Source organism: Thermoclostridium caenicola (assembly GCF_900142095.1).
Taxonomy (GTDB): domain Bacteria; phylum Bacillota; class Clostridia; order DSM-8532; family DSM-8532; genus Thermoclostridium_A; species Thermoclostridium_A caenicola.
This window is the reverse complement of sequence record NZ_FQZP01000001.1, coordinates 1-115343: the sequence shown is the minus strand read 5'-3', so window position 1 is coordinate 115343 and position 115343 is coordinate 1. Positions and strand designations below refer to the sequence as shown.

Sequence of the window (115343 nt, the reverse complement as noted above, 5' to 3'; positions counted from 1 at the left end):
GCAGCCATGAGCGTAAAAACCTTGCCGTCGTGCTCTGCCTTGACATAGCCTCCGTAAGCCTCAACAACCTTTCTGATGTTCTGCATGCCCATCCCTCTTGTTTTGGCATCCTTGGTTGAATGGTAATGCCCGTTCTGAATGTTGAGGGTACCGTTGTATGCGTTCTCGATCCTGATCAGCAGCTGGTTGTCCATCGATCTGGCTTCCGAGGATATGAACCGCGCATGGGGTTTGTCCAGGGCGGTACAGGCTTCCATGGCGTTTTCCAGGGCGTTGCCCAATACAATGCAGAGATCGATATCGCTCATGGAAAGATGTTTTGGGATGCTGCAGGCACAGCGGAAAGGAATGCCGGCTTCCCTGGCTTTCAGGGCGTAATAGCCCAGGATGGAATTTGCGACGACATTTTCACAATAATGGGGGAGCGGTTCGGTATCTGTCTTTTCGGAGTATTCGGCCAGGAACGCATTCAACTCCCGATAGCTTCCCTCGTCGCATAGCCTTCTGATGGCCCCGACAAAATGGCGCATATCGTGTTTTATCCCGCGGATTTCGTTTATTTGCAAACTTATGGCATCATAATACTCCTTCTGCATGGCGATCTGGTTCTTTGCCATCTCCAACTGGTAGGATGATACAGCCAGATCCCGATATACACCGGCAATGCGCAGGGCGGATACGAGGCTTTGGATCATCAGGCACACCGAGAGCAGGATCAGCATGGCCAGGGACATATTGGGATAGATGTTCCCGTTGATATAATAGCAATCGATAAACAGGCCGGAAATACCAAGAATGATGCCCCAGTAAGCGATGAGACCATGTTTTTCCAAATAATGACAGTTTAGATACACTTTAAAGAAAGAATGGGTCTCCAGGGCAAAAACAGCGACAGGGAGCAGAACCGTCAGATAGCGGTTGTAGACATCCCGGGGCACAAGAAGATAAACAAGGTATATGACCGTATAGTAAATGAAAAAGCTCCACTTCTCCTTCCGGGAGAAGAATACCCTGAACTGCTCCTGGGCAAGGAAGATCAGCAGAAAGTTAAGTGCGAAGGTGACCAGAAACATCAGTGCATTGGTTGATTCGTAAGAAAGGCTGAAGAATACGGTATCCTGCCAGAAGCTGTAGAACTCGGTGGTCAGCATGATGCGCAGCATGATTAAAAAGCTCATGGCCGGAGGCCACACGGCACGCCTGTTATTCCGGAAAGACAGCATATAGATGACAACCAGGATGAAGAAGGAGGACAAGACCGTCCCAAAAAGGATAAACCGTATGCCGTTTCGGGTGGCGTCTGACTGAATGGCCTGGTTGTAATCCTTCAGCACAGGAGCCTTGTACAGCCCGGAGAAACGTGTGGTCGCCACCTCGATGACAACCTCGTGGACCTCCGAATCGGACAGTGTCACAGGATAGAGCTTTGCCTTAGGCACGGTATGAATGCCCGAAATATCATTCGAAACACGGCCGCTCTCTGCGGCAAGCATGCCGTCTATGAAAACGCGATAGGCACTGCCGAAGTCCGGGATAAAAACCGTAACGGGATAGGGATGGCTCAGCCCGTGCAGGATAAGCCGATAGCTGGCATAACCGTTTGCCGGAAGCCACATCCCGTCTATTTTATGCCTGGACCAGTAACCGGGGACATCGATGAAGAAATCGGGCTGTTGTGTTCCCTGTCCTTCCGTGATTATCAGATGTTTCCAGTAAAATCCCATTTGCCGTCAAGCACAACTGTCCGGGCAGGGGAAGCCATCTGCAAGTCCATTTTCCCGTCCGTTGCTTCCGGAGCGCCGGTAAGGCTATGGTAGCTCAAGGTATTGACAACGGGCAGATGGGTAAACACGATGACAAATATCAGTCCCAGGATCAGGTATACTCTTGCATGCTTAACATTGCTGGCCGTCAAATGTGATGGATGCCACAGGCGAGGAGAGGGTAAGGGGCCCGATGCTGCCATTTTCGGATTTTTCAAATGCCGCTTTGGGAACCATGAATGTCACTGATGCCGCATCGCCGGAAACAGTCGTTTGGATGCCACTACCGCCGGAAGCGCTGCCGCCGGAGGATGAACTACCGGAAGAACCGCCTCCTGATGAGCCGCCGGAGGCATTTGCCTTCCATTGGGCATAGACGGTGATGTCGGAAGTCACCGGCGTGCTTTCGGTAAAGGGCGTACCGCGTCCGTTGGCCTGTGTGTTCCAGCCCATAAAGGTATAACCCGGGCGTTCGGGCGGTTGCGGAAGGTGACCAATGCTCCTGCCTTCGGGTACGGTGATGCTGATGGGACTGGTTCCGGCATTCCCGCTGTTGCTGTTGAATGTGACCGTATAGGTGGTACGGGCAAAGTAAAGGGTATAGGCCCTTTTGGTCATGCCGTCTTCCGCTGTAACCTCAATGACGACGCTGCCCGGCAGTTCTGTCAGGGGAGAAAGGGTGATGCGGGCTTTATCGTCGTTTGCAATGGGCCCGATGGACATGGGGATATGCTCAAATTTCATACCGCTGGGTACGATGATATCATAAAGGTATTGATCAGGACTGAATCCATCTACCGCTTCATAGCCAAAGAAAAGCCTTGCCAGGGAAGCGTCGCTGCCGGGTACGTAGTCATCCCCGGTAATATCAACCCTTATGTAATCGTATGTCTGGATATATCCCGAGTCAAAGTCAATGATAAAATATAACTGGGATTGCCCCGGATACAGGGAAAGGATATCCTCCTTGCCGATGATCAGCTGATTGCCCCGGACCGTAAAAGGTATGGCATCTCCGGCAGATCAATGGCGAGTAGACATTCACACCCCAAAAAGGCGCCGGCGCCGATGGACGTGACGCTTTCGGGTATTTCAACGATTGCCAGGAAAATGGAGCCGGAAAATGCGGCGTCGCTGATTGCCGTGAGGTTATCGGGCAGCTTTATCTTTATGATGGAGGTGCTTTCAAAAAGGCCCGGCCGCATTTCAATGCCCTCATCATAGGCCAGGCTGGTATCTGAAAAATCGACATCCTCCAGGTAATCGCATTTGTACCAGAATGTCTGGCGCAAGTAATCCTGATCAGCTTTGCTGAGTTCGCCGCCGGAAACCTTGAGGCTGAAAATGCAACCGTAGGCATCAGGGCAGCCCATGGCGTCAAGGTAGGCTTCTATCTCCGTGGCAAGGTTGCCGGCTGCATGGTTTTCTATTTTCACCTCGATTGCATCACAGGTGGTTACTTCCTCATCATACTCTTCCTGCGTATCCTTTCCTGTCTCTCCGGCGCTTGTGGTGAGCACCGGATTGTCAGAAGCCTTCCTTTCATCCGGATCATCCTGTGATTCTCCATCTGCCTGTTGGCTTTCGGCCATAAATTCTCCGCTGTACACATCATCCGGCGTATCGTCTGCGACTGCCGGAATAGCAGGCAGCATAGTCAGAATCATGATCAAAACAAGCAACAGGCTTAATGCATGTTTTCCCTGATACCACAATGATGTTCTCTTGGTTTCCAACTGCCTCACTCCTTAATAACGATTAATACGTTCATTGCATTGAAAATTGGAAGAAGATCGGCAATGGCGAAATTGGGCGTTTTTTTGGCGAAATTGGGTGAGACATGAAGATGATTTTTGCATTTCAGGTCAAATCAATACCTTTCGGGCAGAATCCTCCCATTCAACTGTTTTTTTTCGTATGATAGGAGCATGCTTTAAAAGCTTGTCAGCAAATCTTTCCCATAAACCATTGGGAGAAGTTCGGATGCATTGTTTTCCCTGCCTTGCAGGCATCGGTGCCGCATTATATTTGCACCGTGTTTTTTCTGTCTTGAAAACCGGGGTGCCGGTAAGCCATGGAGAGAAAAGCGCAATAGGGCTTCTGCATTTGTCGGCAGGTTGGTGGCGGATACCCTGTTGGGAGAATGCCAAATGGGCATATGCACTTTCGTTTTGGGGGGAACCTTATCATGAAAAAAGTCATAAGTTTGGTCATTGTGTTAGGCATGATCTTTACGATGATGCCACCGATAGCTTCTGCGGCGGATGAGCTGATGTTTGATTTAAAAACAGGCACCATCACGATTGAGAATGGTACTGAAAGTGGCCTGAGAATAACCCAGGATGGCGGAGAGGAGATGGACAATATCTCCGCATCCACCGTCATTAACCTGACACAGACCGGAGCAGGAACTACAGCCAATCGAATTATCGTAAAAGCGCACGTGCCTGACGGTGTGAACATCAGGCTCGACGGTGTCAACATCCAGGTGGGTAATGCGCCATTTGAAATTACCGCGGATGCAGGTCGGGTCAACCTGATTCTGGCTGACGGCAGTTCAAACAAGCTAATAAGCACCTCTAACAACTATGCCGGTTTGCAAAAAATGAATACAGGCAAGGAAGAAGACGGTCTGCTCACCATTTCCTGCGAGAGCGCATCATTAACCCACGAGTGCGATGAGAACTGCGGAGAACTTATTGCCGAATGCTTAGGCTTTTTCAGTGCCGGTATAGGCGGAGGTCAAAATTTCGGTGGATACGATATAGAAATATACGGTGGCCATATCATCGCTAACGGTGGCAAATTTGGTGGCGCCGGCATCGGCGGCGGCCAGGGATACACCGGTACAACAACGAATTATGGCGGCGATGCGAAAAATATCACCATCAGCGGCGGAACGGTTATTGCCCAGGCCCAGTCAACCGGCGACCATCTCGGCAGCGATATTGGCAGCGGTGGCCTCAGCGGCCGCACAGGTGCCTCCAGCAACCTTGTGATCACAGGCGGAAATATCTACGCTTCCCGCATGGGCACAACGCCTGTAAATGGCAGCGGCGCATCGGTTTATAAGGCAACCTTCACCATACCCGGCGATACAACGGGCTCAACAACCCTTGATGCCATAAGCGTCAAAACGAACGGCACGCCTTACGGCTATAGTACGAACGACACAAAAAGCATCCTGGTCGATGGTGAAGGAAAGCTTTTCATATACCTGCCCTCAGGTAATTCCGAAATAGAATACTCCGGCAAGGCCTACACAGCATATATTGATCCCTGGGGTAATGCACAATTCTTTGAGAAACCGGACCCCGTAACCATAAGTCTGCCGGCCATCCAGGGTGTTGCGCCGCCCGTGCGCGGAGCAACGCCGGTCAATGCCATCACCTGGACTGAAGAGTACACGGGCACCGTATCGTGGTCTCCGAACCACAGTCCCTTCCAGGCCGGTCAGGTCTATACGGCAACCATCACCCTGACGCCTGAGAATGGCTATACCCTGGAAGGGGTGCCTGAAGATTTCTTCTATGTTGACGGTGCGACAACGGTATCAAATGCTGCCAACTCCGGCGTGATCACAGCCGTGTTCCCGGCAACATCGGATCGGGTGCTGCTTGAGATCGTCATTACCACACCTCCCAGGAACACCTACAAATATGGTGAAACCTTCAGCAGGGAGGGCATGGTGGTAAAGGCCATTTATGATGATGGCAGCAAGGATCCGGATTTTACCGCCTATACGGTGGATAAAACAGGTTCCCTTACTTTGAGCGATACCACCGTCACCCTTGCCGCGATTGGCAATGATGACATCAAAACCACGCTAAGTATTACCGTCCAAAAGGCGGATGCCAATAACAGCGGCGGTTCGGCCACAGTCACCTTCGCAGGCGAAGGATTTAACCTTACCGCTATCGGCGGCTTGTTTACGTTGGATCCCCATGCCGGGGAAGCGACATACGGCCTGGAGGTCGGTGGATCGGGCGAGGGAACAATCAATGGCGGCACCCTGAACATCACAAAGGCGGGAACCTTTATCATCGGCCTTGTAACGGCGGGGACCGAAAACTGCGAGGCAGGCCCAAAGGTTACAGCCACGCTGACGGTGAATAAAGGCATGCAGCCGGCACCGATCGGGCTTGGCAAGTCCGACGCGAGCACCAACGGCGGCAGCAACGGAAAAATCACAGGTTTGGCCGCAAACACGGATTACGAATACAGGAAAGATGGCGGATCCTACACCGTGGTGTCATCCAATGCCTCCGGCGAGATTACGGGGCTTTCGGCAGGCTCATACGTGGTCCGGCTTCCCGAAACCGATCTGTATGAGGCAAGCCCGGACAGTCAGGCAGTAGTCATCGGGCAACCCGGTACACAGCCCGGCACTCCCGGCAGCGGAGGTTCAGGCAACGGCGGCAGTCCGGCAACCCCGTCACCGACCATCACGTTATCCGAAGTAAACAGTGAGCTTTTCGGCAACCGGCCGGACGATATCCGTGTGGAAGCGGATGCAGCCGGCGCCTTCGGCCAGTCTGTGGAAGTGAAAATAACCGACAGCGAAGATGCACAGAAAGAAATACTCCCCCTGGCAGGAGCAGGGGAGGAGGTATATCCCTTTGATATCAGCGTGCATTCCCGGGCTGGCTACAGCGTAAAAATTACCCTGCCTGTCCCTGAAAGGCTGCTGGATGTCAGGGAAAGGATCAGAGTGGTTTACAAAAAGGATGGCAGACTGGAAACCCTGATGTCACAACTCATTGAGAAAAATGGCAAATGGTATATCACCTTTGAGGCTGTCCACTTCAGCCCCTATGCCCTGGTGGTCAGCCCGGCGCCTGAAAAAGTCTGGACGAATCCGTTCATGGATGTCAGGGAGGACGACTGGTTTTATTCTGCCGTCCGGTTTACGGCGCAGAACAGCCTCATGGTGGGCACCGGTAAAAATACCTTCTCACCCCATATGGCAACCAACCGGGGTATGCTCGTCACGATCCTGTATAAGCTGAGCGGCTCGGAAGAAAACACAAATAGCACCTTCATGGACGTGGCTCCCGGCGCCTACTATGCGAAAGCGGTGGCCTGGGCCCAAAGGAACGGCCTTGTCGCAGGGTATGGCAACGGTATGTTCGGTCCTGAGGACAGCATCACACGCGAACAACTGGCAACCATATTGTGGAAATATGCAGGTTTGCCTGAGGCGGACATCACAGCCCTTGCTGTCTTCAAGGATGCCGGGGAAATATCCGCCTATGCTGTGAACGCCCTGGCCTGGGCGTATGAATCGGGTATTATAACCGGAAAAGGCAACGGAATTCTGGATCCCAGGGGCACGTCCACCAGGGCGGAGACCGCCAGGATTCTTGAACGCTTTGTGGAACAGGCGAGCTCGGTGAAGTAAGCTTTCTGCCTGCCTGCCCAAGAAATTGCAGGATTGATTCGAAAAACTTGCAAATTTTGGTTGACAAATGATTCCGCTTCGTTTATAATATGAACAGCAGCAAAGGCGCTGTGGGTGATCACCCGCAGCGCCTTAATTTTCATTGTGAAAGGGTGAGGAGCGTTCCGAAAGATAGGCCGTATCTTTAGATAAGCCTGTTGATGAATGCGAAGCTTCGCATGGGTTCCCGACGGGGAACCGGGAATTTGAAGGATGGGCAAACGGAATTCCTGCCTTCGTTCAAAATGGGAACGGTTATAAAAGTTTATATGAGCGCACAAAGGCGTGTATTTTTGGTGGGCATCCCAGGATGCCGCTAAAAATACACGCCTTAATTATTTTAAGGAGGTTTGATCTATGAGCACCGAAATGATAGTCGATACCCTATGGGTTGTATTGGCAGGACTATTGGTCTTCTTCATGAACCTCGGTTTCGCGGCGGTTGAAACGGGTTTTAACCGCTCGAAAAACGCTGTTAACATCCTGTCGAAGAACTTCATCGTATTCGCGGTCTCCTCGCTGGGCTTCATGCTGCTTGGATGGGGTCTGATGTTCGGTGGAGACAACCCGTTTGTTGGAACCCAGAATTTGTTTATCCTGGGTGGCAACGTGGATTTTTATAAGGACACGCTGACATCGAATGTGCCGTTCTGGGGCAAGTTCTTCTTCCAGTTGGTCTTCTGCGGTACCGCGGCGACCATTGTATCCGGAGCGGTGGCAGAGCGCGTCAAATATATCGCCTTCATCCTGTTCTCCTTCGTGCTGACCCTCGTGATTTATCCCATTGTCGGCCACTGGATATGGGGAGGCGGCTGGCTGGGTCAGCTCGGCTTCATGGATTTTGCGGGTGATACCGTCGTTCACTCGGTAGGCGGTTGGGGCGCTCTCGCCGGTGCGATGATCCTCGGCCCCCGTTACGGCAAGTATGACAAGGACGGCAAGCCCAAGGCGATTCCGGGCCATAACCTCTCATTGGCAGTTATCGGTGCGTTCATCCTGTGGCTTGGATGGTTCGGCTTTAACCCCGGATCTACCATGAGCTTCCAGAATCCCGCCGACGTGGTACATATTGTGCTTACTACCAACACCGCCACCATTGCGGCTATCCTTACCGCTACCGCTACGTCCTGGATCTTCATCGGAAAGCCTGATCTCGGCATGACCATCAACGGCTGTCTGGCAGGTCTTGTGGCTATTACCGGAGGCTGTGCCTATGTCAGCGTGGGCAGTTCCCTGCTTATCGGTGCGATAGCCGGCGTACTCGTGGTATTCTCCGTACTCATCTTTGACAAGGTAAAGATCGACGATCCGGTGGGTGCCACCTCTGTCCATCTGGTTTGTGGTGTTTTTGGAACGCTTTGTGTCGGGCTATTTGCCCAGGAAGGTGTCACCAGCCTGTCCACGGTCAACGGCTTATTCTTCGGCGGCGGGGCTTCGCTGCTCGTAACTGAAATCATCGGTGTTGTTGCTGTCGGCGCATTTACATTTGCCGCGTCCTATCTGGTATGGTATTTGCTCAAGGTAACCGTTGGCATCCGTGTCAGCCTTGAAGAGGAGATCGAAGGTCTTGACATCGGTGAGCACGGCAACCATGCTTATCCCGATTTCGCCATTGTGGCACCTATTATGGCAACAGCCAATGGTGGCGGGGAGATTACCACTGCTGCTGCCCCGGTCGCAATACAGAAGCCTGTTACTGGTACGGTATCGCCTGACGAGGCAGTCCCGGTGGTCAATAAGGCACGTCCCGGCGTGAAGATGACCAAGGTTACCGTCATTACGAACCAGGAGAAATTTACAGCGCTTCAGACGGCTCTTGACAAGATCGGCATTACCGGACTTACGGCCACAAACGTGCTTGGTTACGGTATGCAGAAAGGTCATACCGAGTACTTCCGCGGTTTGCCTGTGAAGACAAGGCTCCTGCCCAAGGTCCAGGTGGATATCGTCGTGTGCAAGATCCCAGTCGAGACGGTTGTGGAAACGGTCAAGAAGGCATTGTACACAGGATCGATGGGCGACGGCAAGATCTTTATCTACGATGTGGAAAATGTCATCAAGATCAGGACTGGAGAAGAAGGATACGACGCCTTGCAGGATGAAGAATAAGGCGACCCCGGAGACCACTGGAAAAGCTGCGATATGCAATAAAAAATGCTTTTCCGGTGGTCCGCCGGTCTTTTTTTTATGCTTCAGAACGCCGGAATTCTTTCCATCATAAAGATGGTATTCCTCTCAAACAGGCCGAAAGCGAAGGCCAGCCTTAAAAACAGGGGCATGTTGCTATAGGCCCGGAAACTTGTTCTTTCAAAGAAAGATGCCAGGTCCAGATGCTCCTCATAACCATAGGGGTTGAGCACGGTGATGCTATCGTTGCCGATGTCCAGACCGGTTATGAGCGAATAATGCAATGTCCACTCGTCACCGAATTTGGCTGCCCACTGGAAAGGCACAGGTATGCCTTTTTTCAGGGAACCGTATATCTTTTCAATCATTTCCGTATTGGATAAATAAGGGTACATGGTGGTTTTATATGCCGGAAAGCGTTTGTTCATTTCTGCTTCAAACTGTTTCCCGGTGGCGGTTACAACTTTGCCGTATTCGTTGAGGAGACTTTCCTCGGTAACCGATTCTCCCATCCAACCGGCCAGCATCTCGATGATAGCATACCCGCAGGAAACCTCCTGTTTGATCAAATGGACGCCTTCAATGCGAACGGGCTCTTTGTATTTTTCCGCAGCATATATGGTGGAAAAGTCGTTAAAAATACGCCCGCCTTTTATGCTGTCCAGGATTAATGCCCCAATGGCAACTGCCGCAACAGCAAAAATAAATCCGCATACTGCAAGTACAAGCTTTTTCCATGTTTTCATCGGTTCCTTCTACACCCTCTTATCCAGCCAATCTTTATCCGGCAGTGCCATTAATTTGGCATTGCTGTAAGAAGTTAATTAATTAAAGGATAACCGTAAATCCTGATCGGATCAACCGGAATCCCGGAATTTTTCAGAGCCTGTTCCCAAAGAGAGCAAGTCATCGTTAAGGAGCCCCGTTTGCAGGATGTATGATAATCAACTCACAAAATCCGTTTATCAGAATCAGGCAGGCATCCGATGCGTGCCTGGAGATGAAAAGGTTTACTGTGGGATTTTTTACTCACAGAGCCGATGGAAGTTATAGCAGCATGACAGCAAACCAGGAAATGCTTTCATCTGGTTTGCCGTGTATACTGAAACTACCGAACGGGAGGGAGAACGCCATGCAATGTCCAGAAATCATCAAAGCCGCGCTGGAATATATCGAGCATAACCTGAAGACCGATATTACGGCTGAAGAACTGGCACGAATGGCCAACTACTCCACCTGGCATTATTGCCGCTTGTTTTCATCGGTCATGGGATCTTCGGTTGCCGGTTATATTCTGAAACGGCGCCTTGATCATGCGCTTGCCGAAATCGCCGTCGGTCGGAAAGCCATAGATGTGGTGCTGGAGTACGGCTTTGATACCTATGCCGGGTTTTATAAGGCTTTTGTGAAGATGTATGGCTGTTCCCCCAAGAAGTATCTCGGTATCTACCGGGAGCACAAACCCAGAAAACCGGAGGTGGTTAATCTGTATACCGTAAATGAACTGCGCAAAATCCTGGAAAACTGGGACATAGAGAAGAAGCTTCCTCTCCATGATATCTATCTCTCAAACGGTTCCAGCGTGTCCGGAAAGGTTTGGACCGTAGGGGACAACTATGTCCTGAAAGCAGGCAGTCGTGAAAAACTGATTAAAAACCTGAAAATAGCCAAGGTCCTGCATGAACAAGGCTTTGCAGCATCGCTGCCGGTTCCCGCGAAAACAGGGGATGAGTACCTGGAGTACCCGGATGGTGATGAGATCTTTATCCTCACGCAGGGATTGAAGGGCAGGCCGCTCTCAAAATCCGCCGTTTTCGGATGCCACAGGACTCAGTATGCAGAAGAGTATGGAAGAGGCATCGCCAGGTTGCACAAGGCGCTCAAGGCTATTGAGAAAGAGGTCGTGCCCGATGAAGTAAACCTTTACAGGAACGTGGCAGAATGGGCCTTGCCGAATGTCAGACGACAAAACATGCAGTGGAGCATGGATCTTAAGGAAAGCTTCTTTGACGACTTTCTTGATAGTTTCGGTGCTCTGTATGACAAGCTGCCCAGGCAGCTCATCCACAGGGACCCCAATCCCAGCAATATCCTCTTTGACGGTGACCGGGTGAGCGGATTTATCGATTTTGACCTGAGCGAAGTCAATATCCGTTTGTGGGATGTCTGTTACTGCGCCACTGGGATATTATCGGAAGGCGGTGATGAAGCCTATGCGTGCTGGCTGGAGATTCTCGGCGGTATTCTCAGGGGCTATGACCTGGAGGAAAGGTTGACTGCGGAGGAAAAACAGGCCGTGTACTATGTTATTTGCGCTATCCAGATGATTTGCACAGCTTTCTTTGCCAGCCATGACATGTACAGGGAACTTGCAGAAACAAATCGCCGGATGCTGCAGTTCATCGTCAGGAATGAAGAAAAGATCAGGAAGGTGGCAGAATGACCTGATGAATCAAGGACTTGACAATAGTTTGATATCAAACTATAATGAAACAGGATGGGATTTTTTTCTAAATATATAAGAACAGGCCTGCCGCATGAAATCAGACGGGCGGTATATGAGGAGGAACCCATGATGCAATGCACGATTAAGGGATTGTCAATTCATTATGAGGTTAGGGGGGACGGAAAGCCAATCTTGCTTTTGCACGGATATGGTGTCGACCACAGGCTGATGTCTGGCTGCATGGAGCCGATATTTCAGAAAAGGGAAGGTTACAAAAGAATCTACCTGGACTTGCCCGGCATGGGCCGATCCGAAAGTGCGGCCTGGATCAGAAATTCAGACATCATGCTGGATATCATCACCGCGTTCATGGACACCATCATTCCAAACGAGAACTTCCTCCTTGCGGGTGAATCCTATGGGGGATTACTGGCCAGAGGACTGGTGTACAGAATGCCCGAACGGATTGACGGGCTGTTTCTGCTGTGCCCGGCAATTCTGACCAATCATCATGAGCACCAGGTATCCGAACATGTCGTGTTGAGCAGGGATGAAGCATTGATGCGGGAGCTTGGGCACGATGAGGCACATGCGTTTGCTTCCGTGAATGTGGTGCTGTCAAGAAAGGTATGGAAAAGATACAGGGATGATATCCTGCCCGGTCTTGCCCTGGGGGACAGGGTTTTCCTCGGCAGCATCCTGAACAGTGAATGTGTCTTTTCCTTTGATTGCGACAGGCTGCCCGAAAAATTCTGCAAGCCCACGCTTTTCCTTATGGGACGTCAGGATTCCTTCGTGGGATACAAGGATGCCTGGAATATCCTTGACAATTACCCGAGGGCGACCTTTGCCGTCCTGGACAGAGCGGGGCATAATCTGCAGATCGAACAGCCTGAACTGATGCATGCACTGGTCATCGAGTGGCTTGACAGGGTAAGCGAATATGAGATGAACCCATGTGCCGGCGGATGACCCTTTGCCTAACCTGCCGGCATCTGCTCTCACAGGAACATATACATCTCATGTTGAGAGAGGGCGTCTTTTTTGAAGTTTAAGCGCTTGACAAACCCCATCAGCTTTGCATTGCCGGAAAAACTGATGGCCAGCTTCTTAGGATGAAGCTCCCCGGCCGCATGATTGATGAGCCCTTTGGCTATACCCCTGTTTCGGAATCCGGATTCCACCCAGAGAAAATTGATTCTCCCGGAAGGATGCATGCTGAGTGCTCCTACCAGCCTTGCATCGCGGAATACGCCATAATGGATCTGGCCGTCAATGTGTCGAATATAATCGAAGCTGTTCTGCCAGTTGATATGGATGTCCGGGATTTTCTCGCTCAAGCTGATCAAATCCTCATGGCCTATTCGCCTGACCTTCAGATCGGATGGCAGGGTGCCATGGATTTCCGCGGGATTGTCGTGGGAGTAGTATACCAAATCGTATACCTTTTCATAGCCCATTTTCTCATAGAACCTTATGGCCCTGTCGTTGCCAGCGATGACTTCCAGGTACATCTGTCGGCAATGGTTCTCCAAAGCGATTTCCCTGTGAAGCTCAAATAACCGGGTGCTGACTCCGGTTCCCCTGTAGTCCGGATGAACGCAGAGTGCGCCGCAGCGAAGGGTTATCAGACCGTCAAACTCCCTGATCCCGCCTAAATTAAGTCCAATGGGCTTTTCTCCATCAAAGGCAATAACTGAATACTCAAGGCTATTTCCTTCCGGACCCAAAAAATGTTTCAGGAATAAATCCATCGGCATATCGATCTTCAGAATATAGTCGGAAAAGCCGGTCCGAAAGGCCTGGTATATGGCATCTTCATTTGCTTCCGTACATCTTTTAAAAGTTATCATGCATTCCCTCTTTTCTCATTAGGTTTGCTTACATAAAGCTTTGCCCACGAATCCCGGGATCCTGCGTCCCGCCTTAACATTTTCTCAAAAAGCAAAGACCCGGAAGCATGGGACGGGATATTGCATAACAAAGCCCAATGCTGTCCGGGACTTTGCCCAAAATAACCTGGAGTTCTTTCTATTTTATGTTAAGATTAAAGCCCTGTTTGCGGATAATATTCAGTATTTCCTGGCGCCTGGGATTGGCCTGGCTGAACCTTGCCACCACCTGGTTGCTGAAACTGTCCATGGGCCTTCCGGGATCTCGTAAATCATAGTAAGTACGCATTTCCTCATCGTAGGTCTTGATCTCATCAAGATAGTTTTCAAATGTGGCATAGGCATTTTCAAACACTCTCAGCCTCATCTCCATCCTGGGCTTGAGCTGCGGATTCTGGTTGGGATAGCCTATGCCCAGACCCAGAACCGGGAAGGTTAACTGGGGCAATTTGAGATTTTCTCAGAATCGTTGAGGATGCTTCCCAGGTAGACGGTTCCTAAACCCAGGGATTCTGCGGCGTTTACCACATTCTGGGCCATCAGGCACGCATCGGTGAAGGATTGGAAGAACCGATCCATGTCTTTTGCGGTTTCCGCCTGGTAACCCTTTTCCTTTGCGATTTGGCTGTTCCTGTACTGGTCCACGATGAATATGAGAAGCTCCGGAGCCCGTGCCACATATTCCTGGGTGCAGATCCCGGCAATCTGGTTTTTAAGTTCCTGATCCACGACACGGATGATGGAGCAGGCCTGCATGCCCACCGATGTGGCGGTGCGCCTTGCCACTTCCATCAATTGCGCAAAAACCTCTTCGGGTATTTTTTGGGCCTTGAACTCCCGAATGGTACGATGGGCAAGTTGGTTTTTTATTGTTTCGTTCAGCACGTCATCATATCCTCCTTCGCTTGATGGATTCCAGGGCTGGTCGTCTGAACATAATCTATGACACCCTTCTATTGATAATACCCGCTATTCCGGGCGGTTAACCCGGTTTTTTAACGGCAGGATACCGCAAGCCCTCCGACATAAATGCCATTGCTTCTGAGAACATGTCCGGCAGAACAGGAACAAGTAAACGTCCTTAAAGTAGTGGTGGCAAATATCCTCGATTTCTGCCACTTTATCACCGCCCATATTAAGACATGCAGAAGAAAAAACCTTACAGGAGATTATAAAAAAATCTCAAGGCATAAGTAGTCCTTGAGATTTATATTATCGTGGCAGATGCGCAGACCGGATTTCACCGGCTCATGATTTTTGCATGCTGCTCTGTATCCTGCTTATCGCAAACGCTGTTTCTTCCTTTGAAAGACTCCGGCCCTCATCATAGTTTTCTATAAAGTGGGTCAGCTGATCGACCTTGATGACCTTAACAAGGGAGTATTGGGCACCTTCTATCACACTTTCTATGTTTGCCCAGACTATCAGATCCACAATGGGGATTTTGCCTTCCAGTATATTATTCAGGACTTTGTGATGCCGCTTAACCTGGAAGACGGGGTTTTCCATGCCGGTTTTGTGTCCGTTTACAACCCGGTACCAGTTGCCTTCCTGGTCGATTGTCAGGTTTCCTGTGTAGTTCTTTATTTCTATATTGAAGACTGCCTTATCTCCGATGACAATGCTGTCAAATTCCTGGGCTTCTCCGCCATCGGACAGCCTGATATTGGCAAATACCTTAAACCTGTTCCGGTCGAGCCACTTTAATGCGTAGGCAACCTTCTTTTCGCCTTCCTGTCCTGCCTGCTTTATTTTTTCCTCATTCTGAAGGTAATGTGGCTGCCTGGGAGGATGAACCCCGTTAACCCCCTTCTTCTGAAGAACCTCACAGAGTTTGAGCCTGAGCTCAAAATCGACATTCTCTGCGTCTTTTACGGCATAATAGGCTTGCCTGAGGGAATTCCAGGATCTTGGATGGTTATTGATGATGGTTCTTTTAACCTGGGCTATAAAGGCCTGGACGGTTTCATTGCTGGGTTTGCGCATGACGGCCCGTTGCCGTATGGCCAGTTGGATTTGAGATACAAAATAGTATAGGCCGATGATCATAATGATGAAGAAAAGAACGAGGGGATACTCCAAGAAGAAATCAATGATGCGACTAAAAAATATCCGGATCTTGTTCAGTATCATCCTGCTGTCCCACCCTTACCTGAAGTAAAAAAGTCCTCCGGTAAAACCTGCTCCCTTTCAGTATGCTGTACCCTGTAAGCGTTTCGGACAGATCCTGCCAGGAAGACTTTGCTCGCATACAAGCCATATCGTTTTTTGCTGAAAACAGTGGTACAGTCAGAATTATAGACACGATATGGAATTAAGTCAATAAAACAAAGGGAAAAGAGCGGTTTTTCAGTGTGCAACAGGGAAACGTTGCCTATCTGGTCAGAAAATCCAGGGCATACCGGTTGAATGGCTCGCACGCTTCCTCGTGTGGCAGATGGCCGATATTCTCCAATACAATCAGCTCAGCATCCTGAATCCGTTCTTTCATCCGATCCATCATCCATCGCGGATGTATCCGGTCAGTGGAGCCCCAGATAAAGCGTTTTTATGCATGTCTTAAGGGGTAGAGGCGGATTTTCTCAAGCCTTTCGGTATGCCTGACTAGTTCCTCTTTCGCAAAAGGCTTTCCATGGGAGGGGTATACCTTCTGAAAATTCATTTCCGTCATCTTTTCCCATGAGGCCTTGTAGGCATCCAAATCCTCTATCCAGATGATTACATGGTTTCGGCTTGGGAAGCCGTTCATGGCCGCATCGCCGCAGAACAGCGCTTTGCTGTCGAACAGAAGGCCAATGGAATCGGCCGTATGGCCCGGGAGGAAAACAATCCTTGCCGAAAGCATTTTTTCTATTTCCTGCTGCGTGTTCCCCGTTACCGGAATGTAGCGGTCAGAGGCCTCCACCGGCTCGAAGCGGTGATCTCCCTTGCCAAAGAGCTTCATCAGCTGGCAGAAGAACCATGCCAGCCTGCTGCTGCAACCGCCCCTGAAGGCGTTTTGTCCTGCCTCCATCCGCCCGATGGTTTCGGGATGGAGGATGACCTTCGCATGGGTTCTTTCCAGCAGCCGGTTCAGGAAACCGACATGGTCGTCATGGGCATGGGTTATGAAAATGTACTTGATGTCATCCAGCGCAATGTTTTTCTTTCTCAGCGCTTTTTCAAACCGCTCAAATTGCTCCGGGTAACCGGTATCGATCAGCAGATAGCCTTCCTGCAGTTCAACCAGGTAGATGTTGCTGATCCGGTTGCCCACATTCAGCAACCGTTCTTCAAAAGGTTTTCTCATGCGGAGCATGCCGCCGATCTTCCTGGCCAGCCCGGCGTCGCGTTCCTTTACCGATTCGATGTACGAAGCCAGGTCTCCGAATTCCTCAATTGCCCGGCCCAGGAGGATGGTTTCCAGTTGATTGCGGATGCGGTGGGCGGAGGTCAGGCGGTCTTCATCCCGGATGGTGCTGATAAGCCATAAGGTATCTACCAGGGAATCCAATACCGCCTCTTTCGTGAAAGGCTTGTCCCAATGGGTTGGCCCGTCGTTCCGGGACTCTTCCCGGCTGTCCTGCTCAGCCAGTGCGGCCTGGAGTATTGCTTTTGACATGCCGACAGCACATTGGTCTCCCTCGCACGAGCAGCAGTACTCCGAACCCAGGCAAATCTGATCCAGGTCGTCTTTCAGGTGCAGGTAATAGTCATGCAGCATTTTTGCTTTGGCTGCAAAATCGGACCGGAGGCCATCACGCCTTCTGCGGACGAGCAGGAAGACCATCCAGGCGACTATGGCGGCCAGTATGCAGAGGAAGGGAGCCGCGTAGGCAGGGCTTAAGTATTGGGCGGGAACTGTCTGATACAGCTTCTGCAGACCGAAGAACATAAAGATGGAGGCAGCCAGGAATTTGATGCCCAGTTCCGGAATCTTGTCCCCAAGCTTTTTGCCGATGATGATGCCCAAAGCCCCTGTGGCTATCATGCCTGAAACGGTTCCTGCGAGGATCATCAGGGGATATCCGGCATCGGCGGCCAGGGTGATGGCCGTCAACTGGGTCTTATCGCCGAGCTCTCCAATGAAGAAAGCCAGGGCTACTGTGGCTGTCGGCCCGAACTGGAAACGTGTTTCCTTTTCTTCGTCTTCCTCCGGCTCAGGCTTCAGTGTCCAAAGGGCAAACCCAACAAACGCGGCTCCAGCAATCATCTGGATGGTGTTAATGGGAACCAGCTGGGACAGGTAACTGCCCAGAAGGACTGCCAGGCCATGGTTCAGGAATGCTCCCAGGCCTATTCCCAACAGGACTTTTCCCACTGGGAAACGCGTGGCAAAGGCCATGGCCAAAATTTGGGTCTTGTCTCCCATCTCCGCGACAAAAATCAGTAAAAATGCCCTGATCATTTCCTGAATCATAATTCTCTCTTTTCACCCCATACCATAAGAACTGCTCTTCTTCCACCCGATCAGGATGCGCTTTGCGTTATGCAATAAAAAAGACTTTTAGATTATCAGGCATACTCTGATAATCTAAAAGTCTCGCTTACTTTAACAAGAGGTTAAAGCAGATAAGACCAGGATTTCTCCAGCGTGTTGATCTTATCGTTAACAGCTACTCCCTTTTAGAATCAATGCTATCTTATCAATAACCGGACTTCTTGTCAATCGTCAGTGAAGCATGTGAGAAGCCCGATTCAGCCGGATTTCCAGGCATATCTCGCCGATTGCCGTACAGATGCAGCAGCTTGATTCTATCTCATAAGCTTTGCCCTCATCGGGCTTTTGCTGTACCGGAGGCAAGATATCGCACCGCAAATCCCCACCCGAAAGGGCGGTAAGCACATTGCCGCTGATGATATTCGCTACCTCCGATATGGCAGAAGTCACGAAAACATCTACCGCATCAAACTCCATGCCGCTCATGATTTTAACCATATTCAGAGATGTGGCGACAGGGAAGCGGTAAACCACTTCGCCCTGGAGGTCACCCACAATACCGATGGCGATATCAACTGCCTCGTCACATTTTAATGTTTTTTCCGGATGGGCGGAAATCTCCGGTATGTTGAGCATCAGTTGAAAGACATGGCTTGTCGCGTCGACAAAGGCTTTGTAAAGCTTATCCATCATATCCGCTCACCCTCTCCCTTTTGCATAATCCGCAATGCGCTGATCCTCTGCGGCCACATGGTTGATCAGCCATGCCAGGAGTCTTCCGCCAAACTGCTGCATCAGGTCCTCCTTGTTGCCGGACGCTTCATATTGCTTGGTAACCTCCTGCACATAGATCACCATACCGTTATGTATCTGTTTATGAGCTTCATATCCGGGATAATTGATGCTTCTCTGGTATTCCTCTTCATCGTGGAAATGCTCCACAACGTATCGCTTCATGAATTCCAGTGTTTCGTTAAGTTTCGGCACTTTTTCTTCCCAGTTGCCCCCCGATCGCAAGACCTGCAGAAAAGATTCAACGCGCCTGAACAGTTCCTTATGCTGCGCATCGATCTGAGGGACGCCAAGTTCATACTGGTCTTTCCATAACATAGCGGCAACATCCCCTTCACGCATATTGTGGTAGATCACACGGTCACCTGTCAGCATCCCTGTATTGTGGGCCGGCTCATTGGGTCATTCGGTCTGACAGGTTTTTTGCGTTTATCCTCAACCATATTGTAACATCCGGTATGGGGATAAGTCATCCATGTGGCATGATTTTTGTCAAAATAATGCATATTGGGTCGGCAGGAGGGCACAAACCCCACTCCGACCCATCATGTGTCACACCCGTGAAAAAAGGGAAGAGGGTATCGCAATTATATCCGCAGGAGCCCCATGGCTGCGGCGATAGAGCTAAGCAGGATCACAAGCAGTATGATGGGGGATAGGTACCGTATAAAAAGGTATATGTCCTTTGGCTCCTGAATCGGGATGATGAACGTATTTCCTCCACAACGGTCCTGATGCCCGCCTTTTTTATGATCAATAAACAGGTACTCAGGGCAGCAATGGGCATTAGGATGGAGTTGGTGAGAAAATCGAAGAGATCCAGGATGGACATACCCAATGGCTGGACGGAACTCCAGACGCTATATCCCAGTGCGCAGGCAGTGCCAAGCAAGAGCATAATCATGCCCATCAGCACACTGCATTTGCCTCTTGACCATCCTGTCTGGTCCATAAAGGTTGAAACACCGCTTTCCATCATGGAGATGGAACTGGTGAGCGCCGCAAACAGCACCATCAGGAAGAACACGATGCCCGGAATATCCACAAGCCCCATGTTCTCAAACACCTTTGGGATCGTGACAAACATGAGGAACGGACCGGATTGGATGCTGTCTTCACTGCCGCCGGAAAAAGCGAAGACGGCCGGAATGATCATAAGCCCGGCCAGCATGGAAACACCTGTATCAAATCCTTCCACCAGCCTGCTGGTTTTCTCGATATCCCCGTCTTTTTTGAGATAGGAGCCGTATGTATATAGAACACCCATAGCGATGGACAGGGAATAGAACATTTGTCCCATGGCGGCCACCAGGGTCATCCATGAGAACTTCCTGAAATTGGGGATGAGAAAATAGCGTACCCCTTCCAGAGCGCCGGGCTGGGCAATGGTGTAAACCACTATCACAATCGCCAGCAGGATCAGGATGGGCATCAAAACCTTGGAGGCCTTTTCAACACCATTTCCGACCCCCAACAATACGACGAGGAAGGTCAAAACCGTAAATATGATAAAGCATATTTCTGCACTGGAAAAGGAAGTAATAAAATCAGTAAAGTAATTGTCCCCTGCAAGAGCGACTGTATTGCCGGCAAAGTATTCATAAAGGTATTTGATGATCCATCCTCCGATAAAGGCGTAATAGGGTACGATGAGCATGGGAATAATGGCGTTGATCCATCCTCCAAATCGCAGCGGAAGACTGTTTCCGAAGCTCTGGAACGCTCCTACAGGGCTTTTCCTTGTCATTCTTCCCAGTGCTGTTTCAGACATGAGCATGGCATGACCGAAGGTTACAACCAGAACAAGGTAAACAATCAGAAAAATGCCCCCGCCATACCTGGCGGCCAGATAGGGAAATCGCCAGATGTTTCCCAGACCGACGGCAGAAGCGGCTGTGGCCATCACATAGCCAAAACTTCCTGTAAAGCTGCTGCGTGAATCTTTTGTCCCTGTTTTTTCCGTCAATGTTACCACATCCTTCAAAAGGCTTTTGCTTGAACCCGGGCTGAATGACCGGATAAAACGGCTTATACGGTCAATGACGATATACCATTGTATCATAACTCGCGTTTGCACATGAAGCTTCCATTACATATTCCGGGCTGTTTTGGCGCATCGGAAAAATGTGGGAAAACAAACTGCCTGCATCAATTTGCCTGCTTGAAAACGCTGTTTCCGCCGCTTCCGCCTGCTCCGGGGCGGAGCGCAGGACGGTATCTGTCAAGGCCATGATACATAAGAACAACCTGTTGATTTTGATGGAAAACGCATACGAAGGTGAAGTTGTCATAACAAACGGCCTTCCCCAAGCCTCCCATGAGGGGCATGGGTACGGAACACGCAGTATCGCGGCAATTGCCGATGCCCACGGCGGACAGGCAGTCTTCAGCGCCAGCCAGGGGGTGTTTGCCCTGAAGATCATGCTTCCGCTAGGGAGCTAGGCCGGGGGAAAGCCGTATGCCTTGGTCGCCCTGATCCAACTCTCCGGGGGTTGATCTGGTAGCGGTTGACCTTGCTTTGCAACGGCCGGGTTTGATGACGCAGCGCAAGGATGCGCTGTCGCCATTATATCTTGAGCCAGCCGAACGTAGCGGCGACCGAGCTGATTAATATGATGATCAGGATGATGGGCGCCAGATACTTTATGGTGACAATATAGGTCTTTTCACCTTTAAACGGGGAAGATATACGGATTTCCTCCACGACAGACCTGATGCCCGCATATTTGATGATCAAAACACAGGTGAATAATGCAGCAAGAGGCATCATGATGGAGTTTGTCAGAAAATCGAAGAAATCCAGAATGGACATGCCCAACGGCTGTACCGAGCTCCAGGCGTCATATCCCAGGGCGCATGCGGTTCCCAAAAGAAGCATGATAATGCCCATCACAACACAGCTTCTGCTCCTTGACCATCCTGCCTGATCCATGAAAGTGGACACGCCGCTTTCCATCAGCGAAATGGAACTGGTAAGGGCGGCAAACAGTACCATGAAAAAGAATATGATGCCCGGAATTTGACCAAGCCCCATGCTTTCAAGGATCTTGGGAATCGTGATGAACATCAGGGAGGGACCGGACCGGATATTTTCCTCGCTGCCACCCAGAAAAGCGAATATGGCGGGAATGATCATCAGTCCGGCCAGGATGGAAACGCCTGAGTCAAATGTCTCCACCAACCTGCTGGTTTTTACGATGTCCCCGTCCTTTTTCAGATAGGAACCGTATGTGTACAAAATACCCATGGCAATGGACAGGGAGAAGAACATCTGTCCCATGGCTGCCACAAGCGTCATCAAAGACAGCTTTCTGAAATTGGGGATGAAGAAATAGCGTACTCCCTCCATGGCGCCCGGCCGGGTCATGGAATAAACCGCTATGACAATGGCTAACAGGACCAGGAGCGGCATCAAGATTTTTGAGGCCTTTTCCACACCGTTACCAACCCCCATCAGCACGATGAGGAAGGTCAGAGCGGTAAACACGATGAAGCATATTTCCGTGCTGGAGAATGTCGTTATGAAACTGGTGAAGTAGTTGTTTTCCGCAAGGCTGGCAGTGTTCCCCGCCAAATACTCATACAAGTATTTGACGATCCATCCTCCGATAAAACAGTAGTAAGGCGCGATGAGCATGGGAACAATGGCGTTGATCCAGCCTCCGAATCGCAGCGGGAGGTTGCTTCCAAAGCTCTGGAAGGCGCCTACCGCACTTTTTCTTGTCATGCGCCCCAGCGCTGTTTCCGACATGAGCATGGCATGACCGAAGGTTACGACCAATACCAGGTAAATAATCAGGAAAATGCCCCCGCCGTATTTGGCCGCCAGGTAAGGAAACCGCCAGATGTTTCCCAAACCGACGGCGGAAGCGGCTGTGGCCATAACATATCCAAAGCTTCCCGTAAAGGTGTCGCGTGCTGACTTAGTCTTCCCGTTTTCCTTCATGCCTGTCACCACCTTATGGATTCATGCTGATGCGCCCCCCTGGAGGACGGGGACGGCAGCATCATCCGTCTGCCTGTATCATGCACCGGTTATCTCAATATCATCCACTGTTAACATATTATGCGCTGGTTTCCGGGTGGTAATCACAATAACGGACCGAGAATTTCTGCATGATGATGAAGGAAGTGAAGAGAAAAAACGCAGACAAAAAGGTTCCCCTGCCCATGGGACAAGGGAACCCTGACTGCCGGCGTTGCCCTTACAGTTTAACCTGCGCTATCATGTCTGCCAGTCTGTCCGAGGACTCCTTGTTCATCTGCATGGCCTGGTTGATCTCCTGGACAGCGCTGACCATCTCATTATTCTGCTCGGCGATATTCGCCGCGGCCGCTGTGGCCTGTTGTATGGTTGCCATAGGGGTCGCATACATAGATTTTCCCGGCATTCTCGGCAGCCTTGACGTACCATTCCCTGGTCAGGGGGTTGTAGCCTTCATCCGGCACCCAGCCCGACACGTCCACAAATGTTCCGTCTTCCAGGGCCAGGTAATTGAGATTTCCATAGTTCATCGCAGCTGATTTTTCAAGCACTTTGTATAAGGTATTGAATTCATGGTTTTCGGCCCAAATAACCCGTTCCGCGATAATCTCCAGGTTCTGTTTTTCCCTGCCTATCCATGCGTTAATTTCATGTGCTTTCAGTTTCGCTTCGGCCGATAACTTATCCTGAAGGGTAGTCTCCAGGTATATCCCCGATATGAATCTGTTTGCCGACCACATGGCCAGCACGCACACCATGCACAGAACGACAGAAATCAACGTAATTCTGTGTTTGATTTTCATGTATATTCCCCCAGTTCTTGTCAGGAATGCTTGATTATTTAATTACCACACTTTGGATAATTCAACTGACAAATTTTTCACGACACGACTGTATTGCTTAATTCTTCAGACAGCTGACTTATTGAGAACCTGTGCATTTGTCCGTAAAACAAAGGAGCCATGCAGTTTTTCCGCATGGCTCCCGGACGGTTGCTGTTGGATGGTGGAGCATAGGGGGTTCGAACCCCCGACCTTCGCGTTGCGAACGCGACGCTCTCCCAGCTGAGCTAATGCCCCGTGCGAACATATTATAGCACTGATTCATTGAGATTTGAACAGGGTAATATATGATTTAGTATCCGTGCCATGAGGCAGCCGCGATTTTCCCGTGGACATGGGCGTTACCCTTGGGAAATCACGGGTATCTTGCAGCGGTTGTAACGGTAGCGGTCAATAAAAAAAGATGTGAATGAGGACGGGCTGATGAGGAAATGTGCGAAAAATACCTGGTAAGCGCGTGCCTGGCCGGCGAGAATTGCCGGTATGACGGGAAGGACTGCAGGTATGAAGCCATCGTTGAACTGGTACGGCAGGGCAAGGCCATTCCGGTGTGCCCTGAGCAATTGGGTGGCCTTCCCACCCCCAGGTGTCCGAGCGAGATCGTGCGGACAAAGGATGGAACAGTCAGGGTTATCAATCGGGAAGGAAGGGACTGCACCCGGGAGTTTCTTGCGGGGGCGCAGAAGACGCTGGAACTTGCAAAAGCCCATGGTGTCAGAAAAGCCATCCTCAAATCCAAAAGCCCGTCCTGCGGCTGCGGACAGGTATATGACGGCACCTTCTCAGGAAAATTGACCAAAGGCTACGGCATCACCGCAAAGCTTCTGATGGAGAACCAAATTGAGGTTTGCACAGAGAACGATGTAAACCTGGATGACTGAAACTGAAACTGCGAGGATTTGACAATTATTGGGGGGCAAGCAATGGTAGCGATTTCTTTGGATATTGGGACGACAAAAATATGTGCCATCGCGGTAGACTGCGATACGGGCGATGTGCTTGAGGTGCTTTCGGAGGCCAATGCTTTTATACCGGCCGGGAGGGCCTGGGAAAAAATACAGGATCCCGGCAGGATCATGGAAATTTCCGAAATGCTTTGCGGTACGCTCATTCGAAAATACGCTCCCATAGCCTGTATCGGATTAACCGGTCAGATGCATGGCATTCTCTATCTCAACCGTTCCGGCGAGGCCATCAGCCCATTATACACCTGGCAGGATCAATGCGGCAACCAGCCCTATATGGGTCATTTGTCCTACGCGGAATACCTGACCGAAAACAGCGCGTACAGGATGGCCACCGGGTTTGGACTGACCACCTGTTTTTATCACACCCAAACCGGGCAACTTCCACCCGAGGCCTATAAGCTATGCACCATTCAGGATTATGTGGCCATGCGCCTTGTCGGAAAAGCCGAACCCATCATGCACCCTTCAAACGCGGCAAGCCTTGGTTTGTTTGATCTGCCCGGGAGGGATTTTGACAGGAAAACCATAAACCGCTTTGGCATGAACGCCGATTTGCTGCCAGCTGTTGTGCCCGACCACAGGATTATCGGGGAAACCCGGGAGGGCATACCCGTTTGTGTTGCCATCGGCGATAACCAGGCCAGTTTTCTGGGTTCGGCAGGTGTGGACAGGGGAACCATCCTGATCAATATCGGCACGGGCAGCCAGGTATCTGTCCTGTATGATGGAACCCAAGCTCCTGAGAACAGCCAGTTGGAAGTGCGGCCCTACCTGGAAGGTATGAACATGCTCGTTGGCTCGCCTTTGTGCGGAGGAAGCGCTTATGCCCTCCTGGAGAGGTTCTTCCGGGAGGTCATACGGATGGCCGGAATCGAAGCGGAATCGGCCTATCCCTATATGAATGCCCTGCTCGCCAGGAAAGAGCAGGTAACTGATCCCCTCCTTGTGTCCACCCGCTTTTCGGGCACGCGGCATAATCCCCATGAACGCGGCAGGATCGAAAATATCGGACTGGACAATTTTACACCCTTATCCATGATGATAGGTTTTTTGAACGGCATAGCGCAGGAGCTTTATGATCTGGCCATGCCCATCCTTACCGGCGCCGGTTTTTCCACCAGGCACCTGGTTGCCGCGGGAAACGGCGTGAGGAAAAACCCTGCCATGCGTTCCATCCTGTCGGAAAGGTTCGGTTTACCGGTCAAGGTACCGCTGCATCGCGAAGAGGCGGCGTTCGGAGCTGCCTTGTTTGCCATGGTCAATGCCGGTGTGTTTGCCGATCCGGATGAGGCCGGCAGGCTCATAAGGTATGTTTAGTCTCCTTTTTTGATAATATGGCGATTTACCGAAACGAAGGAGGACCAGGGGAGTTTGCTGCCTGGTCCTCTTATGTGCGTTGTCCGGACCATGCCGAAGGGAATGGCCGCAGGATTAACGCGTTATAAAAATTTACCGCGATGGAAAATTCAGAATATTTCCCTTTGTGTCCTGCGATCCGCAGCGGTATAATATCAATGAGGTGTTAAGGCCAAAACAGGCCTTGTGCCGATTACGGGGAATAATCAAAGGGTGGACTTTTATGAGGATCCTTCATACCTCCGACTGGCATCTGGGCAGGAGCCTGGAGCAGATCAGCCGGATAGAGGAACAGAAAGCATTCATCGACTTGCTTGTTGCCATCTGCGAGGAGGAGCGGATCGATCTCGTCCTTGTGGCCGGCGATATTTACGATACATACAATCCTCCGGCTTCGGCCGAGGAGCTGTTTTATGAAGCGCTGGAAAGGCTCAGCGGCAGGGGGACACGGGGGGTTGTCGTTATTGCTGGAAACCACGACAACCCGGAACGGCTATGCGCCGCAAGCCCGCTGGCATACAAAAACGGCATCATCCTGCTGGGTTATCCGGGCAGCGATGCCGGAGCATACAAAACGGGCGGGGAGATCCGCGTAGCCGCATCGGGAACTGGATGGTTTGAACTGGCCCTGCCGCACTGCGAACATCATGCCGTTATCCTGTCGCTTCCCTATCCGTCCGAATCACGTCTGGAAGAAGTCTTGTCCCGGGAAGCCGATGAAGGCATCCTTCAGAAAGCCTATTCCGATAAAGTCGGTGAGATTCTGGATTCGGGCAGCCGGAATTTCAGGGAGGATACCGTCAACCTGGTGGTGGCCCATCTCTTCATGAAAGGTGGCCGGGAGTCCGAATCCGAAAGAACCCTCCAGGTGGGAGGCGCATGGACGGTGTATCCGGAAGCCCTGCCTGCCGGTGCCCATTATGCTGCCCTGGGGCACCTGCACAGGCCGCAGGAGGTGCGCCATGCGCCATGCCCTGCTTTCTACTCCGGATCTCCTCTGGCATACAGCTTTTCGGAGGCCGAACACAGCAAGGCCGTTTACCTGGTGGATGCCCAGCCCGGACAAAAAGCCCGGGTCAGTCCCATCTACCTGAATTGCGGGAAGCCCCTGAGGCGATGGGTTGCCGAGGAAGGCTACGGGCAGGCCCTGGCTTGGTGCGAGGAGGGGCGGGACCGGAATGCCTGGGTGGAATTGACCATCGTGACCGACAGGATCCTCACCATGGAGGAGCAAAAAAAGCTCAGAAACCTGCATCCCGGCATCGTCAACATCTATCCCCGGCTGAAGGGCGAGCCCGGCATGGTTGAGTACAGCGCAAGCCGTGAGGGTAAAAAGATTGACGAGTTGTTCAGCGAATACTACAGGATCAGGATGGGGGCGGACATCCCCGATGAGGTCATGGCAGCTTTCCTTGAGATCGTGAATGAGCAGGATGAGGAGGTGGATGCCGGTGAGGCCGATATCCCTTGAGATTGAAGGATTGCAGAGCTTCAGGGAGAAAAGAAGGATCGATTTTGAAACCCTGGGCGAGACCGGGCTTTTCGGCATATTCGGACCCACCGGAAGCGGCAAGTCCACCATCCTGGACGCCATTACCTTTGCCCTTTTTGGTGATGTGCGCAGGGCAAAAAACGGCACCCAGGGCATCATCAACACCCATTGCAGGACCATGCGGGTATCCTTTACCTTCGAACTCGTCAGGGACGGTATCCGCAAAAGATACAGGGTGGAAAGGATATCCCAGAAAAAGAAGGACTCGGAAAACGTAACCGCCGTAAAGCTTGCCCGGCTCATGGAACTGACAGGTGCGGGGGAGATTCCTCTCTGCGACAAGGCCACCGACGTCACCAACAAGGTTACGGAGCTGATAGGGCTCAACAAACAGGATTTTACCCGGGCCGTGGTGCTTCCCCAGAACAGCTTCCAGGAATTCCTGCTCATGAACCATTCGGAACGGCGGCGGATGCTGGAGCGGATCTTTTATCTTGAAGAATACGGAAAACAACTGACGGACAAGCTGAACCGGAAGATTGACAAGGTGAAAAGCTGCATCGATACGCTGACGGGCGAACTGCGGGGCTACAATGATGCTTCGGACGAAGCTCTAAAGGAAGCCCGGGAGGCTATGGAAAACGCGGCCGCTGAAAAGGAGAAGGCGCTGAAAATATTCAAAGAGCTGGAACAGCAATACAATCAGGCCAAAGAGGTATGGCAGCTGGTACAGGAACTGGCGGAGGTTGAAGAGCGGGAAAAAAAACATGCCGGCATGGCGCAGGAAATCGCAGACGGCAAGACCAGGCTGGCCAGGGCGGAAATGGCTGTGCTTCTGGTGGAGCCCATCCGAAAGAACAGGGAACTGGCCGGGCGACTAAAGAAAACAACCGAACTGCTGACGGCGGTTGAAAACAGACTCCCAATCGTCCGGGCTGAATTGATGAAGTACCGGAAGCATTATGATACCCTGAAAAATGAACGGGCGGTTGAAGAACCCCGGCTGGTGGCCAGAAGGGCCAGGCTGGAAGACGCTCTTGTCCTGAAAGATGAGATTGCTTCTGCCGCCGAGAAGCTCAAGTCGCTGACAGATCTGTCGGCACAACTGGAAAATACCCTGGCGCAGCAAAGCCTTGAGATAAACCGGGAAACCGAGGCATATGGAAGGCTCGTGGGGGAAGCTGAACGGCTCAAAAAAGAATGGGAAGCCCATATCGTTGACCCCGCATACAGGAAGCGTATCCAGGAAGGCTCACGGCTTGAGGAGGAAGGGGATCGGCTGAAAAAATCCATGACCGAACGCATGGAGGAAGCTGAAATCCTGAAAAAACGCCTCAAGGATGCGGAGGACAGGCTTGAACAGGCCAGAAAAGCCATTGCCGACGGCCAGGAGGAGGCGGAAGCGCTTGCGCGGGAAGCCGCCCAATCCGACAGCCTGCTCAAAGAGGAGAGACAGGCGATCGAGAAGGAGGCCCAGGAACTTCAGGATATCAGGGGGATCTGCAGGATCATCAGGCTTCGCCGGGAACGGATGGCGGAACTGGAATCCCGGATGGAGCAAATCAGCCGACTGATAGAAGAAAGTGAAGAAAAAAGGCGAGTGCTTCAGAGCGCCAGGGATGAAGCAGAGGCCTCCTGTGACCGGTACAGGCGTCAGTTGGAAGAAACGGAACGCATGCTGGATAAGGGAGCAGCCTTTAGACTGGCCAGGCAGCTCAAGGAAGGCGATCCCTGCCCGGTCTGCGGTTCCGTGCATCATCCAAACCCTGCCGGCTCGGCTGATCTGGAAGAAATGTCCGTTCTTGAAACCCGGGTGGGGGAACTTCGCACCGGACTGCAATCTGCCGAGAAGGCCCTGCGGGAAGCCGAGGCGGAACTGATGGTCAACGGCGAGCAGCTGGCAACTGCGAGGTCGCAGTTTGAACAGGCGAAAGATGAACTGGATGCCCAAACCCGAGAACTGGAAGCTGAAAGACGAAAGCTGCCCGAGAGCTTGCGAAACCTGGAACCGAACACACTGGAGGCTGAACTGGAAAAGATGGAGAAGGTCCTTGACGGTAGAAGGAAGGAGCTGGCGGATGGGGAAAGAAGCCAGGAAGCTCTTATACGGCGCCTCCAGAGCCAAAAAGAGGTTTTGTCGGAGCAGAAAGCCGGGGAGGGCGGCATCCTGTCGGAGCTTAAACTGAACAGGGAAAGGCTTGCGGAAGTCGAGTCATCCCTTGAGGAAGCAAAAAAGCTGTGGGAGGCAAACTGTGAAAAGATTTCCCGTTTCCTTGCCGATTGGTCCATCCCAAGCATCCGCGGCGAACTGGAACGGCTTGCCCAAAGCGATCAGCGGGCGGATGCCCTTCGCAGGGAATTGGAGGCTATCAATCACCAGTTGGCCGAGAAGGAGTCTGCGATTGGTCGGCTGAAAGAGAAACTGCAAGCCATCCGGGCCGAGGTTATAAAATGCAAGGCTGAGGCGGAGCATTTGGAGAAGGAGCGAAAAAACAGGGAGATTCGCATTCATCAGCTTGTCGGTGAGGCCGATATCGAGGACGAGATCAGGCGTATCAGGGATAGACTTGAAGCCTATGAAACAGAGGAAAAGGAACTGGCGGACAAGCTCAAAACGCTTGAAACGGATTATCAGAACCTCCAGAACGAGCAAGCCGTGCTGCTCAGCCAGAAGGAAGCGCTGACAAGGGATTTGCAGGAGGACGAAAGCCACCTGAAAAAAGCCCTCACGGATATGGGCTTCAACGGATCGGAGGAGGTGGAGAAATCCCTGCTGCCCGAAGCGGAGATAAACGCGTGGAAAGCGAGAATCGACGAATACGAGCGGACAGGAATCAAGATACTGGCCGATAGGGAACGCATCGCCCAAAAGCTTAATTCCAGGACCATCACCGAAGAAGGATGGCAGAAGATCAGCCAGGCCTGGCAGGAAGCGGTGGCTGCCAGGGAAACCCGAATCTCCGAGTATGATATAGCCGTTCACCGTTACCAGGACATCAAGGCCAAGCATGAAAAATGGCTTGAACTGAATGCGAAGCTGGATGAAGCCGGCAAAAAAATGTCCCTCCTGGAGCAGATCCGAAAGCTGCTGATCGGCGATAAGGGCAAGGACAACAGCTTTATCGATTACATCGCGGAGGAAAGGCTCCGTTATGTGGCCGCCAAGGCATCGGAAACCCTGGGAGCCATGACACGGTACAAGTACGCCCTGGAACTGGATGCCGACAACGGCTTTGTCATCCGCGATAATGCCAATGGAGGGATTTACCGCATGGTGAATACCCTCTCCGGCGGCGAGACATTCCTTACATCCCTGTCGCTGGCCCTGGCCCTGTCCGAGCAGATTCAGCTTAAAGGCCAGAGCCCGCTGGAATTTTTCTTCCTGGATGAGGGCTTCGGGACCCTTGACCGGAACCTTCTGGATAACGTGATCGATTCCCTCGAGCGCATCAGCAAAAAGGAGCGGGTGATAGGCCTTATCAGTCACGTGCCGGAACTTCGCAGCCGCATCGGCAGGCGCCTGATCGTGGAGCCGCCCACGCCCGACGGCGAAGGCACCCGTGTCCGGATAGAAAAAGCATGAATACCTGGGTGACGGTTCTTCCGGCCAAGAAATACCAGAGGGACGGTTCTTCTGGTTTTGAGGGGAGGTGCTTGCACCTCACATGTCCGGGAGCCCGTAAAGGCCGGTCGCTGTGCTGCACGGCTGCAAAACAGCAGCTGTTCGAACGGGGGGCGGTTGAACTCGCTACGCTCAAACAGCAGCCGCCCTTGTCCCATTTTCACAGGCTGTTTTGGCGCCTTATCGCAATGCGACCTTGACCTTTACGGACTCCCTGCGAACAGTTATGGTTATGTTGACGTAAGTAACCGGAAGAACCGTCCCCCTGGATCACTCCTGGAGCAGAACCATACCCCTGAAGGCCAATAGAAGCCGCCTTTCCACGTCATCCCAGTTGATCAGGCTCCACCATTTTTCAAGGTACTCCCTTCGCCTGTTCTGGTAGTCCAGGTAATACGCATGTTCCCAAACATCGCAAACCAGGATGGGGATGCCGCTCCACTGGGTCAGGTTCTGGTGCTTTTCGCACTGCAAGAGTTCCAGCCTGCGCCATGCGGGATGCCAGACCAATATTGCCCATCCGGAGGCCTCCACCTTTTCTGCGGCTTCAATGAACTGGGCCTTGAAATTGCTAAAGTCGCCAAAATAGAGCTTGATCTGCGTGGCGGTGGCAATACCGGGCTGTCCCCTGGCTCCCAACGGAGCCATGTTGGTCCAGAAGATGCTGTGCAGGATGTGCCCGGAGCCGTTGAAGGCCAGCTGGTTTTCCCAGTATTTCACATACGCGTAGTCGTTGGATCCGCGCGCTTCCACCAGGGCAAGTTCTGCCCGGTTCAGACCGTCCACGTAGGCCTTGTGGTGCCTGTCATGGTGGATTCGAAGGGCCTCTTCGCTGATGACGGGCTCCAGCGCGTCATAGGGATACGGCAGGGGCGGCAGCGTGTGCTGTCCCGGCATGATTACTGTTTCGGTCATCCGTGGCTTCCTCCCATAGCAGGGTTGTACACATTAATAATCTATTCTCCTGCCCGGACAAGGGTGAGAAGCGGTGGATGCCGGTCGGTGAAAAACACCGTTTTGGGGATGTTACCGCAAAAGACCCAGGATCCAGTTTATCCAGCCCGATATGGTGGATGCCCTTCTTTCGAAGGTTTCATCGGAGCCTATACGAAAGAGATTGGACGCTTTCATGATGCGGACGATTTCATTTTTATGGGGCATGTGTCCGTATGCCAGGGCCTTTTTCAGCGTCTCTCTGAAAACGTGATGCTGCAGGATCAGTTCGGCAAACTTCAGCTGTCTGGCCTTGTATTTCAGGCGGGACAGCTTTTTGCCCTCCGGGGTCAGAAAATAGACAACCTCTCCGTTTTCGCGTTTCTTGTCCACCAAGCCCAGATATCTTGCGGCATCGGTGTAATAATTGGTTTGACGGGGATCGAAATCATAATTCAGCGTGATCTCGTCCCGGGTCCTTCCGCCTTCGGCCAGCAGCTCACAAATATTGATAACGCGTTTGAAGCTGTTGGCCTGGGGAAAGGGAATCTCGGGTTCATTGACGGGTTTGACCTGGTGCAGGATACCCAGAATATCGTCAAGGGTGATGTCCATATCCTCCACGGTGTAGTTTTTCTGCTTGACCAGCACAATCGAATTGTAATTGCCGGGGTCTTCGAAAACGTACTCGTAAAGGCTGAAAATGCCGTTTGAATAGATCATGAAAACGGGCTTCACGATTTTTCGGATACTGTTTTTCCAGAGACGGTAGGGGTAATACAGCTGCCTTATCAGAAAATCATCCGAGATGGCGTTCTTGGCTTCTATGACGGACAGGGTGCAGGCGCCTTCAAACCCCCCGTCAATCTCGACCTGGGCGTTGGAAACCGTTACGCGGAAAGGCCGGTTCAGTTTCGAGTTGTTGATAGCAAAGGCAAAGACGTCGGAACTCATCCTGCCGCTAACCGTGGGCAGCAGTTTTTCATCCTCGACGAAATCTGCCAGGATGCCTGATACATAGGCACAGCTGATGGCCATAGCCTCGCTGGTTATATTTTCATAATCAATGCTTTCGATATCAGCCGGAAACGAAACCCTGTGGACGCGGCTATCGGTTTCCCCGATGTCCTGGTAGGCCTCGAAATGGGAAATCAGATAACTGCCCCGGGATATGGGAAGGATGGACAGGTTGTTTTTGTGAAAAAGCTCCGGAAGATTCCTACTGTGATCGAATTTCGTCATGAGCCTTGCTTCCCGGAACTCATTGATTTGGGCGGCGGTGATCTCCACGGCGATCTCCCGTTCGACGCGGGACAGGATATCATATTTGTCAAACAGTTGCTCCCAGGCGGCATCATTTTTCGTGGTCAGGCTACTCATAATTCCTCACGAGAACTTCATCAACCTCGCCTCTTTTGCTCGGATTGCAGTTAATGGCGCGTTTGGCCTGGATGATTTCTATCTTGTAGTCTTTGTAAAGATCGAGAATAAATTCGGTTGCGGAATTGGAAAGCAGAAACTTGATTCCCCTTGCGTTCAGCTTATCACAGACGGATTTGAGCCTGATCTGCTCCTTGCGGTCAAAACCTCCCTTATCGTACCCGGTGAAGTTGGCCGAGTCCGAAACAGGGTCATAGGGGGGATCAAAATACACAAAATCTCCCTTGCGGATGGTTTTCAGGGCCTGTTCATAGTCGCAGCACAGGAAGGTGATATCCGCCTGGTTGAAATAGCTGCTCACAGCTCTCAGGGTTGGCTCGTTGACAATACTGGGATTCCTGTAGTTGCCAAACGGTGTGTTGAACTCGCCGGCCTTGTTCACCCTGAAAAGGCCGTTGTAACATGTCTTGTTCAGATAGAGTATCCTTGAGGCTCTTTCAACCTTCGACAGGGATTCATAATGCTTTTTGTCCCTGTCAAGTTCCCTGATGCGATAGAAATACTCCTTTTCGTTTTTATGCTTTTTCAGATCCTCAATCAGCTCGTCCACATGGTCCTTAATGACCTGGTAAACATTCATGAGCTCCCGGCTGATGTCATTGATAACCGCTTTTTGGGGCTGCAGGGAAAAGAGGACGGCTCCGCCGCCGACGAAAGGCTCATAATAGGTTGAAAAATCCGGTATGCGTTTGACGATTTCAGGCAACAACTGTCTTTTGCCGCCAACCCATTTCAGAACGGGAGCAACAAGCCTGTTTTGCTTCATACTGCTCAAAGCCCTCCTATAGCCATATCTTAACACAAAAACACATGAAATGATATGGTTTCTTGTTTGGGGAAAACGCTCCGCAAATTATGGCGCAAATCCGAAAAAACAGTCCTTTTTGAGAAAGCGATCCGACCTTCCGGCCTGGATTGCTCCGCTGAACCGTGAAAGCGTAAAAACGCATGGAAGAAAGCAACCGGGTTATGATAGACTGGGATCATGGAAAAAAGCGAGCCATGATCATGATCCCGGAAAAGAGCTTTCCGTTTTAAGGAGGGGGTTCTCAATGAAGAAAAAAATAGGCTGGGGCATTATGGCCACAGGTACCATTGCCCGGAAGTTTTGCGAAGGCCTGAAGCTGCTGGAGGATGCCGAGCCCGTTGCGGTTGCTTCCAGATCCCTGGAAAAAGCCCGGGCCTTCAGCGCAGAATACGGAGTAAAGCGGGCATATGGGAGTTATGAAGCGCTTGTGCAGGATCCGGAGGTGGATATCGTCTATATTGCCACCCCGCATCCCGTGCATTATGAAAACGTCATGCTCTGCCTGAAAGCCGGGAAAGCGGTGCTGTGCGAAAAGCCTTTTGCGATGAATGCCCGGCAGGCGGAGGAGATGATCGCTTATGCCCGGGGAAAAGGCCTGTTCCTGATGGAGGCCATGTGGACCCGGTATCTCCCGGCCATCGTCAAGGTCCGGGAGTGGCTGAGCAAGGGCCTCATCGGCGAGGTTCGCTTCCTGAAAGCCGATTTCGGCTACCGCTGTGCCTGGGATCCAAAGGGAAGACTTCTGAATCCCGATTTGGGCGGAGGAGCCCTGCTGGATGTGGGGATTTATCCGGTATCCTTTGCATCCATGATCTTTGGAACGCAACCCCGGACCATCAAAAGCCTGGCCCATATCGGAGAGACCCGTGTGGATGAACAGTTCTCGGTGATCTTCGGCTACGAGGACGGAAAAATTGCTTCCCTGGCGGGCGCCTTACGGACCGATTTCGTCAACGATGCGATGATCCTGGGCACCCATGGCCGGATCCATGTTCCCGACTTCTTCTATGCAAAGAAGGCAACACTCCATACATCCTCCGGAGCCGAAGAAGTGTTCGGGCCTGAGTTTGAAGGGAACGGCTATCATTATGAAGCGGCGGAGGCTATGCGCTGCCTGAGGGATGGCAGGCTGGAAAGCAGTATCATGCCCCTGGATGAAACCCTGGCAATCATGCGCACCATGGATGCCATCCGTTCGCAATGGGGGCTTCAATACCCCTGCGAGTGACCAGCCGGGAGGCTTGCCGAAAGGTTATCCCTGTTGCTTGTGGCACCCGGCGGATTTTCTCTGCTTGTCGGCGTACAGGGCCTTGTCGGCAGCCTTCATCAGGTCCTCGAAAGCGGCGGAACTGCCGGGCGCATAATGGGCGAATCCGAGGCTGATGGACAGTTTGTAAGGCTTTTTTGACAGTTCGTTATGGAGATCGCAGTAGCGCTGGATCCGGTTCCTGATATCCGCCTCGTCCTTCTCGGAAGCGCCTGAAATGATCACTGTAAATTCGTCCCCGCCCAGGCGGCTGATGATATCCGTATTGCGGAAGGTTCTATTGAGAATCTGGGCGGTGCTGACGATGGCATAATCCCCTTCGTCGTGTCCGAACTTGTCGTTGATCCGCTTGAGGCAGTCCAGATCGGCATAGAGCAGGAGGAAGCTCATATTGTTTTTCTTCGCGTTTTCATAAAATTCATTGCCAAGCTGCATAAAGCCGCGCCGGTTGTACAACTGGGTCAGTTCGTCGCGGATGGACTGGCGGTGAAGCTGCTCGTTGTAATAACGCAGATCCCTCAGGGCTTGTTTCAGCTGTTTTTCCACATCTTTTCGCTTGGCGATCTCTTCCTTGAGATGCTTGTTGCTTTCAGAAAGCTCCTTGGTTCTTTCCTTCACCTGGATTTCCAGATCCGCTGCCTGCCTGGAAATCCTTTCTATGAGCATGGTGCCCTTTAAGGAAACGCTAAGCCTGTAGCGGACGATCTCATAGTTTTTGTTGATGGTGGAGTCAAAGTCCAGTATGACGTAACCCATCTTGTTGTCTCCCTGGTGGAGAACCTGTACCACGAGGCTGAACCTGTCCTTATGCAGATCTTCCATAAAAGCTTCGGGGAGAAGATCCAGGGTGTTGAACACGATACCCTGTCCTCCTTGCTTGAAAACGCCTTTTTTTGTCATGGCCAGGATCAGGCGCGACTTGTCCAGCGGATTCGCCTCATCCTCAAACAGGGCGATATAACAGGTGTGTATGTCAAGCTGCGGCAACAACTGACAGACCGTTTTAAGCTGGCTCTCGTAATCGAGGCTGGCCATGAGGGCTTCTCCTAGTCGTTCTGTGTTTTCGCCCAGGAGCGGGTTGGTTACGGAGCGGTTGGCCTCCGCCATCTGGAGGGTATCAAAGAGGAAGATCATGGCGGCATGCAGCAGGTTTTCGGCCCGTATCACTTCTTCCCTGGTGGTCAGCCAGTTCATCACGCTTTTGCGGATGGCGGGCAGGATATCCTGTATGAACAGCCAATCGATCTTGTTGTCGGAACACCACAGGATGAGACTGTTGATGGCCATGACAAACCTGTCCCTGGTGCCATTGCGGAATTCGTCGAAGAAGGCGTCCACCACCTGCCGTTCCTGGCTCAACAGACCCTTCAGAAGCAATGAACTGTCGCTGATATCCAGGGTGTGGTTCAGCTCTTCCAGTTCGGCCATGATCTGTTCTATGGAAACTTCATCTTCGCCTCTGTTCTCTATGGTCTCAGGATTGATATAGGCTTTTTTGACCACCGTAGGAACGCAGCCGCAGGAGGATCGGAGGATCATCCTGGACGGTATTTCCACGTGGTACGGCGTATCACGCCCTTTAATGATGTTCAGGAGAATTTCCGCAGCCCGGTAAGTCTGCTCATGAAAATTCTGGCGCACGGTTGTCAGACCATAGATCCGCCCGTTTTCAGAGTCGTCAAAACCGGCTATGGGCAGTGTGAATATGAGGTTCTTGTTGCTTTTGTTGAACTCGATGAGGGCGCCCATCGCCATGTTGTCGTTGGAGCTGACAAGGGCGTCAAACCGGATGTTTTCGCGCAAAAATGTCCTAACCGCTTCGGAACCGGACTCAAAGCGGAAATCCCCGTTATAGACGAGGGTGGGATCATATTCGATCTGATGGGCCGCCAGGGAATCCAGATAAGCCTGGAAACGGATATAGGCTTCCTTGCACGGCGGCCCTTTAATGAACGCTATCCGCCTGTAACCGTGCGATTCGATGAGGTGATCCACCACCTGGCGCATACCTGAATAATTATCGATGGTGACCGACGGGTAATTTTCAAACCGCTCGCCCACCGTAACGATGGGCAGGTCGCCGTAGCCTTCAAGAAGCTTCACGATGGAACGGGCGCTGCTGTACACACCGATGGCGGTGGTGGGTACAATCAGGCCGTCAACCTTGTTCTTATCGATGAATTTCAGCAGGATATTCCGGCATCTGTCCCATTCATAGGGGGAATCCACCCTTCCTGTGACAAAGCAGATCACATTGATGTCGTTTGCCTTTGCGAAATCAGACAGCCCCGAAAGGAGCAGGGACTGGTAGTAATGGCTATCACTCCAACTGGTTATCCAGTCGATAAGGATTCCGAACGTATACCTTTTTTTCTTTTCAGGCATGATACCATCCCCCGGACAGATATGGAATGACCGGATTTTTTACCGGCTCGTTACCGGCACAACAGGATATCAGAATGATGCTATACAGTTATTATAAGCCATAATGCAGAATTTGGGAAACTCCATTTTTTTTCGGGCAATGGTTTTCCGCGCATGTTCGCCGCACAGCATACGCCGTTTTGCGGATCGCAGGTTTTGGCGGCATTTGTCGGGATGGTTGAGCTTTCCTGAACTGAGCGAAAAAGCTATAATGAAATGGGCAGGCTGGAAAAGGCCGGGCCCCGGAGGAAAAAGAAATGTGGAAGAAACTTGCAGCCATCCTTATTGCATTGGTCATTCAGACGGCCGGGCTGCCTGCTGCGGCTCAGGAACTGGCCGGAACTCAAGGCCGCGGAGCGGACGGCCCCTTGTTGCAGAGCATCGTGATGGAGCTTGAAGACGCCCGCACCACCCGTGCGCTTGTGGAAATGCCGTCAGGCGAGGTCGTGGCCGCAGACAGGGCGGATATAACCGGCGCCTGGCTGAGAAACGGGCAGGTATGGCTGTCTTTTTGCAAAGACGGCGCATGGCTGACGGGGCGTTACATGGAACCGGATCGAATCCGGCATTTCGATGCCGGGGGCGGCAATCTTTCCCCTGATGCAATCTACGCTTCCGAAGCAGGGGATGCCATAGGCCTGGATCGTCTGGCGGAGATGGTGCAGGACAGGGATGGAACCGTCATCATCGCATTGATGGATACCGGAACCGATCTTTCCCATCCCTGGCTCAGGGACAGGATTGTTTCACCCTATGACGCAGTGGAGGACGATCATAACCCCCAGGATCTGTTTGGTCATGGAACGCATATTGCCGGCATCATTGCCCAAAACACGCCCGGCAATGTCAGAATCATGCCCATCAGGGTGTTTGATGAAAAAGGGGACGCGCCGGATTCCATCATTGTTAAGGGTATAGACTATGCGGTGAAAAACGGCGCCAACATCATCAATATGTCCCTGGGAGGCTATGGCACCACCGCTTATCTGGACAAAGCCGTAGACTATGCCGTTTCCCGGGGAGTGATGATTGTTGCCTCCGCCGGGAATGATGCCAGGGATATCTCCCACTATTACCCGGCCGCTTTTCCCGAGGTGATCGCGGTGGGCGCTACCGGCAGCAACGGCGACCTGCTTTACTTTTCCAATACCGGAGAGTTTATCGATATCTGTGCACCGGGAGAAAAGGTCGTCAGTGCGATGCCCGGCAACTCCACGGGAGTCAAATCCGGTACTTCCATGGCTGCACCCCTGGTTTCGTCGGCAGCGGCCATGCTGATGCTGGAGGATCCCGCACGAAGCCTAACCGATATTGAAAATATTCTTTTCAGCCATACCTATGACCTGGGCATTCCCGGAAAGGACAAGCTGTTCGGACATGGCGGGATGACCTTTAGGAATTACCGGTCGGATCCGGAATTTTACGTGATCGAACCATACTCCGACGGGACCCATGAAGAAAAATACCACCTGAACTTCAGTTTCTTTGCGGGACCTTCCGTGAAAAGCGTGGCGATCAGCATCGACGATGTGACTTTCAGGGAGATAAACGTCACATCGCCCGGTGTGATCCGGACAAGCCTGGATATCAGAAGCCTCGCGGCAGGACCGCACATGCTGGAAGCCATGCCCGTATTCTTCGACGGCTCCGAGGGCGAGGTCTATCAGCGTGCCTTTGATGTGCCGGCCTACAATGTGAGAATCCGGGTGTATGATACGGAAGACAGCCTGATCGGGGCTCCAAGGATCCACGTTTTCGGATTTTCCCAAAAGGACACAAGGATAACCAAGCTGGACGTAAACCCTGTCCTGGCCAACGGGGTTTGGATGGTCAATCTTGACTTTGAAATGCTTGCCCGCAGGTATGACAAAGTTCGGTGCAGCGTTGCATCCCAACTGAACGATGGCCTGCAGGATATCCCTTTCTATTTCCGGATTGTGGGGACCTGTGGGGAAAAGGTGTTCGAACCCTCGGAGTGCAATGTGCTGGGGCTGACGTCCCGGGAAAGTATACCGGGCTGCGTTGTAACCACCCGGATTCTCGGAAGTTCCCTCGTCGGTTTCAATGATGTCCGGGAATGGGGCGGAAAAGCCTATGAGGCGGTCATAAGCACGAAGGATATTCCCTTTGCGGAAATCACCGGCGATGAGGGGCGCCCTCTTTATGCCGGACTGCTATATTATGACCGGGCGGATCTCTGGATTGATATCTATTCCTATTCCGGGGGCGAAAGGACTGATCCCGCCAGGAATACGAAGGCATGGTACCATTCAGGCAGGATGGACGATTTGGACAGTATCAGGTCGCTGGATTCGGCGAGCCTGAAGACCATTACGGTGGAGGCTGACCTGGCTTCTGCGGATAAGGCCGAATACATGCTGCGCAACATTCCCACGGGCAATGTGATCGCAAACACCCTGGATCGATCATCGGGATCCATCCAGGTCATGAAGGGCTCCTACGATATTTTTCTGCTCACACAAAGAACCCTGAAGGATAGCAGTACGGCTTCGGATACCTATTTCAACAGCTTTCATACCGAGTTCAGCGGAAAGACCAAAAGCTTCAGGTTTGGGGAAACCCTGAGGGATGATCTTATCTTCGATACGGCATCCAAGCGGATATTGCACCGATGGATCGACGCCTATGGCAATGGTTATTCGGTGACGGTCAACAGAAACGGCAGGGTGGATCCATACATACCGTCCCTGTTCCTTGTGGATGTGAGAGGACGTTCATACAGTCTGACGGGAACCGAATCCCATGATACCGGCGACTATATCCACGCCTACTCCCTGGCCGGGATTCCCGACGGCGTCTATCGCCTCAGCTTCATCCATGATACCGGGATCCTGGCCCATTCCGTAAAGCCGGCCACCACCATGATTACTGTCGTTGGTGGTGCGGTTTATGTGCCCAGTAATACGCCGCCTGTTGCCCGCTCGGACTACACGTCCGATATCAGGCCGGGAGAACTGTTCGTTTTTGACCTCCGGGAAGAGTTTTCGGATAAGGAACAGGATGAGCTCAGGTTTTCGGCCACAGCGGGCTGGATTGTGGACGGCCTGTTCTTCTACAGGGATTTGATTGGCCGGGATGCGGAGATCATTATCACGGCCTATGACGGTGCCGGCGGAACTGCAAGCTTCAGGCATACCATCAGGGTGACCGGCAGGAACGCCGCTGAAAGCGATTATATTCCCATTCCGGACATTGACAGCATCGGGGCCTCCAACTGGGCTGTTCCCCATATCCGTTCCGCCATAGCGGCCAACATCGTGCCTGTTGCGCTTCTGGAGGATTATCAGTCAGGCATAACCCGGCGGGAATTCAGCTCCCTGATCGTCAGAATGGCGGAGACCTTCCTGGGGGAGATTATTCCATTCCCGGGTGTGAGCTTCGCGGATACGACCGATCCGGATGTGCTGAAGGCCGCTTCCATGAAGTTTCTGTCAGGCAGCAACGGTTATTTCAGTCCCAATGAGTACATAAGCCGCCAGCAGCTTTGCGTCATCGTCTACCAGACCGTGAAGACCATCCGTCCCGATCTGGCCCAGCCCATAACCGATGTGCCCCGGTTCAGGGACGCGGACAAGATTGCGCCGTGGGCATTGGAAGCCGTGAACTTCTGCAGTGCCAACCAGATCATTGTCGGAAGCGGGGGCATGATGAACCCGACAGGAACCTTAAGCCGGGAACAGGCCATCATTATGGTCTACAAGACTTATGAGCTTTGCAGCCGGCCGGGTCCGGGCAACTGATGCAACAGAAGCTGAAAACCGTTCAGGCAAATCAAAAGCGCAGCCATGGTGCTGCGCTTTATGCTTGCCCTCCGGATCAGCGAAGGTTCTGGTGAATGATGTCCAGCAGGGTACCGTTCCTGTTCTGGGAGAGTTCCCAGATACCGGCGCCGGCAAGCTTCCTGGTTTTAATGTATTGGGCCTTCCGGGTGATGGACTCCGCGTTGTCATAACTGATAAAGGTATCCCCGCCGAACAGCCATGGCGCCACGGCATCGGAGTTGTATGCCGCAAAGGCCGGGTTGGCGGCATACTGGGACTGGATGCTGTCATAGGATGCGGAAGCACCGGATGCAAAAGCCTGGTAGAGCCCGTTATTGGCAGGAGCTACCCCCCTGAAGACGTAGCCATAAAAGGGAATGCCCATTACCAGCTTGGATGCCGGAAAACCCGATGAGAGGTACATGTTGATGGCGGAATCGACGCTCCAGCGGTAATATGCCGTTGGTCCATCGGAGGCATACAGCGGCGCATTAAAGCCTGTGAATGCATCCCAGGGACCGTTGATATCATAGGTCATGACCAGGGCATAATCCAGATACTGATGGATCTTGGAAAGCTCAACGTTCTTTGCGTAAGAGCTTCCCGCTGATCCGGCCGCGGTGAGCCAGTAATGCCTGCCGTCCTTTGCTCCCTGCTGGGTGAGCTTTTCGCGGAGTTTGGCCAGCAGGAGGGTGTAGTTCTGCTTGTCTTCAGGCCGCCTGGTGTTGGTGGCCAATCCGCCTGATACAGGGTATTCCCAGTCGATATCAACGCCATCCAGGCCATATTTTTTGATGAACGCCACCACGCTGTCGGCAAAGGCGGTGCGGCTGGCATCGGTCAGGGCCGCATCCGAGAACCTTCCTGAATCATTCCATCCCCCAACGGAAATAAGGATTTTCAGGTTGGGGTTGACGTTTTTCAGCTTGACCAGCGCCGACAGGTTGCCGGGGTCCACGGCGGGGTCGCCCAGGGCAATCTTCAAATCGCTGCCTATCTTTGCGAAGGCATAGTTGATATGGGTCAGTCTGGTTGCCGGTATCTGGCTGGGTTTGTAGCCCGAGTAAGCTGCCCAGCCTGCATAATAGCCCAGGATAACCTTGCCGGAAGGAGCGGGTACCGGTGAAGTGGGCGGAGTTGTTGTCGGAGTTGGTGACGGAGAAGGCGACTGAGAAGGTGACGGTTTTGGGGTTGCAGTTGTGGTTGGTGCAGGTGGCGAAGGCGGGACAGGCGAGTTTGAAGCTGCCGGAGCCTGTGTTGCCGAAGCCCCCGGGTTCGATGACAGGGATGGTGAAGTCACGTTGTTCTGTGCCGGAGCAGGTATGGTTGTACCCGGAACCGGTTTCATGTCATCGCCCGAAATGGGTACAGCAGGTGGTGCTGCGGCCTCGGGATGCTCCAAGACGGGTTCTGCAGCCGGAGCAGTTGACGGTTTGATGGTTGTTTCCGGTTCGGGTTCCGGAAGTCCGTCCCCGCGGGTGTTTTTTTCTGAAGTTCCAGGAAGCGTGCTGCCGACCTGGGAAGCCGGATTGCCTGTTCCGGCCGCTGCGCTGATCCCGACAAGCATGACAAGTGCCAGAACAGCAAGGATTATGAAATTCCATATATTGCTCAAATTCTTTACCATAGGTGTCTCCCTTCAGTTGCAAAATGGGTTGTGTATAGGCAGGCAGGCGTGAGAGCCGGCCATGTCCGAAAATAGCAGAATCATCCACTAAAGTTCTAATATTGAATTTAATGATTTTAATGTAGCATGTTGAAGTTAGTCATGACAAACTTAATTATTGCCAAAGCCATACCCCCCTAGGAATACCCATTGTACAGCGGTGGAACTATGCGGGTTTCCGGAGATTGCCACGCTCCGCTGATGCTGCGCTCGCAATGATACCTGGGAAGGGAGCCCGTAAAGTTAAGGTCGCATTGTAAAAGGCGCGAAAACATCCTGTGAGAATGGGATGAGGGCGGCTGTGCTCAACAGAAAAAAGCATTGATCATCCGGCTGACATGATCTATATTGGAAAGAAACAACAATCGGGCCGAGATGCTCCAGCCCTGAAATCAGTGGCAGGGGTGAGGCATCCGGGCATGAATATCTGCCTGGAGGACTGATGAGATATGCCCCAAAAACTGGCGGGGAGCAGACCCAAGGCCATCCTATATCTTGTCTTGACAGCTGTCATGTGGAGCCTTGGCGGCATCCTGATAAAGCTTGTAAACTCCAATGCGCTTGCCATAGCGGGAACCCGGAGCGCCATTGCTTCCCTGATCATCTGGATATATCTCAAAAAGCCTAAATTCACCTGGTCGGCCGCACAAATCGAGGCTGCCCTTGCCTACACCGGGACGGTCATCTTTTTCGTTTCGGCCAACAAACTGACCACTGCCGCCAACGCCATCCTCCTTCAATACACGGCGCCGATCTATGTGGCCATACTGGGCGCCTGGCTGCTGAAGGAAAAGGTAAAGCCCTATGACTGGGCGGCCATTCTGCTGACCCTTGGCGGCATGGTCCTGTTCTTCATAGACGGCCTCAATACCAGCAACTTCATGGGTGATGTATGCGCCTTACTGAGCGGCGTATGTTTTGCCACCTTTGCGGTATTCATGCGGATGCAGAAGCATGAATCGCCTTTGGAATCGGTCTTGCTGGGCAATGTGCTCACATCACTGATCGGACTTCCTTTTCTGACAAGTGCCATGCCGGATGCAAAAGGCTGGCTTGGTCTGATCCTGTTGGGGGCTGTTCAGCTGGGATTGCCTTACATCCTTTATTCCAAGGCGGTCAGACACCTGAAGGCCCTGGAGATCATCCTCATATCGACCATTGAGCTGGTGCTCAATCCGGTATTGGTCTTCCTGACTATCGGTGAAGTGCCCGGAACCATGGCCTTTATCGGAGGTGCCGTGATCCTGGTGGTGATTACCGCCTGGTGCAGTTTGCCAGCCATTATGGACCGGCGCACCAACGCACAGGATCCCGATTCAGAAAAAGCAAACGCTTCCTGAACACGTCCGGACAGGTTTTGCAAACACGACCTTCACGGGCTTTATGCCTCGTGCATAAAATCATCCGAATCGCAGACAATAGGAATGGCTTCTTTCAGAATCAAAGGTTTGTGCTTGCTTTGCAGCGGAACGCATGGTTTTGCGGTCCGTTGCAATGAAGGGGATTGGAAAGAGCCAATGCGGGACTGCTCAGGCCGGGTGCTTCGGCATCCTTGCGGCATGACGGGGCATCTATCCGTCGGGCAGTCCCCGTTCCTTATTCATGGAAAGATGAGAACCGAACCGGAGCCTACGGTGCTGGTGAAGTTCCGGTTCCGTGAGGCTTTCGGCGGTTAACGAAGGAGAAAGGACATGAACGAGGCGTATTGGATTGAGAGTTCGGAAAGCAGGCGTTATGAAAAACTGGATCGGAATATGAAGGTGGACTGCCTGGTGGTAGGCGGCGGCATGGCAGGCATGACGTGCTTTTATCTCCTGGCATCGGCCGGGCGGGAAGTGGTGCTGGTCGATGCGGACAGGATCGGGTACGGCTGCAGCGGCCGCAACACCGGCAAGATCACCGCCCAGCATGGTCTGGTTTATGCTGAAATTGAGAGCAAGTTCGGCCTGGACAGGGCCCGCCGTTATTATGAGATTAACGACAAGGCCCTGGAACTGGTGGAGACGCTGATCGCCAGGTATGACATCCCGTGTGATTTCCAAAGGGTTTCGGCATGCGTCTATACCCAGGATGAAGGCTATGCGGAAAAAATCAATCAGGAATATGAAACCTATCAGAAACTGGGACTGGACTGCAGGCTGGAAAAGGAACTCCCCATCCCGATCAGGATTAAAAACGCGCTTGTATTGAGCAATCAGGCCCAGTTCAACCCCAAAAAATACCTGGATGCACTGGCCGAAGAAGCCGTCAAACTGGGCGGAAGGATTTACGAAGATACCCGCATTGTTGACTTTGAGCCCGGGGAGCGTTGCATCCTCAAGACAGCGGACAATGTGACCATCAATGCTGCCCGCGTGATCGTGGCAACCCATTTTCCCTGCTACGACGGGATGGGCTTCTATTTTGCCAGACTCAAGCCCATGCGGACCTATGCGGTCATGGCAGAATACGACAGGAGCTTCCCCAAATGTCATTTCATCAGTGCAGAGGAGCCCACACGGTCCATTCGGTATGTACATGAAGCCAACTCCCTGCTGATCGTGGGTGAAAGCCACAAGGTGGGCCATCAGGATAAGGATCACTACCTGGAACTGAAGAAATTCGGCAATGAGGTTTTTGGGATTGAGGATTACCAATACCAGTGGTCAGCCCAGGACTATGAACCGCCCCACAGCATTCCGTATGTGGGATACCTGAACAAGGATATGCCCAACGTCTATGTAGCCACAGGATTCAATAAATGGGGTCTGTCCGGCGGTACGGCGGCAGGCATGGTCATCATCAGGATGATCCTGGATGGGCATTCGCCCTATGAAGCGCTGTATGCCCATACCACCCTGAAGGATGTGGCTTCTTCGACCTTCGTTTCGGAAAACGCCGACGTGGCCGTCCAGCTGATCAGCGGAAAGCTTCAGTCGGGAGACAGGGAGATTCCCGCCTCGGCCGGGGTGGGGCGGGTTGTCAATATCAGCGGCAAACGCTGCGGCTATTACAAGAATGAGGATGGGAACGAGTACATCGTGGACATCACCTGTACCCATATGGGATGCGAGCTGAAGTGGAATGAGCTGGAAGCCTCATGGGACTGCCCCTGCCACGGCTCCAGGTTCGACTATAAGGGCAATGTCCTGGAAGGGCCCGCGACCCTGCCGCTGAACCGCTATGACCAGGAAAAGAACCGAATTAATCCACAGATCAGATGAATGGGCACAAAAACAGAAATTTCGGCACTTGCGGGAGGTCTGCTTATCTGGGACAATACGATCAAGGAACATGATTGCTTTGGGGGATGGTGAGGAATATGTTGGATTTAGCGGCAATAGGGGAATTGCTGATTGATTTTACGCCTTCGGGTGTGTCAGAGCAGGGCAATCCCCTTTTTGAGTGCAATCCCGGCGGAGCTCCGGCCAATGTGCTTGCCGCAATGACCAGGCTTGGCGGAACAGGGGCATTTATCGGCAAGGTGGGTTCGGATACCTTCGGCAGTTTTCTGTATGACATCCTGAAACAGAATGGCATCGACCACAGGGGTTTGAGGTTTGATCCCAAGGTCCACACCACGCTGGCCTTTGTGCATCTGAGCAGAACCGGTGACAGAAGCTTCAGTTTTTACAGGGATCCCGGCGCGGACAGGATGCTGACCTTTGAAGAGGTTGACCAGGATGTCATCAGGCAGGCAAAGGCCTTCCACTTCGGTTCGGTATCCATGACCCATGAGCCATCCAGGACTGCGACCCTGGGAGCGGCACGCTTCGCAAGGGAACTGGGCAAGACCATATCCTATGATCCCAACTTGAGGCCTGCTCTCTGGAACAGCCTGGAGGAAGCCCGGGAGGTCATCATCAGGGGTATGGAATACGCCGATATTCTCAAGATATCCGAAGAAGAGCTGATCTTCCTGACAGGCCAGACCGATTTGGAGAAAGGTGCGGAGCTTCTGGCAGAGGTGTTCAGGGGCAGAATCCTCCTGCTCACGCTGGGGCCGAACGGATGCTTCTTTGGCATGGATGGGAAGTATGACAGGCTCCCGACTTATGACAAGGTGAAGACCATTGATACCACCGGTGCCGGGGATGCCTTCCTCGGGGGATTCCTGTTCAGGATCAGGCCGTATTTCGGTCGTTTGCAGGAACTGACCTTTGACGAGCTGCGGGATGCCGTGAATTTCGCCAATGCGGTAGGATCCCTGGCCACAACAAGAAAAGGGGCCATTCCGGCCATGCCGCGCCTGGAAGAGGTTATGGCGCTTCTGGAAGCATAGGCCGGGGTTTGTCAGGCCGGCAACAAGTATGACAGGATGGCGATAAGGCAAGGGTTTAACCCCTTGCTTTTTTTATTGGGCAAAAAACACAGGTGGCCTTGAACCCAGGGTTCCCGGATATGGAGCCCTGTGGCCATACCGCAAGGCGCGTCGGCCCGGGAAGCACAGTGAAGCAACCGGTCAGAGGGAGAAGAACAACCGGTTATCGGGAGGTGGCGCTAAAATTGGCTGGTTTAAAAATAATCCAATGTTCCATGCAAATTACCATCGATCGCCAGAGCCAGACGCCGATCTATCTCCAGATTCGAAATCAGATCCGTGCCATGATTTTCGACGGAAGACTATTGCCCGGCAGCGTCCTGCCGCCCGAGAGGAAACTGGCTGAGAGCCTGGGCATCAACCGCAGCACCGTGCTTGCCGCCTACCGGGAACTGAAGGCGGACGGATTGGTGGATTCCCATGTGGGACGGGGCACCATGGTGCTGTCTGTGATGTCGGAAGTGACCGAGTCCCACAGCGAGTTTGAGGCGCCGCTCTATACCCAGTTTTTCAGCCGGATGTCCGAAAGGGCCAATGATCCGTTCCTGCGGGATCTTTTGGTAATGGCTAATCGTGAGGATGTCATATCCTTCTCCGCAGGTATTTCCGCCGTGGAGACCGATCCGGTCGAAGCCTTCAGGGGAATTGAGGAAGAGATTGTACGGCAGCCGTACCATGAGGCGCTGAAGCACACCCCCACCGAAGGTTTTTGGTCTTTGCGGGAAGCCATCTCGGACCTGATGCAAAAAAGGGGTGTCAGCTGTACGCCCGATGAGATCCTGGTTCTGTCCGGATCCCAGCAGGGAATTGATATAGCGGCGAGGGTTTTCCTCGATCCGGGGGATGTGGTGATCATTGAGGAACCGTCCTTTTTCAGCGCCATGCAGATCTTCAATGCGGCCGGTACAAGAATAGTCGGGGTCCCCGTGGATGATCAGGGCATGCGCGTGGATGTCCTGGAACACCTCCTGCAGCGGTACAAGCCCAAGTTGATCTACACCATGCCCACCTATCAGAATCCGTCGGGAATCTCCATGAGCCTGGAACGGCGCAGAAGGCTTCTGGAACTGGCTTATCGGCGGAAGGTGCTCATCATCGAGGATGATCCCTACAGCGAGATCCGGTACGAGGGACCCAGGAGGCCAACCCTGAAGGAGCTTGATCCGTACGGTTACGTCATCTATCTCAGCACTTTTTCCAAGATACTCTTTCCGGGGATCCGGATTGGCTGGATGGCGGCAGCCAGGCCTGTCGTTCACCAGTTCGCCATGATCAAGCAGCTTCAGGATCTCCATGCCAACAGCATATCCCAGTGGATCGTGGAGAGATTCCTGCGGAGTGGCAGTTATGAACCCCATGTGAAAAGGATTTGCGAAGAATACCGGATCAAGCGGGATATCATGCTGGATGCCCTGATGGACGGCCCCATAGCGGGACTGGAATGGGTCAAACCCATGGGAGGCTACTATCTTTGGTGCAAGCTGCCGGAGGGTATTCCCCATATGTCCCTGCTTGTGAACGCAGCGGAACGGGGAGTCAGCTTTGTGCCCGGAACGGCTTTTTACCTGAACGGAAGGGGTGGACAGTATATGCGCCTGAACTTTACCTACCCTTCCAGGGAGGATATCCCGAAAGGTATTGAAGGGTTGAAGGAAGCGATAGCGGTAACCCTGAACAAGGTCACAGGAAAGTCCATTTCGGAGATTAAGTCCATAAAACCCATTGTATGAAGCAATGTCCATGCCGTCAGGCAAACAGTCGGCCCGTGGCAGGGTCATCTCCTTCCGGTCCGGCCAATAATCGATGAAAGGTGGAATATCATGATATCAGCATTGCTTGCAGAAAGAATGGCGTATATAAAAGCTTCGAAGATAAGGGAACTGCTGAAGATAACCGAAAGACCGGAGGTCATATCCTTTGCAGGCGGTCTGCCTGCGCCAGAACTCTTTCCAATACAGGCCCTGGCTGATTTGACAAGCCGCCTGATCCTGGATGAAGGTTACAAGGCACTTCAGTATTCGACCACCGAAGGTTACCGGCCGCTGAGGGAAAAAATAGCCATGCGTATGGAGAAGGTTTTCAAAACGCGTGTTGCTGCCGATGAGATCATCATCACTTCCGGCTCCCAGCAAGCCCTGGACTTTATCGGCAAAGTGCTGATCAATCCGGAGGATGAAGTATTTTTGGAAAGCCCGTCCTATCTGGGAGCCATAAATGCCTTCCGGGCCTATGAACCGAAGTTTGTTGAGGTGGAGACCGATGATGAGGGCATGATCCCCGAAGCCCTGGAAGCGGCTCTGAAACAGGCAAAGCATCCGAAGTTCATCTATATCATTCCGGATTTCCAGAACCCGACAGGCCGCACCTGGTCTCTTGAGCGCAGGAAAGCCCTGATCGGGCTGGCAAGCAAGTATGGCGTACTTGTGGTGGAAGACAATCCTTATGGCGAACTCCGGTATGAAGGGGAGATCCTGCCCGCCGTCAAATCCCTGGATACCGAGGGATGGGTTGTTTATCTGGGGTCTTTCTCAAAGACCCTTTGTCCGGGCATGCGCATCGGTTGGATCGCAGCCCATCGTACCCTGCTCGAGAAGTTTGTTCTGATCAAGCAGGGGGCCGATCTCCACACCTCCACCTTCAGCCAGATGCTGATCAACCGGTATATCGAGACGCAGGACTTTGACGCCCATATCCGGAAGCTGTGTCAAGTGTACAGATTGAGGCGGGATGCCATCATCCGGGCCATGGAAAGGTATTTCCCGGGAGGTGTGCGCTGCAACCATCCCAAGGGTGGCCTGTTCACATGGGTGATGCTGCCGGAGGGGATGGACGGCACTGAGCTTCTTAAGGAAGCCCTCAGCAAGAACGTGGCGTTTGTGCCCGGAGCGTCCTTTTTCCCATGCACCCCGAAAAAGAACACCTTGAGGCTCAATTTCTCCAATATGCCGGAAGACCGTATCGAGCAAGGGATTATGCGCCTTGCTGATGCTATCGTCAGCCTTCAATGATCTTGACCTTGACCTGCCTGCTTCTGGGTCCGTCGAATTCGCAGAAATAAATGCCCTGCCATGTGCCCAGGAGCAGACGGCCTGATTCGATGATGATATGCTCTGAAAAGCCGAACAGGCTGGCCTTGATATGGGCGGCCGAATTGCCTTCCATATGTTCGTAGCCGTCATTGAAGGGTATGACCTTGTTGATCTCTTTCAGGATATCGGAGACCACATCGGGATCGGCGTTCTCGTTGATGGTTATTCCGGCCGTGGTGTGGGGTACGAAGACCACGCAAAGGCCGTCTTTAACGCCGGATTCATCAACGGCCCGCTGAACCTGTGCCGTTATGTCCAGAAGCTGTGTTCTGCCGCTTGTTCTGATGGATAATGTCTTAACCATGAAACCTCACCTTCTTCATTTCCCCGCCTGCTGTTTGTGAGGCGGTTCTTCAATCTGGCATGCCCGGGAGCCTGTAAAGCTCGGCCGCCCAACGTAACATGTCATTGCGAGCGAGCAAAGCGAGCGCGGCAATCTATTATTCGAACTTGCGGATAAACAGGTTGTCGGATTCCAGGAGGCTTTCTACCGTGTGGAATCCCAGCCTTTCCAGGAGATCGACGACATGGGGATTGTCGATGGGGGTCGGGTAGGAGGCGTTATTGCCGTATTCATTGGCATGGACGGTTCCTTCCTCCTTGTTGATGATGGCTTTGGGTCCACCCACGCAGCCGCCCCTGCAGCCCATGCCCTCGATAAAATTGGCCTTGATATTTCCCTCCATGATCTCCTTCAGCAGCCGCTTGCATTCAATGGCCCCGTCGGCCTGTATGGCTCTGAGCTTGATCTTCCTGTCTGGCTTCAGCCGATTGAGGGTGTTCTGGACCGCTTCGCTGACCCCGCCGGTTCGGGCATAAATCCGGCCGCATCTGGAGGAATGGTCCCGCATGTCCTCTGGGAGAACGGCAGGGTCTATACCCAACTTCTGAAAGATATCGGATATCTCCTGGAAAGTCAACACGTAGTCCACAGCATCTGCGATGTCGGCTTCCCGTGCTTCGGCCTTTTTGGCGACGCAGGGGCCGATGAATACCGTGACGGCATCGGGATGGATGCGTTTGATGGCCCGTCCGCAGGCCACCATGGGTGAAACCGCTGGAGGCATGTGGGGAATCAGATCATGGTAAATCTTTTTGATCATGTTCACCCAAATGGGGCAGCAGCAACTGGTCAGCATGAAATCCCGGTCGGTATGGATGGTCCTGTCGAATTCCAAGGCCTCCTTGAGGGTCAGGATATCGGCAAAGAGGGCCACTTCCAGCATGCCGTAGAAGCCTGCCAGCTTAAAGGCGGTGCGCAGCTTGCCGGCGGTCACATCCAGGCTGAACTGGCCGTTGAAGGCCGGGGCGATCATGGCATAGACCGGCCGTTTGCGCTCGTTGAGCAATTCCAGGACAGGGATGATTTCCTTCCGGTCGATGAGCGTATCGTGCTTGCAATTCTCCATGCATACGCCGCATCCGGTGCAGTCCACCGTGGAAATGACCACGTTGCCGTTTTCATCCCGCTCAATGGCCGAAAACAGGCAGGCTACCGCACAGTTGTCCCGGTCTTCTCCCGACGGGCACTGGCAGTCGCTCACCCGCATTACCACGGGATGCGCCATGGGATTAACCAGCCTGTCCACTTCCTCCGGCTTGTATTCCCCCGACGCCATTATTTCTCTGACTTCCTTATCGAGTTCCTTCCGCAGAGCGGCATCCACAAGTCTGTTGTACAATTCTCTGAAGGTACCCAAGATTGATCACCACTTTCAGGGTTACTATGAGCAAACTATTATTTATATACCCCTTGCACCCTATTATGATTTGATTTGCTTGCCCGCATGATGCAAACCTTTCTGGTTTTCCTTGCAGATATACATGGATTTGTCCGCCCGGACGAAGACATCATGCAGATCCTTGTCCTGGTCTTTGCTGTAGCTGCCAAGACCGTAGGCGATGCTGAGCTTGAAGGGCGTGTCCTTCTCGTTGAAGGCTTCGATCTTCTTGTTCAGGGTATCCAGTTCAACCTGAATGAAGTAGGGTTCAATATTGGTGATCAGCACAACAAATTCATCCCCGCCAATCCGGAAGATCTCCCCGAGATTTCCCAGGGTTTCGCTGATCAGCCGGGCTCCTTCCATGATTAGCTGGTCGCCTTCCCTGTGGCCCAGGGTGTCGTTGACCTGCTTCAGATTATTGATATCCAGGATAACCAGATGAATGGATGAATAATCATCCAGTTCCTTGTTGAGGGCTTCCATCCGTTCATCAAAGGAACGGCGGTTTTTTAAGCCCGTCAGGGTATCCGTAAAGGCAAGGGACATGAGGATGTCATGGCTGATCTTTTCCTCACGGGTCACAAAGATGTGCCGGGCCAGGGCTGCAACAGCCGTAATGATGAATACGAAGAGCCCGTACTGGTAGATGATCGGTTTCACAACCCAGGGAAGGGGCTTGAAGTAGTAGCGTATGATATCGGCACAGATGGCCATGCAAAGCGCGATGCAGCCCAGGAAGAAAAGCCGGATGCCTTTTTTCCCGCGCCGGATTTCGCTGACCGACATCACCAGGAAAACAATGATGCAGCAAATCAGGACCGAGTGGAACAGGACCACCGAATTGTAAAATTCGACGATCTCAAGCAGGTACAGGATGGCGATCACGAAAAAGTGGGCGGTAAAGATAATGGCAAACTGTTTCAGCCAGTTGGTATATTTCGGCCTGAACATATCGATGACAAACGCCAGGAGCGGGATGGGAGCAAGATACTGCGCCGTGAAGGCAACGCACATGATGAGCATGGGGTTTCTTACGAACAGTTCCAGCGCACGGCTTTCAGAACACATCCAGGTCCCGGACAGTATGATGAACAGGGACAGGTAGAGGATGCTCACATGCCTGGAACCGGCATAGCACATGGACACGAAAAAGCTGAGCATGATAAACCCGAGCACAATGGCAACCACGGCCAGAACCAGGCTGACGCTGCCCTGTTTCAGGATGAACAGGATATGGGATGTAATGCTGCCGATCCGGATCTCGTTGATTATCCCGGAAAACTGGTTGAGCGGCGACGACAGGAAGATATCCAGCCGGCCGCCTTCATAACCAGCAGGCAGGTTGATGAAATGGTACATGCTGCCGGGAGCCCGTCCGGGATCCTTCGGCTGGAACTCATAGATGAGGTTGTCGTTTAAAAGAACTGCAACGCGCTGCTCGGACGTGCGCAGCATCAGGCTTGGATTGCGGAAGCTCCTGTCGGGTAAATGGTTCGAAAGGTGGAGAATTCTTCCCGCATAACCTCCCTCCAGCTTAGTCGGTATACTGAGTATGGTGGCCTCATCCGTATCTTCCCAAAAACACGTCCAGCCATCGGACAGGCTGATGGCTTCATCCTGCGTGATAGGAACGGTGCTGCCGCTTGAGGAAATGAGAAAAACGATCACCGTGACAATGATTTCGACAATCGCAATCAAAATCGATACCAAGGGCGTAATTTGACTTTTGCTCAATCGAATCACCCTCAATCCATCTTCGTCAAAAAAATACAAAAACTACAAAGTAAGCATAGCAAAAAGTATAGAAGTAAACAATATGAAAAAGATATTCTTTGCAGGGTAAAGCGGCAAAAGCATCCATTGCCGATGCCGGCTGGAATTCACCACATGCATGAATGTTTATACTTTCCTTTTCATGGATAGTTTGATAGAATCGTGTTATGCAGAAGGTGAAATAAGCCAGAATGGCTGAAAACAGCTTGAATTTGTCAGGAATGGGGTATCGGCATGAAGAATTGTTACGAGAATTTGTATGAGGTAAGACCAATCCGGGATCTCAGGGAAATGATCACCTCCAGCGTGGAGCTGTTCGGTGACAAGGCGGCCTTCCTGGTGAAGCGGGAGGGCAACCCCGAATATATTCCCATTTCCTACAAGCAGTTCAAGCAGGACATTGATGCCCTGGGAACAGCCCTGGTCGATCTGGGCCTCAAGGACAAGCGGATCGCCATGATCAGTGAAAACCGCTATGAATGGAATGTGTCCTATCTTGCGGTACTGTGCGGTACGGGCGTCGCAGTTCCCCTTGACAAGGAGCTTCCGCCCAATGAAATCGACAATCTCATCAGGCGTTCCGAGGCCAATGCGGTCATCTATTCGCAAAACCTGGCTGAATCCATGGAGACCATCCGCGCCAACCATCAGGAGGTCTGCTTCATCAATATGGATGCAGAGCAGGACAACGGCGATGTGCTGTCCTTTTCACGCCTCCTGGAGCGCGGCCGGGAACTGCTGGAAAAGGGGAACAGGGCCTTCCTGGATGCGGAGATCCACCCGGAGGTCATGAATATCCTGCTGTTCACCTCCGGAACTACCGATACCTCCAAGGCGGTTATGCTGTCGCAGCGAAACATCTGCGAGAACCTGATGAACATGTGCTCAATGCTTTATATCGACGAAAAGGACACGTTCCTGTCCGTATTGCCCATCCACCACACCTATGAGTGTACCTGCGGCTTTCTGTGCCAGATGTACAGGGGATGCACGATCGCTTTCTGCGAAGGGCTGCGGCACATCGTGAAAAACCTGAAGGAATCGGGCTGCACCATCATGAACGGTGTTCCCCTGATCTTTGAATCCATGTATAAGCAGATCATGAACCAGGCAGCCAAAACGGGAAGCCTTGGGAAACTCAAGTTCGCCATCAGGCTCAGCAATGCCCTCCGAAGAATCGGCATCGATATCCGGAAAAAGCTTTTCAGGCAGATCCATGAGACCTTCGGTGGAAAGCTCCGGCTCTTCATCAGCGGTGCGGCAGCCATCGATCCGCAGGTGGCCAAAGGCTTTAGGGATATGGGTATCAACCTGGTCCAGGGCTATGGCCTGACCGAATGCTCCCCCATTGTGACACTAAACCGCGATATTTGCTATAAGGATGATGCGGCAGGTCTTCCCCTGCCCAATCTGGAAGTGGCCATCGACAACCCCAACGAGGAGGGCATCGGGGAGATCAAATGCAAGGGACCTTCCGTCATGCTGGGATATTACAAGAACGAAGAGGCTACCCGGGAAGCCATACGGGATGGCTGGTTCTACACCGGGGACCTGGGATACTTCGACGAGGACGGATTCCTCCACATTACCGGGCGCAAAAAGAACGTTATCGTCACCAAGAACGGTAAGAACATCTATCCGGAAGAGATAGAGACCCTGCTGGGAAGAAGCCCGTATATCAAGGAATCCCTTGTGTACGGGAAAGCCGATGAGGGTGATGAAGATATTGCTGTCCACGCCATGATTGTCCCCAATTATGAGAAGATTGAAGAGGACATCAAAAACGGCACGGCACCTGGAAGCACGCCCCATGAAGTGATCGGCAACGAGGTCAGGAATGTGAACAAGCAATTGGTGCTGTACAAATACATCAGGCATTTCGAACTGAGGGACGAGGAGTTCGCCAAGACAACCACAAAGAAGATCAAGCGCTATAAGGAACTGAAATAAGGCCCGATAGCAAGGGCTGTTCTTTTTTGATCCTTGCCGGATTATTGTTGTACCATGCGTAATAACTGATAAGCGACGGGATGAATGATGGAGACCAACAGCAGGGTTGCCGTAATAGGCATTGTTGTCAGTAACCGGGATGAATCGGCCGGAAAGGTCAATGCCATATTGAGCGATTATGCGCATATCATTGTCGGGCGCATGGGAATCCCCTATGAAGAGAGGGGGATTTCTGTGATTTCCATCATCGTGGACGGCACCAATGACGAAATAGGTGCCTTGAGCGGCAAGCTTGGAAACATAAAAGGCGTGAAGGCCAAAGTGGCCGTAGTAAGCTAGTTGTATATGGCATGGAACGATCTGAGATACCGGAAGACTTCCTGTATCAGGGATCCCACCATATAATTCTCAAAATCCTGACGAATCGGAGCATTCTCAGTCGGAGGGGGTTGATGGTATGAGGTATGAAAATGACGGCTCTTCCTGACGATGGGGAAGAGTTGTTTTATTATCCGGCCTGGCATGCGGGTTGCCGGGCAAGCGTGACGGCATGCATCAGGCTGATGTACGAAACAGGATATCGAAACAGGATAATTGGAGGTAGCATGATGGAAAACAAGAAGCTTTCAGTTCACTTTATTGCCAGAACGGCGATTCTTCTGGCCCTGACCATCGTATTCCAGACCATCGGGCGGGCGATTCCCCTGGGGCAGTTCAACCAGTTCATCACCGGTTCCCTGGTCAATGCCTGCCTTCTGATAGCTGCGGCAACCACAGGCATATGGGGAGGAACGGCGGTGGCCGTTCTGGCACCCTTTGGCGCTATTCTGACAGGCGCTTCCATGCCGCTGCCCTTCGCACCCGTCGTGGCTGGGGGCAACTTCATCCTGGTGCTGATGTTCGTCCTGCTTAAAAAGAACCGGATACTGGGCATCTGCGCCGGAGCCGTTCTCAAATTCGCTTTTCTCTTTGCCGGCGTCAACATCTTTGTCAGCCTGATGGGGCTGCCTGCCCAAAAAGCCGGCGCCATGATCGCCACCTTCAGCTGGCCCCAGCTGGTGACGGCCGCCATAGGCGGCGTCCTTGCCCTGCTGGTCCTGAAAGCCCTTGGCAGGGTGATCAAGGCGTGAATCTGCCGTCAGGAAAATAAGAGGAAACGGGCGACATTCCAAAAAGGTTGTTGCCTGTTCCTTTTTTTTATGGTATGGTTTTTGTCTGTCTGTCGTAGTTTCTCAATAAGCCGCTGTGAATCGTTCCTGCGGCGTGGGTAAACATAATATACATAACCATCCGACACAGGCAAGACTTGTGGACAGGGGAGGATCATTGTGGCGGATTTGATGTCTAGCGACCTGTTTTCCTGGGTTATACTGCCCATCCTGATCGTTCTGGCGCGCATGGTGGATGTAACCCTGGGAACCATACGCATCATCTTCGTGTCAAGGGGCAGCCGCCTTGCTGCGCCCATCCTGGGATTTTTTGAGGTGTTTATCTGGATTGTGGCCATCAGCCAGATCATGCAGAACCTGAACAATCCGCTATGCTATGTGGCGTACGCGCTGGGCTTTGCACTGGGCAATTACCTGGGCATCATGGCGGAAGAGAAGCTGGCCATTGGTTATCTTGTGCTCAGGATATTTGTCATCAAGGAGAACCCGGAAAAGGAAACCCTGATGGAGAAACTCATAGAAGCAGGATTTGGCGTCACCGCCGTGGAAGGCAGGGGGGCGACCAAGGAGGTTACGCTGCTGTTTTCCCTGATACGGCGCAAGGATCTGGATGAGGCCGTATCCATCATTGAACAGGCCGATTCCAAAGTCTTCTATTCCATAGAGTCGGCAAAGGCGGCCCACGCCGGCATTTTTCCCGAGAAAAAAACGCGCAGGACGCCCTTTATCAGCAATGTGGATATCCGTCGCAAGATAACGGGGGGCTTCAGAAAGAGAAAATAAACGGCGGCATTTTCGCCGTTCTTTGGATCCTGCTGCCTGACAGTTGACATCTGCAGGAAAGTTATATACAATATTTAAAATTTATTGCGTGTGATCATGAAAATACTGTTGGGAGGAGATTGCCATGGCTATTATTTATCCGGATATTTCGCGGACATTCAGCGAATATCTGCTGTTGCCGAATCTTACGACGAAGGACTGTACGCCGGAGAATATTGATTTGCGGACACCCATTACCAAGTTCGCCAAAGGTGAAAAACCGGCCATCACATTGAACATTCCGATAGTATCCGCAATCATGCAGGCCGTTTCAAACGATACACTGGCCATTGCATTGGCCAAATGCGGTGGTCTTTCTTTTATATATTGCTCACAGCCCATTGAAGAACAGGCCGAAATGGTCAGAAAGGTCAAGAAGCATAAATCCGGATTTGTCGTCAGCGACTCCAATGTTTCAGTGAACCATACCCTGAGGGATGTGCTGGCCATCAAGGAAAAGACGGGGCATTCCACCATTGCGGTCACCGACGACGGAACAGCCAACGGCAAGCTTTTGGGAATTGTTACCGGGCGCGATTACCGGCTGAGTCGGGATCCGCTGGATAAGAAAGTATCCGAGTTCATGACTCCCTTCAAGGATCTCATTGTGGGTTACGTCGGCATCACGCTGAGCGAAGCCAACGACATCATCTGGGAGCACAAACTCAACGCTCTTCCCATCATCGATAAGGATCAGAGGCTCCAGTACCTTGTTTTCAGAAAGGACTATGAAGAACACAAGCAGAATCCCCTGCAGCTGATGGATGACAAAAAGCGGCTGATGGTGGGGGCCGGTATCAATACCAGGGACTACAAGGAGAGAGTGCCTGCCCTGCTGGAAGCTGAAGTGGACATCCTCTGCGTGGATTCTTCCGACGGATTCTCCGAATACCAGAGGGAAACCATCCAATACATCAAGGAGAATTATCCGGATGCCAAAATCGGCGGCGGTAACGTGGTCGATCGCGAAGGCTTCATGTACCTGGTGGAATCGGGCGCCGATTTTGTGAAGGTGGGTATCGGCGGCGGCTCCATCTGCATCACCCGCGAGCAGAAGGGTATCGGACGCGGTCAGGCCAGCGCTGTCATCGAGGTGGCCCAGGCAAGGGATGAATATTTTGAAAAGACCGGCATCTATATCCCCATCTGCTCCGACGGCGGCATTGTCCATGATTATCATGTGACACTGGCCCTGGCCATGGGAGCGGATTTCGTCATGATGGGACGGTATTTTGCCCGGTTTGATGAAAGCCCGAACAAGAAGGTGAAGCGCGGCAACAGCTATGTGAAGGAATACTGGGGCGAGGGCTCCAACCGCGCAAGGAACTGGCAGCGCTACGATCAGGGTGGCAGCGTTCACATGAAGTTCGAAGAAGGCGTGGATAGCTATGTGCCTTACGCCGGTAAGCTGAAGGACAACCTGGAGGTTACCCTGAGCAAGATCCGGTCCACCATGTCCAGCTGCGGAGCCAAGAGCATCAAGCATCTGCAGGAGACCGCAAGGCTTGTCCTGGTGTCCTCCACCAGCCTGATTGAAGGCGGTGCCCATGACATCATTCTTAAAGACAGTGAATACTGATAAATGGTTTGGAAAGCAGCAACCCGGTCCCGCCCAGCGGCCGGGTTGTTTTAATCCTGGAGAGCAACTCCAGTCCTGCGCCTGCCAGCAAGGACAGCAGGGATATCACGGGATAATGGTACCTGATACAATGCGTATTTGTGATTCTGAGCCAATGAAGCAGGGCAAAAATCTGAATATGTGATATAATAAAAATCTCACAGCCTTAATAATGAATACCCGGGGATGCCCCGAATTTTATCAAAAGACGTTGCTTCAAGGAGTGAACAGATTGCAGACCACAAGAAACTACGACATCATTCTCTTTGATCTGGACGGAACGCTGACCGATTCAAAGCCGGGGATAGTCAATTCCTTCAATTATGCCCTGAAATCCATGGGCTTTGAGGAGCAGGATGCGGCCGCCCTTGAAAAATTCGTTGGACCTCCGCTGAAATATTCCTTCAGGACCCTGTGCGGATTCAATGATGAACAGGTGGCTGAAGCCATCAGGCTTTATCGGGAATATTATGTTGCCAAAGGCATGTTCGAGAATTCGGTATATCCGGGGATCCCTGAACTGCTTGAGAAACTGAAATCCAGCGGGAAAACGCTGGCTGTGGCGACCTCCAAGATCATGGCCCATGCCAGGCAGATCCTGGAGCATTTCAAACTGGCCCATTACTTTGTGGTGATTGCGGGCAGCAACCCCGACGACTCAAGATCCACCAAGGGCGAAGTTTTGCGCTATTGCCTGGATGAGCTCCATATCAGTAGAAAGGACGGCGTCGTGTTGGTTGGGGACACGAAATACGACGTCATAGGCGCCAGGGAAGTCGGGATCGACTGCATCGGCGTCCTGTACGGATATGGTACGCAGGAGGATCTTCGGAAGGAAAATGCCACTTATATCGTGGAGACTGCGGAGGATGTGGGCCGGCTGATACTGGGGCGATAGCCGTCCTTACGGCGGGAAAGCCGGCACGATGCTGCATGGTTTTCCTGAACATGGTATAATTCTGCATGGCGAAACCCAGAACTGGAGTTTCCCGGATGTATTCCGCCTCCCTTAAACGGAGGCGGAATTTTGAAACTTATTATTGACTGAATGTCAGTCAGTAGATTATAATGGAAATATAAGAAGGAGTGATGATGTGACGCGCATATCCAAAAATCCCGAGGAACGGAAAGAAGAAATCCTGGATGCCGCCATGGAACTCTTCCTGACCAGGGGTTACGAAAAAACCTCGGTCAGCGATATCGTCAGGCGGATCAATGTGGCGCAGGGCCTTTTCTACTACTATTTCAAATCCAAGGAAGAAGTCTTCCGGGCGGTTATGGAAAGGCTGGCCCGACAATTTTCAGAAAGGATTATCGCCATTATCAGGGACGACTCCCTGACCTTCAGAAGCCGCATCGAGAAGGTCGTGGATACCATGCACCACGTCCTTCCTGTATCGGAGAGTATCCTGATGGACGAAATCCACCAGGAGGAGTTCCGGGCAATCCATTACCGCCTGGCGTTCCAGATAGCGGGTGAGGTGATCGGGCCCATTGCAGAGCTTCTGGCAACCCTCAGAGAGCGGGGGCTTGCCCGTGTAAAGGATCCGAAATTAACGGCTTCTTTCCTTGTTTTCGGTGTTTTCGGGCTTGTTCACGGTGAGGACGATCTGGTCCACGACAAGAAAAATCTCACGACCGATACCCTGTTGGATATGCTTTCAGGACTGCTGGGTGTAAGTCCTGAAGTTCTGAAAAATATATAACAGAAAGGTAATTGCATGATGGAACCGCTCATTCGTTTTGAGAATGTGACGAAAGAGTATGCCTATGGGGAAAACAAGATACGTGCCGCGGACAACATCAGTTTCGAGATACATAAGGGAGAGTTTACGGTTATCCTTGGCCCAAGCGGGGCCGGGAAGAGCACGGTGCTCAATCTCCTGGGCGGCATGGATCGGGTGACCTCCGGATCCATCTATGTCAACGGCTGCGACATCGCGACCTACGATGAAAAGCAGCTGACTGCCTACCGCCGCGATCATATCGGGTTTGTCTTCCAGTTCTACAACCTGATCCCCACGCTCACGGTCTATGAGAATGTAGCCCTTACCAAAGAGCTGGTCAGGAACGCGCTGGACGCCAGGGAGATCCTGGCATCGGTCAGCATGGAGACCCATCTGAACAAGTTCCCCGCACAGCTTTCCGGCGGGGAACAGCAGAGGGTTTCCATTGCCCGTGCCATTTGCAAAAACCCGACCCTGCTTTTGTGCGACGAGCCTACGGGCGCCCTCGACAGCGAGACGGGTGTGCTCATCCTGTCCCTGCTGCAGAGGATGAGCCGGGAGAAGGGGCATACTGTGATCATCGTTACCCATAACTCGGCGCTTGCTCCCGCAGCAGACAGGCTCATCCGGCTGCGGAGCGGAAAGATTGTTGAAGAGGTCAGAAACCCGTCTCCTGTCAGTGTTGAGGAGGTTAATTGGTGATGCTCCTGAAAAAGATGTTCAGGGATATGCGGCAGAACCTTTCCCAGTTCATAGCCATTTTTCTGATGTCCATGCTGGGCGTTACCGTATTTGCCGGGATCAACGCCGAATGGCAGGGGATGAAACACGAACGGGACCGTTTTTATGAAGAAAGCCGCCTGCCTGACTTCTGGCTTCTCGGCCGGAACTTTACGGAGGAAGACCTGGAGGAAGCGGCCCAAATATCGGAGGTTGAGGCTGTTTCCCGCCGCCTTATCGCTGATGCGGTGGTGCAGACCGGGAAAAAACCTGCATTAAGGATACATATCATTGAGGATAATGAGCTCTCCAGGCCTCATCTCGTCGAGGGGGAAGCCTTTGACCCTGCCAGGGACGGGATATGGCTGGACAGTTATTTTGCCGAAGCCCACGACATCCGCGTGGGAGATACCATCCGGGCCGAAGCCGGCGGAATGGTGTTCGAAAAGGAAGTTATAGGCCTTATCATGCACCCGGAGTATGTGTATTGTGCCAGGGATGAAACCCAACTGTTTCCCCAGCCTGAGAACTTCGGATTCGCCTTTGTGCCCAAGAAAGTTCTGCCGGAGATCCTTCCACTACCCTATAACCAGCTGATGATCAGGCTAGAGGACTCCGCTGACGCAAAGGTGGTCCAGTCCGAACTGGAAAAGCGCTTTAAAGGGAAGTACAGCCTGCTTCAGACCCATGAAACCCATCTGAGCACTTCCATGATTGAAATGGAAATCCAGCAGAACAAGGCCATAGGAAACGTGTTTCCCGTGGTGTTCTTCCTGATTGCGGCGCTGGCCATGCTCACCACCATGGTGCGCATGACGGGCAACCAGAGGATACAGATAGGCACGCTGAAGGCGATGGGGTACAGCAGGCATAAAATCCTGTTCCACTATATTTCCTATGGCATATGGATTGGGCTTGCCGGAGGCCTTCTGGGGCTTGCCATCGGGCCGCTGCTGGTGCCCCCCATCCTGTTTGAAATGCAGAAAACACTCTATTACCTGCCAGACTGGTATGCGGTCCTCACACCCGAATCCTGCGCGGTGGTGATCATCGCGGTTCTCTGCTGCGGCGCATCCAGCTATTTTGCCTGCCGGAGGGAACTCAAGGATGTCCCAGCCGCCTGCATGAGGCCAAAACCTCCGAGAGCCGGGCGCCATACCCGCTGGGAAAAGAGCGCTTTGTGGCATAAGCTGGGCTTTTCCGCCCAATGGAACATCCGTGATATCTTGCGCAGTAAAGTCCGTTCCGCCATGGCGATCGCCGGCGTGGCCGGGTCCATGACCCTCCTCCTGTGCGCATTCGGCGTGCTGGATACCATCGGCGGCCTGGGGGACTGGATGTACCGGGATTTGCATGCCTACGACTACAGGATTAACCTGAAGGAGGAGATTCATCAGGAAGAGATAGACGCTTTGAAGCAAAAGTACGGCGGACAGCTGATCCAGGAACTTGCCATTGAGCTCAGGAAGGATGGCAGGGAAGAAACCGGATTTTTGACCGTGATTGAGCCGGGAGAACAGATCCGGTTCCAGGATCCGGAAAGAAACCCCATGACGCTTCCCGACAGCGGGGCTGCCATGACCTGCAAGATGGCGACCCTGCTGGGCCTGGAAGTGGGAGAAACGTTTGAATGGCGCAACCCCGGGGATACCCAATGGCATATAACCAGGGTTGAGGCCCTCTACAGGAGCCCAACCGGCCAGGGAATTACCATGTCTGAAAGGGCCTATGAGGCCGCATACGACACCATGGTACCCACGGCACTGCTGGTTGCCGGCAACGGTTCGGATGCCGTCGGGCTGCCCGGCGTCAAGGATGTGAAGAGCAAGGATGAAATGCGGGCAGGCCTTGAGAAGATGCTTGAAAGCATGCGGACACTGGTGGGAATTCTCATCCTCGCCGCCGTGGTCCTGGGTGCAGTGGTGCTTTATAACCTCGGTTCCCTGTCTTTTGCCGAACGCGTCCGGGAACTGGCCACCCTGAAGGTACTGGGCTTTTTCCCGGGGCAGATTCGGGGTCTGCTCAACAAGCAGAATCTACTGCTGACCATTGTAGGCATTATCATCGGTATACCGTGCGGCTATGCCCTTATCGCCTACATGGTTTCCACCCTTTCGGAAGCCATCGACATGCCGGCCAGGGTCAGCCCGGCCACCCTCGTCCTGTGCATCATCGGAACGCTTGCAACGTCCCTGGCGGTCGGCCTGCTGCTGTCCAGGAAGGTCGGCACCATCGACATGGTGAGCTCACTGAAGGCTGTTGAATAAAACAAGATGTCCTGCCCTTATCGGCTGATGTTCATGCCGCGCAGCATTGGACGAACAGCAGAAGGATGCCATATGCAGACTTGCATGTTTCTGTTATGGTATAATGTGGATGCATGTTCGAAACCCTTGCGCGGCATGAGCCGCATGATGACCTTTGGTTGTATTCATTCTGAAAGACATTGACGAGGTGCAGTATGGAGATTCAGATAAGGGCTGTAACGCAGAAGGACAGGAGCACGGTTGCAGGCCTGTTGTCAGAGCTTTGGGGCTCGGAGATAATCGTATCAAGAGGAAAGGTGTACCATGCCGCGAACCTGCCCGGCTTTCTCGCATGGGTGGACGGACAGATCAAGGGCATGATTACATACCATATCGAAAATGACCAGTGTGAAATCGTCACGTTGGACAGCATGCTTGAAAACTTCGGCATTGGCAGCGCCCTTGTGGACAGCGTTGTGCAGAAAGCCAGAACCGCGGGATGCAGAAGGGTATGGCTCATCACCACCAATGACAACATCCACGCCATCCGTTTTTACCAAAGAAGGGGATTTGACATGGCAGCCCTTCATAGAAATGCTATCGAAGAGTCCAGAAAAATCAAGCCGCAGATTCCGCTGAAGGGCCTGGATGATATTCCTATCAGGCACGAGATTGAGTTTGAGCTTTGCCTGTGATCATCGATTCCACAGCCTTTATCCGCTCTTCTACAGTCGTGTCTCCTTCGATGCGCAGAACGGGACAGGTCAGACTGGCCAGCCATTTTTCATGGAGAAGCCTGCTCCTGATTTCCATGCCCCCGGTGTCATATTGGGCCGCCCACCTCAGGAAGGCCTGAGAGTTTTCATATCTGCTGCCGCCCGGCTCAACCGCACTGCCGTAGCTTTGGAGCTCCCTTTCCTTCAGGCGTGTCAGCCTGATATCCTCTGGGATCCACAGAAAGACCACAAGATCAAAGAGCGGAATCAAGCCATCGCCCAGCCGCATAAAGAACCTGTCAGCACCCATTTTTCATGTCTTGCCAGATCCTTTGTCAACAGCTCCAGCCTTTCTTTCACCGGCCTGTGTACGGTGAAAGGATCCTCCGTGGGCAGCCAGAAGTAATCGTCGGTATCGAAATGGCGATATCCCAGCCTTTCTTCCAGGGCTTTGCCCAAGGTGGTGGTTCCCGAGCCGGACGCACCCAGTATGTGGATGCGGTTTATCATATTTCCACGCTCCCAATCCGAAGTAGCATGCGGATGGCTTGTCCGCATTACCATTTTACAGAAAAGCGACGTTAATTTCCATCTTGTTTTGACGGTATTGCAGAACAGTGATAATTGAAAAAATGCTGTTCATATACTATTTCCCGGGAATTTTGCGGACTTACATTCCCGGGACAGGGGGTGGCAGGATGATGCCTGCTGATGGAGACAAGGATTAGAATACCATTAAAACTGGCATAAAATCTTGAAGGGAAGCCGGGACGGGGTATATAATATTTTTTGCCAAAAACGCTGACCTGTGATTGGGTTGGATGCATAGGCCTGGCTTATTTGAATAAAGATTAACAAATTGAGCATGAATGCCGAGTTTTGGAGGTATCTGCATGGGTCTTGTTACCGGGCAGTTTAATGAGGCGTTCACCCCTATCATGGATGGGGTGACCAATGTGGTCAGAAACTATGCATACTGGTTGAACAGGAAGTACGGCATCAGTTACGTGGTTACGCCCCACTTTCCCAATTATGAGGATAAAGAAGATTTTGAAGTATTGCGGTATCATTCCATCGGTGTGCCCACAAGGCCGCCGTACCGGACGGGTCTGCCTGTGCTGGATATCCAGTTCATGCGCCGCATCCGGAATATTCCTTTTGACATTGTCCATGCCCATTCTCCGTTCAGTGCCGGCAGGATTGCCATGCATATTGCCCACAAGCGCGGCATCCCCATTGTGGCCTCCTTCCATTCCAAATACTATGATGATCTGCGCGAATCCCTGAGATTTGAAGGCGCCGCAAGGATCGGCGTATCCATGATAGTCGATTTCTATAACTCGGCCGATTTTGTCTGGACAGTCAATAACGCAACCGCCGGAACCTTGCGGGAGTATGGCTACAAAGGCCGAATAGAGGTAGTCAATAACGGAACCGAATTCGAAACGGCCGAGGACCGAAAGGCCGAAGGCCGGGTTGTTGATGAAAGGCTGTACCTGAAACCCGATGAACGCGTCTTCCTGTATGTGGGCCAGCTGGTCTGGCAGAAAAACCTGAAAGTTTTGATCCAGGCCCTTGCCCATCTCCGTGATATGGGAATGGACTATAAAATGCTGATTGCCGGAATGGGTTACGCGGGGGAAGATCTGAAGAAACTGGTGGCGGATCTGAACCTCACCGACCGAGTGATCTTTCTGGGGGCGGTTTATGACCGGAGCTACCTGAAATCCCTGTTCTGCAGGGCTGATCTGTTGCTGTTCCCGTCGCTTTACGACAATGCATCCATCGTGCTGCAGGAAGCGGCATCCCAGAAATGCCCCGCCCTCCTTGTAAAAGGTTCCAATACGGCGGAAGGTGTAGTCGACGGGGTCAACGGACTTTTGAGTGAGAACAGTCCGGAAGCCATAGCCAACAGAATCTTTGACGCGGTACAGTATGCCGATCTTGAGAAGATTGGAGAAAATGCCCATGACACCTTGTACAGGAACTGGGAGAGCATCGTGGATGAGGTGTACGGCAGGTACAGGGAAATCGTGAACGCTTACAAGCGTATCCGCGCCTGAGCGGTTATTCCGCTGTTTCTTAAGTACACGATGTGCCTGTATCTTCGGGCAATCAGGGGCTCGTGGGCAACGGTGACCAACGGTTTCCCTTCATGGTTCAATGCGGCCAATATGTCCATCATGGTGCTTTTCCTTTTCCCGTCCGGGACACTTTTTCCACCGTGTGTTCCGCCTTCGACAATTTTCCGCTTTTCTTCCGTCAGGCATCTGTTATATTAAAAGTTGAAGAAACTGGTATTGCCTTGCATGTGATACCCTTTCTGCGGCAATTTTCAATGTTCGAAAGGAGCGGACATGGACCTTTATATCAGGCGAACAGGAGAGTACCGTGGCCCATCCATGGTTTTTCTGCACGGCGGCGGTGTCGCCGGCTGGATGTGGGACAGGCAGGCCGAGTTTTTCAGGGATTATCATGTGATTATCCCGGATCTTCCGGGCCATGGAAGAAGCGCGGATATTCCGTTCATTTCCATGAACGATGCTGCTTCAAAAGTGCTGACGGCCGTCAGGGATGTGGTGGGAACCGAAAAGGTTATCCTGGTGGGTTTCTCATTGGGAGGCCAGCTTGTGGTGGAGATCCTGAGCAGATGGCCTGAGAAGGTGGAGGCTGCTGTGATCCTCAGCGCCATGGTGCGTCCGGTGAATACCGGGAGAACTTTCCTGATCTCCTTGCTGAAAAAGAGTTTCGGCCTGGTCCGGGTCGAATGGTTTTCCAAATGGCAGGCAAAAAGCCTATACATACCGGATGCGTATTGGGAGCAATATTACCGGGATTCCCTGAAACTGACCCGGGATAATTTCCTGAGCGTGATGGAAGCCAATATGAGCTATGCCCTGCCGGAAACCTTCGCCAACTCAAACGTTCCGGCCCTCGTCCTGGCGGGCACGAAGGAACGGGGCAAAGTGAAAGCCTCGGTTCGGGATATGGTGCGGGCAAACCGAAACTGTACCGGTTACCTGGTGGCCGGTGCCGGCCATGGTTTGCCTCTGGCGGACCCAGATCTGTTCAACGAGATGGTCTATAATTTCATCAACAATATTCGGCTCCATAAGAACGCGAAGCTGAAAAGGGTGGTGTAGCCTTATCGTAATGCGGCCTTGCCTTTACGGACGCCTTCCTGGACAGGTGTCATTGTGAGCGCAGCGTCAGCGGAGCGTGGCAATCTTTGGGCGTCCGTAAAGTAGGTCACTGTGCTGCACGGCTGCAAAACAGTAGCTGTTTGAATGGGGGCGGCTGAACTCAGTGCGTTCAAACAGCAGCCGCCCCTGTCCCGCGTGTTTCAATTCCCGCCAAGACGGGTATGAACCTTGTAACGGGAAGGAATGTCCCGCACAACAACGGGGAAAGAATAGGTGTATGATGATGACTGGAAATTGTGGTTCAAAAGAAGCGACAAGAAAAATAACCGCCGGCAAGGTCACCGATTGCCGGCTTGAGCATAACAAGTTCTATGTGGCCTTTGAACGGGGACAGGCCAGGATGGAATCCTTCGGGGAAGGTATCCTGCGGATAACCCTGGCGCCTGGGGAGATACCTGATTCGGAATCCCTTGCCGTGGTTGCCGAACCCGACGACCGGCTTGCGCTGTCCGACGAACAGGATCTTGTAACCATCAGCAATGGCGCATTGGCAATCCAACTCAGGGCGGATCAGCCCGGCCTTTCGGTTTCCAGCCGCTGCAGCGGAACCCTTTTGGAACTGGAACAGGCCTTTTGCAGGATAGGAAAAACCCTGTCCGTTTCTGCCAGGATAGGTGAATCCATGATGTTTTTCGGCCTTGGTGAGAAAACGGGTTTCCTTGACAGGAGAGGCCGCCGCTACATCATGTGGAATACCGACGATCCCCTGCATACGCCGGACAAGGATCCCCTGTATAAAAGCATCCCTTTCCTGATCTTTTTTGACGGGGAAAGGGCATACGGCCTTTTTTTGGATTCCATCGCCCGATCGGAGTTTGACCTGGGCTATGAGGACAGGGAAAGGCTGTCCGTCACCGTGAATGATTCCTGCCTGGATCTCTATCTCATCGATGGCCCGTCCATTGCCGAAGTGGTCATGCGGTACACCCGGCTGACAGGGCGCATGGAGATGCCACCCATCTGGAGCCTCGGTTTCCAGCAGTGCCGTTTCAGCTATTACCCCCAGGAGCGGGTTCTGGAGCTGGCCGAAAGCTTCAGGGCAAGGCAAATCCCCTGCGACGTGATCTACCTGGATATCGACTATATGGATGGATACCGCATTTTTACCTGGGATGCCAGCCGGTTCCCGGAACCGAAGGGAATGATAGCCCGGCTTGAAGAACAGGGCTTCAGGGTGGTTACCATTGTGGATCCCGCCATCAGAAAGGATTCGGACTACTCTGTATATCTGGAGGGTACGCGGGAAGGACATTTCTGCAAGTTCCCCACGGGGGAGGTTTATCATGGGGAGGTCTGGCCCGGCACGGCTGCGTTCCCCGACTTTTCCAGGGAGAAAACGCGGAAATGGTGGGGGTTCAAGCACACCGTGCTTTTTGATGCAGGTGTTTCCGGCATATGGAACGACATGAACGAGCCCAGCGATTTTAAGCCCGGAACCCCGGATCGAACCCTGGCGACGGTGCCCAATGACCTGATGATGGACTTTGACGGAAAACCCCAGCCTTTCTCAAAATGCCACAATGCTTACGGGATTCTCATGTGTCGGGCTACCCACGAAGGGTTCAGGGCGCTGAAACCCGGTGAGCGTCCGTTCATCCTCACCCGATCGGCCTATGCGGGTATTCAGCGTTATGCAGCTGTCTGGACAGGGGATAACTACAGCTGGTGGGAGCATTTGGCTGCTTCCATTCCCATGCACCTGAACATCGGTTTATCCGGCATTCCCTTTGTGGGAGGAGACGTGGGAGGATTCCAGAGCAACAGCAGCCCGGAGCTCTATGCCCGCTGGGTTCAGCTGGGTGCCTTCACCCCCTTCTTCAGGGCCCATTCCGACAGGGGTACGCGGGATCACGAGCCATGGTCCTTTGGTCCCGAAGTGGAAAGCATAGCCCGAAGGGCCATTCAGCTGCGGTATGCGCTATTGCCGTACCTGTACAGCGAGTTCAGGCGGGCCTGTGAGACGGGGCTGCCCGTTATGCGGCCGCTGATCCTGGATTTCCAGGATGACAGGAATGTCTATGGCATCAACGATCAGTTTATGTTTGGCAAGGACATCCTGGTGGCGCCCGTCGTGCGTCCCGGCGACAGAAAGCGCCTGGTTTACCTGCCGCATGGAGGGTGGTATGATTTCCACACTAAGGAACGCCTGGAAGGCGGAACATACATCATTGCGGATGCGCCCCTGGACCGGATACCGGTCTATGTCCGCGAAGGCGCCATCATTCCCATGGCGCGGAGTGCCGAAAGCACCCGTTTCATGGATTTCAGCACCCTTTGGTTTGAGCTCTACGCAGGCCCGGAGGGCAGTTTCGATCTTTATGAGGACGACGGTCTTACCCAGGATTATCGCGACGGCGCATTCAATCTCCGCCGCCTGACGCAGCAATCGCCCTCGCCCAGGTCTTTCCGGTTCAGGCTGGAAAACCTGGCGACAGGCTATGGAGGAGGCCTGAAAAAAGCTTACGCAGCCGTCTACGGGCTGGATGAAGATCTCCCGTCAGAGGGCTGCGTATATGAGAATCGGGCCTGGCATTTTGAACTGGACGGCTCCGATGCGGAGATCAGGATAGGTTAGGGTAGGTCTGCTCAATGATGCGGAGCATCCGATACAGCATCTCGTTGACCGGTGTGGGGATACCATGCTTTCTCCCAAGCTCAACGACGGTCTGGGCAAACAGTTCCACTTCCGTCTTTCTGCCGGCCTCCACATCCTGGAGCATGGAGGTTTTTCCGTCGGGGGCCATGGTATCCACAAGAGGCAGGAAATTGGCGATGTCCTCTTCCTTTAGGTTGATGCCTTCCTTCTGAGCGATGGGAAGGACTTCCCTGGCGGCGCTCATCATCAGATCCCGCGCTTCCTGGATGTTCTGGAAGATCCAATAAGGTGCCCGAAGAACGGCTGAGGTCTGGTTGATGCCCACGTTCAGAAGGAATTTCCACCACTGTTCCTTCAGAATATCGGAAGGATTGGCGTAAGGAACGCCAGTCCAGTCAAAGAAGGCTTTGACGGCTTGGACGTCTTCCGAATCGGGCTTGTTCTTATGGCCAAAAACGATCTTGCCTTTATTGGAATACCTGGTACTCAGCCCTTCCCGGGTGGCATCGGTGCCCACCACAAAACCATGGAGGATGTGCGCATCACCGAATTCGCGTGCCAGGATGTCCTCGCTGGTGATGCCGTTGAGCAGCGACAGCAGGATGGTGTTTTCCCCCACAAAAGGCCTGATGGCTTCAATGGATTCACCAAGGTGATGACCTTTTACTGCGATCAGAATCAGATCGGCTGGTTCCACCGACGGCTGGGAGATGACATAATCGAAATCGTATCGCTTGCCGTTGACGGTGATGCCCTGTGCCTGGTAACGGCGGGCCCTTTCGGCATCCACAATCACTTTAACCGATTCCCTGTCATGTTCGTAGAGGAAGGAGGCAAAAACGCTCCCAATAGCCCCCAACCCTGAAATATGTGCCCTTTTTATCATCCTTTCCGGCATTGCTCATAACCTCCTGTCTGTCTGTGAAAGGCCACGCCTTTCACGGTTGTTTTCCGTTTACTTTTTCTCTGCGGCCAGCCAGACCTCGTCCACCAGCAGCCGGGTTTCTTCGCCGGCCACCGCCGCTGTGATCCGGACTGAGAAATCCCGCACGCCCGAAGCGCTGTCAGGAAGCTGTACGTCGAGTTCGAGCCATTCATCAGCCAGCGGCAGTTCGGTGACAAGATTATAACTTGAACCGTCAAACCATTCGATTCGCACCACATCACCGGGGTTTCCGTTCACAAAGGTATAAGCCAGGTGCAGTTTGAGGTTTTCATAAGGCACGGTGGTAACGGCCCTTTCAAGAAAACCGTCCTTTCCGATGGATGCGGCAACTTTGCCCTTGTAGGGATTCTCGGTCTCATAGGTGGTGCTGTCGTTGCTCCTTTTCCATTTGCCATGGCCGTAGGTTTTGGTTTCAAAGCCGTCGGCAAACAATACAGTTTCCTTGGTGCCTTTAATGGCGTACTTGGTGAACAATCCGCCCTCGGTCAGGTCGATATCCGTCCATTTGGCATTGACATCGATCTGTTTTCGCAGGATGGAGGCACCTTCCTGTTTGGTACTGTATGACCAGTTCACATAGCTGATATTCCGCTCATCCAGGAATTTGATCCATGCCATGGATTCCTCGTGGAATGTGGGGCCATCCCCGGTGTTCAGGCAGCTTCCCCATTCGCTGACGAAAATGGGCAGACCTTTCGAAAGGGCGTAATCGATCTTATCCATGAGGAACTGCCCATGGGATCCTGCGTAGAAGTGCAGGGCATACATGACATTGTCATAGGGAAGCGGGTCGTCTGCCGCGATATCTACATCCTGGCTCCAGGTGGGTGTGCCTACTATGATGATGTTGTCGGGATCGTTCTTTCGGATAGCGGGTATGACTTCATCCGCATAGGGCTTGATATGGCCTTCCCAGGTGGTAGCGGCACCATTGGGTTCATTGCAGATCTCATAGATGATGTTGGGATAATCCCCGTAACGGGCAGATATCTCTGAGAAGAACGCTACAGCCTGGTCCTTGTATTTCAGGGGCGTGTTGTCATAAAGGATGTGCCAGTCGACGATGACATAGATGCCCAGGTCTATACAGTCATCAATAATTCGCGTCACGATATCCTTCACGGCGGGGTTTCGGATGTATCCGGTGGCATCCTCGGTATACATGGCTATCCTGAACACCGTCAGGTTCCAGTCATCCCGCATCTGCTTCAAGGCATTGTATGTAACCAGATAGCCAAAGGAAGCAACCTCGTGGGTACTGACTCCCTTGAGCTGTACCGGCTGGCCAGCCTCGTTTACCAGCTGGGTTCCCTCCACCCTCAAATGTCCGTTGCGTTCCACAACCGTGGGACCGGAATCCGGCGTGGGCTCAGCTGGCTCGGCAGTTGCTTCAGGTGTGGCCTCTGGTGGATTTTGGGATGCGGGATCCAGCTGGGACGGCGGTGTTACGCTGACGATCTCCGGTGGGGTATCTCCGCATCCGGAAAGCATGATCAGGGTCAGAACCAGTGCCCATAGCATTGGCTTCTTTCTGTAGCCGTATCGTTTCATAGCATACCCTCCATATATGGACATCTGATTCCTATTATAGCATTAATCCTGATTTTACCATAGATCCAGGGGATAATACCCCCCATGGGCTGCTGGCGTTTAGCCGGGCTGTCCGATACCGGCGGCGGTAGTGGGCTCAGGGTGATGAATGGGGCTTCTTTCCGTCATATCTGATGGGTTTTGCCTTTTGCTTGGTATGCTTGGCGTGGCCCTGCAGTTCCGGTACCGGGGGCACCTCGTTCCGTTCAAAATGCTGACGCTGATGATTTTCGGTTCCATGGGCGTCGGGATCGGATGGGTCGGGTCTTCTCATTCCGGATTTGTCCATTGCATGCATCTCCTTTCCATGATGGGAACAATGCTTGGCCTTATTGTTGCTCAAACCTTGCAAAAACATGTATGCGGGATTTCATGCGGCTTTCGGCCGTCACCAAAGTGGACGTGCCCGAATAGTATGTAGTGGGCTTGTTCGACAGAGCAATACCCGAAAAAACAATATTCATGAAAGGAGATGAAAGAATGGGCAAGAAAGAACTTCAGGTCCCTGTTGTTGTAGGTGTTGGCAGCGAGCAATTCTTTATCGAGAAAGAGATAAAGGTTTCTCCGCCGAGTCCACCGATTTTTGAGATCAAGGAGATCAAAAAGTGGATCGAGGTGTATGATGTGAAGGTCATTCCCGGGAAGGTTATTTTCAACGCCTACCTGTGGAAGAACATTGTTTACAAGACCGTGGAGCATGTCCATGACGATTCGGTCAACGGACCTGTCTTCCATCTGACCACCAAGATCCCCTTCGGCGGCTTCGTGACCATTTGCCCCGTTGAGGGTGAAAAAGTATGTCCGGGAGACACCCCCGAACTCATAGAAGCTGTCGTGGAAGGCGAGATTGACGATCTGCAGTCCAAGACCATTGTCTGCGGCGTTCCCGCTTATGAGAAGCTCCTTGAGAAAGTCGTTGTCCGCCTTACCTTCAAGGTCGTCAGGGTACAGCATGTTACCGTGGACGAGTTCAAGGACAAGGATAAGGACAAGGATAAAGAAAAGGACAAGGACAAATGCAAGGACTATGACAAGGACTATGACAAGGAGAAGTTCTGCGCAAAGGAAGCCTTTCCATATAAAGGCCGCTATTATTAATCCTGAACGCTGAGGGCTGTTTTACAGCCCTCTTTTTTTGTGTCTTATATCTTATTCCTGCTGATGGCTTTTGTTGAACTGCATCAGGGTGTCCCTGTCTATGCCCAGGAGCTTCTCGATGGTATGGTTCTGTGAACTGTCCACCCGCCATACCTTTACGGAGCTGCTGTCGGACGAGTCCGTCGCTTCGCCGGCCGAGGATGTCCCGGAATAGGGCTTTTCTTCACCCTCTGCGGAGTCCCGGAATTCAAGCCGATAGGATAGCGTGATACGGCAGGACATGTTTTTGCCTCCGGGATGGGTCTCCATATCCTCCAGGGTACATTCGGGGGAGCCGATCAGGGAGACCTGGAGCCTGGAACTGTTGGAAAAAACCGAGAGATTCCCGTCCAATGGGATGGCTCTGATGAACGGGCTCCGGATGGCCTTTATGCCGTACTCATGCTTTTTTGACGTGCTTCTGAGCAGCAGGAAGAGGGTATACTCGCCATAAACCAGGCAGAATTTGCCTTCGGCCGTTTCGCATCCTATATGGCCTATGGCTGCCCTGACATGATGGATTTCGTATCCTTCGGACCGATACTGCAGGTTTACCGTATCGGTGATATCACAGGCAACGGTTGCCTTGTTCCTGGGCACAAAAATCCCCCTGCCTTGACCATTGGCTTATTCTATCTATACGCGCAAGACAGGGGGATTAGTATTTATTGATGATATGTGATAGGCCTGGCCAAAAACTTACATACCTTCAGCCATTAGATCCTGGCAACGCCGGTCCTTCTGGCGGCTTCGGCTACGGCTTCGGCTACAGCCGGACCAACGCGCTTGTCGAAAGGAGCGGGGATGATGTATTCCGGACACAGCTCTTCGTCGGAAACCAGGGATGCGATGGCCTTTGCTGCGGCGATCTTCATCTCATCATTGATATCGCTGGCCCGCACATCCAGAGCTCCACGGAAGATACCGGGGAAGGCCAGCACGTTGTTGATCTGGTTCGGGAAATCGGAGCGGCCTGTACCCACAACCTTGGCACCGGCAGCTAAAGCCGCATCGGGCATGATTTCAGGAATCGGATTGGCCATGGCAAAGATGATGGGATCCTTGGCCATGCTCCTGACCATGTCCTCATCCACCATACCGGGACCGGAAAGTCCGATGAAGACATCGGCGCCCTTGATAACATCCCGCAGGGTGCCCTTCTTCATTTCCAGGTTGGAGATCTCGGCCATCATGGCTTTTTCGGGGTTCAGATTGTCGCGGCCCTTGTAGATGGCGCCCTTCGTATCGCACAGGATGACCTTTTTCATGCCCATGCTCATCAGAAGCCTGGTTACGGCGATACCAGCCGCGCCGGAACCATTGACGACAACTTCAATGTCCTCGATATTCTTCTTGCAGATCTTCAGTGCGTTGAGCATGGCAGCCACTGTTACAATTGCCGTGCCATGCTGGTCATCATGAAATACAGGGATGTCCAGTTCTTCTCTCAGCCTGCGCTCTATCTCGAAGCAGCGGGGAGCGGAAATATCCTCCAGGTTGATTCCGCCAAAGCTGCCGGCGATCAGCTTGATGGTGTTGACAATGGTATCCACGTCCTTAGAACGGATGCAGAGCGGGAAGGCATCCACGTTTCCAAAGGTCTTGAAGAGGACGCATTTGCCCTCCATAACCGGCATGCCTGCTTCAGGCCCGATATCGCCAAGTCCCAGAACGGCCGTACCGTCTGTGATAACCGCAACAAGGTTCGAGCGACGGGTATAGATATAGGAATCGTCCACGTTCTTTTGGATCGCCAGACAGGGCTCAGCCACGCCCGGAGTGTAGGCGAGGGACAGATCTTCCTTGTTGTTGACGGGGGCACGGCTGATGATCTCTATTTTACCGCCCCATTCTTTGTGTTTTTGTAGAGAGCGTTCTCCGATTGTCATAGTGTTTCCTCCTGCGTTTTGTATTTTTTTTAACAATCTTATCATAGCACGACTGCCAACCGCTTTCAACAAAAGTCGGCGGAAAAAATTATTTTCCGCCGGCTATCTTCTCCAGTGTATCTTTTCTCATTTGCTCCCGGAATTCCTCCAGAAACGGGTCGCCCTTGACATAATCGTCGGCGTAAGTGAGATTGAGCTCATATTCCAGGGGGATCCATGTTTCCAGGGGGGCCTCGTTGTGCTGGATGACTGCCTCCAGCTTGTCAAGCGTTTTATACAGCCTGGCTTCACGGGTCTTCTGCTCTTCCATCTCGCGGAACAATGCTGCAAGTTCAGCTTTCAGATCGTCGTCCAGCATATCAAGTATCCGGCTGATCGCTAGTTTTTCGGTGTTCTCATCACTGCCGGTCTTTTCAAAGCTTGGGATATCACCGGTCAGGGCTTCGCCCAGATCATGGAACAGGCACATCCTGATAACCTTGTTCATATTGATGTCCGGAAACCTGTTCTTCAAAAGCCAGGCAAAGACACAGAGGCGCCAGCTGTGCTCCGCCACGCTTTCCTGCCTGCCGGTGGATGTCCATGAATGACGCAGTACCGATTTCAATTTTTCCGCCACGCCCAAAAAGTTCAGAATCTCTCTTGGTGTCATGATTCCTGCCTGCACCCCCCTGTTATCGGACCGTCGGCCAAAAGGCCGGTTCGCCGTTACGCCGCATACTTTTTTTATATTACCACAGATGTTTTCGGCTGTCTGTATCTGCCATCGAAAAAGCCGCAGCGGTGTTCATGGGGGGGACCGGAAATGCCCTTTGCGGCGGACAAGTTGGCCTATTCCCCTGCTTTGAGGATTTCATTAATCTTATCTCTCAGCATCCCCAGGTTGGTCAGATAATTGTTGCACAGGATGATGATCGCATTATCCTGCTTGGTATCCCGGTAAATGACCGATAAGAATCCGTTTAAGCTTCCCGAATGCCACATGATGTCCTCTGAAAAGTGGCTGATCATCCAGCCATAGCCGTAATTGCTCAGGTGGCGGGTGAACATTTTATTTCGGGATTTTTCAGACAAGAGCGTGGTGCCATCCAAAGCCTGAAGCCATTTGTACAGGTCCTGCACCGTTGATTCCAGACCACCGGCGGCATAGGCCACCGTCAAATTCATGGGGGTTGCTTTGCTGCCATCCCGGATATTGTCGTAGCCGACAGCCCGCCCCGGCAATGTTTCGTTTGGGGCATAGCCTGTATTCTCCATGCCCAGGGGTTTAATGATGTTTTCTGCCATAAAATCCCCATAGCTCATACCGGAGACCTGTTCGATAATATATCCCAACAGGGCATAGTTGGAATTGCTGTATGCGAATTTCTCCCCCGGATTGAACAAAAGGGGCTTGTCCTTAATCTGCGCGATAAGCACGGCGGGAGCATAGGCATGATCGCCGGTTTTGTCCACCAGGGATATGTAATCGGTAATGCCCGACGTGTGGGTGAGCAGGTGATGCAAGGCTATCCGATCGCCGTTTGCAAAGTCGGGAATGTATTTGCTGAGAGGGTCATCTGTTTTCAGGAGACCTCTTTCTTCAAGAAGCAGAATGGCTGCCGCTGTGAACTGTTTTGAGAGGGATGCTATTCTGAACACCGTATCCGGGCTGTTGGGCGTTTTTTCTTCGTAATTGGCCAGGCCATAGCCCTTGCTCAGAATGACCTGTCCCTTGTTGACCACGAGAACCGCGCCATTGAAGTTCTTTTCGGTACATAGCCGGTCTATCTGCCTTGCCATTTCCTTCTGAGCATATGTCATTGCCGTTGAACCGCATCCCCCAAGGAGCAGGATGGATAGGATCAACACCAGGATACCCTTGATTTTGTAAGTCATTGTGCCACATCCTTTACCGGAATCCCGAAGCGTTTATACTTGGCATATACCATCCTGTTCCTTTCTTTGAGCATGCCGGGCGAGCTTTATATAGCAAGGATAAGAACTTCATGGAGATTCCATAATATCATAATCATAGCATCGATGTGCATTTTAATCAACAGGAGTTTTTTTCTGGAAGAAAGGCAGGCCATTTCGGCCTGCCGTCCGGAAAGGTTTCGGTCATTTGCCTGTGGTTTCAACGGGAAGCGACCAGCTTATACAGGCGGTAGCCGCCCGAAAGGTTGTAAACCTCCCTGAATCCTTTCTGCATCAGGATGCGGGAGGCCACATAACTTCTGAATCCGACCTGGCAGAAAACATATACCGGCTTGTTTTTGTCCAGCTCGTCCAGGCGCTCCCTGAGGGAATCGAGAGGGATATTGACGGCATTCTTCAGGGTTCCCTTTTTAAATTCCGCTTCTGTCCGCACATCCAGAAGCGTAGCGCGGGAAGCGTCGAGCCCGTCCGCATCATGCCAATGGAAAATCCGCATGGTACCGTTCAGGATATTGGAAGCCACATACCCGGCTATGTTGACAGGATCCTTGGCCGAACCGAATGGGGGAGCATAGGCCAGTTCCAGGCCGGCCAGGTCCCGGACCGTCATCCTGGCCCGGATGGCTGTAGCCAGCACATCCATGCGTTTATCCACTCCCTGGTGGCCGACGATCTGGGCGCCCAGGATGGTCCCGGACTTTCTTTCAAACAGCAGCTTGATGGTCATGAAGGTTGCGCCGGGATAATATCCCGCATGGGAAGCGCTGTAGGTATAGGATTTTTCGTAGTCCACCCCAGCGGCCTTCAGTGCCCGTTCGCTGTTTCCGGTGACCGCCACGGTCATATCAAAGACCTTCAGGATGGCCGTGCCCTGGGTCCCGCCATAGGTGCTGTCAAGCCCGCAGATATTGTCGGCGGCGATCCGCGCCTGCTTGTTGGCCGGTGAGGCAAGGGGCACGAATACTTTTTTTCCTGTCACAAAATCCTTGACTTCTATGGCATCTCCCACGGCATAGATGGACGGGTCGGAGGTCTGCATGCGGTCATTGGTGACGATGCAGCCCCGCAGGCCTGTTTCCAGTCCGGCTTCCACGGCCAGTCGGCTGTCGGGGCGGACGCCCGCTGCCAGGATGACCATGTCGGCAGTCAGGTTTTCTCCGTCGCTTAAAGTCAGTTCGTAACCCCCGGCGGATTGCCGGATGGCCGTCAGGCCTTTGCCCAGGTAAAGGGAAATACCCTTACCCAGGATGTGATGATGGACCTCTGCGGCCATTTCGGCATCCAGCGGCGGGATCACATGATCGGCCATCTCGATGATGGACACCTCAAGTCCCAACTGGTGAAGATTTTCTGCCATTTCCATGCCCACGTAGCCGGCGCCCACAACAACGGCCCGGCGGGGATTGATTCTCTGAACATATTCCGTGATTTTAAAGGTATCCGGAATGGAGCGTAGGGTAAACACAGCGTCAAGCCGCGCCCAGTCAGGATTGGGCACCATGGGCTCCGCTCCGGGTGAAAGGATGAGCACATCATACGCTTCCTCATAGGTGTTTCCGGTATGATGGTCCTTAACGGTAACGGTTTTGTCCTGCCGGTTGATCCGGATAACCTCGCTCTTGACCCGGACATCCACATTGTAGCGCCGGGAAAAGGATTCGGGCGTTTGTAGCGTCAGCTTATCCTTGCTCCGGATCACGCCGCCTATGTAATAGGGAAGACCGCAATTGGCAAAGGAAATATGCTCGCCTTTTTCAAACATGACGATGCGGGCGTTTTCATCCAGCCTTCTGAGCCTTGCTGCGGCGGTTGCACCTCCCGCAACGCCGCCTACAATCACTATCTTCCTGCTCATGGGTACACTCCTCTCGCAGATGGAATGCATGGGGGAAAAGGGCGGTACAGCCTGGCGCGCATGCAGATAATCTGCAGAGCAGCAGCCGGCCTTCCGGGCCATGCGGTACTGCCTAAGCACATGATACAATGGATGGGCGGGCAGCCCCAGTGACAATGTTACAGTCAAATGCCCCGGCGGGATTGGCTGTGGGGCAGGAAAGGAATGGGGACAAATTTTCCTAGGGTTTGAGCAGCAGGATTTTCCCCCGGCTCAGGCTGACGATGCCCTTGCTCTCCAAATCTTTCAGCAGCCTGCTGACCACTTCGCGTGCGGTTCCCAGATCTGCGGCGATGGCCTCATGGGTGGCATAGAGGGGATAGACGCCACCGGCGGTCTTGGAGATGAGATAATCCTTCAAACGGTCGCTGGTGCGCTTGAAAGTCATGTTTTCGATGAGCCCCAGCACCGAGTAAAATTTCGCGGACATGGCGGAAAAGATGAATTTCTGGACCGGTAGGGACGCATAGAAAAGCTTTTTGAAAGTTTCTGCCGGGATCAGGACCACGGTGGCATCCTGTTCGGCAATGGCGGAAACGGGGAAAGGCACGTCCCCGACTCCCAAAAGGCAGGCCACCGTGAGCACGCAGGTTTCACCCCTGCCAATGCGGTATAGCGTGATTTCCCTTCCCTCCTCCGAGATCTTCAGGATTCGGATGACGCCCGACAAAATGAAAATAACTCCCGGGCAATGACGGTTTTCATCCATGAGAAAAGCGCCTGCATCGAAGCGGTGCAGACTGGCCGAATCGCGCAACAGGTTCATAGAATGCCCCAACTCCTCCACAAACGGAAAAGCCTTGCGCAGCTCGGCTAACGTCTTATCATCCAGCATATCCTATCACCCGCCGTTTGCCTGCCGTCAATATCTGCAGAAGTTCCTTACGGATAGTATAACATGAACGTGAATGGCTTTCACCTCGGGTAGACAGGTTCGGATGCGTGACCGAAGTGTGGCTAGAATTGAGTTGACAAAACAAATCACGTTTAATACACTGAATATACTGAGCCTATCCATAATTAAATGAACGATGGTAGTGATTCTTGGACTATGAAAATAATCATCATCGGCGATGGGAAAGTAGGTTACAGCTTGGCTGAGACCCTTTCCCGGGAAGATAATGATGTAGTCATTATTGATAAAAATGATGAGGCGCTCCAGAAGGCCAGAGAGAATCTGGACGTCATGTGCATAAAAGGGAACGGCGTCAATGCCGGCGTCATGATTGAAGCAGGTGTCAAGCAGGCGGACCTGGTCATTGCAGCTACATCCAGGGATGAACTGAACATGGTTTGTTGCCTTACCGCCAAAAGGCTTGGCGCCAAACATACGGTCGCTCGAATCAGAGACCCTGAATATGCCAATGAACTTTCGCTTCTGAAACATGAACTTGGTCTTGATCTTGTTATAAACCCCGAGCAAGCCGCTGCCGGTGAGATTGCACGGGTGCTTAGTTTTCCTTCGGCAGTCAATATAGAAGTTTTTGCGCGAGGCAGAGTAGAGATTGTAGAGATTCTGGCAGATGAAGACATGCCCATCATCGGGATGCAATTAAGAAACATCTCCAAAACTATTTCTTCGGATATCCTGGTCGGTGCTGTGATGAGAGGGGAAGAACTCCTCATCCCCAACGGTGATTATGAGATCCAAAAAGGCGATACCCTTTACATTGTTGGAAGCCCGTCCAGCGTATACAATTTCTGCAAACAAATCGGAAGATGTACACAAAAAATCAGGAATATCATGGTGATCGGAGGCGGCCTGATTGCTTATTATCTGGTCCAGTATATCAAGAAAACCGACATGAAAGCTAAGATTATCGAAAAAAATAAAGAGAGATGCATGGAACTCACCGAGCTGCTTCCTGACACGCTTATTATCCATGGAGATGGCACCGATGAGTCTTTACTCCTTTCTGAAAATCTTCGGGACATGGATGCCTTTATATGTTTGACAGGCAATGACGAAGAAAACCTGATGACGGCCTTCTCAGCCAAGCAATTGGGGGTGGGGAAGGTCATTGCCAAGGTGACCAGAAACAATTATCCCCAACTGGTTAAGAAAATGGACATAGATAACGTTATCAATCCCAAGCTGATCACAATCAACTATATTCTGCGCTATGTCCGCGGTATGAAGAATGCCATAGGCAACCCCGTTGAGACGCTTTACCGCATCATCAACGGCAAGGCGGAAGCGATAGAATTTATTGCAGGGGCTTCGACACGATTTCTCAATATACCTCTCAAAAAGCTTAAACTGGTAAAGAATACGCTGGTAGTGGCTATCGCAAGGAAAGGCCGGATAATTATACCTCACGGCGATGACGCGATTAAGTCAGGCGACAGCGTTATTGTGATAACCATGAACGGTGGTTTGACTGATTTGAATGATATATTAGCTCCTGGAGGGAAGCTTGAATGAATATCAGGCTGATCGTCAAGAACCTGGGATACGTGCTTATTATTGAGGCAGCAAGCATGCTGCCTTCATTGTTTGTGTCCCTGCTCAATAGGCAAGATGACTTCTCCTCGTTTTTAATCACCATTCTGTTACTGCTCGTATTAGGTACGGCGGCTTCACGGATAAATGTCGGCTATGAAAATTTATATACCAGGGACGCTTTTGCCTTAGTGGCTCTGAGCTGGCTGCTGATGTCAGCTTTTGGGGCGCTCCCTTTTTTTCTCAGCGGGGCTATCCCCAGATTCATTGATGCATTTTTTGAATGTGTTTCCGGTTTTACAACCACAGGCTCTACGATCCTGAATGATATTGAAAACCTTCCAAAGGGACTCCTGTTCTGGAGAAGCTTCACCCACTGGATCGGCGGAATGGGTGTGCTGGTGCTGACGCTGGCTGTCATGCCATCAACCAAGGCAGGTTCGCTTCATATCATGCAGGCGGAGAGCCCGGGACCTTTACCGGGAAAGCTGGTTCCTAAGATAGGGCAGACCGCTAAAATTCTTTATGCCATCTATCTAGCCATGACTTTGGTGCTGCTATTGCTGCTGCATATTGCCGGACTCCCAATCTATGATGCCTTCATCCATGCTTTCGGTACTGCCGGTACAGGTGGTTTTTCCAATATGAACGAGAGTGTGGGAGCGTATCATAATCTGGCGGTGGAAATCATTATCACTGTATTCATGTTGATGTTCGGAGTGAATCTTTCGCTGTATTACCAGGCGATTAAAGGTAATCCCAAGGCCTTCCTGCATAACGAGGAGTTCCTGTTCTATATGGGTACCGTGGTTATTTCCACCGTACTCATTATGTGCAATACCGTAGGGACGGTGTACCAAAATTTTGGGGAGGCCCTGAGACACGCATCCTTTCAGGTCAGTTCCATCATTACCACAACCGGCTATGCCACAGCAGACTTTAACCTCTGGCCTACATTTAGCAAGGTTATCCTGATCATCCTGATGTTTGTGGGGGCGTGCGCCGGATCAACAGGAGGCGCCATGAAATGCATCCGGATTCTCCTGTTGTTTAGGATTGCCAAGCGTGAAGTGGTCAAGATTATACATCCCAGATCAATTTATAGCGTGAAGATCGGGGGTAAAGTTGTTGATGAGGAAACCCAGATCGGCGTTTTGACGTACTTTTTCTTCTATCTGGTAGCTATCGCATGCTCCACCCTCGTCGTGACACTGGAGGGGAAAGACCTGGTAACATCCGTCACTGCGGTGATCAGTGCCATCGGAAATGTCGGGCCGGGTCTCGGGCTGGTAGGACCTATGGGTAATTTTTCAAGCTTTTCACTGCTGAGCAAAATCGTTTTATCGCTTGACATGATTGTCGGAAGGCTTGAAATCTTGCCTGTTCTGCTGATATTTTCGCCTTCATCCTGGAGACGGGCGAACATCTGATAACCATTAAGCATATTAAAACCCCGAACCTCAATAAAGTCGGGCTGAGATTCGGGGTAAACAGGAATTGGTTTTATATGTGGTAGGGACTACTTCAACAGCAGGCTTTTCAGCTCTTCCTTGGCCCGGAAACCAACAACCTTGGAGGTGGCTTTTCCGTTCTTGAAGGCGATGACGGTTGGAATGCTCATGACCCCGAACTGGGAGGCCAGCTCAGGCTCCTCGTCCACATTGATCTTCACAACCTTTGCCTGATCCTTCAACTCGCGGCCAAGCTCCTCGATCACCGGGCTGAGCATCCTGCATGGCCCGCACCAGGGAGCCCAGAAGTCAACCAGAACGGGTATGTCGGATTTCAGAACTTCCGCTTCAAAATTGGCTTTCGTAATATTCATAGGGATCATACTCCTTTCAAAAAACCTGTCATATGCTTTGGAATCTGTCAGGTTAATTTGAACTGTCTTTGTTAATAATATAATGCTGCTAGGATTAATTATACAGTAACAAAGTCACACTCACAACCAACAGGGCATCCCATTGCCAGCATAGCCGGGCAGCCGCATTTTGACCAGAGCATGGTTTCATGCGTCCGAACGATGTGGTATAATAGGTTCTCCGAATAGTTCGGGCATTAAAATGGGATTCGCCCGGCGATAAAGGACGGATTGCCGGTACACGGGCAAATGGAGGAACGACAGATGAAAAACATAAGGATCTTCGCAATCGTTGCACTGATTGTATTATTCATGACAGGAGGCTGCACATCCAAAATGGCACCAAGCGAGGAAGACAAGACCCAGAATCCCACCGGGACACCCGAGTCCACTGAAACAACCCAGCTGAAGTATATTGCCGGATACCAGCTCAGGGAGCCGAAGGCAGGGGATACCGTTGCGATCATGAAAACCAGCATGGGCGATATCAGGATCCTGCTGTTTCCCGAAGAAGCTCCCAAAGCGGTGGAAAACTTCGTAACCCATTCGAAGAACGGCTATTATGATAATGTGACCTTCCACAGGGTCATCGATGACTTCATGATCCAGGGCGGGGATCCGAAAGGCGATGGTACCGGTGGCGAAAGCATATGGGGTGAGCCTTTTGAGGATGAGTTTTCCCTGAACCTGCTCCATTACAGGGGCGCCTTGAGCATGGCCAATGCCGGACCAGACACCAATGGAAGCCAGTTCTTCATCGTCCAGAGGGACCAGATCACCGAAGGCGAAGTCAACGCCATGAAGGAAGCCGGTTATCCCGAGGATCTGATAGGGCTGTTTAAGAAACATGGGGGCACACCGGGGCTCAACTTTGTGCATACCGTGTTCGGTCAGGTTTACGAAGGCATGGATGTGGTGGACAAAATCGCTGCCGTGGAGACCGACGAGGCCGACAAGCCTTTGGAGAACGTGACGATTTACACCATTGAAATACAGGAGATCAAATAGCATTCAGGGGGTTGTATCAGGACTATCCTGAATTAAACTGAGTGAGGTTGGCATTGGACAAAAAGAGATTGTTCAGCGTCCTGTTTACGGTTTTGGGCGCCCTTTTGATATTGGATTCGGCTTTTACCTGGTATTATGTCAGGAATGTCAACCTGGGAATTGTGCTGCCCGGTCTGATCGGCCTGGTTCTGATTGCTGCTGCGTTCAAGATGGCATTCGTGGAAAGGCCCGTCTTGAAAAGCAAGCGGCTGAGAACGCTTTTGCGGGTGATTCTCATCGTATGCCTGGCCATCTTTGTTCTGGTTGAAGGTTTGATCATTGCCGACCCGCTGCTGCATCGTGCCGAACTGGCCGGTAAGGTGGATTACCTGCTTGTTCTGGGGTGCGGCATCTGGCCTGACGGCAGGCCCACCCTGTCCCTGATCAACCGGTTGGATGAGGCGGTAGCCTATTATCGTGCCAATCCCCATGTGACCATCATCGTATCGGGCGGGCAAGGAGCCGACGAGCCCATGCCTGAGGCGGATGCCATGGCGAAATACCTGATCGATGCGGGTATTCCCGAAGACGCCATCCTCAGGGAGACCCGCTCCACCAGCACCATGGAGAATTTCAGGTACAGTCGTGCCCTGATCGGGGCGGAGCCCGGGGAAACGGTCAGGCTGGTTTTTGTCACCAGCGATTTCCATGTGCTCAGGGCAAGGATCCTTGCCAAAAGGAACGGGTTTGAGGCCTATGCCATACCCGCTCCCACACCGTCGGTCATTGTGCTGAACAGTTATCTCAGGGAATTCTTCGCTTTCATCAAATCCATGCTGCTGGATCACTAGTGTGGCTATTCCTTATCCTTGCCCAGGAGAACGCCGATGACCTGGGGGTAGATCTCCTTGGCTTTGGCCTTCCAGTTGTTGCAGATGAGCCTGGCGTCATCCCTTGATCCTACCGACAGGCGAATATCGATGAGGGGCTTGAAATCCTCAACGATCTTGCATTTCACCTCATATTCGTTCTCATTCTCCAGGACGTACTCGGCGATGACCGAGGCTTCCTGCCTGACGGCGGGCCGGTTTGCCTCCGCAACCTCCCTGACCCTGGCCTGGATGCCGGCGGGGAGGATATTTTCAAACATCTCAAGGATTTTTTCGCCCTGGGCGGAAAGGGTGTAGTAGTCGAGGCTGTCCCGTGTTTCGCAGTTCACCAGCTTGTCCTTGATCAGCTCGTGCAATCCCTGCTGCAGCAGAAAATAGTTCATGAAACGGTTCTCCAGCATGATTCGGGTTAACTGCATGTTGCTGACGGGTATCCGGATGTGCTTGAGAAAATAGAGCAAAAGAACCTTGTTTTCCGCTTTCTCATAGCTCTCGTAATCCATGGCGCCAACTCCCCGTTTATGGTTTACATGCTTGGATTCTATCAGAGCTGTTATAAAAAGTGAAGTGTCTTTACACATCATTAGAGATACGGTTCACTGTTCTTGGACAAGGATTAAAAGCCTTTAGCAAAATGATTAAATATGCATTAAATTTTTGCTTTTTCACTTAAAAATCAGGGGATACCCATATATAATACCTATCGAATACGCAACAGCTTCCGGCTGTCCCGATATCTCATATAATAATATGTTGCCTGACAAGAACAGGGGGGAGCGCGTATGATTGAGTTTTTCATAGAGTTAATTGGTGAAATTGCTGATCTGTTCCTTGGGCTCTGGATAGATAATATCGGGCTAAAGCGTAAAAAAAGAAGCAATAAAGGCAGCGCGGTCTGAAACGGCGTTCAGGTCATGTCCGGCTTGTCACCCGGGGTGGTGTATTATATAATAGGTTTGTTCACAAAAGGATGGCCCGCCGTTTTTTGGAACGGGCATGGGATGGGCGCATTATCCAACCACAGAAATAACCGGCGCCTTGATTTTATTTCAGGGCTCTTGCGGGTCCCTGAATTCACAATAAAAAACATAGCAAGGGTGATAGAACACATGGCAGGAACCATTACGGAAAAAATTCTATCCAGGCACATCGTGGAAGGGGAGGCTGTTGCAGGGCAGGAAGTGGCCCTGAAAATCGACAATACGCTCACCCAGGACGCCACGGGAACCATGGCCTATCTCCAGTTCGAGGCCATAGGCATTGATCGCGTCAAAACCCAGTTCAGCGTCAGCTTTGTCGATCACAACACCTTGCAGACCGATTTCAGGAACGCGGACGATCACCTGTACCTTCAGAGCGTTGCCAAAAGGTACGGTCTTTATTTCTCCAGGCCGGGCAACGGCATCTGCCACCAGGTATTCCTGGAACGCTTCGCGCGTCCGGGTAATACACTTATCGGCTCTGACAGCCATACGCCTACTGCCGGCGGCATAGGCTGCTTTGCCATGGGTGCGGGCGGACTGGACGTGGCATGCGCCATGGCGGGCGCGCCATTCCGAATCAAGTATCCCAAAATTGTGGGCATCAAACTGACGGGTCGCCTCAACGACTGGGTTTCCGCAAAGGATGTTATCCTGGAAGTGCTGAGGCGCGTGGATGTTAAAGGCAATGTGGGCAAGGTTTTCGAATATTTTGGCGAGGGCGTGAAAACCCTGAGCGTTCCCGACCGGGCAACCATCACCAATATGGGAACCGAAACCGGCTGTACCACCAGCATCTTCCCCAGCGATGAGATCACCCGGGAATTCCTGAAAGCCCAGGGCAGGGAAGAGGACTGGCAGCTTCTGGTGCCCGATGAAGATGCGACCTACGATGAGGTCATCGAAATCAACCTGTCCGAGATTGAACCCATGGTGGCCCTTCCCCACAGCCCGGGCAATGTGAGAAGGGTGCGTGAAGTGGGCCCCATCAAGGTGGATCAGGTAGCCATCGGCTCCTGCACCAATTCATCCCTGAGGGATCTGATGATGGTGGCTGCCATCCTGGACGGAAAAACCGTCGCGGAGAACCTGCACCTGACCATCAGCCCCGGCTCAAGACAGGTGGTGGAACACCTGATTGCCGACGGCGGCTATGCCAGCATAGTCCGTGCCGGCGCCAGGATCATGGAAAACGCCTGCGGCGCTTGTATCGGCATGGGCTGCGCGCCGCGTTCCGAGGGCGTTTCGGTGAGAACCTTCAACCGCAATTTTGAGGGGCGCAGCGGCACAAAGGATGCCAAGGTGTACCTGGTAAGCCCTGAAACTGCGGCGGCCACAGCCATAACCGGCTATCTGACCGATCCGAGGGAACTGGGAGAAGCTCCCAAGTTCGAGCTGCCCAAGAAGTTCTTCGTTAACGACAATATGATCATCAAGCCCCTGCCCGAGGAAGAAGCCAAAAAGGTTGAGATTGTCAGGGGCCCCAACATCAGGCCGCTTCCGTCCTTTGAACCCCTTGGCGACAAGCTGGAAGGGAAGGCTTTGATCAAGGTGGGCGACAATATCACCACCGACCATATCATGCCTGCCGGTGCCAAGATCCTGCCCCTGCGCAGCAACATCCCGGAAATCTCCAAGCATGTGTTTGAAGCGGTGGATCCTTCCTTCTACGAGAAGGCCAGGTCCTACGGCGGCGGTTTCATCATCGGTGGTGAAAACTACGGCCAGGGCTCCAGCCGTGAGCATGCGGCGCTGGCGCCCAAGTACCTCGGCGTGAAGGCTGTTGTGGTCAAGTCCTTCGCCAGGATCCATCTGGCCAACCTGATCAACTTCGGTATTGTACCGCTGACCTTCAAAAATCCTGAGGATTACGACAGGATATCCGAGGGGGATGACCTGGAAATCGCCATCGGCGATCTCCTCGGTCCATGCAAGCTGACCAACAAAACCACCGGAGCGGTTATCGAGCTAGAGCATACTCTTTCGAAGCTGGATGCCGAAATCCTCAAAACAGGCGGAAAGCTTCCCTGGATAAAGAAGCAGTTCTGATTGGAGGTTAAAGAATGGCTAAAATCCTGATGAAAACCCCGCTGGTAGAGATGGACGGGGATGAGATGACCCGGGTCATCTGGGCATGGATAAAGGAAATCCTCATAGAGCCCTATATCGATCTGAAGACAGAATATTATGATCTTGGACTGAAGCACCGGGACGAGACCGACGACCAGGTGACCGTGGAATCGGCCCTGGCCACCAAAAAATACGGTGTTGCCGTCAAGTGCGCCACCATCACACCCAATGCGGAAAGGGTCAGGGAATACAACCTGAAGCAGATGTGGAAGAGCCCCAACGGCACCATCCGGGCTATCCTGGACGGCACCGTCTTCCGGGCGCCCATCCTCGTGAAAGGGATTGAGCCTTTTGTAAAGACCTGGAAGAAGCCCATTGTTATCGCCCGCCATGCCTACGGGGATATCTATAAAAATACCGAGATGCAGGTTGACAGGCCTGGTAAGGCCGAGCTGGTCTTCACCGATCGGGACGGCAACGTGACCCGCCAGGTCATCCATGATTTTAACGGACCCGGGGTGCTTATGGGTATGCACAACACCGAAGCCTCCATTAAAAGCTTTGCCCATGCTTGCTTCAGATATGCCCTGGACCAGAAGATGGACCTCTGGTTTGCCACCAAGGACACCATTTCAAAGAAATATGACCACCGGTTCAAGGATATCTTCCAGGAACTCTATGATTCTACATACCGTCGGCAGTTTGAGGAAGCGGGCATCACCTATTTCTATACCCTCATCGATGATGCGGTAGCCCGCGTGGTGCGCTCCGAGGGCGGCTTCATATGGGCATGCAAGAACTATGACGGCGATGTGATGTCCGACATGGTGGCCACCGCGTTCGGAAGCCTGGCCATGATGACATCGGTTCTGGTATCGCCGGAAGGGTACTATGAGTATGAAGCGGCCCATGGTACGGTGCAGCGGCATTTTTACAAGCACCTCAAGGGCGAGGAGACCTCCACCAACTCGGTGGCGACCCTGTTCGCCTGGACCGGTGCCCTCAGAAAGAGAGGCGAACTTGACGGGCTCAAGGATCTGATTGATTTCGCGGATAAACTTGAGCAAGCTACCAAGATGACCATAGAGGAAGGTGTGATGACCGGGGACCTGGCTGCCCTGTCCAGCCTGCCCCGGATCAGGAAGGTCAACACCAGGGATTTCCTGTTGGAGATTAAAACGCGCCTTGACAAGCTGCTTGGATAACGACGAGGTGGAAGTACCATGCATATCATCATCGCAGGGTGTGGCAAGGTGGGATCGGGCCTTGCCAGCAAGCTTTCCCGCGAAGGCTATGATGTGGCCGTCATCGACAGCGATGAATCCGCTTTTGAGAAGCTGGATGACGATTTTAGCGGACTTAGGGTGGTGGGTGTTCCCATTGACCAGGACATCCTCAAAAAGGCCGGTATCGATCAGGCGGATGCCCTGGCCGCGGTAACCCCGGATGACAACATGAACATCATGGTCAGCCAGGTGGCCAAGGATCTGTGCGGGATTCCGCGCGTAGTGGCAAGGATTTACAATCCGGCCCGGGAGGATATCTTCCACCAGTTCGGGCTGGAAACCATATGCCCCACCAACCTGACCGTGGAGACCATTGCGGCTTTCCTGACTGGTAAGCCTTTTGAAACCACCTGCACCATAGGATCAAACACGATTTCCTTCACCATAGAGGATGTGGATCCGGACCTGGTGGGAAGCCAGATTATCGATATCAGGCGGAAGGATGACCGGTTCATCTTCGGCATCCTGAAGGATGGCCGGTTCACCTTTGCCCATCCCTATACGGTGGTGGAAAAGGGCAGCAAGCTTGTCATTGCGGGAAAAGTGGATTAATACAATAAAAGCAGCCTTGTAAGGATGTTGCCATGAACGTATTCATTATCGGCGCAGGCAAGGTGGGATACTACCTTGTGAAAACCCTGCTGCCCAACAAACATAAGATTACGGTTATCGAGAAGAACCAGGAGTATTGCAGCAAGCTGGCCTCGGACCTGGAGGTGGCCGTGGTGCACGGCGACGGAACCGACATCAACCTGCTTTCAGAAGCCGGGGCCCAGCATGCCGATGTGTTTATTGCGGTAACGGGACAGGACCAGGACAACCTGATAGCCTGCCAGTTGGCCAAACGCAATTTCCATGTCCGCAGAACCATTGCCAGGGTCAATAATCCCAAGAACATTGCCGTGTTTGAAAAGCTGGGCGTGGATATTTCGGTTTCCAGCACTTCCATCATCGCCGAGATGATAGAAAAAGAGATCGACTTTTCCGCGGTAAAACGCTGGCAAAACTGAAACAGGGCGATCTCATGCTCAGCGAAGTTGTTGTTTCGAAGAAGTCCCAGGCCTGCGACAGAAAGATCATGGACATGAAGCTTCCGAAGGAAGCCATGATCATGTCGGTTATCCGGGGCAATGAGACCATTGTTCCCAACGGACAAACCGTGCTTAGGGAGAGGGATACCCTGTTCATCATCTGCAAGCAGTCCTGCCAGAAAGCCATCGTCGATTACTTCAGCTGACTGTGAACCATGTGCCATGCGGCTTGGCAGGACATGCGGGCGACTGGGAAATAAAGGGAAGGTTTTAAAGAGAAGAAACCGGCCTGCGGAAGCCGAGCTTTTGCTTTTACCGGGAATGGATGAAATTTCCGGGCGTTCATCAATGTGTTTGTTTTGGTTCGGAAGTTGGTAAAAAAAGAGAAAACGGATATGTTTTTTGCTTGATTAAGTGAGGGGGGTCCTATGCTGAAAGTGCTGATAGCGCTGATTGTTGGCGCTTCACTGATCGGCAGCCCGATAGCCCAGGTTAACAGCGAGTTTGACAATACCAGGGTTCCAGACGGCTCTGTGGGTGCCCGCTATGCGCCTGCGGCCGAAAAGAGAACCAAGACCCGCGTCCAGAAGAGTGAAGACACCTATGACTATGATCTGTTTGGGCGGAACTCTTTTGAGTATTTCCCTCTCCAGCTCGGAAACGGCAGTTACCAGGTCGTTATCTTTGAAAATATCCAGGGAACCAAGTACCGGGCGGTCAGGTCCCAGAACATCAAGGCAGAGATGGACAACCCGCTGAAGGTCTTTCTGGCTTCCATTCAGACGGTGAACTGGAATCAGGATATGGAAACCATCAAGAAGGCAAAGGAGCTTACTGCCGGACTTAAGACCGACAGGGAAAAGATCGGTGCCATTTACCGCTTTGTGGTTGAAAATCTCAGCTATGATTATGACAAGATCAACAACATCCCGACCACCTATGTACCGAACATCGATGAGATTCTCCGCGATGGCAAGGGGATTTGCTACGATTATTCCGCTGTCTTTGCCGCCATGCTGAGAAGCCAGGGCATACCCTGCAAGCTGATCAAGGGGTACTCCACAAACGTGAAAGGCTACCATGCCTGGAACGAGGTCTACCTGGCCGACGAGGATCGGTGGATGATCGTGGATACCACTTACGACTCGGTGGTGCTCAAGGGCGGGAAAAAAGTTGACATGGAAAAACCCGCTTCCCAATACACCAAGAGCAGGGAATACTAAGCCCATCATCTCTTTCTTGTCATGTTTGCTTTGCCATGGCCCGCGCAGCAGTATCGCACGCGGGTCTTTTTTCATATCGTTAACCGCATGTCAAGATCTTTCTCATGAGATTTTATGTCCAATTTCGCCATTATAGGTTGTTGGGGCGCCAGAAGCGGCGGGTTTCGTTGTCCTATATTTTTATGCAGGCCTCACCGTAATATTATTCACGGAATTGCAAGTATGGACATGCAATCTCCCAACTTGTGAAAAATGGAACAGTCTGTCTGGGCGGCTTTATGCAGACCACCAGATGCGTTGTTGGTTTTTGTGGACGGGTTCGAAAAATGCAGGCACAAGGATTTTTGCAATATCGCATGATGATAATTGCAAAATCTCTTGACGCATGCGTATTATTTTTATACAATAGTAAAAATCGAATATGGCGACAACAGCTATCTCACAAGGAGGTTGCTTTCATGCTTAAGGAGATAACCCAGGCTGAACTGGACAACTATTTTGACATCTGGGGGGAAGCGGCCGAAATCAAATGCAGGTTTATGCCTGGCGTTTACAGCAAATACAACGTCAAGAGAGGTCTGAGGAATGAAGACGGTTCGGGTGTGCTGGTCGGGCTCACCGAGATCGGTGAGGTCCATGCCTACGTGATAGACGAAAATGAGAAAATTCCGGTGGAAGGCCGGCTCATTTACCGGGGCATCGACATCTACGACCTGGTTGAAGGCTTTTTGTCCGAAGACCGGTTTGGCTTTGAGGAATGCGCCTATCTTCTTCTCCATGGCGATCTGCCCACGGAGAGGGAACTGGAGCAGTTCAGGAGCGTGCTGGCAGCGTACAGGAGCATCCCCGAGGACTTTGTGCGATCCAACATCCTCAATGTACCCAGCCGTGATCTGATGAACCAGTTGGCCCGGCTGGTGCTGATCTGGTACTCCTATGACGACAATCCGGATGATACCAGCGTGAAGAACCTGCTGAAGCAGAGCGTGAACCTGATCGCCAAGTTCCCGTTGATGGCTGCATACAGCTATCAGGCCAAGGCCCATTACCTCGACGGGAAGAGCCTTGTGATACATAAGCCCAGGCCGGAACTGAGCACGGCCGAAAACCTGCTGATGCTGCTGAGGGCATCGGGCGAGTATACGCCGCTGGAGGCAAAGGTTCTTGACCTGGCCCTCGTGCTGCATGCCGAGCACGGCGGCGGTAACAACTCCACCTTTGCGGCCCATGTTGTTTCATCCTCTGGAACCGACATCTACTCTTCGCTGGCGGCAGCCATCGGAAGCCTTAAGGGGCCCAAGCATGGCGGCGCCAACAGCAAGGTCATCGGCATGATGGAGGATCTTAAGCGTGAGGTCAAGGATTGGGGGAGCGATGCCCAGATCCGTGATTACCTGGCCAAAATCGTCAGAAAGGAAGCCTTCGACCGTTCCGGTCTGATCTACGGTATGGGCCATGCGGTGTATACCCTGTCGGATCCGCGATGCATCCTGCTGCGTGAGCAGGCTGAACAGCTTGCCTGCCAGAAAGGCAGAATGGAAGAGTTTGAACTGCATAAGCGGGTCGAAAGACTGGCTCCCGAGGTATTCAGGGAAATCAAGAAATCCGATAAACCCATGTGTGCCAATATCGACTTTTATTCCGGTTTTGTCTATAACATGCTGGACATACCTGTGGAAATGAATACGCCGATCTTCGCGATAGCCCGTGTGGTGGGCTGGTGTGCCCATATTATCGAGGAACATCTCAACGGCGGCAGGATCATCCGCCCGGCGTACAAAAACATCAAGAAACGCCAGGATTATGTCAGGCTGAAGGACAGGGGCCAGGATTCCCCGGTGTGATCCCGCCTCGAAATCCCGGCGCTTAACGCCTTTATTGCTGTCATTGAGAAAATGTAACAGAATTTTATTGTCGTTTTGGGCGGACAGGCACTATAATGAAGCTAGATCGAAGTAAGGGAGAATATGATGAAAAAACCGGAAAAGTTCATCATTATCCTTCTGGTTTTCCTGGTTTTCATATCCTCTTTTGCTATAGTGCCGGTGTCCGCCGCCCGATATGAGGCTGAGGCCGCCCTGCTCCATGCCCTGGGCATCATCGACGGTTGGTATACCGAGCCTTTTGATGCGAAGCCGGGGGCTAAGCTCCAGAGGCAGGCGGCTGTTGTGGCCCTTGTCAAATTGTTCGGGAAGAAGGATGAAGTCCATGCGCTAACCCAAAGCGAGGTGGACGGAATCCTCTCCCGGTATTCCGACAGCCATCTCATCGCGCCCTCTGCGCGTCCATATATAGCCTATGCCGTCAAAACAGGCATGGCGGCAGGCACATCCCCGGGCACCCTGAGTCCCAGGGCATGGATGGACAGCGACACTTTTGCCGCCATGATCCTCAGGAATATGGGCTATGGCACCGATTCCCCGGAAGTCCTTCTTCGCCCGATGGCGTTCCTGGGTGAGATCAGCGGGCTGGACGAAAGGGCTGTTACCATCCTCAGCAAAAAGGTCCTGATAAAGGATGACGCGGTGGGTATCCTTTATGCCGCGCTTCAGGCAAGGCTTCCCGACAGACGTCATCTGATGGAGGATTTGATAGGGAAAGGGTATATCAGTGCCATAACGGCAGCAAAATATGGTTTTATTCTCAGCGATCCTGCATCAGGAACCGGCATGCGCCTTCCCGGTTATGCGTATCGACCCTCCGACCGGGAGGTCGTCTATGAGCTGATCCGCGATGCGCTTCTGTCGGTGTCCGAATCCATCATGCTTCCCGTCAATACCGCTTCCGATACCCCGGAGGAGGTCTTCGCCGTCTGGCAGGATGTGCTTAACGACACGCCCGAGATTCTTTACAATACAGGCCTGATTTACCGGAGCGACGGCCTGCTCACATTCGATTACAGCCTGGATATCGAGATCGTGAAAAAACACAGGCGGCTTCTGGAGGAGAGGGCCGAAGCCCTGCTGAGGGAATTGATCCGGCCCGGCATGACCGATTTTCAGAAGGAGCTTGTCATCCATGACTATATCGTCAATCATTGCACCTATGATCCGACCCCGTCTAGATCTCCCGAAGCCAACTCTGCCTATGGCGTCCTGTGCCTTGGAAAGGCGGTCTGCGAAGGTTATGCCAAGGCGATAAAGCTGCTGCTTGACCGGGCCGGGGTGGAATGCCTGCTGGTGACCGGCCAGGCGCTGAACAGCTTTACGGGCACATATCAGAGCCATGCCTGGAACATCGTTAAAATCGAAGGGAAATATTATCATCTCGATGCCACATGGGATGATCCAATCATGAAAGACGGGAGCAACAAGCTGATCCATACCTATTTCAACCTGCCCGATGAGGATATCGGCAGGGATCACCGGTGGGACAGAACCAGTTATCCTGTCTGCGTCTCCACAGAGCATAACTATTATGTCTATAACGATCTCATCGCCATCGGGTATGACGCATTTGTCTCCTATGCGTCCAGGAAAGCCAGGGAGGGCCACGATTCGATTGCCGTCAAGATAAGCCCGAACCAGGAAATCGGGTTTGATCTGAACAAGGCCTTCAAGGAAATCCAGTCCAGGGCGAACAGGAGGATTTGCGCCTATAAACCCGTAGACAGCTATGGGATTATCGAGCTATTTTTTAAATAACCTTTCTGTGATACAATGATGTAGATCTTTTTTAATCTCTATGCTCAGAGGTGTACGGTTTGTATCTGAAATCCCTTGAAATACAGGGCTTTAAATCTTTTGCCGATAAAATTGTGCTGAATTTCAACTCCGGACTGACTTCGGTCGTGGGTCCCAACGGCAGCGGAAAGAGCAATATCGCCGATGCCGTGCGCTGGGTTCTCGGGGAGCAAAGCGCGAAAACCCTGCGCGGAAGCCGCATGGAAGATGTCATTTTTTCCGGAACACAGCACCGGAAGCCTGTGGGGTTTGCGTCGGTGTCACTGGTCATCGACAACAGCGACAGGACCCTTCCCATCGATTTTTCCGAGGTAACCATTACCCGGAGGATGTACAGGTCGGGGGAAAGTGAATATGCCATCAATAAAACACCCTGTCGGCTGAAGGACATTACCGAGCTCTTCATGAACACCGGTGTGGGCCGGGAGGGCTATTCCATCATCGGGCAGGGCCGCATCGACGAGATATTAAGCGCTCGTTCCGAGGAAAGAAGGCAGGTTTTCGAGGAAGCGGCCGGCATCACCAAGTACAAGGCCCGGAAAAGGGAAGCCGAGCGGAAGCTGGAGAGCACCCGGCAGAACCTTCTTCGCATCAATGACATCATCGCTGAGCTGGAGGCACAATTGGAACCGCTGGCCCAGCAGGCCGAGAAAGCCAGGAAATTCATCGACCTCAGCAACGAACTGAAGGGTATTGAAGTCAGCCTTTTCCTGGACACCATTGACAAGCTGAAAAAACGGATTGAAGAAGTGGATGGCCAGGCCGACGGGCTGAAGGAACAGATCGATGAAGAAAACAGAAGGATAGAGAATATACGCAACAGCAACAGGAGCAAGAACGAGCGGCTGGAAAGGCTCAAACAAGAGGCCGAGAGCGTGCGCCAGTCCATCCATAGCCTGGAAACCGGGATCGAAAAGAACGAAAGCAATATCCGGGTTTATGAAGAGAAGATCAACCACCTCCATTCCAGCAATGAAGGCTATGGCGAGGATATTCGGAACTTCCAGGGAAGGATGGCCGCCCTGGAAGCCGAGGCCGAGCGCAAGGAAAAAAGGCTCCAGCAGCTGACCAAAGACTCGGAACGGTTTGCAAACCTGTTGGCAGAGGCCGAGCAGCAGCTTGCCGCCATCATGACCCAACTGGATGAGAGCGAGCGGATCATTGAAGAGGCCAAGCAAACCGTGATGGACAAGCAGGATCAGCTGTCCGATTCCAGGATCCGGGCCAACAACCTGAGGAACGACCTGGAAAACTACCGGCAGCTGAAGAACAGGCTTGCGGAGGATATTCGCCAGGCCATCCTGGAAAAGGACCGGGAGCAGATGACGAAAGAGGACCTGGAAGCCTCTTTGCGCAAGACCCGGGAGGCGATCGCTGCCGCGAGGGAAACGGCAGATCGCCTGGAAGCGCAGAAAAACCAGATCATGGGCAGGCTGGAGTCCCTGCGGAATACCTGCGACACGGTAAGGCGCGACCTTCACAGCCTGGAATCAAGGCGCAAGGTGCTGCTGGACATGGAAGCCACCATGGAAGGCTACAGCCACAGCGTCAAAGCTGTCATGAAGGCCTGCCATGACGATAAGGAATTCGGAAGGGGTATCCACGGAGCGCTGGCCCAGCTGATCACCGTCCGTGAAGCTTACGAGGTGGCTATCGAGGTCTGCCTCGGCGGCGCTCTCCAGAACATCATCACCGATGATGAATACGCGGCCAAGCGGGCCATTGAATATCTCAAACGCCATAACCTGGGGCGGGCCACCTTCCTGCCCGTCTCTTCCGTCAAACCCAGAACCCTGGAACCTGAAATCTTAAGCCAGGTCCGCAGCATGCCGGGTTTTGAGGGCATCGCCTCCGACATGGTCTCCTGCGACGGCCGGTTCAAGGGCATCATCCTGAATCTCCTTGGCAGGACAGTGATTGTGGACAACATGGATTCAGCCATCCAGATGGCGCGCCGGTTCAGCTATGCCTTCCGCATCGTGACCAGAGAGGGGGAACTATTGAACGCCGGCGGTTCCATCACGGGCGGAAGCCAGTCCTCCAAGCTGTCCAGCCTGATCAGCCGGCACAGGGTGATCAGGGAACTGGAGGACAAGATCAGGGAGGCGGTCAAACGCCAGAAGGAACTGGAAGAGACGATCAGTGCCGCTGAACAGGAAAGCAGGCAGAACGCCGAAGAGCTGGAAGCAAGCCGGAAAGCGCTTTCCGATCTGGAACTGGTCAGGCTCAGGGACGAGAGCCATGTGGCCAGGATCCTTGAAAACATCAAGCGCCTGTCGGCCAGGGTGGAGCTGCTGAGGCAGCAGGAAGAGGAGATTGACCGGAATATTCAGAAGGTCATGAACGAAAGCGCCCAGGAGACCGAGAACGCCCGCAGGATAGAGGATGAGATCCAGGCCCTGAAGGAGCTTATCAAGTCTCATCAGATAAAGAACAAGGACGAGCAGGCAAAACGGGATGCGCTGCATGCGGACATCAACGATTACCGGGTTTCGGTCAATTCCATAGCCGAGAGCATCCAGAACATGAAAGAACAGCTTGCCCAGATAAAGGAGGAGCAGGCCAGCCTCTCGGGAAGCCTGGAAAAGCGCGAAGCCGACCGCAGGCACAACCTGCAGCGCATTGAAGAGTTCCGGGCTGCCATTGAAGGCCTCCGGGAGAAAATCCGCAGCCTGAACGAAGAAAAAACCGGCCTGGAACTTAAGGCCGAAAGCCTTGCCGAAGAGATGCGGGTGCTGGAGGAAGAGCTGGCAGGCATGCTGGATGCCGTAACCGGCCATAATAACACCATCATGAGCCTGCAGGAAGAGCTGGGAAGGCTGGAAGCCAGGAAGGCCAAGATGGAGGCCGAGCTGGAAACCATCCAGAACAGGTTATGGGATGAATACGGCCTGACCTACGGCAACGCGGAACCCTTCAGGCAGGAGATCACCAATGTCCGGGCCACCCAGACCCGAATTGGTGAACTGAAGGCCGAGATCCGGGATCTGGGCCCTGTGAATGTGGCGGCCATAGAGGATTACGCCAAAACCAGGGAACGCTATGGTTTCATGAAAACCCAGCGGGATGATCTGGTGAAATCCGAGGAAAAGCTCAACAAGGTCATCCACGAGATCACCCAGGTGATGAAAAAACAGTTTGTCGAGCAGTTTGCGCTGATCAACCGCAATTTCAACCTGGTGTTCAAGGAACTGTTCGAGGGAGGTCATGCCGAGGTGCGGCTGGCTGACGAGCAAAATGTGCTTGAGAGCGACATCGACATCATTGTCCAGCCGCCGGGAAAGAAACTCCAGAACATGATGCTGCTCTCCGGCGGGGAGCGTGCGATGGTGGCCATCGCGCTGATATTCGGCATACTGCGGATGCGGCCGGCTCCCTTCTACATACTGGACGAGATTGAGGCATCGCTTGACGACGCCAATGTCTATAAATTTGCAGAATATATCCGTCGCTATACCGACAAGGCCCAGTTCATCGTGATCACCCACCGCAAGGGCACCATGGAAGCAGCCGATACCCTGTATGGCGTTACCATGCAGGAGCACGGGGTGTCCAAGGTGGTATCCATGAAGCTGGACAAGAGCCTTGAGCGGAACGCCGGGTAAATGGGAAGCCATGCGCTTACCCGAGATTACAATCGCAGGAGGACAACCATGGGCGTATTTGATAAATTGAAGAACGGCCTGAAAAAAACGAGAGAATCCATTGCGCAGAAGATCGACCAGGTGCTGGTATCCTTCGGCAAGGTGGACGAGGAGCTCTTTGAGGAACTGGAGGAGATCCTGATCACCGCCGATGTTGGGGTTGAAACCTCGGTGGCCATCATCGATCAGCTCAGGGATATGGTCAAAAAGGAAAAGATCACCACCGCTGAAGGGGTGCGTCAGGCCATCAAGCGCATTATTGCCGAGAGACTGAGCGATGAGCAGAGCGGCCTGAACCTTTCCACAACGCCGTCGGTCATTGTGATTATCGGCGTCAACGGCGTCGGCAAGACCACGTCCATCGGAAAGCTGGCTTACCTGCTGAAATCCCAGGGCAAACAGGTGCTGGTTGCGGCGGCCGATACCTTCCGGGCTGCAGCCATCGACCAGCTGGAGATATGGACAAAACGCGCCGGCGTAGATATCGTCAAGCATTCTGAGGGCGCAGATCCATCGGCCGTGGTCTTTGATGCCATTCAGTCGGCCAAGTCCAGGAAGGTGGACGTGCTGATCTGCGATACCGCCGGACGGCTCCACACCAAGAAGAACCTGATGGAAGAGCTGAAAAAGCTGTTCCGCATCATCAACAGGGAACTTCCGGGGGCTGCCGTGGAGACGCTGCTGGTGCTGGATGCCACCACCGGACAGAACGCGGTCTCCCAGGCCAAGACCTTCTCGGAAGTCTCGCAGCTGACCGGGTTAATCCTGACCAAGCTGGACGGTACGGCCAAGGGCGGTATCATCCTGTCCATCAAGAACGAGCTCAACGTTCCCGTGAAATTTGTAGGCGTGGGTGAGCAGATGGATGATCTGCAGCCCTTCATCCCGCAGGACTTCGCGGAAGCCCTGATGGCAGCTGAATAAGCCTATTCCTGAGGATACTCCTGTTGAGCCGGTTGCGCGTCTTCCGGTTCTTCTTTGTTTTGTCCGTTATAGCTGAGCAGATGGCTCTGCCCGTCCTCCGTGATATAAAAACGGACACCCAGGCTGTTCTCTATCTGTCCGGCCAGGCCGCTGGAGACGCAATGCTCCAGGCATTCCTGAACTTGTTCGGGCTCCATGTTGACATCGCTGGCAAGCCCTTCGATGGAGCGGAAGGCGTAATCGCTGTCAGCCAGCTTCTCCAGCACCTTTATGCTTTTGGTTTCATCCGGAACGGTTTCCCCTGCGCTGTTTGCCTGAACAGGGCTGTTTCTGCCGTCAGCCTTTTCCTTACGCCTTTTGGCCTCATCAAATTCGGAATGCTTGAGGACCATCGGTTTTACTTCCGACTTGACGGCCTGTACATCCTCCTCGATCCTGTTAACCCGTTCCAGGACTCTGCCGGAAATGGCTTTGATAAAGGCTTTTGATGAGACGGCGGCGATGACGCAGAAACCTGCGAAAACCAGCAGTTTGCCATCATCGGTTTCCGATTCCTTGACGATGTTGCTGGATATGGTATTCAGGAAGATGGGAATCAGCAGGGCAGCCGCCACACCGGTGATCATCGATTTCAATAGATCAACGAACTGCACCATCTTTTTTCTTCCATTGGAATAGCTATATATGAAGTTTACCACTCCGCCCAGAAGGCCGGATGCGACCATGACCAAGAGAAGCTTCAATGTATGATCCATGGGGACCCCATCTGAAAAAACGTTCCTGATACAGTGTAAGCCTGTGGTCCGCTGCGCGTGAATGACGCGTTGCGCCTGTCCGCCCATATAATCGACAGGCTGCATCAGGTATCTCCCAAAAAACCTGGCGAATCTTGACAATTATTTGATATCAAACTATAATGGCCTCATGGTAGGCAGTGCATTAGCCTTGATATCAGCCATAAGGGACAGGGCGAACCGGTTCCTCGAAGAACAGATGGCACGGCACGGGCTCCATGGGCTGGTCACCTCCCATGGCAACATCCTGTATAACCTTTTTATCCATAAGGAAATGTCCATGAAGGAGCTTTCGCGGGTGACCGGCAAGGATAAATCCACCATTACGGCGCTGGTCAATAAACTCCTGGATCTGGGTTATGTGACCAGGAAGCGGGATCCCGAGGATCAGAGGAGTTACTGCGTTTCCCTGACTCCAAAGGGAGCAGCCATGGAGAAGGCTTTTTTTCAAATCTCTGAGGAGCTGATGACTACCCTGTACAGGGGGATATCCGAGGAAGAACAGCAGCAGCTCGTCGCCCTGCTTAAAAGAATTAAGGATAATTTCTGAGGATAGCGGATCAAAGCTATCCCTGAAAACAGTTTTTTTACCCAAATGGTTTTATGTCAAACCAAATGAGGCTTATTCCACTCCGCATGGAAGGAATACAAAAACAAGGGGGATGGATACTGTGGAAATCTCTTATGAGGCTCTGGAACAGGAAATCCTGGCGAAGCTGGGCGAAAGCGCCGTCATGGCGCTGGCCACCTGCGCCGGAGGCCGCGTGACCGCGCGGAACATGAGTTTTGTCTTTAATGGGCTGAAGGCAGCCTTCCAGACATCAGCCGCATCCATGAAGATCAGCCAGATCAGGGAAAACCTCCGGGTGGCCTTATGCATGGAGAATATCCAGATTGAAGGGACAGCAGCAATCTTGGGGCATCCCTATGATATCCCGTGGTTCAGGGAAAAATATTCAAGGCTGCACCAGGGATCGTTTGAAACCTACTCATGGCTGGATGACGAATGTGTGGTGGAGGTGGAACCAACCCTGATTTCGCTTTGGAAGTACAGCGACGGCAGGCCCGCTATTGAGCGGCTCAGCGTGGCTGAAAAAAAGGCCTTCCGTGACGAAGTGCCGCTTGTGGGAACCAGACGTGACAGATAGCAGGCACTGTCCTATTGAAGACGCTTTTCCAACTGCTGATAAATCATCTCTTCAGTCATGCCGGTGGCGATGATGACCGGGGCACGGGTTACGGTGTCGCAGACGCCCAGGAAATTGTCATTGATGCCTGACAGCACAATGGCATCGTAATCCTTGTCCTTTACCTGTGAAGCCGCGTCGAAACCGATCTTTTCAACCTGGTATCCCCTGGCAGCCAGATACTCGCCGATTCTGTCCAATCCTTCCTGGACCGCAATCTTATGCATGGTAAACCTCCTGTCGTTTCATACTGGCCTATCACATGAGATAGGTTGTGATGGTCGCCATGCTTATTCTGCCCAAAACATCCCTAAAATATTCCACCGTTTCCGTGCAATATGGCAGATTTATAAGCACTTGACATTTCCATGCCTTGGAGTATAATCATTATTAAATATTTAACAAACCTTCCGTACAGCATAAAACAGAATATCGGAACCGGATGAAGGCCGAGGGAGAGAGGCTGCCAGGCAGCACACCGAAGGAGTCATACTCTCAGGTAAAAAGACCTTGACCGGACGGAACTCTGGAGAGACCGTTAAGGCGCCGAAGGGGCAAGTTCCGCCATGGAATGTATCTCTCAGGCAAAAGGACAGAGTGCGGCATGGTTTCACATGGCATGACCCTGTTGAAGCATAAACCGGGTCACATTGGGCCATTGCATTTAAAGCATCATCTGCCAGGTCAAACTCGCGTTTGACTTTTTGCTTTTTTGAGACCAGGGAATGGTTCCGCCAGCTGGATTTCCATATTCCGATGGCTTGCCCGGCGTATGAAAAAGCGCACACTAAATTGGATAAAGGTGGTATAAGCATGGCAAAAATTATCGTAACCGACAAGATGGCTCCAAATGGAATCGAGTATCTCAGAAGCAAGGGCTTTGAGGTGGATACGCCTTTTGGCATCTCAAAGGAAGAGCTTTTGGAGGTTATCGGAGACTACGACGCAATCATCGTACGAAGTGCCACAAAAGTAACGCACGAAGTGCTGGAAAAGGCAGTAAAGCTGAAGGTAGCCGGCAGGGCAGGCAATGGCGTGGACAATATTGATGTGGCGGAATGCACCAGGCGCGGCATTACGGTGGTCAATACCCCTGAAGGCAATACCAACGCGGCTGCCGAGCTGAGCGTTGCCTTGATATTCGCTGTGTTCAGAAATATCCCCCAGGCGCATCACGCAGCCAAGAACAAGGACTTCAGGAGAAACAAGTTTGTCGGTGAGGAACTGGAAGGGAAGACCGCGGGCGTCATCGGTCTTGGCAAGATTGGTTCCATTGTTGCCAAGAAGCTGAAAGGCGTGGGCATGAACATTGTGGGTTACGATCCTTACATATCGGATGAAAGGTTCGCCCAGCTGGGCATTATCCGGAAGGAAAACCTGGATGACCTGCTGAAAGAGGCGGACGTGATTACCATTCATATCCCCAAAACCCCTGAAAGCAAGAACCTCATCGGCAGGCGCGAGCTGGCCCTGTGCAAGAAGGGCGTCAGAATTGTCAATGTGGCCCGGGGCGGTATGATTGACGAGGATGCCCTTTATGACGCGATTGTGTCGGGCCATGTGGCAGGAGCAGCCCTCGACGTTCAGGAGGTTGAGCCCAACTTCAACAAGGCTCCTGAGGAGCAGGATTATTGGAACAAGCTCCTTGATTTGGATCAGGTTATCTTTACTCCCCATCTTGGCGCTTCCACGAAGGAAGCCAACGTGAACTGCTCTTTGGGCGTGGCCAAGCAGGTGGAGGCTGTATTGAACGGCGAACTGGTATCTGCCGTCAACATGCCCCATATCACAGGTGATCTGAACAAGCTCAAGCCCTTCCTCAGCCTTGGTGAAAAACTGGGAAGCATTTACTTCCAGGCTGAGAAGGAAAGGATAAACAAGATCGAGATCATATACAGCGGCGATCTGGTGGGGCTGGATACCAAACCCATTACCATTTCTGTGGTCAAGGGTCTTCTGTCCACCATCATGAACTCCGAAGTGAATTACGTCAATGCACTGATGAAGCTGAATGAGATGGGCATTGAGCTTATTGAAAGCAAGACCAGCACCCTTGAGAAATACACCAACCTGATCACCGTGAAGATCCATCGCAAGGACAGAACCCTTTCGATTGCCGGAACGGTTTTTGCCAGGGACAGCATCAGGATTGTGGATTTCTTCGGGTACCAGCTGGATTTTGAACCGACCCAGTATGTGCTGGCCCTGCAGAACAGGGATGTCCCGGGGATCATCGGCAAGGTGGGCACCCTTTTGGGCGAGAACAATATCAATATCGCTGCCATGCAGTGGAGCCGCAACAGCAAGGATGGCAAGGCCGTATCCTTTGTCAGCGTGGACAGCGATGTTTCCGATGAGATACTTGAGCAGCTCCGTTCTATCGACGGCATACTGAAAGCCTCCAAGCTTTACTTTTAATTCCCGGGGCTGACAGGATAGCAAAAGATCCGGTTTGGGGTGCAATCGGGATCCCAGGCCGGATTTTTGTCATTTGGCAGAAACCTGTCCCGGACAACAGGTCGCGTTGCGCCCCGCAGGGGTTTGCGATTTCCGTTTATGGTATAATATGACTATACGGGTATACAGAGGTGTTGTTATGGATAAGCATCTACAGTTTGTCATGAAGAAAAGAATTGAAAGGACCATGGAGAATCTCCAAAAAAACAGGATGCAGGCCTTCTATGTGGAATCCCGCAAGGATGTGGTCCCTTTGCTGGAGACCCTGATGAAGGAAGGCGACACGGTGGCGGTGGGCGGATCCATGACCCTTTTTGAAACAGGGGTTATCGATCATCTGCGCTCGGGGCGATACATATTCTATGATCGCTATGCGGAAGGCCTGACGCCGGAGCAGATGACCGAAATTCACCGAAAGGCTTTCTCGGTGAACTTCTTCCTGACCAGCACCAACGCCGTTACCGAAAAAGGCGAACTCTTCAACGTGGACGGTAGAGGGAACCGGGTGGCCGCCATGATTTACGGGCCGGACAATGTTATCGTCATCGCAGGCTGCAACAAAATCGTGACCGATCTGGACGAAGCCGTCAACCGGCTCAGGCAGATCGCCGCTCCGGCAAATACCGTGCGTCTTTCGCGCAGGACGCCCTGTGTCCATACCGGCTATTGCCAGGATTGCAGGAGCGAGGACAGGATATGCTGCGATTATGTGGTTTTCAGGCAGCAGATGGTTCCCGACCGCATCAAGGTCATCCTTGTCGGCGAGGAACTGGGCTATTGATATGGGGCAAAAGCGGAGGCATGAACAATGGGCATCCTGAGTATGATGGAATGAACGGGGAGTGTGACCATGTATTGCCCGCCGAGGCTTTTTGCCGCCATTGATATCGGTTCCTATAGGCTGAAGATGAAGATTGTGGAGGTAACCCCTGAAGGGAGGATCCGGGATCTGGAAACCGTTGACCACCTGATCCTCCTGGGCAGGGATACCTTCAATGACGGGAAACTCAGCTTTGAATCCGTTAAGAAAACCTGTGAAGCCATCCAGGGATTTAAGCGCCTGATGGCGGATTATGGCGTTACCGAATGGCGGGTTGTGGCTACCAGCGCTCTCAGGGAAGCTGCCAACCGGGATTTCATGATCGACAGGATCAAGTTCCAGACGGGTTTCGATGTGGAGATCATCAATAACTCCCAGGAAAAGTTCCTAACCTACAAGGCCATCAAATGGCAACTGATGAACAATGGCATCATCGATATAAGCGAGCCGACGCTGATCCTGAATATCGGGGCCGGCAGCATCCAGTTGCTCCTGATGGAGAACAACCTCCTGGCCTCAAGCCAGAGCCTGAAACTGGGAGCCCTGCGTATCAAGGAATCCATCGCAAAAATCGAAAAGCATACCCTGAACTTTTCCAGGGTCCTTGAAGAGTATATTGAAGCGCATATTGAAAGCGTCGAATACCTGAAAAGCTCCAATGAGTTGAAGCACTTTGTCCTTGCCAGCGGCGAGCTGGATTATCTAGCGGAACTGGCCCGATTGGGTGTGGACAAAGGCGTAGTTTCACTGGACAAAGAACAGTTCGAGCGTATTTACGTCCAGGCCCTGGGCAAGACACCAAGGGCCCTCTCGGAGGAATATGATATTCCCTTGGCTGACGCTGAACTCTTTGTGCCCTCCCTGATCCTGATCAAGAAGTTCCTCGATAAGACATGCAGCGACAAGCTCATCATTCCCAGCGTTTCGCTGGTGGATGGCCTGATCCTTGAAAGGTACAACGACGAACTGGAGAAGGGTATCAGCATGGATTTCGATGCCGATATCCTTTCCTGTGTCCGGGAAATGGCCACCCGATATCGCACCAACGAAAAACATGTGCGCTACGTGGAAAGGGTGGCACTGCAGATCTTTGACCGGCTGACCGGTATCCATGGACTGGGCGAAAGGGAGAGATTCATCCTGCAGATTGCGGCCATCCTCCATGATATCGGCAAATATATCGCCTCCGATCCCCATTATGTCTATTCCTATAATATCATCAGAGCTTCCCAGATCATCGGCCTTTCCGACGAAGAACTTACCATGGCCGCGTGTATCGCGCGCTATCACAGCTCCGAAACGCCGGAACTCGGCAGCACGGGACTGGTGAAGCTGGGAACCGAAGAGCGAATAAAAGCCATGAAGCTCATCGCCATCATCAGGATGGCCGATGCCATGGATACCAGCCATAAACAGAAACTGAGCATCAGCGCTATGGATGTTTCGGGGGATCAATTCATTGTCCGGGTGGAATCGTGGGAGGAAGCCGTTCTTGAAAACTGGACCTTCAACATGAAATCGGAGTTTTTCTCGGAGGTTTTTGGCTTAAAACCCCAGATGGTCATCAGGAACAGGATGGTTGGGGAGAAGTGATATGGAAAGACAAAATCCCGCGGAACGCAACGGGAACCCGTCAGTGGTGCATACCAAACCGCAATACCTGCTCAACAGGGAATTGAGCTGGCTGGAGTTCAATCAGCGGGTGCTGGACGAGGCCGCAAACCAGGACAATCCACTGCTGGAACGGCTCAAGTTTCTGGCCATTGCCAGTTCCAATCTTGATGAATTCTTCATGGTGCGTGTAGGTTCCCTCAATGACCAGATCAATGCGGGCTTTACGCGGCCCGACGCAACCGGTCTGACACCTGCAGCCCAGCTGGACAGGATAGCCGAGCGGACCAGCATTCTGGTAGCCGATGAATATGCCCTGTGGAGCGAAAAACTTGTTCCCGAAATGCGGAAGAACGGCATTTATCTCCTGTCTACGGGTGAATTGAACGAAGCGCAGGTAACCTATCTGTCCGAGTATTTCGACAGCGTGGTTTATCCGGTGTTGACTCCCATGGCTGTCGATCCGGGCCGCCCGTTTCCGCTGATACACAACAAGACTCTGAACATCGGTGTCCTGATTGATAACGGCGGATCCCATGAGGAAGATATCTTTGCCACAGTCCAGGTGCCGTCTGTTTTCCCGCGGTTGGTGGAGCTGAAGGGAATCGGCAGAAGAACCTTTGTCCTCATGGAAGATGTGATCTCCATGTTCATCGACAGGCTGTATGTCGGCAAGCGGATCAAGGCCGCCTGCGCCTACAGGGTGACCCGTAACGGGGATCTGGCCATAGACGAGGATGAGGCAGAGGATCTTCTGCTGGAAATTGAGAAGTCGCTCAAGCAAAGAATCCGTGGCCAGGCGATGAGGTTGGAGGTATCCAGGGGATCCAGCGAGCTTTTGACCGGGATCCTTCAGAAGAAGCTGGAACTGCGGGATGGATATGTCTTCCGGGTGGATGGTCCGCTGGATTTGACCTTCCTATACGAGCTGTACGATATGGAAGGGTTCGATGAGATGAAATACAGGCCCTATACACCCCGGATACCCAGGGCCCTTGCAGACGGGAAAGACATTTTTGAAGCCATCCGGGAAAAAGACATCCTGCTGCACCATCCCTATGAATCCTTTGAACCCATCGTGGACATGATCCAAAAGGCCGCCCATGATCCCCGCGTGCTGGCTATCAAGCAGACCCTGTACCGGGTCAGCGGCAAATCGCCCATCATCAAGGCCCTGGCGGAGGCTGCCGACCGGGGCAAGCAGGTGACGGTGCTGGTGGAACTGAAGGCCAGGTTTGACGAGGAAAACAATATCCATTGGGCCAAGAGCCTGGAAAAAGCAGGCTGCCACGTGATTTACGGCCTGGTAGGGCTTAAAACCCATTGCAAGATCACCCTGATCGTCCGGATGGAGGATGACGGGATCAACCGGTATGTCCATATCAGCACGGGGAATTATAACGATGAAACCGCAAAGGTTTATACCGATATCGGGCTTCTGACCTGCAACAAGTATATCGGGGAGGACGCATCCACCGTTTTTAATGCCCTCACCGGCTTCTGCGAGAGGCCAAGGCTTCATAAACTGGTCATGGCGCCCACCATGCTGCGCAGGCACTTCAATTCCCTTATCGATCGGGAGATTCGGAATGCCCTGGCAGGCAAGCAGGCCTACATAAAGGCCAAGCTGAACGCCCTTGTGGATTCGGAAATCATCGAACGGCTCTACCGTGCTTCTGCCGCAGGTGTACAGATTGACCTGGTTGTGCGGGGCATGTGCTGCCTGAGACCCGGTCTGAAAGGGATAAGCGAGAATATCCGTGTGAGGAGCATCGTAGGCCGGTATCTGGAGCATGGCCGCATCTACTGCTTTTGTAACGAAGGCAATGAGGAGGTATTCATCTCCAGTGCCGACTGGATGGAAAGGAATATGGACAGGCGCGTGGAACTCCTGGTTCCCATTGAGGATCCTGAAGCCAAAAGCCGTGTCCGGCATATCCTGGAGGTTTATCTGAAGGATAACGTCAAGGCGAGGCATATGAACAAGGACGGCAAATATGCCCTGGTCCTTCCGCAGGAAGGGGAAAAGAGGCTTAGCGCACAGGATTATTTCATGGAAGAAGCTGAAGCCGAAACCTTCGAAATAACAAAGCAGACCGTGCAAAGAGTATTTCGCCCGGTATCAAGTCCGATCCAGGAAAGCGATTCATTTGTGTAATTCCGGCCTAATTGCATTGGCTCAATAAGTACAATTGCAAGGCTTTATGTTTTTATAATAGGATAATAAATCAGCTAATCATGTTACCGTTATCTTTATTCCCAACGAAGCATTAATTACCTGTATATGAGGACAAAACTTCCTGAAGATTATTGTTTTTAAATTCATATACTGATACTGCAACATAAGATGAGCCAAGATGCATAGTAATAATTTCCAGGATTCCGTCCCCATTCAGATCCATTGTGCTAATATCATATTTCGCCCCTTTAACAAGGTTATATACAACCATTGTTTCCGCTACCGGTTTACTTTTATCATCTGTATATATTGCCATCATGATATCTGTTCCATTGGGCTTTTCACTTTTCTTGCTGGTAAAACGGAAATGTTCCTGTTTTCCGTCACCGTCCAAATCAACTAAAAAATCCATGTCTTTGGTTTGACTCGGCCTCCTTGGAAGCGGGTTCCAATCTCCGGTTATACCAATCAAATAACTCTCGTTTGCTTCTATTGGCGTAAACTTAACATTAAAAACTTTTTCCAAACCACCAATATTTAAATGCAGTATAGGTTTTTCTCCAACTACCGTACCGACGCATCCATTTTTTGAATATAAATAATATGTTTCTCCTCCTCTTGCATACGGTATGTCCGGGTTTTCTAGTATATTTTTCGATAACCCCAATTCTTCCATTGTATACCATGGGCCGTCCTCTGAAGCTCCTATCAGGAAACCACCATGAACTTTTCGAATATGCTCCGGTAAACCTAAATCTTCCATTGTATGCCAGGAGCCATCTTTTGTCGCTCCTATCAGGAGTCCATTATCAACTATCCCATCTACACTTATTGCACTTATAATAGCATTAAAAGAATTGGGCTCTTCATTTTCAGTATTAAATTCCTCCGATATTGATGGTGTATTGGTTGCTGTCCCTCGTGGTTCAGGTGCTGTTGTCGATGCTGCAGGTGTTGGAGTTGGTATCACAGGTTCTTCCGCAGAGGCTTCAGGTATAGATGGCTCAATGTTAGCTACATTATCGCTGGAATCCGGTATAGAATGCTCCGCCGCCATTCGGGCGCATCCACAATAGAGCAATACGACTGATAATATGGATAAAACAAGGGCGATTGCTTTTTTCATGAAAGATTGCACCATCCTTTGCACGCAGACTTTCCGTTTCTTGCATTAATGCCCGGATTCAGTGCCGTATGGACAACAGCTGATGCCGAGGCTCGCGTAAGCCCCTCTTTGGGCTGGACCTGCTATCGGTTCCATTGCAAGGATATCAAGTTGGTAAGCATAGCATATTTTATGGTCTCAGATGCACAGAAGTGCTGTTGCAATTGCAATAGATCAGGTTTGTTAGTGTGTTAGCGTACCGAACTATGCTTTGAAAATGTTTCCTCACAGCTTATTGTCTTTATTAAATACAATAGACATGATCCATCAATACAGACTACATAATCATAGTTATCATAATGCTCCCAACGGTGCCATTATCAGTAGTCACTATAAAAAGATCATAATTGCTTATATAGTATCCATAAGTATAAACTCCTTCATGAATGTATTCCGGCTCTCCATATAATTTTAGCAATTTCTCAACTGAATCGCCGACCCGCAGTCCTCTTGGGGTGATATATTTGTTGCTGCTGACGGTTAATGAATATAAAGTATCATCTGTAAAAACAGCTTTTGTACCGTCTTCAAATAAAACAGTCACAATTGTGAACTCGTCAAAAGACTCATTATCAATTTCTGTATTTGTTATAGGGCAGTCTAAGATATCAATAAGCTCTTCCTTTTGCATATCCAGGAACAGTTCTTTATTGTTATATAGCAGTACAAGGTCATAGTTTGTGACCAGCCCTTTTGGAAACTTTTCCGGCGGTTCTGGTGCCGGAATTCTTGCCGTAGGTATTGGCTGAGAGGTGGTTTCAGAAATCGCCGGTTCTGGCAATTCTGTCTGCGCAGTTTCAGGTGTCGCTGGGGGGGTCTGGGATTTGTCGGCATCTGTTGTTGGATTATCCGGTGACCGTGTTGGAGAAGTTGATTCTGAAATGATTAATGCAGGAAGTTCTGTCTGCGGTGCTTCAGGTGTTGCCGTCGAACAGTGGGAATAATCAGGTTCTACTGGTTGGGGGGGCTGCAAGGAATCTTCGGTACTAATACTGCATCCTGAAAGCAATATCGTAATTATCAGCAATTCAATCCATTTTTTCGTAAGAAAAGTATACCTCTTCATTAGCATCACCTCGACTACAATTAACGTTTGAATTGAACATGCAGATGATCATCGTGTCCAGGATATTTCATAATTTTAACACCGTTCTCATTATTTACAAATTCTCTGATTATATCCACATCATTGAACAATATTTTCTCAACATTGGGATCTTCAATTAACAAACTGACTAATTCTTTCGTTTTCACCTTATCATAGGTATCGTGGTAGATGTTAGTGTCACCAAGACCACCATCTTTTCTTATAAGACGTATATCTACATATTTGCCATTATGATGTGTTCCATGTGGTCCAAATTTACCTCCTATTTCTATACTCAAGTCATTAAATCTCAATAAAGAATCATCATATTCCGCCCATTTCTCTGCCAATGATAACAATGACTTGACTGTTTCAGGTGTTCCCCAATTTTCTCCTGTTTTTGCATGTACATAATTATCTACAATAATATATCCTTTTCCTATTTCAGGTAGCTGGATAAGGCCCGCTTTAGACATAGGTGGATTTTGAAGGTATTTATCGAGAATGGTATCTATCGTTTCACCATTCTTAACCGAATCCAGCAAAGATTTAGCTAAATCACTACTTTCTTTACCTGTTGCTTCCAATCCTTTCATTTGCTGATATGCTCTGACTGCAGCTTTACTTCTAGCGCCCCAATCCCCATCAACACCATTTTTATTGGGGCCAGAATCTCCTATTGGAAACCCTAAAACCGATAAGCATGCTTGTACCATAATGATATTTGTGTCTCCTTCGACTCCGTAGCTGGCAATAAGTACGCTTAATGGAACTCCTGTATTCGCATCAGGCCGATTAGAATATTTATTGCTATAAATTCTGTTCTGAATAGAGGTAGTAATTATCCCTGCAAGTCCTTTTCCTTCTTCTTTTAATTTATCTATATCCTCTCTTGTAGTTCCTGCCCCTTTTATAGGATATCTACACCTCAGCTCATCTAAATCTTCATATATTATCTGTTTTCCTAGGTTTCTTGACATCAATAACTCTATTGATAGTTTCTCAATCAATTTCTTATCTTCTTCGCTTATATAACCACTCTGTATAACCCTTTTCTCAAGTTTTCTAAGTTTATACTCCTCCCAAGCTCCCAGTTCGCCTTTTTTTACTTTTATAAGCAATTTTCTTAGTTGCTCATCTTCTTCATATGACAGAAGTGTTTCTATAACACTGTTCTTCTCGCTCAATGTTTTACTCAGCATTTCAGCATTATGAGACCCAGGCGATAATAAACCCCATACAATCTTCTGTTCAAGCCGTATGATTTCATCCAGCTTTGCCAGCGCATCCTGTTATTTATTTCCAACTTCCTGCATGTTGGTTGCTGCCGCTCCAGTTGTCAGGACAGGTATACTTCCGCCTGCCAGTAATGCGGGAACCCTTCCAGTACCCAGTTTTATGTTCAAATTTCCCACCGCAAACTTGCTACCTATTGAGGTTGATACGCCCGTTATCCTGTATATCCCGCTTAGCGCCTTCTGCATGTCAAAGTTCAGCCCAAACTTTATACTGCTTTGTGCTATCAGCCGGGCCAGTTGGCTATCCCTTGCACGGTATTCCTGCGCCGATTCAAGGGCATACCTTGATAAATCCTACAGGTTACGGGATGCCGTTTCCGTATTGCCGCGCAGCGTCCCTAGCGCTTCCCGCAATGCCCGTGTGTTCGCCCTCACATAGCTCTCGTGGTACTTTGCATCCACCGCATCTACCAGCCTCGTCACCATATCGTGTACGTACCGGTACATGCCTTCTACATCCAAACTGAAATTCTTCAGCTGCCTTCCAAGTTCCTCTATCCGGTCCGGATCCACAATCATCTTCATAACCCGTGAACCTCCTCTTGTAAATATCATTATATAATGAGCCCCTTACAGTCACCTCAATGCTGTCCAGTTCTTTTTGCTCTTTCAATACTCCCTAGGTTCCTGTATTCACCATTCAGCCTGGTTCTTGCATTAATGCCCGGATTCAGTGCCGTATGGACAACAGCTGATGCCGAGGCTCGCGTAAGCCCCTCTTTGGGCTGGTCCTGCTATCGGTTCCATTGCAAGGATATCAAGTTGGCACGCACACACTTTATGGTCTCAGATGCACAGAAGTGCTGTTGCAATCTGTTATCCTGCCGCGACTTTAAAACATGTTTGGTTGATAAGCAAAAATAAAGAATCATCATTTTAATTTACAAATTAGTAATTATTATAGTAATATATCACGCCATTACTGTCAATAATTGCTATTTCGGTGTTATAAACACGAAACAGTAAATCATTTGTGCCAATAGATGCAGGAGATATAGAATAAGTTGAGATTTATTATTTCTTACAACCAACGCGAATCAGCAAAGCGGGAAGTTGTAAAATAAAATGCCGTAATATATAGAAAACTCATGGTAATCCATTGTAAAATGTTTAATAACCAAAGAAAAACATTAGCAAAGGAGTACCATGAGTTATATATGAATAATAACACAGAAACAAGAAAAAACAAACACCTAAATGAAAGAGAAAGATACGCCATAGAGTTGTAC

Annotated in this window: 95 protein-coding genes, 1 tRNA gene, 1 pseudogene and 2 riboswitches (1 of these 99 running past the window's edge); of the genes and pseudogenes, 51 read left to right on the top strand and 46 right to left on the bottom strand. The window is 51.9% G+C overall.

Annotated elements, in window-relative coordinates:
• The 4 genes from F3H12_RS00460 to F3H12_RS00450 form a co-directional block, all read right to left on the bottom strand.
• Positions 1 to 1724: the 5' portion of an ATP-binding protein gene (locus F3H12_RS00460; RefSeq protein ID WP_243133138.1), read on the bottom strand. The gene continues 37 nt to the left of window position 1, outside the view; 1724 of the gene's 1761 nt are visible here — the first part of the coding sequence; the start codon lies at positions 1722 to 1724; its stop codon lies beyond the left edge, outside the window.
• The gene (locus F3H12_RS13435; protein ID WP_243133137.1) at positions 1700 to 1915 is read right to left on the bottom strand and encodes a hypothetical protein; all 216 of its coding nucleotides are present in this window, start codon (positions 1913 to 1915) and stop codon (positions 1700 to 1702) included. The genes F3H12_RS00460 and F3H12_RS13435 overlap by 25 nt, the downstream gene beginning before the upstream one ends.
• Complete coding sequence (locus F3H12_RS00455; protein ID WP_149677368.1) at positions 1896 to 2507, bottom strand: InlB B-repeat-containing protein; 612 nt, start codon at positions 2505 to 2507, stop codon at positions 1896 to 1898. Before F3H12_RS00455 ends, F3H12_RS13435 begins: the two co-directional genes overlap by 20 nt.
• A gap of 233 nt (positions 2508 to 2740) precedes the next feature.
• A complete protein-coding gene (locus F3H12_RS00450; RefSeq protein WP_243133136.1) occupies positions 2741 to 3499 on the bottom strand; it encodes a leucine-rich repeat domain-containing protein in 759 nt (252 codons plus the stop codon).
• A gap of 452 nt (positions 3500 to 3951) precedes the next feature.
• On the opposite strand from F3H12_RS00450, the gene F3H12_RS00445 reads away from it, so the two are divergent.
• On the top strand, positions 3952 to 7164 hold the full coding sequence (locus tag F3H12_RS00445) for an S-layer homology domain-containing protein (protein WP_149677367.1): 3213 nt from the start codon (positions 3952 to 3954) through the stop codon (positions 7162 to 7164).
• A 396-nt stretch (positions 7165 to 7560) separates the two neighbouring features.
• Positions 7561 to 9312 (top strand): ammonium transporter, encoded by a 1752-nt coding sequence (locus F3H12_RS13565; RefSeq protein WP_149677366.1) that lies wholly within the window; start codon positions 7561 to 7563, stop codon positions 9310 to 9312.
• An 83-nt stretch (positions 9313 to 9395) separates the two neighbouring features.
• On the opposite strand, the gene F3H12_RS00435 is transcribed toward F3H12_RS13565, so the two are convergent.
• The gene (locus F3H12_RS00435) at positions 9396 to 10076 is read right to left on the bottom strand and encodes a C39 family peptidase (RefSeq protein WP_149677365.1); all 681 of its coding nucleotides are present in this window, start codon (positions 10074 to 10076) and stop codon (positions 9396 to 9398) included.
• Between the two features lie 386 nt (positions 10077 to 10462).
• Here F3H12_RS00435 and F3H12_RS00430 point away from each other — a divergent pair, with 386 nt between their 5' ends.
• Entirely contained in the window at positions 10463 to 11773 is a 1311-nt protein-coding gene (locus tag F3H12_RS00430) for a phosphotransferase (protein ID WP_149677364.1), read from the top strand.
• A gap of 129 nt (positions 11774 to 11902) precedes the next feature.
• Positions 11903 to 12748 carry an alpha/beta fold hydrolase gene (locus F3H12_RS00425; RefSeq protein WP_340162566.1) on the top strand — a complete coding sequence of 282 codons (846 nt, stop codon included), beginning with the start codon at positions 11903 to 11905 and terminating at the stop codon, positions 12746 to 12748.
• A gap of 29 nt (positions 12749 to 12777) precedes the next feature.
• Here the strand turns inward: F3H12_RS00425 and F3H12_RS00420 are convergent, their stop codons facing one another.
• The 9 genes from F3H12_RS00420 to F3H12_RS00385 all read right to left on the bottom strand — a co-directional run bounded on the left by F3H12_RS00420 (position 12778) and on the right by F3H12_RS00385 (position 20846).
• Positions 12778 to 13629: a GNAT family N-acetyltransferase gene (locus F3H12_RS00420; RefSeq protein ID WP_149677363.1), complete on the bottom strand. Its 852-nt coding sequence runs from the start codon at positions 13627 to 13629 to the stop codon at positions 12778 to 12780.
• A gap of 178 nt (positions 13630 to 13807) precedes the next feature.
• On the bottom strand, positions 13808 to 14116 hold the full coding sequence (locus tag F3H12_RS13325; protein ID WP_207706775.1) for a nitroreductase family protein: 309 nt from the start codon (positions 14114 to 14116) through the stop codon (positions 13808 to 13810).
• Positions 14104 to 14553 carry a nitroreductase family protein gene (locus tag F3H12_RS13320; RefSeq protein ID WP_207706774.1) on the bottom strand — a complete coding sequence of 150 codons (450 nt, stop codon included), beginning with the start codon at positions 14551 to 14553 and terminating at the stop codon, positions 14104 to 14106. Before F3H12_RS13320 ends, F3H12_RS13325 begins: the two co-directional genes overlap by 13 nt.
• A gap of 363 nt (positions 14554 to 14916) precedes the next feature.
• Positions 14917 to 15801, bottom strand: a complete 885-nt coding sequence (locus F3H12_RS00410) for a nuclease-related domain-containing protein (RefSeq protein WP_149677362.1) — start codon at positions 15799 to 15801, stop codon at positions 14917 to 14919.
• A 241-nt stretch (positions 15802 to 16042) separates the two neighbouring features.
• Positions 16043 to 16159 carry an alpha/beta fold hydrolase gene (locus F3H12_RS00405; protein ID WP_149677361.1) on the bottom strand — a complete coding sequence of 39 codons (117 nt, stop codon included), beginning with the start codon at positions 16157 to 16159 and terminating at the stop codon, positions 16043 to 16045.
• 57 nt (positions 16160 to 16216) lie between these two features.
• Positions 16217 to 18067, bottom strand: a complete 1851-nt coding sequence (locus F3H12_RS00400) for a TMEM165/GDT1 family protein (protein WP_149677360.1) — start codon at positions 18065 to 18067, stop codon at positions 16217 to 16219.
• 252 nt (positions 18068 to 18319) lie between these two features.
• Complete coding sequence (locus tag F3H12_RS00395) at positions 18320 to 18781, bottom strand: chemotaxis protein CheX (RefSeq protein WP_149677359.1); 462 nt, start codon at positions 18779 to 18781, stop codon at positions 18320 to 18322.
• Between the two features lie 6 nt (positions 18782 to 18787).
• Positions 18788 to 19198: a bacteriohemerythrin gene (locus F3H12_RS00390; RefSeq protein ID WP_149677358.1), complete on the bottom strand. Its 411-nt coding sequence runs from the start codon at positions 19196 to 19198 to the stop codon at positions 18788 to 18790.
• A 316-nt stretch (positions 19199 to 19514) separates the two neighbouring features.
• On the bottom strand, positions 19515 to 20846 hold the full coding sequence (locus F3H12_RS00385) for a sodium-dependent transporter (RefSeq protein ID WP_340162565.1): 1332 nt from the start codon (positions 20844 to 20846) through the stop codon (positions 19515 to 19517).
• Positions 20847 to 21004: 158 nt separating this feature from the next.
• Here F3H12_RS00385 and F3H12_RS00380 point away from each other — a divergent pair, with 158 nt between their 5' ends.
• Entirely contained in the window at positions 21005 to 21322 is a 318-nt protein-coding gene (locus tag F3H12_RS00380; protein WP_149677357.1) for a GHKL domain-containing protein, read from the top strand.
• A 124-nt stretch (positions 21323 to 21446) separates the two neighbouring features.
• Here F3H12_RS00380 and F3H12_RS00375 read toward each other — a convergent pair whose 3' ends face one another.
• The 3 genes from F3H12_RS00375 to F3H12_RS00365 all read right to left on the bottom strand — a co-directional run bounded on the left by F3H12_RS00375 (position 21447) and on the right by F3H12_RS00365 (position 23944).
• Positions 21447 to 22826 (bottom strand): sodium-dependent transporter, encoded by a 1380-nt coding sequence (locus F3H12_RS00375; protein WP_149677356.1) that lies wholly within the window; start codon positions 22824 to 22826, stop codon positions 21447 to 21449.
• 359 nt (positions 22827 to 23185) lie between these two features.
• Positions 23186 to 23668, bottom strand: a complete 483-nt coding sequence (locus F3H12_RS00370) for a PDC sensor domain-containing protein (protein WP_149677355.1) — start codon at positions 23666 to 23668, stop codon at positions 23186 to 23188.
• A gap of 200 nt (positions 23669 to 23868) precedes the next feature.
• Positions 23869 to 23944, bottom strand: a tRNA-Ala gene (locus F3H12_RS00365).
• A 194-nt stretch (positions 23945 to 24138) separates the two neighbouring features.
• Here F3H12_RS00365 and F3H12_RS00360 point away from each other — a divergent pair.
• From F3H12_RS00360 to F3H12_RS00345, 4 genes are all read left to right on the top strand, one after another.
• Complete coding sequence (locus tag F3H12_RS00360) at positions 24139 to 24588, top strand: 2-thiouracil desulfurase family protein (RefSeq protein WP_149677354.1); 450 nt, start codon at positions 24139 to 24141, stop codon at positions 24586 to 24588.
• Between the two features lie 42 nt (positions 24589 to 24630).
• Positions 24631 to 25992: a sedoheptulokinase gene (locus F3H12_RS00355; protein ID WP_149677353.1), complete on the top strand. Its 1362-nt coding sequence runs from the start codon at positions 24631 to 24633 to the stop codon at positions 25990 to 25992.
• Between the two features lie 262 nt (positions 25993 to 26254).
• The gene (locus F3H12_RS00350) at positions 26255 to 27502 is read left to right on the top strand and encodes an exonuclease SbcCD subunit D (protein WP_149677352.1); all 1248 of its coding nucleotides are present in this window, start codon (positions 26255 to 26257) and stop codon (positions 27500 to 27502) included.
• Positions 27477 to 31106, top strand: coding sequence for an AAA family ATPase (locus F3H12_RS00345; RefSeq protein WP_188118288.1), 3630 nt, complete (start codon positions 27477 to 27479; stop codon positions 31104 to 31106). The genes F3H12_RS00350 and F3H12_RS00345 overlap by 26 nt, the downstream gene beginning before the upstream one ends.
• Before the next feature lie 309 nt (positions 31107 to 31415).
• Here F3H12_RS00345 and F3H12_RS00340 read toward each other — a convergent pair whose 3' ends face one another.
• From F3H12_RS00340 to F3H12_RS00330, 3 genes are all read right to left on the bottom strand, one after another.
• On the bottom strand, positions 31416 to 32060 hold the full coding sequence (locus tag F3H12_RS00340) for a superoxide dismutase (protein ID WP_149677350.1): 645 nt from the start codon (positions 32058 to 32060) through the stop codon (positions 31416 to 31418).
• A 111-nt stretch (positions 32061 to 32171) separates the two neighbouring features.
• Positions 32172 to 33458, bottom strand: a complete 1287-nt coding sequence (locus F3H12_RS00335) for a type II restriction enzyme (protein WP_188118287.1) — start codon at positions 33456 to 33458, stop codon at positions 32172 to 32174.
• A complete protein-coding gene (locus F3H12_RS00330) occupies positions 33451 to 34284 on the bottom strand; it encodes a DNA adenine methylase (protein WP_149677349.1) in 834 nt (277 codons plus the stop codon). Before F3H12_RS00330 ends, F3H12_RS00335 begins: the two co-directional genes overlap by 8 nt.
• A gap of 286 nt (positions 34285 to 34570) precedes the next feature.
• Here F3H12_RS00330 and F3H12_RS00325 point away from each other — a divergent pair, with 286 nt between their 5' ends.
• Positions 34571 to 35554 (top strand): Gfo/Idh/MocA family protein, encoded by a 984-nt coding sequence (locus F3H12_RS00325; RefSeq protein WP_149677348.1) that lies wholly within the window; start codon positions 34571 to 34573, stop codon positions 35552 to 35554.
• 24 nt (positions 35555 to 35578) lie between these two features.
• On the opposite strand, the gene F3H12_RS00320 is transcribed toward F3H12_RS00325, so the two are convergent.
• Positions 35579 to 37978 carry a substrate-binding and GGDEF domain-containing protein gene (locus F3H12_RS00320; RefSeq protein WP_149677347.1) on the bottom strand — a complete coding sequence of 800 codons (2400 nt, stop codon included), beginning with the start codon at positions 37976 to 37978 and terminating at the stop codon, positions 35579 to 35581.
• 296 nt (positions 37979 to 38274) lie between these two features.
• Here F3H12_RS00320 and F3H12_RS00315 point away from each other — a divergent pair, with 296 nt between their 5' ends.
• Entirely contained in the window at positions 38275 to 41778 is a 3504-nt protein-coding gene (locus F3H12_RS00315) for a S8 family peptidase (RefSeq protein WP_149677346.1), read from the top strand.
• A gap of 76 nt (positions 41779 to 41854) precedes the next feature.
• Here F3H12_RS00315 and F3H12_RS00310 read toward each other — a convergent pair whose 3' ends face one another.
• Positions 41855 to 43426, bottom strand: a complete 1572-nt coding sequence (locus tag F3H12_RS00310) for a glycoside hydrolase family 18 protein (RefSeq protein WP_149677345.1) — start codon at positions 43424 to 43426, stop codon at positions 41855 to 41857.
• Between the two features lie 488 nt (positions 43427 to 43914).
• Here F3H12_RS00310 and F3H12_RS00305 point away from each other — a divergent pair, with 488 nt between their 5' ends.
• The 5 genes from F3H12_RS00305 (at position 43915) to F3H12_RS00285 (ending at position 50773) form a co-directional block, all read left to right on the top strand.
• Positions 43915 to 44805: a DMT family transporter gene (locus tag F3H12_RS00305; RefSeq protein WP_149677344.1), complete on the top strand. Its 891-nt coding sequence runs from the start codon at positions 43915 to 43917 to the stop codon at positions 44803 to 44805.
• A 351-nt stretch (positions 44806 to 45156) separates the two neighbouring features.
• Entirely contained in the window at positions 45157 to 46668 is a 1512-nt protein-coding gene (locus tag F3H12_RS00300) for an FAD-dependent oxidoreductase (protein ID WP_149677343.1), read from the top strand.
• A 98-nt stretch (positions 46669 to 46766) separates the two neighbouring features.
• Positions 46767 to 47726 carry a PfkB family carbohydrate kinase gene (locus F3H12_RS00295; protein WP_149677342.1) on the top strand — a complete coding sequence of 320 codons (960 nt, stop codon included), beginning with the start codon at positions 46767 to 46769 and terminating at the stop codon, positions 47724 to 47726.
• Between the two features lie 224 nt (positions 47727 to 47950).
• On the top strand, positions 47951 to 49495 hold the full coding sequence (gene pdxR / locus F3H12_RS00290) for a MocR-like pyridoxine biosynthesis transcription factor PdxR (protein WP_243133135.1): 1545 nt from the start codon (positions 47951 to 47953) through the stop codon (positions 49493 to 49495).
• Positions 49496 to 49585: 90 nt separating this feature from the next.
• A complete protein-coding gene (locus F3H12_RS00285; RefSeq protein ID WP_207706773.1) occupies positions 49586 to 50773 on the top strand; it encodes an aminotransferase-like domain-containing protein in 1188 nt (395 codons plus the stop codon).
• On the opposite strand, the gene F3H12_RS00280 is transcribed toward F3H12_RS00285, so the two are convergent.
• From F3H12_RS00280 to F3H12_RS00270, 3 genes are all read right to left on the bottom strand, one after another.
• Positions 50760 to 51158 (bottom strand): secondary thiamine-phosphate synthase enzyme YjbQ, encoded by a 399-nt coding sequence (locus F3H12_RS00280; protein ID WP_149677341.1) that lies wholly within the window; start codon positions 51156 to 51158, stop codon positions 50760 to 50762. The two genes, F3H12_RS00285 and F3H12_RS00280, sit on opposite strands and share 14 nt — an antisense overlap.
• Before the next feature lie 136 nt (positions 51159 to 51294).
• The gene (locus tag F3H12_RS00275; protein WP_243133134.1) at positions 51295 to 52554 is read right to left on the bottom strand and encodes a [Fe-Fe] hydrogenase large subunit C-terminal domain-containing protein; all 1260 of its coding nucleotides are present in this window, start codon (positions 52552 to 52554) and stop codon (positions 51295 to 51297) included.
• A 63-nt stretch (positions 52555 to 52617) separates the two neighbouring features.
• Positions 52618 to 54312, bottom strand: coding sequence for a sensor domain-containing diguanylate cyclase (locus F3H12_RS00270; protein ID WP_149677340.1), 1695 nt, complete (start codon positions 54310 to 54312; stop codon positions 52618 to 52620).
• 273 nt (positions 54313 to 54585) lie between these two features.
• Between F3H12_RS00270 and F3H12_RS00265 the strand changes: the two genes are divergently transcribed.
• The 10 genes from F3H12_RS00265 (at position 54586) to F3H12_RS00220 (ending at position 65298) form a co-directional block, all read left to right on the top strand.
• Positions 54586 to 56301, top strand: a complete 1716-nt coding sequence (locus F3H12_RS00265; protein WP_149677339.1) for an AMP-dependent synthetase/ligase — start codon at positions 54586 to 54588, stop codon at positions 56299 to 56301.
• An 84-nt stretch (positions 56302 to 56385) separates the two neighbouring features.
• A complete protein-coding gene (locus tag F3H12_RS00260) occupies positions 56386 to 56640 on the top strand; it encodes a TM1266 family iron-only hydrogenase system putative regulator (protein WP_479694059.1) in 255 nt (84 codons plus the stop codon).
• A gap of 269 nt (positions 56641 to 56909) precedes the next feature.
• The gene (locus tag F3H12_RS00255) at positions 56910 to 57431 is read left to right on the top strand and encodes an ECF transporter S component (protein WP_149677407.1); all 522 of its coding nucleotides are present in this window, start codon (positions 56910 to 56912) and stop codon (positions 57429 to 57431) included.
• A gap of 198 nt (positions 57432 to 57629) precedes the next feature.
• Complete coding sequence (locus F3H12_RS00250; protein WP_149677338.1) at positions 57630 to 58253, top strand: DUF2179 domain-containing protein; 624 nt, start codon at positions 57630 to 57632, stop codon at positions 58251 to 58253.
• 124 nt (positions 58254 to 58377) lie between these two features.
• Complete coding sequence (locus F3H12_RS00245; RefSeq protein WP_149677337.1) at positions 58378 to 59871, top strand: IMP dehydrogenase; 1494 nt, start codon at positions 58378 to 58380, stop codon at positions 59869 to 59871.
• Between the two features lie 271 nt (positions 59872 to 60142).
• Entirely contained in the window at positions 60143 to 60808 is a 666-nt protein-coding gene (locus tag F3H12_RS00240) for an HAD family hydrolase (protein ID WP_243133133.1), read from the top strand.
• A gap of 196 nt (positions 60809 to 61004) precedes the next feature.
• Positions 61005 to 61616 carry a TetR/AcrR family transcriptional regulator gene (locus F3H12_RS00235; protein WP_149677335.1) on the top strand — a complete coding sequence of 204 codons (612 nt, stop codon included), beginning with the start codon at positions 61005 to 61007 and terminating at the stop codon, positions 61614 to 61616.
• Between the two features lie 15 nt (positions 61617 to 61631).
• The gene (locus F3H12_RS00230) at positions 61632 to 62339 is read left to right on the top strand and encodes an ABC transporter ATP-binding protein (RefSeq protein ID WP_422822189.1); all 708 of its coding nucleotides are present in this window, start codon (positions 61632 to 61634) and stop codon (positions 62337 to 62339) included.
• On the top strand, positions 62339 to 64624 hold the full coding sequence (locus F3H12_RS00225; RefSeq protein ID WP_149677334.1) for an ABC transporter permease: 2286 nt from the start codon (positions 62339 to 62341) through the stop codon (positions 64622 to 64624). Before F3H12_RS00230 ends, F3H12_RS00225 begins: the two co-directional genes overlap by 1 nt.
• A gap of 194 nt (positions 64625 to 64818) precedes the next feature.
• Entirely contained in the window at positions 64819 to 65298 is a 480-nt protein-coding gene (locus tag F3H12_RS00220; protein ID WP_149677333.1) for a GNAT family N-acetyltransferase, read from the top strand.
• Here F3H12_RS00220 and F3H12_RS13420 read toward each other — a convergent pair.
• Positions 65264 to 65629 carry a P-loop NTPase family protein gene (locus F3H12_RS13420; protein ID WP_243133132.1) on the bottom strand — a complete coding sequence of 122 codons (366 nt, stop codon included), beginning with the start codon at positions 65627 to 65629 and terminating at the stop codon, positions 65264 to 65266. The two genes, F3H12_RS00220 and F3H12_RS13420, sit on opposite strands and share 35 nt — an antisense overlap.
• A complete protein-coding gene (locus F3H12_RS13415) occupies positions 65587 to 65829 on the bottom strand; it encodes a P-loop NTPase family protein (RefSeq protein ID WP_243133131.1) in 243 nt (80 codons plus the stop codon). The genes F3H12_RS13420 and F3H12_RS13415 overlap by 43 nt, the downstream gene beginning before the upstream one ends.
• Positions 65830 to 66212: 383 nt before the next feature.
• Between F3H12_RS13415 and F3H12_RS00210 the strand changes: the two genes are divergently transcribed.
• Positions 66213 to 67382 carry a glycosyltransferase gene (locus F3H12_RS00210; RefSeq protein ID WP_243133130.1) on the top strand — a complete coding sequence of 390 codons (1170 nt, stop codon included), beginning with the start codon at positions 66213 to 66215 and terminating at the stop codon, positions 67380 to 67382.
• Here the strand turns inward: F3H12_RS00210 and F3H12_RS13180 are convergent.
• Positions 67361 to 67504: a hypothetical protein gene (locus tag F3H12_RS13180; protein ID WP_188118286.1), complete on the bottom strand. Its 144-nt coding sequence runs from the start codon at positions 67502 to 67504 to the stop codon at positions 67361 to 67363. The two genes, F3H12_RS00210 and F3H12_RS13180, sit on opposite strands and share 22 nt — an antisense overlap.
• A gap of 172 nt (positions 67505 to 67676) precedes the next feature.
• Between F3H12_RS13180 and F3H12_RS00205 the strand changes: the two genes are divergently transcribed.
• Positions 67677 to 68462 (top strand): alpha/beta fold hydrolase, encoded by a 786-nt coding sequence (locus F3H12_RS00205; protein ID WP_149677332.1) that lies wholly within the window; start codon positions 67677 to 67679, stop codon positions 68460 to 68462.
• A gap of 283 nt (positions 68463 to 68745) precedes the next feature.
• Positions 68746 to 71097 carry a glycoside hydrolase family 31 protein gene (locus tag F3H12_RS00200; protein WP_188118285.1) on the top strand — a complete coding sequence of 784 codons (2352 nt, stop codon included), beginning with the start codon at positions 68746 to 68748 and terminating at the stop codon, positions 71095 to 71097.
• Here the strand turns inward: F3H12_RS00200 and F3H12_RS00195 are convergent.
• From F3H12_RS00195 to F3H12_RS00185, 3 genes are all read right to left on the bottom strand, one after another.
• The gene (locus tag F3H12_RS00195; RefSeq protein ID WP_207706772.1) at positions 71084 to 72016 is read right to left on the bottom strand and encodes a ketopantoate reductase family protein; all 933 of its coding nucleotides are present in this window, start codon (positions 72014 to 72016) and stop codon (positions 71084 to 71086) included. The two genes, F3H12_RS00200 and F3H12_RS00195, sit on opposite strands and share 14 nt — an antisense overlap.
• A gap of 57 nt (positions 72017 to 72073) precedes the next feature.
• Positions 72074 to 73615: a glycoside hydrolase family 5 protein gene (locus tag F3H12_RS00190; protein ID WP_188118284.1), complete on the bottom strand. Its 1542-nt coding sequence runs from the start codon at positions 73613 to 73615 to the stop codon at positions 72074 to 72076.
• A gap of 136 nt (positions 73616 to 73751) precedes the next feature.
• Entirely contained in the window at positions 73752 to 73943 is a 192-nt protein-coding gene (locus F3H12_RS00185; RefSeq protein ID WP_149677329.1) for a hypothetical protein, read from the bottom strand.
• Positions 73944 to 74134: 191 nt separating this feature from the next.
• Between F3H12_RS00185 and F3H12_RS00180 the strand changes: the two genes are divergently transcribed.
• On the top strand, positions 74135 to 74752 hold the full coding sequence (locus F3H12_RS00180) for a DUF3794 domain-containing protein (protein ID WP_188118283.1): 618 nt from the start codon (positions 74135 to 74137) through the stop codon (positions 74750 to 74752).
• 51 nt (positions 74753 to 74803) lie between these two features.
• Here the strand turns inward: F3H12_RS00180 and F3H12_RS00175 are convergent, their stop codons facing one another.
• The 6 genes from F3H12_RS00175 to F3H12_RS00150 form a co-directional block, all read right to left on the bottom strand.
• Positions 74804 to 75391, bottom strand: a complete 588-nt coding sequence (locus F3H12_RS00175; RefSeq protein WP_149677327.1) for a hypothetical protein — start codon at positions 75389 to 75391, stop codon at positions 74804 to 74806.
• Between the two features lie 116 nt (positions 75392 to 75507).
• Positions 75508 to 76680, bottom strand: coding sequence for an NAD(P)-dependent malic enzyme (locus F3H12_RS00170; RefSeq protein WP_149677326.1), 1173 nt, complete (start codon positions 76678 to 76680; stop codon positions 75508 to 75510).
• Positions 76681 to 76768: 88 nt separating this feature from the next.
• Complete coding sequence (locus tag F3H12_RS00165) at positions 76769 to 77332, bottom strand: HD domain-containing protein (protein ID WP_149677325.1); 564 nt, start codon at positions 77330 to 77332, stop codon at positions 76769 to 76771.
• 179 nt (positions 77333 to 77511) lie between these two features.
• Positions 77512 to 78558, bottom strand: a complete 1047-nt coding sequence (locus F3H12_RS00160) for a serine hydrolase domain-containing protein (protein WP_149677324.1) — start codon at positions 78556 to 78558, stop codon at positions 77512 to 77514.
• Positions 78559 to 78796: 238 nt separating this feature from the next.
• Positions 78797 to 80452: an FAD-dependent oxidoreductase gene (locus F3H12_RS00155; protein WP_149677323.1), complete on the bottom strand. Its 1656-nt coding sequence runs from the start codon at positions 80450 to 80452 to the stop codon at positions 78797 to 78799.
• Between the two features lie 220 nt (positions 80453 to 80672).
• Positions 80673 to 81326 carry a Crp/Fnr family transcriptional regulator gene (locus F3H12_RS00150; RefSeq protein WP_149677322.1) on the bottom strand — a complete coding sequence of 218 codons (654 nt, stop codon included), beginning with the start codon at positions 81324 to 81326 and terminating at the stop codon, positions 80673 to 80675.
• Between the two features lie 216 nt (positions 81327 to 81542).
• Between F3H12_RS00150 and trkA the strand changes: the two genes are divergently transcribed.
• A complete protein-coding gene (gene trkA, locus F3H12_RS00145) occupies positions 81543 to 82916 on the top strand; it encodes a Trk system potassium transporter TrkA (RefSeq protein ID WP_149677321.1) in 1374 nt (457 codons plus the stop codon).
• The gene (locus tag F3H12_RS00140) at positions 82913 to 84364 is read left to right on the top strand and encodes a TrkH family potassium uptake protein (RefSeq protein WP_149677320.1); all 1452 of its coding nucleotides are present in this window, start codon (positions 82913 to 82915) and stop codon (positions 84362 to 84364) included. The genes trkA and F3H12_RS00140 overlap by 4 nt, the downstream gene beginning before the upstream one ends.
• A gap of 89 nt (positions 84365 to 84453) precedes the next feature.
• On the opposite strand, the gene trxA is transcribed toward F3H12_RS00140, so the two are convergent.
• A complete protein-coding gene (gene trxA, locus F3H12_RS00135) occupies positions 84454 to 84768 on the bottom strand; it encodes a thioredoxin (protein ID WP_149677319.1) in 315 nt (104 codons plus the stop codon).
• Positions 84769 to 85062: 294 nt separating this feature from the next.
• Here trxA and F3H12_RS00130 point away from each other — a divergent pair, with 294 nt between their 5' ends.
• Positions 85063 to 85806, top strand: a complete 744-nt coding sequence (locus F3H12_RS00130) for a peptidylprolyl isomerase (protein WP_149677318.1) — start codon at positions 85063 to 85065, stop codon at positions 85804 to 85806.
• 53 nt (positions 85807 to 85859) lie between these two features.
• The gene (locus F3H12_RS00125; protein WP_149677317.1) at positions 85860 to 86636 is read left to right on the top strand and encodes a YdcF family protein; all 777 of its coding nucleotides are present in this window, start codon (positions 85860 to 85862) and stop codon (positions 86634 to 86636) included.
• 5 nt (positions 86637 to 86641) lie between these two features.
• Here the strand turns inward: F3H12_RS00125 and F3H12_RS00120 are convergent, their stop codons facing one another.
• Positions 86642 to 87178: a DUF4364 family protein gene (locus tag F3H12_RS00120; RefSeq protein WP_188118282.1), complete on the bottom strand. Its 537-nt coding sequence runs from the start codon at positions 87176 to 87178 to the stop codon at positions 86642 to 86644.
• Positions 87179 to 87784: 606 nt separating this feature from the next.
• Between F3H12_RS00120 and F3H12_RS00115 the strand changes: the two genes are divergently transcribed.
• From F3H12_RS00115 to ftsY, 10 genes are all read left to right on the top strand, one after another.
• Complete coding sequence (locus tag F3H12_RS00115; protein ID WP_149677315.1) at positions 87785 to 89704, top strand: aconitate hydratase; 1920 nt, start codon at positions 87785 to 87787, stop codon at positions 89702 to 89704.
• 14 nt (positions 89705 to 89718) lie between these two features.
• The gene (locus F3H12_RS00110; RefSeq protein ID WP_149677314.1) at positions 89719 to 90930 is read left to right on the top strand and encodes an NADP-dependent isocitrate dehydrogenase; all 1212 of its coding nucleotides are present in this window, start codon (positions 89719 to 89721) and stop codon (positions 90928 to 90930) included.
• An 18-nt stretch (positions 90931 to 90948) separates the two neighbouring features.
• Positions 90949 to 91563 carry a potassium channel family protein gene (locus F3H12_RS00105; RefSeq protein ID WP_149677313.1) on the top strand — a complete coding sequence of 205 codons (615 nt, stop codon included), beginning with the start codon at positions 90949 to 90951 and terminating at the stop codon, positions 91561 to 91563.
• A gap of 32 nt (positions 91564 to 91595) precedes the next feature.
• On the top strand, positions 91596 to 92021 hold the full coding sequence (locus tag F3H12_RS00100; protein ID WP_243133129.1) for a potassium channel family protein: 426 nt from the start codon (positions 91596 to 91598) through the stop codon (positions 92019 to 92021).
• A gap of 14 nt (positions 92022 to 92035) precedes the next feature.
• On the top strand, positions 92036 to 92248 hold the full coding sequence (locus F3H12_RS13410) for a TrkA C-terminal domain-containing protein (protein ID WP_243133128.1): 213 nt from the start codon (positions 92036 to 92038) through the stop codon (positions 92246 to 92248).
• Positions 92249 to 92470: 222 nt separating this feature from the next.
• Positions 92471 to 93265: a transglutaminase-like domain-containing protein gene (locus tag F3H12_RS00095; RefSeq protein ID WP_149677312.1), complete on the top strand. Its 795-nt coding sequence runs from the start codon at positions 92471 to 92473 to the stop codon at positions 93263 to 93265.
• Positions 93266 to 93723: 458 nt separating this feature from the next.
• Positions 93724 to 95109 (top strand): citrate/2-methylcitrate synthase, encoded by a 1386-nt coding sequence (locus F3H12_RS00090; RefSeq protein WP_149677311.1) that lies wholly within the window; start codon positions 93724 to 93726, stop codon positions 95107 to 95109.
• 126 nt (positions 95110 to 95235) lie between these two features.
• Positions 95236 to 96909, top strand: a complete 1674-nt coding sequence (locus tag F3H12_RS00085; RefSeq protein WP_188118281.1) for a transglutaminase domain-containing protein — start codon at positions 95236 to 95238, stop codon at positions 96907 to 96909.
• Positions 96910 to 96968: 59 nt separating this feature from the next.
• On the top strand, positions 96969 to 100553 hold the full coding sequence (smc, locus tag F3H12_RS00080; RefSeq protein ID WP_149677309.1) for a chromosome segregation protein SMC: 3585 nt from the start codon (positions 96969 to 96971) through the stop codon (positions 100551 to 100553).
• Positions 100554 to 100601: 48 nt separating this feature from the next.
• Entirely contained in the window at positions 100602 to 101516 is a 915-nt protein-coding gene (ftsY, locus tag F3H12_RS00075) for a signal recognition particle-docking protein FtsY (RefSeq protein WP_149677308.1), read from the top strand.
• 2 nt (positions 101517 to 101518) lie between these two features.
• Here ftsY and F3H12_RS00070 read toward each other — a convergent pair whose 3' ends face one another.
• Entirely contained in the window at positions 101519 to 102271 is a 753-nt protein-coding gene (locus F3H12_RS00070; protein ID WP_149677307.1) for a YEATS-associated helix-containing protein, read from the bottom strand.
• 190 nt (positions 102272 to 102461) lie between these two features.
• Here F3H12_RS00070 and F3H12_RS00065 point away from each other — a divergent pair, with 190 nt between their 5' ends.
• Both F3H12_RS00065 and F3H12_RS00060 read left to right on the top strand, forming a co-directional pair.
• Positions 102462 to 102860: a MarR family winged helix-turn-helix transcriptional regulator gene (locus F3H12_RS00065; RefSeq protein WP_188118280.1), complete on the top strand. Its 399-nt coding sequence runs from the start codon at positions 102462 to 102464 to the stop codon at positions 102858 to 102860.
• A gap of 121 nt (positions 102861 to 102981) precedes the next feature.
• Positions 102982 to 103458, top strand: a complete 477-nt coding sequence (locus tag F3H12_RS00060; RefSeq protein WP_188118279.1) for a pyridoxamine 5'-phosphate oxidase family protein — start codon at positions 102982 to 102984, stop codon at positions 103456 to 103458.
• Positions 103459 to 103469: 11 nt separating this feature from the next.
• On the opposite strand, the gene F3H12_RS00055 is transcribed toward F3H12_RS00060, so the two are convergent.
• The gene (locus F3H12_RS00055; protein WP_149677304.1) at positions 103470 to 103724 is read right to left on the bottom strand and encodes a YkuS family protein; all 255 of its coding nucleotides are present in this window, start codon (positions 103722 to 103724) and stop codon (positions 103470 to 103472) included.
• 215 nt (positions 103725 to 103939) lie between these two features.
• Positions 103940 to 104018, top strand: a riboswitch (glycine riboswitch).
• Positions 104019 to 104100: riboswitch (glycine riboswitch) on the top strand. It abuts the riboswitch before it with no gap.
• Between the two features lie 210 nt (positions 104101 to 104310).
• Here F3H12_RS00055 and serA point away from each other — a divergent pair.
• From serA to F3H12_RS00035, 4 genes are all read left to right on the top strand, one after another.
• Positions 104311 to 105915, top strand: a complete 1605-nt coding sequence (gene serA / locus F3H12_RS00050; RefSeq protein ID WP_149677303.1) for a phosphoglycerate dehydrogenase — start codon at positions 104311 to 104313, stop codon at positions 105913 to 105915.
• A 178-nt stretch (positions 105916 to 106093) separates the two neighbouring features.
• Positions 106094 to 106735: a lactate utilization protein gene (locus tag F3H12_RS00045; RefSeq protein ID WP_149677302.1), complete on the top strand. Its 642-nt coding sequence runs from the start codon at positions 106094 to 106096 to the stop codon at positions 106733 to 106735.
• Between the two features lie 69 nt (positions 106736 to 106804).
• On the top strand, positions 106805 to 108367 hold the full coding sequence (locus tag F3H12_RS00040; RefSeq protein WP_149677301.1) for a Ppx/GppA phosphatase family protein: 1563 nt from the start codon (positions 106805 to 106807) through the stop codon (positions 108365 to 108367).
• A gap of 1 nt (position 108368) precedes the next feature.
• Positions 108369 to 110543, top strand: a complete 2175-nt coding sequence (locus F3H12_RS00035) for an RNA degradosome polyphosphate kinase (protein WP_149677300.1) — start codon at positions 108369 to 108371, stop codon at positions 110541 to 110543.
• A 112-nt stretch (positions 110544 to 110655) separates the two neighbouring features.
• On the opposite strand, the gene F3H12_RS00030 is transcribed toward F3H12_RS00035, so the two are convergent.
• The 5 genes from F3H12_RS00030 to F3H12_RS00010 all read right to left on the bottom strand — a co-directional run bounded on the left by F3H12_RS00030 (position 110656) and on the right by F3H12_RS00010 (position 114639).
• Entirely contained in the window at positions 110656 to 111690 is a 1035-nt protein-coding gene (locus tag F3H12_RS00030) for a hypothetical protein (protein ID WP_149677299.1), read from the bottom strand.
• Between the two features lie 316 nt (positions 111691 to 112006).
• The gene (locus F3H12_RS00025) at positions 112007 to 112795 is read right to left on the bottom strand and encodes a hypothetical protein (protein ID WP_149677298.1); all 789 of its coding nucleotides are present in this window, start codon (positions 112793 to 112795) and stop codon (positions 112007 to 112009) included.
• A gap of 20 nt (positions 112796 to 112815) precedes the next feature.
• Complete coding sequence (locus F3H12_RS00020) at positions 112816 to 114003, bottom strand: peptidoglycan-binding domain-containing protein (RefSeq protein ID WP_188118278.1); 1188 nt, start codon at positions 114001 to 114003, stop codon at positions 112816 to 112818.
• Between the two features lie 105 nt (positions 114004 to 114108).
• Entirely contained in the window at positions 114109 to 114300 is a 192-nt protein-coding gene (locus F3H12_RS00015; RefSeq protein WP_149677296.1) for a hypothetical protein, read from the bottom strand.
• A 108-nt stretch (positions 114301 to 114408) separates the two neighbouring features.
• Positions 114409 to 114639 carry a hypothetical protein gene (locus F3H12_RS00010; RefSeq protein ID WP_149677295.1) on the bottom strand — a complete coding sequence of 77 codons (231 nt, stop codon included), beginning with the start codon at positions 114637 to 114639 and terminating at the stop codon, positions 114409 to 114411.
• Between the two features lie 563 nt (positions 114640 to 115202).
• Here F3H12_RS00010 and F3H12_RS00005 point away from each other — a divergent pair.
• A pseudogene (locus F3H12_RS00005) lies at positions 115203 to 115343 on the top strand (IS30-like element ISCth2 family transposase); the annotation flags it as partial.

Coding starts and splice junctions, on each gene's coding strand:
- F3H12_RS00160 (WP_149677324.1), bottom strand. CDS start 78,558: ATGACTTACAAAATCAAGGGTATCCTGGTGTTGATCCTATCCATCCTG.
- F3H12_RS00035 (WP_149677300.1), top strand. CDS start 108,369: ATGGAAAGACAAAATCCCGCGGAACGCAACGGGAACCCGTCAGTGGTG.
- F3H12_RS00170 (WP_149677326.1), bottom strand. CDS start 76,680: ATGACAATCGGAGAACGCTCTCTACAAAAACACAAAGAATGGGGCGGT.
- F3H12_RS00110 (WP_149677314.1), top strand. CDS start 89,719: ATGGCTAAAATCCTGATGAAAACCCCGCTGGTAGAGATGGACGGGGAT.
- F3H12_RS00225 (WP_149677334.1), top strand. CDS start 62,339: ATGCTCCTGAAAAAGATGTTCAGGGATATGCGGCAGAACCTTTCCCAG.
- F3H12_RS13410 (WP_243133128.1), top strand. CDS start 92,036: ATGCTCAGCGAAGTTGTTGTTTCGAAGAAGTCCCAGGCCTGCGACAGA.
- F3H12_RS00355 (WP_149677353.1), top strand. CDS start 24,631: ATGGTAGCGATTTCTTTGGATATTGGGACGACAAAAATATGTGCCATC.
- F3H12_RS00420 (WP_149677363.1), bottom strand. CDS start 13,629: ATGATAACTTTTAAAAGATGTACGGAAGCAAATGAAGATGCCATATAC.
- F3H12_RS00115 (WP_149677315.1), top strand. CDS start 87,785: ATGGCAGGAACCATTACGGAAAAAATTCTATCCAGGCACATCGTGGAA.
- F3H12_RS00010 (WP_149677295.1), bottom strand. CDS start 114,639: ATGAAGATGATTGTGGATCCGGACCGGATAGAGGAACTTGGAAGGCAG.
- F3H12_RS00025 (WP_149677298.1), bottom strand. CDS start 112,795: ATGAAGAGGTATACTTTTCTTACGAAAAAATGGATTGAATTGCTGATA.
- F3H12_RS00455 (WP_149677368.1), bottom strand. CDS start 2,507: ATGAAATTTGAGCATATCCCCATGTCCATCGGGCCCATTGCAAACGAC.
- F3H12_RS00185 (WP_149677329.1), bottom strand. CDS start 73,943: ATGGACAAATCCGGAATGAGAAGACCCGACCCATCCGATCCCGACGCC.
- F3H12_RS00390 (WP_149677358.1), bottom strand. CDS start 19,198: ATGTTATGGAAAGACCAGTATGAACTTGGCGTCCCTCAGATCGATGCG.
- F3H12_RS00100 (WP_243133129.1), top strand. CDS start 91,596: ATGAACGTATTCATTATCGGCGCAGGCAAGGTGGGATACTACCTTGTG.
- F3H12_RS00105 (WP_149677313.1), top strand. CDS start 90,949: ATGCATATCATCATCGCAGGGTGTGGCAAGGTGGGATCGGGCCTTGCC.
- F3H12_RS00015 (WP_149677296.1), bottom strand. CDS start 114,300: ATGCAGAAGGCGCTAAGCGGGATATACAGGATAACGGGCGTATCAACC.
- F3H12_RS00265 (WP_149677339.1), top strand. CDS start 54,586: ATGAAGAATTGTTACGAGAATTTGTATGAGGTAAGACCAATCCGGGAT.
- F3H12_RS00295 (WP_149677342.1), top strand. CDS start 46,767: ATGTTGGATTTAGCGGCAATAGGGGAATTGCTGATTGATTTTACGCCT.
- F3H12_RS00370 (WP_149677355.1), bottom strand. CDS start 23,668: ATGAAAATCAAACACAGAATTACGTTGATTTCTGTCGTTCTGTGCATG.
- F3H12_RS00395 (WP_149677359.1), bottom strand. CDS start 18,781: ATGATGGATAAGCTTTACAAAGCCTTTGTCGACGCGACAAGCCATGTC.
- F3H12_RS00310 (WP_149677345.1), bottom strand. CDS start 43,426: ATGGTAAAGAATTTGAGCAATATATGGAATTTCATAATCCTTGCTGTT.
- F3H12_RS00410 (WP_149677362.1), bottom strand. CDS start 15,801: ATGATACTGAACAAGATCCGGATATTTTTTAGTCGCATCATTGATTTC.
- F3H12_RS00430 (WP_149677364.1), top strand. CDS start 10,463: ATGCAATGTCCAGAAATCATCAAAGCCGCGCTGGAATATATCGAGCAT.
- F3H12_RS00445 (WP_149677367.1), top strand. CDS start 3,952: ATGAAAAAAGTCATAAGTTTGGTCATTGTGTTAGGCATGATCTTTACG.
- F3H12_RS00055 (WP_149677304.1), bottom strand. CDS start 103,724: ATGCATAAGATTGCGGTCCAGGAAGGATTGGACAGAATCGGCGAGTAT.
- F3H12_RS00210 (WP_243133130.1), top strand. CDS start 66,213: ATGGGTCTTGTTACCGGGCAGTTTAATGAGGCGTTCACCCCTATCATG.
- F3H12_RS00260 (WP_479694059.1), top strand. CDS start 56,386: ATGATGGAGACCAACAGCAGGGTTGCCGTAATAGGCATTGTTGTCAGT.
- F3H12_RS00205 (WP_149677332.1), top strand. CDS start 67,677: ATGGACCTTTATATCAGGCGAACAGGAGAGTACCGTGGCCCATCCATG.
- F3H12_RS00200 (WP_188118285.1), top strand. CDS start 68,746: ATGACTGGAAATTGTGGTTCAAAAGAAGCGACAAGAAAAATAACCGCC.
- F3H12_RS00335 (WP_188118287.1), bottom strand. CDS start 33,458: ATGAGTAGCCTGACCACGAAAAATGATGCCGCCTGGGAGCAACTGTTT.
- F3H12_RS00140 (WP_149677320.1), top strand. CDS start 82,913: ATGAATATCAGGCTGATCGTCAAGAACCTGGGATACGTGCTTATTATT.
- F3H12_RS00085 (WP_188118281.1), top strand. CDS start 95,236: ATGAAAAAACCGGAAAAGTTCATCATTATCCTTCTGGTTTTCCTGGTT.
- F3H12_RS00130 (WP_149677318.1), top strand. CDS start 85,063: ATGAAAAACATAAGGATCTTCGCAATCGTTGCACTGATTGTATTATTC.
- F3H12_RS00220 (WP_149677333.1), top strand. CDS start 64,819: ATGGAGATTCAGATAAGGGCTGTAACGCAGAAGGACAGGAGCACGGTT.
- F3H12_RS13420 (WP_243133132.1), bottom strand. CDS start 65,629: ATGGGTGCTGACAGGTTCTTTATGCGGCTGGGCGATGGCTTGATTCCG.
- F3H12_RS00190 (WP_188118284.1), bottom strand. CDS start 73,615: ATGAAACGATACGGCTACAGAAAGAAGCCAATGCTATGGGCACTGGTT.
- F3H12_RS00340 (WP_149677350.1), bottom strand. CDS start 32,060: ATGACCGAAACAGTAATCATGCCGGGACAGCACACGCTGCCGCCCCTG.
- F3H12_RS00435 (WP_149677365.1), bottom strand. CDS start 10,076: ATGAAAACATGGAAAAAGCTTGTACTTGCAGTATGCGGATTTATTTTT.
- F3H12_RS13415 (WP_243133131.1), bottom strand. CDS start 65,829: ATGATAAACCGCATCCACATACTGGGTGCGTCCGGCTCGGGAACCACC.
- F3H12_RS00280 (WP_149677341.1), bottom strand. CDS start 51,158: ATGGTTAAGACATTATCCATCAGAACAAGCGGCAGAACACAGCTTCTG.
- F3H12_RS00245 (WP_149677337.1), top strand. CDS start 58,378: ATGGCTATTATTTATCCGGATATTTCGCGGACATTCAGCGAATATCTG.
- F3H12_RS00040 (WP_149677301.1), top strand. CDS start 106,805: ATGTATTGCCCGCCGAGGCTTTTTGCCGCCATTGATATCGGTTCCTAT.
- F3H12_RS00315 (WP_149677346.1), top strand. CDS start 38,275: ATGTGGAAGAAACTTGCAGCCATCCTTATTGCATTGGTCATTCAGACG.
- F3H12_RS00155 (WP_149677323.1), bottom strand. CDS start 80,452: ATGAGCAGGAAGATAGTGATTGTAGGCGGCGTTGCGGGAGGTGCAACC.
- F3H12_RS00095 (WP_149677312.1), top strand. CDS start 92,471: ATGCTGAAAGTGCTGATAGCGCTGATTGTTGGCGCTTCACTGATCGGC.
- F3H12_RS00375 (WP_149677356.1), bottom strand. CDS start 22,826: ATGAAGGAAAACGGGAAGACTAAGTCAGCACGCGACACCTTTACGGGA.
- F3H12_RS00325 (WP_149677348.1), top strand. CDS start 34,571: ATGAAGAAAAAAATAGGCTGGGGCATTATGGCCACAGGTACCATTGCC.
- F3H12_RS00345 (WP_188118288.1), top strand. CDS start 27,477: ATGCCGGTGAGGCCGATATCCCTTGAGATTGAAGGATTGCAGAGCTTC.
- trkA (WP_149677321.1), top strand. CDS start 81,543: ATGAAAATAATCATCATCGGCGATGGGAAAGTAGGTTACAGCTTGGCT.
- F3H12_RS00030 (WP_149677299.1), bottom strand. CDS start 111,690: ATGAAAAAAGCAATCGCCCTTGTTTTATCCATATTATCAGTCGTATTG.
- F3H12_RS13565 (WP_149677366.1), top strand. CDS start 7,561: ATGAGCACCGAAATGATAGTCGATACCCTATGGGTTGTATTGGCAGGA.
- F3H12_RS00165 (WP_149677325.1), bottom strand. CDS start 77,332: ATGACACCAAGAGAGATTCTGAACTTTTTGGGCGTGGCGGAAAAATTG.
- F3H12_RS00180 (WP_188118283.1), top strand. CDS start 74,135: ATGGGCAAGAAAGAACTTCAGGTCCCTGTTGTTGTAGGTGTTGGCAGC.
- F3H12_RS00330 (WP_149677349.1), bottom strand. CDS start 34,284: ATGAAGCAAAACAGGCTTGTTGCTCCCGTTCTGAAATGGGTTGGCGGC.
- F3H12_RS00150 (WP_149677322.1), bottom strand. CDS start 81,326: ATGCTGGATGATAAGACGTTAGCCGAGCTGCGCAAGGCTTTTCCGTTT.
- F3H12_RS00120 (WP_188118282.1), bottom strand. CDS start 87,178: ATGGATTACGAGAGCTATGAGAAAGCGGAAAACAAGGTTCTTTTGCTC.
- F3H12_RS00320 (WP_149677347.1), bottom strand. CDS start 37,978: ATGCCTGAAAAGAAAAAAAGGTATACGTTCGGAATCCTTATCGACTGG.
- F3H12_RS00400 (WP_149677360.1), bottom strand. CDS start 18,067: ATGATTCAGGAAATGATCAGGGCATTTTTACTGATTTTTGTCGCGGAG.
- F3H12_RS00300 (WP_149677343.1), top strand. CDS start 45,157: ATGAACGAGGCGTATTGGATTGAGAGTTCGGAAAGCAGGCGTTATGAA.
- F3H12_RS00090 (WP_149677311.1), top strand. CDS start 93,724: ATGCTTAAGGAGATAACCCAGGCTGAACTGGACAACTATTTTGACATC.
- F3H12_RS00305 (WP_149677344.1), top strand. CDS start 43,915: ATGCCCCAAAAACTGGCGGGGAGCAGACCCAAGGCCATCCTATATCTT.
- ftsY (WP_149677308.1), top strand. CDS start 100,602: ATGGGCGTATTTGATAAATTGAAGAACGGCCTGAAAAAAACGAGAGAA.
- F3H12_RS00230 (WP_422822189.1), top strand. CDS start 61,632: ATGATGGAACCGCTCATTCGTTTTGAGAATGTGACGAAAGAGTATGCC.
- F3H12_RS13180 (WP_188118286.1), bottom strand. CDS start 67,504: ATGATGGACATATTGGCCGCATTGAACCATGAAGGGAAACCGTTGGTC.
- F3H12_RS00070 (WP_149677307.1), bottom strand. CDS start 102,271: ATGGATCATACATTGAAGCTTCTCTTGGTCATGGTCGCATCCGGCCTT.
- trxA (WP_149677319.1), bottom strand. CDS start 84,768: ATGATCCCTATGAATATTACGAAAGCCAATTTTGAAGCGGAAGTTCTG.
- F3H12_RS00360 (WP_149677354.1), top strand. CDS start 24,139: ATGTGCGAAAAATACCTGGTAAGCGCGTGCCTGGCCGGCGAGAATTGC.
- F3H12_RS00405 (WP_149677361.1), bottom strand. CDS start 16,159: ATGAAAGAACGGATTCAGGATGCTGAGCTGATTGTATTGGAGAATATC.
- F3H12_RS00255 (WP_149677407.1), top strand. CDS start 56,910: ATGGAAAACAAGAAGCTTTCAGTTCACTTTATTGCCAGAACGGCGATT.
- F3H12_RS00195 (WP_207706772.1), bottom strand. CDS start 72,016: ATGCCGGAAAGGATGATAAAAAGGGCACATATTTCAGGGTTGGGGGCT.
- F3H12_RS00425 (WP_340162566.1), top strand. CDS start 11,903: ATGATGCAATGCACGATTAAGGGATTGTCAATTCATTATGAGGTTAGG.
- serA (WP_149677303.1), top strand. CDS start 104,311: ATGGCAAAAATTATCGTAACCGACAAGATGGCTCCAAATGGAATCGAG.
- F3H12_RS00045 (WP_149677302.1), top strand. CDS start 106,094: ATGGATAAGCATCTACAGTTTGTCATGAAGAAAAGAATTGAAAGGACC.
- F3H12_RS00350 (WP_149677352.1), top strand. CDS start 26,255: ATGAGGATCCTTCATACCTCCGACTGGCATCTGGGCAGGAGCCTGGAG.
- F3H12_RS00285 (WP_207706773.1), top strand. CDS start 49,586: ATGATATCAGCATTGCTTGCAGAAAGAATGGCGTATATAAAAGCTTCG.
- F3H12_RS00380 (WP_149677357.1), top strand. CDS start 21,005: ATGTGGGAAAACAAACTGCCTGCATCAATTTGCCTGCTTGAAAACGCT.